The sequence below is a fragment of the Collinsella aerofaciens genome (assembly GCF_015556945.1).
GTDB lineage: Bacteria > Actinomycetota > Coriobacteriia > Coriobacteriales > Coriobacteriaceae > Collinsella > Collinsella aerofaciens_AO.
This window is the reverse complement of sequence record NZ_JADNNH010000001.1, coordinates 1-115343: the sequence shown is the minus strand read 5'-3', so window position 1 is coordinate 115343 and position 115343 is coordinate 1. Positions and strand designations below refer to the sequence as shown.

Sequence of the window (115343 nt, the reverse complement as noted above, 5' to 3'; positions counted from 1 at the left end):
CCTCACGCCGGTTCGTTTGCGCCGCCTGCTCGAGGAACTCGGCCCCATGTTCGTCAAGATGGGGCAGATTCTGGCCAACCGGTCCGAGATTCTGCCGCAACGCTTTTGCGACGAGCTGCGTCGTCTGCGCTCCGACGTGGAGCCCGTACCGTACGAGGTCGTACTCAGTTGTCTGGAAGAAGAATACGGCCTGCGCCTGGGGGAGATGTTCGATGCTATCGACCCCAATCCGCTTGGTAGCGCATCGCTCGCGCAGGTGCACCGCGCTCGTCTGGTGACGGGCGAGGACGTGGCCGTCAAGGTGCAGCGCCCCGGTGCGCAGCAGGTTATGGCACAGGACATCGATATCATCCGCTCGGTGGTGCGTATCGTTTCCAAGTTCGTCAACACCGATCAATTCGTTGATCTGCACGGCGTAGTCGAGGAGTTGTGGACCTCGTTTCGCGAGGAGACCAACTTTTTGGCCGAGGCCAAAAACCTCAACGACTTCTACGAGTTCCATAAGAGCGTTCATGGCGTGACGTGCCCTAAATCCTATCTGGACCTGTGCACCGAGCACGTGGTGGTTATGGACTACGTCGACGGCATTTCGATCGCCGATCCCGAACGCTTGGTGGCCGAGGGCTATGACTTGGAAAAGATCGGTGCCGCGATTGTCGAGGACTACTCGACGCAGGTGCTCGATGACGGTTTTTTCCATGCCGACCCGCATGCGGGAAACATCATTCTCAAGGACGGCATCGTCTACTTTATCGACTTGGGCATGGTCGGACGCATGTCGAGTCACGATCGCGGTATCGTCAAGGATATGATTTTCGCCGTGGCCGAGGGTGACGTGCCCAAGCTCAAGGATTCGCTCATGCGCTTCGCCGTAACGCGTGGCGACTCGGCCGAGCTTGACCATTCGGCCTTTTTGTCCGATTTGGACTTTATCGTCGCCGACTTTGCGGGCCTTGACCTGAAGGATCTTGATATCGGCGAGTTTTTGACCTCGTTGTTAAACCTCGCGCGTAAGAATGATGTTGAGCTGCCGAGCGTGGTAACGATGTTCGCGCGCGGCATGGTGACGCTCGAGGGTTTGCTGACCGAGTATATGCCCAACGTCAACATGATCCAGATTATCCAGACGCACATCAAAAACGAGAAGAGCGCCTATGCGCGCGCGCGTGATATGGGACGCGATCTTGCCGCGAGCAGCTATCGCGCGGCAAAAGGCTCGCTTGAGGCAGCCGAGTATCTGGGCTTGGCTTCGCGCATGCTCACGCGCGGCCAGCTTAAGGTGAACACGCAGATCATGAGCAGCGATAAGGCGCTGCGACAGCTAGGTGGGATTATCGACCGCATGTCGATGGCTATCGTTATCGCCGGTCTGTTTATCGGTTCGTCGGTGGTGTACTACGCGCGCATCGAGCCGGTTGTGTTTGGTATCCCAGTCATTGGCTTTATGGGCTACGTGAGCGCGCTGGTGCTGGCGCTTATGCTGGGTCGCAATATCTGGCTCAACAGCCACGGCGGCAAGCACTAGAGGCTGCGACCGTCACCGCATTCTCCTATCGCAAACAATAGCTTTTACCTTGGGCTTCGCCTGCGTGCGAGGCCCTTTTGCGTGATAGCATATTGACGGTTTTAATCGATGGCCTAGATGGTGGTGCGGAGACGCACGAATGCGCGGTTTTCCTGCGCGTTTGGGAGAATCGGGGTGCAAGTCCCCGGCTGTACCAGTAACCGTAATTCCTCTTGGCTCGGGATGTTCGCGTCGCAGATCGGACGGCGCGCCCGAGTCGTTAAGGTTAAGTCGGATCGCCTCCCATCTTGCATGCGGCTGCGGCGTATGCCGCCGGTGTGCATAGGGCTCTGGAGGAAAGGGGGACCCCGATGGGGGAACTCGAGCGCAATATGCGCGATGACGTGGGGCAGCTTCAAGGCAACGCTCCAAGTACAGACAGTAGGAGACAAATGGATATGTTTGAGGACGAGTGCCAGCGTGCCTCGCTTCGTCGCCGTGGCGTAATCGCGCGCGGCGTGGCAAAGCGCTGCCTGGTGGCATTCCTGGCCTTCGCGATGGCCTTCAGCACCACGCCGGCTCAGCTGTGGGCCGAGGGCGCCGAGGGCATTGCCGATGCTGTGGCTCAGGCTACGACGCCGGGCGAGGACGCAGCGCTTGCGGGCGGTGCCGCTGAGCAGAGCGGCACCGAGGTCTCGGATTCCGAGGGCGCGCCTGCAGCTAGTGCCGCCACAACAGAGGCAGCAACTGGCGACGAAGGCTCGGCGACGGGGGAGAGCCCTGCCACGAGCGAGCAGTCTTCGACGGCATCCACTGGCCAAGCAGGATCTGCCGCCGCGACTGCCGTCCAGACAGAGAACCCGACAGAAACTGGCGATGTCGCCAAGAAGCAAGTCGAGGTCTCGTTCTCGATTATCGGCACCGATGCCGACGGCAAGGCTCAGACCTGGGTGGCACCCACGCAGCTCAAGCTCGACGAGGGCGCGACGGCTGCGGATGCCTTCGTTAAGCTGCAGCAGAAGACGGGCTTCAAGGCAGACTACGATCCGAACACGGCATACGGTTTCTACCTCAAAAGCATCACATCCCCGAGCGATGGCCGTACGCTTGCCTTCGATCCGACGACTTATGCCTTCTGGCAGCTGTTCGTCGACGGTGCGTCTTCCTCGGTTGGCGTGAGCAGCGTTAAGCTCACCCAGGGGCAGAAGGTTGAGTTTGCCTATACGGCTGGTAGCGCGTCCCCTGTCGTTAAGGACCAGGTTGCCGCAAATGTGACCGTCATTGGTCGCGATGCCCAGGGCAAGACTCAGGCTTGGGTCGATAACGCGCAGTATGTGGTGACGTCCGGCTCGAGCGCGCTTGATCTTACGAAGGTCGCACTCGAGGCGAACGACATTGACGCCGTTGCTGCGGGCTCCTTCATTCTGAGCCTTAAGTACAACGGTGTTGAGCTGGGTACGCCCCAAGATTATTCGACCTATTGGCAGCTGTTCATCAACGGCAAGTCGAGTGACTATACGGCGGACAATGTCACCATCCATGCCGGCGATACCGTTACGTGGTTCTACGGTGGCTGGGGCGACCAGCTGCCCTCCGATTCTGTCCATGCTTCTGTTCAGGTTCTCGGTAAGGACAAGGACGGCAAGCAGCAGGTTTGGGCTTCGACGGGCCAGACGAGTCTCAAGGCAGGCTCCACTGCCAAGGATCTCCTTGAGCAGACCGGCCTTAAGCTCGATGCTAGCGAATCGTCTTGGGGCTGGTTCCTCAACGGCATTTATTCGCCGTTCGATGGTAAGTCCTATGGCTGGGATGCTGCGACCAATAGCTATTGGCGCTTCTACGTAAATGGCAAGTTCGCCGACGTTGGCGCCGGTGCCTACGAGCTCCATGAGGGCGATGCCGTCACCTTTATGTATGGTGCTGACGCCGATGCCCTTCCTGGCCAGGTTCTTGGGTCTGTCGATGTTATCGGTCCCGATGTCAACGGCAACAATGCTCGCTGGGGCTCGGCAAGCAACGTTTCTCTGCCCGAAGGCTCTACTGCCCAGAACCTTATTGAGACGGTTCTGAAGGCCAAGGGCGTTACGTACAACGGCTCCCAGAGTGGTGAGTACTGGTTCCTCAATTCCATCAACTCGCCATTCGAAGACGAGACGTACGGCTATGATGGTGCGACCAACAAATATTGGCACCTGTATATCAATGGAGAGCCCTCCTTACTCTGCGCTAATCAGATTACGCTCAAGAGCGGCGATAAGGTCACACTTGCCTATACCACCGACGATTCGGCCATGCCCGATCCCGACAAGATTGTCGTGGACCCGGGTGCGACGACTCCTGATTGGGATGCCGAGTGGGCCGGCTACGGCAACAGTGGCAACGGTTCGACCGTAACGGATGCCAAGACGCCTGCGCAGGCCGCCGGTCTTAAGTGGGCCTTCGATTGGAAGGCCGAGTCTGGTCAGCAGTATGCCAACTGCAGCGAGCCTGTCATTGCTAACGGCTTTGTGTACATCGCGACCGAGAACGAGCTCATTAAGATCGATTCGTCCACGGGCAAAAAGGTTGCCTCTGCGCCGCTTGCCTCCAAGGTGAGCTATACCTCTCGTCCGATCTATACCAATGGCCTTATCATCGTTCCGCTCAACGGCGGTGCGGTCCAGGCGATTACTGCAGACAAGCTGATCTGCAAGTGGCTGACGCCTGGTTTGACGGACTTGACGCAGAGCTCCTGCACCGTCGTTTCGGACGGCGAGTACGTCTATGTAGGCTCGGTCGATATTTCGTATGACGAGAATTACAATGCGACCTACGGCAACGGCTCCTTTGCGCGCATTAAGATTGCCACGGGCGAAGTTTCTTGGCAGAACATCGACCCTGCCGAGGGCTATTACTGGACTGGTGCGGCTTTGACGGATAAGTATGCCATCGTTCCTACGAGCGCGGGTACGCTTAAGTGCATTGATAAGACGACGGGCGATGTCGTTTCGACCATGAAGCTCGGCGCTGTCGCAAATGCCGATTGCATTGCCGATCCGTCCAATGGCTCGACCTTCTATCAGATGACGCACGACGGAAAGCTCCATGTGATTTCGCTTTCGGCGAAGGGCGTGCTGAGTGAACAGAAGACGGTTGATCTGGGCCTTACGAATAATCTGAGCGCCCCTGCGGTGTCTGGTGACAATCTGATTGTCGGCGGACAGACGGCTACTGGCTCTGCTCTGGTTCTCTATAACCTGAAGACGGGTAAGACCACGATGGTCGCTGCTGCCGACGGCAAGGCGCTGCCGGCTGGCCTCAACGGTATTGCTGCTACTCCGCTGGTGAGTGTTCAGGGCGGCAAGACCTATGTGTACTTCACCGTTAACAGCGCGGATAGCAAGGATTACGTCAACTACTCTGCTGGTGGTGGCGTGTATCGCTATACGCTCGGCGATGCAGAGGCGACGCAGATTTATGATGCGGCTGGCCATTACCAGTACTGTGACTCTCCGGTCATTGCCGATGCTTCTGGCAATCTCTACTACATTAATGATTCGGGCACGCTGTTTAAACTTGGAGCTGTCGAGTCTTGGACGGTTGCCTTTAACTCCAACGGCGGGTCTGCTTGCGACACTAAGTTTGTTGCTACGGCCGATGGCAAGCTGGTCAAGCCGGCCGATCCGACGCGCGATGGCTACACTTTCGGCGGTTGGTATACCGATGAGGCTTGCACGCAGGCGTATGACTTTAGCACGCCGGTGACGGCCGATCTGACGCTGTATGCCAAGTGGACCAAGAATGCCGTTAACCCTGGCGGTAATGGCGGCGCTGGTTCGAATGGCGGCGGCGGTTCTGGTACCGGTACTGGTTCTGGCACTGGCACTGGCACGGATTCCGGCTCCGGCTCGAAGGGCGGCGCTGTCGCCCCGGGTCATAAGCCGACGACCAAGACGACGGTGTCGACCAAGACCGAGACCAAGGACAACAAGTCCGACAAGAAGGACTCCGATAAGTCCGATAAGAAGGACGAGAAGAAGTCTGACAAGAAGGACAGCAAGTCCGACAAGAAGTCCGATTCCAAGTCCGATACGGGTGCTGCTTCTACGACCACTGCTAAGAAGTCCTCTAGTGCTTCCGAGCAGGAGACTGGCACCAACCCGCTCGCCATTGTTGGCGTTGCCGCCGGCGTCATCGGTCTCGCCATCGTCGGCGTGTTCGTGTTCACCAAACGTCGGTAGGTGAGGGTTGTGTCCAATAAATCCAAGGACGCTGACCCCAAGCAACCAGATTCCTCGTTCATTCAGTTCGACGATGCAAAGCAACAGGGCGCCGCTTCGGCGGCGTCCGCCTCTCGTCGCAAGGCGCTCCTTGGCGTTCTTGCTGCCGCGTGCACCATTCTGATCGTCGTCTCGCTGGGCTTCGTCCATCCTTCCGAGAGCGGCGCCTGGTCCATTGACTGGATCGTTCAGACCGTGACGGGGGAGAGCGTCGTCGCCAAGGACACCAAGGGGTTTGGCTCGACTACGACTACGACTTCGGGCGAGGCCAGTTCCAAGGATTCCGAGTCTTCAAACAAGGAATCGGACAAAAACTCGGATAGCAAGAAGTCCGAGGACCGGGGCGGCAAGAAGTCTGGCGATAAATCCGCTGCCCAAAATACGGGAGCCGGTGATACTTCCAATGCGTCTGGCGGTGCTTCTTCGGGCGGTGGCCAGTCGTCTGATGGAGCCTCATCCTCTAATGGTGGAAACGCCTCCTCGGGCAGCCAAAGCGGCTCACAGGAGTCCAACTACGTTACGGTGACGGTTTCGGTCACATCGAGCGCTGTGGGCAATCCCGTGTCCTCTGGCGGCACCTTTACCTTTAACGAAGGCGCCACCGTTTACGATGCCCTGTGCGCGCTGGGCCTTTCTGTCAACGCACACGGCTCATCGTACGGCACGTATGTTTCTGCGATTGGTGGTTTGGCCGAGAAACAGTACGGCGGCACGAGCGGCTGGATGTACTCCGTCAACGGCACAACGCCCATGACGGCCTGCAGTAACTACGTTCTCTCCAATGACGACAACGTCGTTTGGTATTACGTAACGGGCTAGAGGCCTCGACATAGCGCGCCAGACGGGCGGTTCGGGCCAACATCCGGACCGCCCGTTTTTCATGCGAATGGGACTGGGTCGCCGGGTCTCTCTGCAAACAAAAAACCGGTTGGAACGGGAATTCCAACCGGTTATACATTCAAGCAAATAGTGAATCGACTACGACCGTGCGCCCTCGAGGAAGAAGCGACGGCTGAAGTAGTTGTACCAGGTGACAAGGAACGTGGCGATGGCCTTCATGGCTTGGTAGCCGATGCTCAAAAACGTGACGCCCACAAACATATACAGGTCGTTGAGGCCCAGGCCGATCGCCGACAGGATGGTGAAGATCGTGAACTCGCGCTTGCGGCTCATGCCTTCGCGGTGGTCGAACACGTACTTCATGCTGAGCCAGTAGTTGACCACGACGGACGTGATAAACGAAACCGTGGTGCTCATCAAAAAGTCGAGGTGGAACAGCTCGACGAGCGCAATGAGCATGCCCCAGTCGATGCCAAAGGAGATAAGACCCACGACAGCAAACTTGAGGAACTGCTTGGTATGAGGTTGTGCCAGCGCCTTGCGCACGTAATCACATCCAATGCGTTGATGAATCGAGCAGAGGATACTTTAGAGCTTTTACAAGGGAAACGTAAGGTCTTTGCCAAGAACTATATGAACTCGCCAAATTTTCAAGAGCTAATCCGCAAACGTTGAAAATTTGCCCGTAAACGAGCGGCACCCACGGACGATACTGCGCTGAGTGCACGTCGTCCGTGGGCGCCGTAATGCTGCAGGGGTTTCGAGCTACTTGGTCTCGTCGCCCTCCAGGAAGATTTTTCGGGTCACAAAGTTGTAGACCATGACAAGCGCGGTGGCGCAGATCTTGGCGATATTGGCCTCGAGTCCCAGGCCGGCGTTGAGCGCCAGCACGATGCCGTCGTTGAGCACCAAACCGATCACGGACAGCACGACAAAGATGATGAACTCGCGGCGGCGGCTCATGCCTTCCTTGTGCGCAAACACGTACTTCATGCTTGCGAGGTAGTTAAAGATGAGTGAGATGATAAAGCCGCTGGTGTTGGCGATTAGGATGTTGAGGCCCAGACCGTAGTGGAGCAGATTCATAATGCCAAAGTCGATAACCGTGGCAATGACACCGACGACGCCAAATTTCATGATCTGCGCAAGGAGCTTTTGCATGGTACCTGCCTTAGGGTGGCGCGGGGACGCCGTGGGGATGACAAACTCAGCAAGTTTAGCCAATCCCCGCGGGTGGGGCTAGACGCGCTCTTCGATAGCACCGTTTCTATATGCATCGAGCAGCTGGCGCAGATCCTGGATCTGGCTGCGAATCTTGGCGCCAGTATCGGTGTCGCTCACCATGCGGCGACGGTCTGCTTGGTCAAAACGGTTGGTCTCGCTTTCGATGTCCACGTTGCGCGTGAGTGCCTCGGCAACCGTCGTAAAGGCCCGGTGCGACTTGAGGCGGCAGCCGCGCGAGCTCGAGATGAGCGTATAGCCGGCGATGCCCGTCTTGGGATGGTAAGCGCGGCAGAAGCCGCCATCGATGACCAGCAGCTTGCCCTCGGCGCGGATGGGCTGCTCGCCCTTGGTGGTTTTAACGGGCGTGTGGCCGTTGATGATGTGGCCGGTCGGCGAGCATGCCATGGGCGCGACGCCAAACTCGCGCATGATATCATCGCAGACCGAGGGCGACTTGGTAAGCGTAAAGTACGGGTCCATCGGCTCGACCCAGGTGCTCTTATCGGCGATATAGGCGCGCTCAAAGGTACGCACCAGGCGTCCGCTGGCGGGTGAATTGAAGCCAATCCACAGGTACCACATCCAGTCGAGGGCATCGCGGTCGCCCACGCGCCACGCGCGGCGGGCGATGTGGTCGCAAAAATCGAGATAATCGCGGCCAGCGTGCCAGGTGCCCAGGCAGTTCATGCTGCTAAAGGTGCCGTCTTCGTTGAGCGGAACGCAGCCGTGGAAGAGCAGGTTGCCGTTGGCGACCTTGTACATCGAGCCGTGGGTGTAGAGGAAATCGATATGGCGATGCAGGTGATCGGCGGTTACAAACTCGGACACGAGCTTGTCGATGATGTGCTGCTCCTGAGACGTGAGCGTGTAGGGGTCCGCCGGGTCGACGGTGGGGAAGTCGTTGGTCGTGAGCGGCCACACGCTGCCGTCGGCGAGCGTGACCGTGCCGGTGTCGTGGTCGATCTTGTCGAGTAACAGGCGGTCGGTCATATCGAACTCGGGGTGGCGCTGGATAATCTGGCCCTCGAGCTTAAAGAGCAGCACGTTGATGGCCTTGATCAGCGGGGTGATGGACTCACCGGCGGTGTAGGTGGCATCGGCAAAGGCGACAAGCTCACGCAGCGAGATGCCGTAGTCGTTCTCCAGGATCTCGTAGTTGTCGTAGCGTAGGTTGTTGCGCAACACCGTGGCGATGCAGGCGGGCTCACCGGCCGCAGCGCCCATCCACAGCAGGTCGTGGTTGCCCCACTGGATGTCGAGTGAATGGTAGGTGAGCAGACGGTCCATAATTTTGGCCGCGCCGCCGCCGCGGTCGAAGATGTCGCCCACCAGGTGCAAGTGGTCGACGGCCAGGCGCTTGATGAGCGAGGCGAGCGACTCGATAAAGTCGTCGGCGCTGGCGGTCTCTAGGATGGACTCCACGATGCGCTCGTGATAGCGCACGCGATAGTTGTTCTCGTCCGGGTGCGTGTGCAACAACTCGTCGATGATGTAGGCGTAGTCGCGCGGGATGGCCTTACGCACCTTGGAGCGCGTGTAGCGGCTTGAAAGTGAGCGAGCGACCATGATGAGCTGGTCAAGCATCGTCTTGTACCAGGTTGGCGAGTCCTCGCGCCGGCTGCGGACCAGGTCGATCTTCTCGCGCGGGTAGTAGATGAGCGTACACAGCTCGCCCTTTTCGTCAAAGGAGAGCGTGTCGCCAAAGATCTCGTCGACATGTTCGCGCACGACGCCCGAGCAGTTGTTGAGGATGTGCATAAAGGCTTCGTACTCACCATGCACGTCGCTCATAAAATGCTCGGTGCCCTTGGGTAGGTTGAGGATGGCCGAGAGGTTGATAATTTCGGTAAATGCGGATTGTTCGGTGGGGAACTGTCTCGACAGCAGGCGCAGATACTTGAAGTCTTGCGGGTTGCGATCGAATGCGACCATGAAACACCTTCCGATGGGGCTGGTAAAACTGATAAACAGCGTCAAACGTTTACCAGTATGCGCCGCTTTTGTTTCGATTTTGCGCCAGCGGCTGAATTGTCGGCTGAACGGTTTGGTAAATCGATTTAGTGAAGGTAGATGTGTTGGTCGGGTGGAGACGACAGAGGGTGTTTTCTCAGATATTTATGCGTCGGGTCGGTGGAGACGATGGTGGTAAAGATGTTCACTATTTTTGGTTCGATTTGGTAAATAGTGGACATATGTACCGCATGTAGGCTCACTGTGCGATAATTTGCGCAGCAATGAGTAAGGAGCCTCATTTGAGTGATTTTGTCCTGACCTGTGAATCCGCCGCCGATCGAACCCGTGAGTTCTTTGCGTCGCGCAATATCCCTGTCGTGTGTTTTCATTACGAGATCGACGATGTTGTCTATACGGACGATCTGTATCAGTCGATTACGCCGGACGAGTTTTTTGCCCAGATTGCCGCGGGCGCCATGCCCAAGACGTCTCAGGTGAGCGTGGGTGAGTACGAGGAGTTTTGGGAGCCGTTTGTTGCCGAGGGTAAAGACGTGCTGCACCTGACGTTGTCGTCGGGTATTTCGGGCACGTATGGATCGGCCTGCGTCGCGGCGCAGATGCTTGCGGATCGCTATCCCGAGGGCGGCAAGGTGCGCGTCATCGATTCGCTGGCGGCGTCTTCGGGCTTTGGCCTGTTGTTGGAATATGCCGCCGATGTGCGCGATAGTGGGGCTTCACTCGACGAGACGGCTGCCTGGATCGAGGAGCACAAGCTCAACCTGCACCACTGGTTCTTCTCGACCGATCTGTCGAGCTACCTGCGCGGCGGTCGCATTTCGGCCGCGAGCGCGATCATCGGCACGGCGCTTAAGATTTGCCCGCTTATGACGGTCGATTGCGAAGGTAAGCTGTCGCCACGTGAGAAGATTCGCACTAAGAAGCGCGCGATTTCCGAGATGGCTAAGACCATGATGGCACACGTACAGGACGGTGCAGATTATTCGGGTAAGTGCATCATGTCGCAGTCGGCGTGCCGCGAGGATGCCGAGGCGGTCGCGGCGCTGATTGAGGAACAGGTTCCGCAGCTTAAAGGCAAGATTGAGATCAATGACATCGGTACTCTGATTGGCTCGCATACCGGACCTGGTACGGTGGCGCTCTTCTTTATGGGCGACAAGCGCGTGGATTAATTTGCCCCATCACGTCGCTGCATGATTGCTCAAACGAAAACGGCCCGCCTCGCGTTTGTGGGGCGGGCCAAGATGTTTTGCTAGCGTTTCTTTCCGCGGAAGAAAAAGCCGTGCAGTGACGGCTTGAGGCCGCGGTTGGCGCGATGCTCCTCGACGCGCTCGTGGATCGAAGCGACGCGCTCGATGACTTCGTCGGGAATCGGCACATCGGGATTCATGTTCTCGACTTGGCTGACCTCGGCGGCGGCGACCTGGTCGATAATGGGCACGTCGTCGCGCGAGATGACAGGTGTGGCGTCTTCCTTCATCTTGCGATAACGCTGCATCATGTCGGTCTGTAGCTGCTGGGCCGAAGGCGGTGTCCAGATGATGGCGTTGGCGCCGGCGGCGATGGTCTCGCGAATGCTCTCGGGCGTCTTGCCGCCCGGCGCGATAAGCGGCAGGTTGGGATAGTGCTCGCGCAGCTCGCGTAGGACCTGGGGCGTGTTCTTGCCGGCGGCGATGTTGAGAATCTTGGCTCCAGCGCGCACCTTGGCGTGGGCATCGTCGTCGCAGCGAACGACCGTGGCGATGACGGGGATGTCGGCGATGTTGGTGATGTGCTCGACCATCTCGGCAGTAGCGGGGGAGTTGACCACGCAGCCCGCCGCGCCCTGCATCTCGGAGACGGCTGCCATCTGCACGGAGCGCTTACCGGTCGTAGTTCCGCCACCCACGCCTACAAAGACCGGGCACTCGGCGACGGTCAGCAGCGCTTGCGTAATGGCGGGCTGCGGCGTGAAAGGGTAGACCGCAAAGACGGCGTCGGCGTTGGAGTTGCGGATAACCGCGACATCGGTGGTGTAAATGAGCGACTTGATGCGTCGGCCAAAGAGCGTGAAGCCGCTGGCCTCCTCGATCTCGTCGGGCATGCGAAGGGCAGCCTTGCGTAGGCGTCCGTCGATGGGCAGGGGCTCCATAGGGAGCAGGCCGTTGGGCGTGACGGCTATTTGGGGCTCGGTGAACTCGTCTGCAAGCTCGACCTCGGAAAAATCGACCGAGGCGACGATGTCCTCGTGCACCTCGGCGGGCACATCGATGGGAGCTTGGTCGTTTGCCGCCGCAGGCGTGTCGAAGGAGCTGGTGCCGACGAAGGCGTCGACGCGCTCATTTAGATCGTTGAGGGTATCCATGGAGGCTCGATTCTATGTGATGATGGCCGGCGCGATGCAGCCGGAATTGCGAATGCTAAATCGTTTGACGAGTTGATTTTTCCCCGCCGCGCCATCCGTTAGACCGAAGGGCCGGCGAACGTGAAGGAGCTGTGGTGGCGGGTATCGAGGTGCTATCTTGAAAGCCCCGTTTAAAAGAGAGGTGACGCGGTATGGAATTGACAGCAATGTTTGGCTCGATTGGCCTGTGTGTGGCCGCAATCGTTGCCGCCGCGGTCATCTACTTTGTGGTCACGGCCATTAAGGGCAAAAGGGCCGAACGCAAGGAGCGCGCGATGCTTAAACAGCATCGCGACCAGCAGGGCAAACGCGCACAGAGATAGCTTGTTGAGTTTTGGATCCGTGCGCTAGCTGCGTTTTCGGATCAGGGCAATGTAGAAGCCCTCAAAGTCGCGGCTAGGCGGAATGGTCAGCGTGCCGGGCAGGCCGTTGGCGACGGCCGATACCTGACCCGCGGCGATGGCCTCGGTGAGAGCGTTGCTCTCGATATGCGGCTCCTCGCCGGCGTCCTGGGCGCGACGCGCTTCGCTTTCGCTCGGCGTGCCGTCGAGGGGGATAAGCTCGCAGTCCATATGCTTGTCGAGCGCCTCTTGCAGGGCGTCCTCGTTTTCCTGCGGCAAGATCGAACAAGTCGAATAGACGAGCGTGCCGCCCAGTTTAAGGGCTCCCATGGCGCGGTCCAGAAGTGCTCGCTGCGAGCGGGCACACTTGCTCAGCAGCTGCTCGGTCAGGCCGCGCAGGCTTTTCTCGTTGCCGCTGATGACGGTGCCCGTGCCGGTGCAGGGAGCGTCGAGCAGGATGCGGTCAAAGCGGAAGAACTCGTCGAGCTCGCGTGCGTCGATGCGCATGACGGGCACGTTTTTGGCACCTTGGCGGTGGAGGTTGGCTTCGAGCTTCTCGGCGCGGGGAATGCTCATCTCGCAGGCGGTGAGGTGCGCCTGTCCCTGGGTGAGGGCGGCGATCTGCGTCGTCTTGCCGCCAGGGGCTGCGCACATGTCCAGGATGTCCTCGCCGGCCTGAGCACCCAACACCAAAGGCGGCATCATGGACGACAGGCTCTGCAGATAGATCTTGCCGTCGCGGTAGATGTCGAGATCCCACAGATCGGAAACCTGGGCCTCGGGCAGGATAAAGGCGTCCGGATACCAGGTAACGGTTTGGTGCGCGATGCCGGCGGCATCGAGCGCCGCAGCGATGTCCTCGGCGGTTGCCTTGAGCGTGTTGGCGCGCAGCGTGACCGGGCGTGTGGCCGCGGCGCCGAAGCCCTCGATCATGAGCTCGGCATCGGTGGGGGCATAGGCGCCGGCGACCGTGTCGACCATAAAGCGCGGCAGGTCGGCGGCGGAGTGTTGGGCGGCAAGCTGGTCGGAAAGCTCGGTGGAGGCAAACTGCCTAAGCTTGAGCTCGGGCTTAACCTGCTTTTTCTGCTTACGACGACGCGGCTTGGACATCCGTCTTTCCTTCCCATTCCATTACATGTCGAGTGTTGTTTTAGTACTGGCTCTCGTGCTTGCTGAAGAAGTCGAAGCGCGGGGGCAGCGGCTTCACGCGGTGCTCACCGGGCTTCTCGCCCAGGCTCTCCACGAACTCGTCCGTGGAGGCAAAGATGTTGTCCCAGCTAAAGAAGGCGACGGGGTCGACGTCGAAGTACTCGCAGATGAGCTCGCAGCCGGCCGGCACAATACCGTGCATCAGGACGGTCGCCACGCGCAGCTCGGTAAAGGCGTCGACGAGGGCCTGCGTCATCGCGGCGTTTGCCTCATTACCCTCGAGCTTGTTGGCGGCCTTGGAGGCGTCGCTCCAGCGCTTGTTGGCGGCGCGCAGGTAGTCGTCGCACACGGCAAGCGCGCGGTGCGTCTCGAACTTGTACATGGCCCGCTCAAAGGCGAGGGCTGCCTGCTGGGCGGCTTCGACCACGGTGTCAGAAGCGGCACCGGCGGGGATGCAACCGTTGCGATAGGGGCTCTCGTCGCCTTCCTTGACGGCGACGCCGTAGAAGCAGCTGCGGGCCAGGCGGTTGAACACGCCGGTCAGCAGCGCGCTCTCCTTAAGGGCGGGGTCGATAACGCGCTTGTCGTCGCAGGCGCGCACCTCGTTGCCGTCCTTATCCTTGCCGGTCACGCGCGTGTCGTATGCCTTGGGGCTAAAGCTCACCGGCTTTTCGGACAGGCCGAGCGACAGCCAGTGCGCGCGCATCTGCTCGCAGGTGTAGTGGTTGAGCAGGTCGTCTGCCGGCGGGGGAGGAGTCTGCGAGGACGAGCTGGCCTTTTTGCCCATGTAGAGCAGGTGGTAGCAGGCGCTGACGGTGCTCTGCGTGAGGTCCCAACCCAGGGCCTCCCACATGGCGGTCTGAGCGATGCAGTAGAAATAGATGTTGTCCTGACCGATGAACTGGTAGATCTGAGCGTCGTCAGAGCACCACCAGTCGCGCCAGTCGAGCGAGCTGTGCTGGTAGGTGGGAGCGGGTACCTGCGTGGAATCGGCAGCGGGCTCGCCCATGAGGGCGGCATCCTGGGCGGCGACGCCCTCGGTCACGCCGGCGGCCTTGGCATCGCGTGCGAGCACGGTACGCGTATAGCTGATGGGCGCCCACAGGCTCTCGGGCCAGCACCAGCAGGTGACGTCGGAGACGCCATCGACCTCGGGCACCGGAACGCCCCAGTCGATGTTGCCGGTGATGCGGAAGGGCACGAGTGCCTTGCCGCTGCGGAAACGCACGCCACCGTTGGCGAGCACCGCGTGGGCATCGTCGCGCTCCTTCCAGCTGGGGAAGGTGACGGTAAAGCTGCTCTTGTTGCCCTCGGGCTCCAGGACGGTGTGCTCGGGAAGCTGATCCTCGACGGCATCGAAGGCCTCGCGGAACTTGTTCTGGATGTAGAGCTGAGCCGGCAGCAGCCACTCCTCCATGGTCTTGGAGACCACGGAACGAACCTGCGGGTTCTGGGCGAGCTTGGCGGTATAGGTCTTCATAAAGTCGAGGTAGGCCGGCAGGTCGAAGTAGAGGTTGTCGACCGGGCGCAGCTCGGGCACCTCGCCGGTGAGCTGGCTCTTAGGCGCGATGAGCTCCTCGGGCTCAAACTGGTGGCCCAGGTCGCACTCGTCGGCATAGGCCTTCTCGGACTTGCAGCCCTGGATGGGGCAGCGGCCGATCACCTGGCGGCCGTTGAGGAACGTGCCGGCCTTGGCATCGTAGAACTGCAGCGTGGAGCGCTTGGAGATGGTGCCCTGCTCGTGCAGGCGCTCGATAATCTCGGCGGTAACCTCGTTATGGATCTGGGCCGCCGGCTCAAGGCCCGAGCCGCCGTAGATATCGCAGCTGATGTTGTAGTTGTTGAGGGTCGCGGCTTGGCGGGAGTGATTGGACTCGACGTACTCGCTAATGGACTTATCGTAGCCCTCGTTCTCCTTGAGCTTGCGGTAGCTCTCCATGATGGGCGAGCCGTAGCAGTCGGTGCCCGAGGTGAAGATGACGTTCTCGCGGCCCAGACGGTCGCGCAGGAAACGGGCGAAGAAGTCGGCCGGGACAAAGACGCCGCCAACGTGGCCAAAGTGAAGGCCCTTGTTGCCGTAGGGCTCGCCGGCGGTAACGATGGCGCGGCGAGGCCAGCTGGGACGGTCGTTCATGGAGTATTTGGATGCCATGGGACTCCTTCGCATATGGTGAGAGCGCAGCCGGGCGTGGGGCTCGGCGGCGCGGTGGTCAATTCGTGCATATCGTTCGACATTATCGCACATGCGGACGGGTACGTGGCAGGGGCGCTATCCTAAGATGCTATGAATGAGATTTCCAACATACATGCGTTTGAAGACGAGGATTTTCTGCACGCTTGCTTTGTGTGGGGGATGGCCGTGCTTGTGGTGTTTGCCGTGTGCCTGGTGCCGGTGTTTATGCTGCTGGGCGGGCCTGCAGACTTGGATGTGGCTGACGCGGGCGGCTGGATGGCCGTCTTGGGCTGGATGGTCGGCTTGACTGCGGTTTCGGCGGCTTCATTTGCCGTGCACGAGCTGGTGCACGGTGTGTTTTTTAAGCTGCTGGCGCCTGCGGGCGCGAAGGTGACCTTTGGGGCGAATCGCGAGACGGCGATGATCTATGCCTGCGCCGAAGGCGTTGTGTATTCGCGCCGGCGGTACATGGCGGTTTGCCTGGCGCCGACGGTTGTTGCGACGGCGGCGTTTGCCCTGGGATTTGCGTTCTCGGGCTATCCGCTGCTGTGCTACCTGGCGGCCGGCTTGCATTTGTCGGGTTGTGTGGGCGATTGGTATTACGTGCGGACCATTTTGCGCGACCGCCGCATTGTCGCCTGCGAGGATACGTCCTTTGGCGTGCGCTTTTTTGGGTGAGGAGATGTCGATGAAGTCGTTGTTGCTGCATGCGTGCTGTGCACCATGCTCGCTTGAGCCGGTTCGCCTGCTGCGCGAGGAGGGGTTTGAGCCCACGATTTGCTGGACCAACCCCAATATTCAACCGCGCGATGAATGGCAGCGCCGCTTGGACGAGCTGCGCCGGTGGTGTGCCGATGGCGACATCGAGCTCATCGAGGCAGGGGAGGACCGCGATCGCTGGGAGACCGGCGTGGCGCCGCTGGGTGCCGATCGGCCTCGTCGCTGTCGCGCGTGCTATGCCCTGCGCTTGGCCGAGGCGTGCCGCGTGGCCCAGGAGCGCGGGTTTGAGTTTGTGGGCACGACGCTCGCCGTCTCGCCGTACCAGTTGTTCGAAACCTGCAATGATGTGTTGGAGCGTCTGGCTGCCGCCCGCGGTCTCACCCCGGTGATTCGCGATTTTCGCCCGTATTACCCCGAGGCGACACGCCGTTCGCGCGAGCTTGGCATGTATCGGCAGAACTACTGTGGTTGCCGCTTCTCGGCTGTCGAGGCGGCCATGGACCGCGCCCGTATCCGCGACGAGCGCAAAGCCGCCAAAAAGTAGTTCACTTGGGACGTCAGCCTGCTAGGATGTAGAGCGGACTTTAGCTATATAAGGAGTATCCGACGTGTCTATGCGTACCGATGATTTTGACTATAACCTTCCTGAGGAACTGATCGCCCAGGCTCCAGCCGAGCCGCGCGACTCCTGTCGCCTGCTGGTGGTGGATCGCAAGGGCTCCCAGGCGGGAACGCCGCTGGAGCACGGCGGTACCGTTGAGCACCGCATCTTCCGTGACATCATCGACTATATCGAGCCGGGCGACGTGCTCGTCATCAACCAGACGCGCGTGATGCCGGCCCGCCTGATCGGTCGCAAAGCCGGCTCGGGCGGCGTGGTCGAGACCCTGCTGCTCAAGCGCCGCGAGGACGTGGATCCGCTGGGCCATGTTTGGGAGTGCTTGGTCAAGCCGGGCAAGCGCCTGAAGCCCGGTGCTCATATTGAGTATCGCGCCGGTGGCGCCCATGCGCCCGAGGGGGCTCCCGTGGTGCTGACGGCCGAGGTCGTCGACTTTGTCACCGATAGCCGCGGCGGCCGTCTAGTGCGTTTTGAGCCGGCTGGTTGCAACGCCGCCGGCGAGCCGCGCACGCTCGACGAGGCCATTCACGCCGCCGGTCATGTGCCGTTGCCGCCCTACATTACCGATTACGAGGGCGATCCCGAGAAATATCAGACCGTGTACGCCATGAAGGAGGAGCACTCGGCTGCCGCTCCTACGGCGGGTCTGCATTTTACTCCTGAGCTCATGGCCGCTATCGAGGCCAAGGGTGCCAAGTTTGCCGCCGTCGAGCTTGAGGTGGGCATCGATACCTTCCGTTTGGTGGAGGAGGACGACCCTACGCAGCACGTCATGCACACCGAGCGCTACCACGTGTCGCAGGAGGTTGTCGACGCCGTGCATAAGGCCAAGGCCGAGGGTCATCGTGTGATCGCCGTCGGCACTACCGCGGTGCGCTCGCTCGAGAGCGCGTTTGACACGGACGCGCCGGTGTCCGATCCGGCCGTGACGGCGCGCTATTTTGAAGGCCGCGAGGACGGGGCCGATACGCTTGGCCGCGGTGACATCGTGGTGCGCGAGAACGCCACGACGCAGCTTTACCTCATGCCCGGCTCGACCTATCACGTGGTCGACGCGCTGATCACGAACTTCCACGTGCCGCGCTCCACGCTCATGATGCTCGTAAGCGCGCTTGCCACCCGCGACCAGATCATGGATGCCTACGCCGCTGCCATCGAAGAACGTTATCGCTTCTTCAGCTTTGGCGACGCGATGCTCATTCAGTAGGTTACGGCGTTTTACAAACGCCGTAACCGGCCGACGCTGCGCGGGCCGCATTTGGACAATCTGACGTTCAACTTCAAGGGCGCGACCAGAAGGTCAGCGCCCTTTCGTTTCACGTCACCTTGTCTCAAATGTGACCCGCTCGCTGACTCTGCCATTACATCGGTGTTGCCGTGGTTGTTGAGTAGTCATTGGGCACTTGGCACTTGGGGACGTTCCTTTTGTGCCGGCACCTGGGGACAGTCCTTATGTCATGAGATCGGTGCAAGAGGGATAGGTTGCCTTGCGTCGATCTAAATAAGTTGCGGTGAGATAGTTCTTGAATTGGCTTTTTGAGGGCTAAACAGGAACTATCTCACCGCAACTGCGTTGAGCGTTTTTTGGCAGCTGGTTTACTTGCTCGCGAACAGCCAGACTAGGATGATCACCAGGATTGCGGCGACGATGCAGACGATGGCGCCGGTGAATTTGATGCGTGAGTCGCGGGTACGCTCGCGCACCGCGTCCTCGGTGGCCTCGAGCTGGGCGACTTCTCGCTCGGTCTCGGCGTGTTCGGCTTTGTCTCGGGCCAAGGATCCTGCAAGCGACTCAGTGATCTCTGGGTGGTCGTGCACCTCGGTCGCCTGTTCGATAATCGACTGCGCATGCGCGGCATCTGCTTGGGCGTTGGCTATGCTCTGCTCTTGGTCGCGGCGTGCCTTGTCCTCGGCGGCGATCTTCTCGCGCAGTTCGCGCTGGCGCGTCGCGGCGGCGGTTTTTGCGGTCTGCAGCTCGTCGCGCGCGGCATCGGCCTCTGCCGTCACGGCCTGATGGGCTCGCTTGGCGTCGGTGATGGGGGCTTGTGCCTGCTCGACGGCCTGCTCGGCTGCGGCAAGCGAGTGCTCAAGGTCGGCGGTGATGCGCGGGACATCTTCTTCGGCTTTACGCAGGGCATCCGCCGTGTCGGAGATCTGCATCGAGAGCTCGCTGGTGCGCACCGTATAGTTGGCGGGATTTGCTGAGGGATTGCGTTGCAGCTCGGCATACTCATGACGCAGCGTCTTGAGCTGGGCGCGCGTGGCGTCGACGGTTTGTTGTGCAGCCGCAATGCCGGCGTCTCGCTCGGCCTTCACCTTGTCGCGGATGCGCTTGGAATCCTCAAGGCGTCGAACGAGGCGGTTGCCGGTCTCGCGAGAGCTCGCCTCGCGGGCCTCCACGGCGTCGAGCGCGGCCTTCAGGCGGAGCTCAGTCGCGTCATCCTCTGTCTTCATTTGTTCGAGCTGACCATTGAGCTCTGTCGCTTTGGCGCCGTGGGCATCACGGTCAATCTCGGCTGCCGCAGCGGTCTTTTGCGCTGTGGCGATCGCCTGACGCTGGTCGGCGACGATCTGCTCGTAGCGGCCTGCGATATCCTGGCGCGTCTCGAGTTCCTCGGCCTGATTGGCAATGCGCTGCTCAAGTTCGGCCAGGTGGGTGCGGGCATCGGCAAGTGCCTTTTTCGCGGCATTCATCTCACGCATGGCCGAGGCGCCCTGGGCGATAAAGGTGCCCACGGCGTTCGCAGTGTTCGAGACAGCGGTCCCCAGATCGCGGCTCGCGGCGGGGGAGTGCGGGGCGGTCGGGCGAGTGGTGTCGGCAGCGTCCGCATCGGCAGTCTGCGGCACGGCGATATTGCCGGTACCGCCCTCGACCACAGAAAAGCCTGCTGCGTGCGGATCGACCGCATCGGCGCCAATCGTGGGGTGCTCGAGCTGCAGAAACGAGGGCATGGTGCTGCCCTGGTCGGCAACCGGAGTCTCGCCGGGCACAAAGGTCGAGGCCGCCTCGGCGGCCTCCTCTTCCTCGGCATCAATATCGGCATCGGCGACGGCGTCTTTCATCGCTTTGACAGCATCCATCATGGAGTCCATGACGGCGTCGAGCTCTTCTTCCGAAGATACCTCGATGGGGCCTGCTGCTTGCGGGGCGGCGTCCTTTTCGGCGGCGTCGTCCTGAGCGGCCGAATTGTCGTTTTGCTCGTCGACATCTGCGGCCGTAGGGGTTTCCGTCGCAGCGTCGTTATCCAGAGTGGCGTCGTCGATGTCGGTATCATTGCAGGTCGCAGCGTCAGTCTCTGCGACGACGTCTGCTGAATCATCAATATGCTGTTGAGTCTGGGGTTCCAGCTCGTCTGTCATAGGCATGTGCTCCTCATCGTTGTTCGTCACCCTATGATAAAGTCTCGCGCCGACATCCCGCGCCCCGCAGCAAAGTTTCAAAACGTGTTCGATGACTCGCTTGGGTGACAAAAAATTCGGCCTCTTTGTCCGGTTCGTGCTTGACATTCCCTTCGCCGAAAGACGTTGCACCGTTCGCCTGCCATGGGCTTTATTTTTCACTTGAACCCGCTAAAGTTGCATTTCAGCTTTTGGCGCGTGAAGTTGGATGCGCGCAGTCGGCGGGCGTGCCCGTCGCGATTCGAAAGGACTTTGTATGGGACTTTTCACTGGTAAGACCGTGATCGTCACCGGCGGCGGCAAGGCCACGCTCAAGGACGGTTCCGCCGGCTCCATCGGCTACGGCATCGATATCGCTTTTGCCAAGGAGGGCGCAAACCTCGTCATTACCGGCCGCAACGTCGCCAAGCTCGAGGCCGCCAAGGAGTCTCTCGAGGCTGAGTACGGCGTTAAGGTTCTGCCTGTTCAGGCCGATGTCTCCGCCGGCCAGGACAACGAGGCCGTCGTGCAGAACGTTATCGACAAGGCGATTGAGGAGTTCGGTCGCATCGACGCCGTCGTCAACAACGCTCAGGCCAGCGCTTCGGGCGTGACCATTGCCGACCACACCATGGACCAGTTTAACCTGGCCATTTACTCTGGCCTGTATGCCACCTACCTGTATATGCAGAAGGCCTATCCGCACCTGAAGGAGACCAAGGGCTCCGTGGTCAACTTTGCTTCGGGCGCCGGCCTGTTTGGCAACTACGGCCAGTGCAGCTATGCTGCCGCCAAGGAGGGCATCCGCGGTCTGACCCGCGTCGCCGCCAACGAATGGGGCAAGGACGGCATCAACGTCAACATCGTGTGCCCGCTTGCTTGGACCGCTGCGCTCGAGAACTTCCAGGATGCCTATCCCGAGGCGTTCAAGGCTAACGTCCACATGCCGCCGGCGGGCCATTACGGCGATGTCGAGAAGGAGATCGGCCGCGTGGTCGTTCAGCTCTGTGGCCCCGACTTTAAGTACATGAACGGCGAGACCGTCACCCTCGAGGGTGGTATGGGCCAGCGGCCCTAAGAGTTACGGCGTTTTACCAAACGCCGTAACGGGCCGACGCTGCGCGGTCACCAGAGCGACAACTTGTCATTCAAAGAGGGCGGCATGACCAGAAGGTCTATACCGCCCTCTTTTCATGCCAATTTGTTCGCTCTGGTGACCGCTCGCTGACATTGCCAGAGCATCGGCGTTGCCTTGATGTGGTCGTTGGGGACGTTCTTAAATGACTAGTCGAAAGGGACGCTCTTGCCGGCACTTGGGGACAGTCCCTAAGTGCCGGCAGATTGGGACACTCCTTTGCAAGATGGCGCTGAAGACTGTCCCCAACGACTAGTTGTTTAAGAACGTCCCCAATGACTATGACCTCTTTGCACCAGTTTCTGTCGAGTCGGTGCGGTTTGCTGGTTGCTCGTATAATGGTCTGCGTATGAACCGCAACCAAGGAGTTCCAGTTTATGGACCAGAGCCTCTTTAAATTCGACCTGATCGCCGAGGATCCGACGACGCACGCGCGTGCCGGCGTGCTGCACACCCCGCACGGCGACATCGAGACGCCGATCTTTATGCCCGTGGGCACCAAGGCAAACGTCAAGGGCATCCCTACCGAGACCGTCAAGCAGCTCGGCGCCCAGATCGTGCTTGCCAATACCTATCACCTGTCCATGCGCCCCGGCGAGGACACCATCGCCGAGCTGGGCGGCCTACACAAGTTTATGAACTGGCACGGCCCCATCCTTACCGACTCGGGCGGCTTCCAGGTCTTTAGCCATAACGACGCCGTCAAGCTCACCGACGAGGGTGTGCGTTTTATCGTCAATGACTACGACGGTCGTCACGTGTTCTGGACGCCCGAGGACAACATGGAAATCGCCATGAAGCTCGGTTCCGACATCTGCATGCAGCTCGACCAGTGCCCCGGCTATCCTGCCACGCGCGCCTACGTCGAGCGCGCGGTGGAGCTGTCGAGCATGTGGGCCGAGCGCTGCTACAAGGCTCACACCCGCGATGACCAGGCACTCTTTGGCATTGTCCAGGGTGGCATGCATCTGGACCTGCGCCTGCGCTCGCTGCGCCATCTGGAGGAGTGCGGCGACTTCCCGGGCTACGGCATCGGCGGTTACTCTGTGGGCGAGGACCATGAGACTATGTTTGAGACGCTGGCACCGCTGGTTTCCGAGTACATGCCTAAGCACAAGCCGCGCTACCTCATGGGCGTCGGCAACCCTACCACGCTCGTGCGCGGTGTGGGCGTGGGCATCGACATGTTCGACTGCGTGCTGCCGACGCGTACCGGCCGCATGGGCACAGCGTTTTCGAGCGAGGGCCGCCTCAACTTCCGTAACGCGCGCTTTGCGCACGACGACGGTCCCATCGATCCCACCTGCACCTGCCCGGTGTGCACGGGCGGCTACAGCCGTGCGCTCATCCGTCACATGGTCACGCAGAAGGAGATGCTCGGCGGCATTCTGCTTTCGATGCACAACATCTACTACCTGCTCAACCTTATGCAGCGTGCCCGCCAAGCCATTATCGAGGGCCGCTACGGTGCGTTCGTGAGCGACTGGATGAACAGTCCTGCGGCGGTGGACTACTAAGAGCGGCGCGGGCGCTTGCGGGGCGTGAGTAACGGCAAAGGCCAGGCGGCGATCGGTCGTCGCGTTCGCTAACACCGTCTGCGCGACCGCTGACCGATGCCTTGCAAGCACTTGATGCATCGTGGGTACCATACCGAATAGTTGATGTTCGGGCGGGTGTTTGGCGCATGGCGTCGACCCCGCCCGTTTCTATTTTCGATAGGAGTACCCATGATTAAGAATGAGAACGTCGAGGGCGAGCCCGCCTACGACGAGACGTACCGGCGCGGCCCCGTGGTCATGCGCGGCCCCATGATTCCCAAGGACAACACCTACGCCAACCTGTTGGCGCCCGAGGATTCGACCGACTGGCTGCATGCCGACCCCTGGCGTGTGCTGCGCATTCAGGCCGAGTTTGTCGATGGCTTTGGCGCGCTTGCCGAGCTCGGGCCCGCGGTGACCATCTTCGGCAGTGCTCGCACGCCCAAGACCGATCAGCTCTACAAGGCTGCGCGCACGGTCGGCCGCAAGATCGCCCAGCGCGGCGTGGCGGTTATCACCGGCGGCGGCCCTGGCATTATGGAGGCGGCCAACAGGGGAGCGGCGAGCGCCAACGGCAAGTCGGTCGGCTTGGGTATCGAGCTTCCGCACGAGCAGGGGCTCAACAAATACGTGAACCTGGGTATGGACTTCCGCTACTTCTTTGTGCGCAAGACCATGTTCGTTAAGTACAGCTCGGGTGCCATTGTGTTCCCCGGCGGCTTTGGCACGCTCGACGAGATGTTCGAGGTGCTCACACTGGTGCAGACGCACAAGGTCAAGCGCATGCCGCTCGTTTTGGTGGGCACCGAGTACTGGCAGGGCCTGTTCGACTGGCTCAACGGCCCGGTGATGGATGCCGGCATGATCAGCCCACTCGATCCAGACCTCGTCCACATCACCGACGACCTCAACGTTGCCGTTGACATCGCTCTGAGCGGGCTGATGTAGGGCGCTGTGACTGTTGTTATAGTAATGTGAACGGCATACTGATGCTATTTAACATCAGTATGCCATCAAAACGGGGTATACTGATGCAAAAGACGAGGCGAGGAGGTCGCGTATGTCTACTGCAACGGTTAAGCCTACGACGGTTCGCATCGAAGAGGGGCTCAAGGAACAGGCGACTGAGTTCTTGGATTCGGTCGGCCTCAGCCTCAATTCCTATCTCAATCTTGCCGTTCGGCAGCTTGTAAATCAGCGAAAGATTCCTTTTGAGATTGTAGGAAGGGCGGAGGTGCCCAACGAGGCGACGAGGCGTGCCATGGTGATCGCCGAGGCTCATGAGTTGGGGATTTTGCCGGACGATAGCCCGTCATTCAACAACGCTGATGAGCTTATGTCATTCCTCGATGAGGAATAGCGATGTTCGAGATTAAAGTCGAGGCTCAATTTAGGGCGGACTACAAACGAACGATGCGCATGCATCCGCAGCTAAAGAGTGAGTTTAAGGCGGCAGTCGCAGAGCTTGCAGCTCACGGCTCGCTTCCCGCGGAATATGGCGCCCATGAGCTTTCAAACCCGGGCGGAAACTACAACGGCCACATCGATTTCCACCTATCCGATGGCTTGGTCGACGTGGTCGTTCTCTACTTACCGCATAAGACTAATCCTGTGATCCGGCTGGTCAGAATGGGCTCGCATGAGGAGCTGTTCCAGGGCCCGCAGGGCTGATTGCCGATTTCTAAGTTGCGGTGGAATAGGGATTGATTGACGGCTAATAAGTCAAAAACAGTCCCTATTTCACCGCAACTGCTGTGGGCGTCCCTAGTGAGTTGGCTGGTAGCGGGGGCAGTAGCTGATGGCGATGGCGTCGATGCCTACATGGGTGGCGATGGTGCAGCCGATGGGGCCGGTGCCGGCGTCTACATAGTCTTGGCCTGCGAGCGCTTGGCTGACGAGCTCTTGCTCCTCGGCGGCGCCGGTCGTGAGCACGCGCACGCTTGAACCCGGATGCTCAGCCAAAAACGCGAGGCAGTCGGCCATGGTGTTGACGACGATGCGCTTGGCGCCGCGGCCCTTCTTGATGGCCTTGATCTCGCCCGATTTCCACTCCGGCGAAACGGCCAGGCGAATGTTGAGCATCTGCGTGAGCTGGCCGGCGAGCTTGGGCGCGCGGCCGTTCTTAACGAGGTTCTCGAGCGTGCGGGGAATCAGCAGCAGGTGGGCGTCGGGCAGCGTCGCGCGGATCTGCGCCTCGGTCTCGTCCAGGCTGCGGCCGTCCTCGCGCATGGCCAGCGCGTACTCCACCAGCAGGCCCTCGGCACCCGAGCCGGTGCGCGAGTCGATGCAGCGCACGTCGAGTTCGTGCGTTTCGGCCGTCAGGCTGGCGTTGGCATAGCAGGCGGACCACTCGCTGCACAGTGAGATAAAGATGGCGCTATCATGGCCGTCGGCGAGCACGCGGTCAAAGAGTGCCTTGAACTCGCCGGCGCTCGGCTGCGAGGTGTGCGGCAGTTGCTCGGAGCCGGCCATGCGCGCGACGTATTCCTCGGCGGTAATCTGCACCTGGTCGAGCAGGTCCTCGCCCTCGATAATCACATGCAGCGGAATCACGTAAATGCCGAGCTCTTGAGCGTGGGCGGGGGAGATGTCCGACGTGGAGTCGGTTATGATGGCAAAAGACATAATTGCACCTTTCGTTGGGGCGCTTGCGCGCCGCCTTCTGAGAGCAAAGTGCGACAAGTATAGTAGAGTCGTTCCACATTACTAGGTTCAATTGTTGAATAGTCAACAGTTTGAAGTGTCGGTGTGGAAATCGTCAACTGGGGAAGAGGAATGCCGATGGAGGCGTTGGAGATAGGCAAACGGCCGGTCGTGTTGTTCGATTTTGACGGCACGGTGGCAGATACGGGCCGGGCAGTGATGACCTCGACGCGCAAGACGCTGGCTGCGCGCGGGTTTTCGGAGGCGCAGATGGGTGATCTGCGCCGTATGATCGGGCCGCCCCTGTGGAAGAGCTTTCACGACTTTTACGGCTTTTCCCGCGAGGAGTCGCTTGTGGTGGCCGACGAGTACCGCGCCTTTTTTGATGAGCTGGGGCCGGAGGAGTACCCCGTGTTCGATGGGGTCCCCGAGCTGCTGGATGGGTTGGCCGCCCAGGGCAAGCGTATGGCCGTGGCGACGTCTCGCATGGAGGCGAAGTGCATCGATATGGTTCATGAGCTGGGGCTTTGCCAGTTCGAAGCTGTGGTTGGCATGAATCCGCCGCAGGGACGCGAGACCAAGGCCGATTCGGTTCGCGATGCCCTGGCGGCGCTCGGCGCGACGGCCGACGATGCCGTGATGATCGGCGATCGCTTTAACGATGTGGAGGGCGCGCACGCGATGGGCGTGCCGTGCATCGGCATCTATTCGGGCGCGGCAGCGCCGGGGGAGCACGAGGCCGCGGGCGCCGATGCGGTGGTGCACTCGGTGGCCGAGCTTGCTAAACTTTTCGCTATCTAATAGACATAATGTGAGGGGCGGGCGTACCCGTCGCTCATTGGTAAGGAGGTCGTTCATGAATCAGGTGGAGCAGAGCGTTGCCGAGTATGTCGACGAGGTCTGGGAGGATGTCGTTGCCGATATCGAACAACTGGTGAGCTATCCGTCCGTGGCCGTTGCTGCCGATGCGGAGCCCGGTGCGCCGTTTGGCCGCCCGGTCCGTGACGCGCTCGATTGCGCGCTCGGCATTGCGCAAAAGCTCGGCTATCAGACGAGCGACGACGGGGGCTATGTGGGAATCGCCGATATCCCGGGTCGCGGCGACAAGCAGCTCGCGACTATCTGCCACGTGGACGTGGTTCCCGCTGGCCCCGGTTGGAACACCGACCCGTTTGCGATGGAGCGCCGCGAGGGCTGGCTGCTCGGTCGCGGCGTGATTGACGACAAGGGTCCGGCGGTGCTGTCGCTCTACGCCGGCGCTTATCTGCTCAAGCACGGCATTACCCCGCGCTATGCTTTCCGCGCGCTGCTGGGCTGCGATGAGGAAGTGGGCATGTCCGACGTTCACCATTATCTGGAGAACCACGCAGACCCCGACTTTTTGTTTACGCCCGATGCCGAGTTCCCGGTCTGCAATGCCGAGAAGGGCCAGTTTGGGGCGACGTTCGTGAGCTCCAAGATCGACGGCGGGCGCATCGTGTCGTGGAGCGGCGCCGAGGCGAGCAATGCCATTCCGTCGCAGTCCATCTGCGAGCTCGCGATTGCCGCCGATGAGCTGCCGGCGCCGGTCGAGAACGCCGATCGCCTTGAGATCACGACACTCGATAACGGGCATGCGCAGATTTTTGCCCACGGCATTGGCGGTCATGCCTCGATGCCTGAGGGCACTATCAACGCTGTCGGCCTGATCGTGGCGTATCTGCGCGAGGCCGAGGACGCGTTTGGCGCCCGTGACAAGCGCCTGTTGACGCCCGCCGAGCACGAGTTTGTCAAGTTTTTGGCCTTTGTGCATGCGGACGCCTATGGCCGCGGCCTGGGTATCGATGCGACGAGTCCGGCGTTTGGCCCGCTTACCTGCAACGCTGGCGTCATCCGCGTGGCGGATGGCCATATCGAGCAGGTCATCGACGTGCGCTTCCCCGACAGCACGAGTGCCGATACCATCCGCGAGCAGCTCGATCCGCTCGTGGGCCGTTTCGGCGTGACGTGCCAGCTGGGTCGCGCGAAGGTGCCGTTCTCGGTCTCTGCCGATGATCCGGCCGTGAAGGCGCTTATCGATACCTATAACGAGTTCACCGGCAAGCATGCTGAACCCTTTGCCATGGGCGGCGGCACGTACGCGCGCAACTTTGCCCGCGCCGTCTCGTTTGGCCCCGAGGAGACCGGCCTGGAGCTGCCCTCGTGGGGCGGCCAGATGCACGGCCCCAACGAGTGCGCCAACGAGGAACAGCTCAAGCAGGCGCTCAAGATCTATATTGTTGCGATCCTCCGTTTGAATGAATTAGAGCTTTAAGGTCTCGCGGTTTCCCAATCTAAGTTGCGGTGGAATAGTTCCTAGAATGGGCCATTTGATGGCCAAGCAGGAACTATTTCACCGCAACTTTGTTTTTATTGGTGTAAAAGGCGGGTCATGCTTGGTGGCGGGTTTGTTATTCGTTTGTAAAGGCCGTGCTGCGCTTGCGGTAAGGGTCTATCAGATGCCCGTAAAAAACCGCAGTTGGCGCGGGCACTGCCCGATCGAGGCCGTATCTTTCCAAACAGCAAAGCGGGCAGGGTGCCCGCGAATCGCATGTATGAAAGGAAGATCATGCTCGATCAGGCTTATTCTCGTCGTCAGTTCCTCGGCCTCGCTGGTGGTCTCGCCAGCATCGTCGGCCTCGGTCTCGTTGGGTGCGGCGGCTCCGGCGCTTCCGACGCCGCCGACAAGGGTAGCGCCGCTGCTGCCGAGTCCGTCTCCGGCGAGGTGACCTACGACGGTGCCTCCTCGTTCCAAGCTCTCGTCGAGGCTGCTGCCGAGAAGTTCATGGATGCCAACCCGGACGTCTCCGTTTCCGGCTCGGGTAACGGTTCGGGCAAGGGCCTGACCGCTGTCGCCGCCGGCACCGTCACCATCGGCAACTCCGACGTCTTCGCCGAGACCAAGCTTGAGGCCGATCAAGTCAAGAACCTCGTCGACCACGAGGTCGCCGTCGTGGGCATGGGCCCCGTCGTCTCCAAGAACGTCAAGGTCGACGACCTGTCCCTCGAGCAGCTCAAGGGTATCTTCTCCGGTCAGATTACCAACTGGAAGGAGGTCGGCGGCGGCGACGCCACCATCGTCGTCCTCAACCGCAAGGCCGGCTCCGGCACCCGTGCCACCTTCGAGGCCGCCGTTTTTGGCGACGAGGCCGTCGACTTTAAGGGTGACGCCGAGCTCGACAAGTCCGGCGATGTCCAGACTCAGATGGGCAGTACCGACAACGCCATCTCCTACCTCGACTTCTCGCACTTCGATGACTCCAAGTTCAACGCCATCAAGGTCGAGGGCGTCGAGCCCAAGAGCAAGAACGTCACCGACGACTCCTTCAAGATCTGGGCGACCGAGCACATGTACTGCTCCAAGGACGCCGACGAGGCCACCAAGGCCTTCCTGGAGTTTATGCTTTCCGACGACGTCCAGGGCAAGCTCGTCGAGGAGCAGGGCTTTATCCCCGTCTCTGCCATGAAGGTCGTCAAGGACGCCAGCGGCAAGGTCTCCGCTAAATAAGTAATCGCCCCCGGAAAGGTTTGCAATGGCAAAACAGCTGCCAAAGCGCGACCTTGAGAACGTGGGCCTGGGCGTCACAGGCGCGTGCGCTGCGCTCGTGACGCTTGTCGTTGCCGCGCTCATCTTTATGGTCGCCCAAAAGGGCCTCTCGGCTTTTTTCAAGGACGGCGTCTCGGTCGTCGAGTTCTTCACCGGTACCAAGTGGGACCTGGCCAACACGGCCGAAAACGGCCTGCCTTATACCGGCGCCCTGCCCCTGATCGTCACCTCGTTTGCGGTCATGGTACTCTCCACGCTCATCGCACTGCCCATCGCCATCGGCTCTGCCATCTTCGCGGTCGAGATCCAGCCTAAGTTTGGCTCCAAGGTCCTTCAGCCGCTCATTGAGCTTTTGACCGGCATTCCCTCGGTCGTCTTTGGCCTGATCGGCTTTCACGTGGTCGTCGGCCTTATGAAGAGCGTTTTCCACGTGAGTACGGGCCTGGGCATCTTGCCCGGCGCCATCGTGCTGGCCGTCATGATCCTGCCGACCATGACCACGCTTTCGGTCGATGGCCTGCGCGCCGTGCCCGATAGCTACCGTCAGGGCTCGCTCGCGCTGGGCTACACCCGCTGGCAGACCATCTGGCACGTGGTGCTCAAGTCCGCCACGCCGTCGCTCATGACCGCGGTCATCCTTGGCATGACCCGCGCCTTTGGCGAGACGCTCGCCGTGCGCATGGTCATTGGCGGCATCGAGGCCATGCCGACGTCGCTGCTGTCGCCGGCCTCGACCATCACCACCACGCTCACCACGTCTATGGCGGTCTATGCCGAGGGCTCGGCCCAGGACGATGTTCTGTGGGCACTCGGTCTGCTGCTGATGGGCATGAGCCTCATCTTCATCCTGATCATCCATCTCATTGGCCGCAAGGGGGCGAAGGCTCGTGGCTAGCACGCGCATCCATATCGAAGAGGCGAGACTCGGGCGCGTCCAAAAGCAGGACCGCATCGCCACGGGCGTGTTGACGGCAATCGTCGCCATCGTCATGCTCATCGTCGTCTCCATGGTGGCCTATATCCTGTTCGAGGGCATTTCGACGCTGTTCCAGCCGGGCTTTCTCACGCAGCCGTCGCGCGCCAACGGGACCCAGGGCGGCGTACTCTACCAGCTATTCGACTCGTTCTATCTGCTACTGATCACCCTAGTCATCTCGGTGCCCATCAGCTTGGGTGGCGCGGTCTTTCTGGTCGAGTACGCGCCGGACGGACCCATCCGCGACATCGCCTCCACCGCCATCGAGACGTTGTCCTCGCTGCCTTCCATCGTCGTCGGCATGTTCGGTTTTCTGGTGTTCTCGGTGCAGCTGGGCTGGAAGTACTCCATCATCTCCGGCGCCGTCGCGCTCACCATGTTCAACATCCCCATCCTGGTGCGCGTGATCCAGCAGGCGCTCGAGGACGTGCCGCAGGCCCAGCGCGATGCGTGCCTGGCCATGGGCCTCACTCGCTGGGAGGCCACGCTGCACATCCTGATCCCCGAGGCCATGCCTGCCATCGTGACGGGCATCGTGCTTTCGGCCGGTCGCGTGTTTGGCGAGGCCGCAGCACTGCTTTTTACCTCGGGTATGAGCTCGCCGGTTCGCCTGAACTTCTTGAGCTTTAACCTGTCGAGCCCCACCTGCGCTTGGAACGTGTTCCGTCCCGGCGAGTCGCTCGCCGTGCACATCTACAAGATCTATGGCGAGGGCAGCCCCGAGGCCCAGCAGATCGTCTGGGGCACCGCTGCACTGCTGATGATTTGCGTGCTGCTGTTTAACGTAATCGCCCGCATTGTGGGCAAGCAACTGGCAAGGAAGATGACGGCCGAATGAGCGAGATGAATGTAACGCCCGCAACCGAAGCGGCATCGTCCGACACCCGGGACTTCCTGTCGAGCGTGGGGGAGAGCGAGAAGCGCGTGCGCGTGAGCGGCAAGGCCGTGAGCGACGAGGTTGTGCTCTCCACCAAGGACGTCAACGTGTACTATGGCGACCACCATGCACTGCACAATACGTCGCTCGACTTCCACAAGGGCGAGATCACGGCGCTCATCGGGCCTTCGGGCTGCGGTAAGTCGACCTTCTTGCGTAGCCTCAACCTCATGAATCGCGAGATTCGCGGCTGCCGCGTGGAGGGCGAGATCAACTATCGCGGGCGCAACGTGAACACCAAGACCGAAAACACCTACGAGCTGCGCCGTTCCATTGGCATGGTGTTCCAGCAGCCCAACCCGTTCCGCAAGTCCATTCGCGACAACATCACGTTTGCGCCCAAGCGCCACGGCATCACCGACCGTGACGAGCTCGACCGCATGGTCGAGGAAAGCTTACGCGGCGCGGCGCTGTGGGACGAGGTCAAAGACAAGCTCGATAAGAGCGCCTATGCGCTTTCGGGCGGTCAGCAGCAGCGTCTGTGCATCGCGCGCACGCTGGCGCTCAACCCCGACGTGATTCTGTTCGACGAGCCCTGCTCGGCGCTCGACCCCATCTCGACGCTGGCGATCGAGGACCTCATGTCGTCGATTGTGGCCGACCGCGCCATCGTTATCGTGACGCACAACATGGAGCAGGCGTCGCGCGTGTCCAACCGCACGGCGTTCTTCTACATGGGCGATATGGTCGAGTACGACGAGACTGACGAGATTTTCCAACGGCCCAAGGATAAGCGGCTGAATGATTACCTCACCGGCATGTTCTCCTAGTCCGGGACATGCTTGAGGCCTGCAGCGGCCACGGTTGCCGCAGGACTGATTGGAGAGGCGGGTCATCTCTTGCGGGAGATGGCCCGCCTTTTTGTGTCGTGTGCGGCCCGCCTTTTCGCTGCTATCATGGACAACGTTGAATTTCTACGAAGGAGCAGGGCATATGGCGATTCTTTTGGGATGCGATTCCGTCAGCCTAGAGTTTCCCACCAAGCATATTTTCGATAGCGTGACGCTCGGCGTGGGCGAGGGCGACCGCATTGGTATTGTCGGTAAAAACGGCGACGGCAAGTCGACGCTGCTGAGCGTGCTCGCCGGCACGCTGGAGCCCGATGACGGACGCGTGACGCACCGCCGCGGCACGACGATCGGTCTGCTCGGCCAAAAGGACAACCTGGTCGATACTGATACCGTGCATCATGCCGTTGTGGGCGACGCCCCCGAGTACGAGTGGGCGTCGAGCCCCCGCACGCGCCAGATCCTCGCCGGCCTCATCAGCGATGTGCCCTGGGAGGGCACGGTGGGCGAGCTTTCGGGCGGTCAGCGCCGTCGCGTGGACCTCGCGCGCTTGCTGATCGGCGATTACGACGTGCTCATGCTCGACGAGCCCACCAACCACCTGGATATGCGCACCATCAACTGGCTCGCGCGTCACTTAAAGGCCCGCTGGCAGCGCGGCCAGGGTGCCATGCTCGTGGTCACGCACGACCGCTGGTTCTTGGACGAGGTCTGCACCAGCATGTGGGAGGTCCATGACGGCCAGGTCGATCCCTTCGAGGGCGGCTATTCGGCATACATCCTGCAGCGCGTGGAGCGCGACCGCATGGCCGCCGTTACCGAGGAGCGCCGTCGCAACATGGCGCGCAAGGAGCTCGCGTGGCTGAGCCGCGGTGCCCAGGCTCGTTCCACCAAGCCCAAGTTTCGCGTGGATGCCGCTCGTGAGCTGATCGCCGACGTGCCGCCCGTGCGTGACGAGCTGGAGCTCAAGCGCCTGGCCGTGAGCCGCTTGGGCAAGCAGGTTATCGATGTGGTCGACGTGGATGCCGGCTATGCCGATACCGACGGCGCGCCCAAGCAGGTGCTCACCGATGTGACCTGGCTCATTGGTGCGGGCGACCGCTATGGCCTTTTGGGCGAGAACGGCGCCGGTAAGTCGACGCTGCTCGACGTGATCCAGGGCAAGATTGAACCCACGCGCGGCCGCGTGAAGATTGGCCAGACAGTGCGCTTTGGCGTGCTGTCGCAGCAGCTCGAGGAGCTCAAGCCCTACATGGGCGACACGATCCGCGAGGTGCTCGGCAACTATAAGAAGTACTACGTCATCGACGGCAAGGAGACTTCGCCCGAGAAGCTCTGTGAGCGTCTGGGCTTTACGACGCAGCAGCTCTGGAGCCGCATCGGCGATCTTTCGGGCGGCCAGCGCCGTCGCCTGTCGCTGTTGCTGACGATTCTGGACGAGCCCAACGTGCTCATCCTGGACGAGCCGGGCAACGACCTGGATACCGACATGCTCGCGATTGTCGAGGACCTGCTGGACGGCTGGCCCGGCACGCTGATCCTGGTGACGCACGACCGCTTTTTGATGGAGCGCGTGACCGACCAGCAGTGGGCGCTGCTCGACGGCCACCTGACGCATATGCCCGGTGGCGTGGACCAGTACCTGCGCCTGTGCAACGCTACCGCCGAGGGCGAGCCCGTGGGCGCGCCGAGCGCCAAGACCGGCACGTTCGACACCGGTGCCGCGGCAGCTGCGGCCGAAAAGCCCAAGTCGAGCGGTCAGCCCAACGGCCTGTCCAACGCCGAGCGCCAGAAGCTCCGCCGCGAGGTGAGTTCGCTCGAGCGCAAGATGGAGACGCAGCGCACCCGCGTTGAGGAGGCCGAGGCAGCAATGGCCCAAGTCGATCCCACCAACTACACGGCGCTCGGCGAGCAGCAGGCAAAGATCGACGAGGCTCACGCTGCCATGGACGAGCTGGAGATGGCGTGGCTCGAGGCGAGCGAAAAGCTCGAGGGCGAGGAGTAGGCGAGAATGATCAAAGCCGCATTTTTCGATATCGACGGCACGCTGCTGAGCTTTAAGACCCACCGGATTCCGGCGTCGGCGCAGCAGGTGCTCGACAGCTTTCACGAGCAGGGGATTGCGTGCGTGATCGCCACGGGCCGTCCGACCTACCAGATGCCGGACTGGCTGTTCGACCTGGGCTGGGATGCGTACATTACGCTTTCGGGCCAGCACTGCTTTGATGCCGAGGGGGTTTACCGCAGCTGCCCGATCGATTCGGACGACGTCGCGGTGATTGTGGACCAGGTGGCGCAGGGGCGCTACGACTCGCTGTGCATGCAGGGCGAGAACTCGTTTGTGAACCGCCTGTCCGAGCGCGTGGTGACGGCTGGCAGCAACGCGGGAATCGTCTACCACGAGGAGCCGTTTGAGCACGCCTTTGACGCACCGGTCTACCAGTTTTGCGCCTTTGTGGACCCGGTCGACGAGCATATCGTGACCGACGCCGTGTCGCATTCGCTCACCACGCGCTGGTGCGACCTATTCTGCGACATTATTCCCGCTAACGGCGGCAAGGACCTGGGCGTGGCGGCGACGCTCGAGCGGCTTGGTATCGACGCGAGCGAGGCGATTGCCTTTGGCGACGGCGAGAACGACCTGTCGATGTTTGCCGCCGTGGGCACGAGCGTGGCCATGGGCAACGCACAGGACACGGTGAAAGCTGCGGCGACCTATGTGACGACTGCCGTGGACGACGACGGCATCTGCAACGCCGCGAAGCACTTTGGATTGATGTAACTGCGGGGCGGCACCCGGCGCCTGGGGACACTCCTTGCGGGGCGTCCCCATTTTGTTTTCGTCCCGCACGTTTTGTGAAACACGGCTAACTTTTAGACAAAGTAGTAAGACATGGGCAACTTTTGCGGTAAAGTTAGCCGTGGAAAGTATCCAAAGGCTAACTAGCAATCATCGCGAAAGGCGGCCCATGGCCCTACGTGAATCCGGAGAAGACTATCTCGAATCAATCTACGTTCTGTCGGAACGTCAGGTCATCGTGCGCTCGATCGACGTTGCGGAGTACCTCGGCGTAACCAAGGCGAGCGTTTCCAAGGCCATGGCGACGCTGGAAAGCAACGGCTATGTCGAAATGGGCAAACGAGATGTTCATCTGACAGAGCGAGGGCTGGAGGTCGCTCGCCAAATGTGGGAGCGTCACTGCTTTTTCGTGGGGCTGCTGGAGGATGCGGGTGTTTCGGCTGAGGTCGCGTCGCAAGAGGGCTGCCACATGGAGCACTGCCTGAGCGAGGAAAGCTTCGAGAAACTGAGGGCGATGCTGAACCGGGGCGAGGCGACGGGCCAAGCGGCGGAATCCTAACGAACCCCCAGTAGCGCGGAGTTCGCGCAAAGCGCGAACCAGCGACCGGGACCAGCGGCCCTTTCGGCCAAGTCCATTTCAGCAAAGGAACCCCGCCAGCAAGCGATGCCCAAGAACTGCCAGCTACGTCACCGCAGGCCGGGACCGGGCTTGGTTTTGAAAACATTCCACAGCGCGAGGCCCGCCTTTCCGTTGCTCCGCAGGAGCAGGAAAGACGGGCCTCATGCGCGAGGACGTTTTCAAAACCAAGCCCGGTCCCGGCCGGACAGCCCACGAACGCTACAGGTTCTTGACACCCATCGCGCGCATGGCATTCAGGATGGCGATAATCGCCACGCCTACGTCGCCGAACACGGCAAGCCACATATTGGCGATGCCCAGCGCCGCGAGCACCAGAATCAGCAGCTTAATGCCCAGCGCAAAGATGATGTTCTGCCAAACAATCGTCATGGTCTTGCGCGCCACGCGGATCGCGCGGGAGATGTTGGAAGGCTTGTCGTCCATCAGCACCACGTCGGCGGCCTCAATTGCGGCGTCGGAACCCATGGCGCCCATGGCAATGCCAACGTCTGCACGGGTGAGCACGGGCGCATCGTTGATGCCGTCGCCTACAAAGGCGAGCTTGCCCTTGCCCGATTCTGCTGCGAGCAACGCCTCAACACGCTCGACCTTATCGCCCGGCAGCAGCTGCGCGTGGAACTCGTCGAGACTGAGTTGCTTGGTCACAGACGCCGCAACCTCCTCGCGGTCGCCCGTGAGCATGACGGTGCGCTTGACGCCGGCGGCGTGTAGGTCGCGAATCGTTTGCTCAGCATCGGCCTTGACGGTGTCTGCAATCACGATGTGGCCGGCGTACACGCCGTCAACGAGCACATGCAGAATTGTTCCGACGACCTCGCAATCGGGCGCTTCGACTCCGGCCGCGGCGAGCATCTTTGCGTTGCCAACGACGACGTGCTTGCCGTCGATGGTTGCCGTCACGCCATGGCCCGCGTCGTTGGTGGAGTCGCTTACGCGCTTGGGGTCGACCTCGCCCTGGTAGGCGACACGCACGGACTGCGCGATGGGGTGATCGGAGAACGACTCCGCAAGGGCTGCGACCTCGAGCAACGACTGCTCGGTATAGCCAGCCTCGGGGTGCACCGCGACCACCGAGAACGTGCCGTTGGTGAGCGTGCCGGTCTTGTCAAAGACGACGGTGTCCACATCGGCGAGCGTCTCGAGGTAGTTAGAACCCTTGATGAGGACGCCCAGCTTGGATGCGCCGCCAATGCCGCCAAAGAAGCTGAGCGGGACGCTAATCACGAGCGCGCACGGGCAGCTGACGACCAGGAAGGTCAGGCCGCGCAGGATCCAGTCGGACCAGGCGCCGGTGACCAAGCCGCCGCCGAGCGCGAGTACCGCGGCAGCGCCGGTGACGGCGGGCGTGTAGACGCGGGCGAAGCGCGTGATAAAGTTCTCGGTGCGCGCCTTCTTTTCGCTGGCATTTTCCACGAGCTCCAGGACGCGTGCGACGGTGGACTCGCCAAAGGGCTTGGTGGTGCGCACGTGGATGAGGCCCGTCATGTTGATGCAGCCGCTGATGATGTCGTCGCCGGACTTGGCGGGGCGGGGGATTGACTCGCCCGTGAGAGCGGCGGTGTCGAGCTGGGTTTCGCCCTCGACGATGACGCCGTCGATAGGCACGCGCTCACCGGGCTTGACCACGATCACGGTGCCGACGGCGATGTCATCGGGGAAGACCTGCTCGAGTGTGCCGTCGGGGTGCTCGACGTTAGCGTAGTCGGGCGCGATGTCCATCATGGCACTGATCGACTTGCGGCTCTTGCCCACGGCGTACGCCTGAAACAGCTCGCCGACCTGGTAGAACAGCATGACGGCGGCGCCTTCGGCCATGTGCGGGTCGGTATCGGGGAAGAGCACCATGGCAAACGCGCCGATGGTCGCGACGGCCATGAGGAAGCTCTCGTCGAAGGCCTTGCCGCGGCGGATGTTACTGAATGCCTTTTGCAGTACGTCGTAGCCGGCAATCAAAAACGGCACGAGGAACAGTGCGAAGCTGGCGTAGATGTCGCCCGGGGTGCCGAATGCGGCAGTGAGGGTGCCGAGCTCATCGAGGGCGTACACCACGGCAAAAATGCCCAGCGCTACCAGGATGCGGTTGCGCTTATGCTCGAGTGACTCTTTTTTCTTGCGCTTCTTCTTTTTCTTCTTGGGGTCGGCGGTGGCCATGACTCGAATCCTCCCATTTGAATGTATGAACACTCACTCATATAATTTCGCGAGCAAAGGCCGCGGCAAGCGCGGCCTTGCGGGTTGGCGTAAACCTGGGCTAGAGAATGATCTCGCAGTCCGGCTCGGCGTCGGCGGTGAACTCCACAACGCGGTCGAGGACCTCGTCGAACTCGGCGTCATCGGCCTCGAGCGTCAACTTCTGGGTCATAAAGTTGACCGAAACGGATTTGACGCCCTCGAGCTTGGCCAACTCGTCCTGAAGCTCGCGCGCACAGTTGGCGCAATCGATCTCATCGAGCTTGTACTGCTTTTTCATGGTGGGTTCCTTTCCCGTTTTTGCGGCTTGGGTGCAGGCCGCGCTGGTACCGTGGTTGGTTGCTATTCGCAGATATGGCTCATGCCCTGGTTGAGCATGGTGTAGACGTGGTCGTCGGCGAGCGAGTATAGGATATTGCGCCCGTCGCGCCGGAATTTAACCAGGTGCGACTGCTTGAGTGTGCGCAGCTGGTGCGACACCGCGGACTGCGAGGTTTCGGTCGCTTCGGCGATGTCTGCCACGCAGAGCTCGCGGCCCATGAGGGCGTAAAGGATCTTGATGCGCGTGGTGTCGCTGAAGACCTTGAACAGGTCGGCGAGGTCGTAGAGAAGCTCCTCGTCGGGAAGGTCCTCGGGCGAGCAGGTGGTCGGGATCGCGGGTTCGGTGGCCTCGATGTCGAGTTTCGTTTCATCAACGCGGATGCTCATTGCAATATCCTTTCATATGAACATGCGCTCATATAATTTACTTTCGATTATATGAGTGCATGTTCATATGTCAATGACGTTCAGGTAATTCGTTGTACAAAATGATGGGGAATAGTGGACGAGATCCCGGACTGAGCGTTTTTTGATAGTCGATGCCAAGGTGGGTACCCTCGTGCCGTGCAAAAAATGGAGTATTCTGCAACTATAGGGGTCCGCTAATTTATTGCAGGTCATATAATGCAGTTCAAGAGTTATCTTAGGGTGTTAATCCGATGAGTTCTTCCTCAAATGTTGCCTAACGCTCTCACGCAAGAGTGATTTCGCTCCACATTTGGATCCACTCGAGGGTGATAGACACCCGACCCTGCTGAATACTCGCAATTTTGCACGTCGCTAGGGTACCCACCTTGTTAGCCGGCCTAGTCTCCGGCCCCGAAGACCCTGCCCTCGGGCGCGAGGCTGCTTGTTTGGGCAAATGATGGGCTGTCGGATTCGACTGTCTGCATGTCATCGATTGCTGTAACTTCATTAATTGTCGGGTCATCCAGCGTGATGCCTTCGAGTGTTGCTTTTTCGAGGTCGATTCGTTGGCGCTCTTCGGAATCCTGGCGAAGCTGCTTCTGAATTCGCCTTTTCTCTTCTATAAACCTTCTGAGCACAAACTGTCTCAGGTCCTCTTGCATGATTTGAAAGTCTTTTGGTAGACGCGAGGGGCGTACGCCCTCTTTCCGCTGGATTGCTTCCATGACCCTAACGAAAGAGCTGGCATGCATAAAGGAATAACGGCTGACGGTGATGATTCCGTATCCCATGGACGCAAGCGCATTCTTGCGTTCCTCATCGATGGCGCGGTCTTCTTCCGCGTCATGATAAAAACCGTTGTATTCAATGTCTGTGCGAGATTTCTTTAGATACGCATCCATAAAGAACTTTTTGCGTCTCGTGAGATTCTTTGCGGCGGCGGTGACCTGCACCTCGTAATCGGTCTCAATTCCCTTAATACCAAGCCCTCCTTCGCTTTTGGGCAGCGTTAGCATCATGACAAATGCCGTTTCCATGGGAGACCGGCATCCGTCGCGTACACATTGGATCGCCTTTCGGGCAAGGGCCAAACCGTCGCATCTGGTAATGGAATTAAAGAACTGCTTTAACCTCTCGGTCGAGGTGAGCGCGAAACGCTCGTTATAAGAGGTGGAAGAGCCGGTTCCAAGGGAGTAAGCGCTGCACAATTCAAAGTAGTACTCCACCAGTTCGCGAAAAGGGAGATAGGTGGCGGCTTGAAGTGCGCAAAGCTCAACGCCAACAATGAAGATGCCATCTTCAAGCTCTATAAAGCGTGAGTTCGAGAACCGTTTTGACGAAACGTGGCATTGACAGTTCATTGCATAGCGCGCATTCCTGCGATCAAACACCATCACCTCGAGGGAATCATTTGCGCCGAGGGAAACATCATGTTTGGTGAGCCATTCTGCGGCTGCGTCAAGGAGCGTTCCGGTGGGACATGATCCGTAAATCGCGGCAGGGTTACAGGACTCGATGCCTTTCGCAGACACCGAATGCACGGCCTGGTAGACCGCTTTTGCAGTGGTATGTGACAATACGATACTCATGGTATATATCGTGTCAGCTAATGCCGTGTTGATGGCGCTGAGTGAAAAAGTCGTTTTAGAGGTCTAACCAAATGCTGTCCAAAAGCTTGACGCAATTATGAGTTGGTATGCCCTAAATAAAAGTTTTCGCAGCTTAGCTATAGCATATAACTACTCAATTGCTGCACATTTGATTGTGATGCATCACCATTCGACAACGAATTACGTGTCGGGAATTGGCCAAAATCGTTCAAAATGAGGGTTCAGAATTTGTGATGGCAGATCTATCTGTGGAATGTAGGGCGGCCCCGCTGCGGGGTTTTCCGCTGCGAGGCCGCTCGTGATCTACGCCGGAGTTTGTCGTAGACGTTTCTACTTGGCAAACAGGTTCTTGAGGTTGAACTCGGCTTGGACGGTGCGGAGCATGAGGTCGGTGTCGTCCAGACCCAGATGCTGCTCGTTGGCATCGGCGGCGAGGGTGCCACGGCGGCGCGCCCAGTTCTCGAGCGCGGCGGGCGCGGACTCGCGGGGGAGCGAGCGCACGTCGGCGTCCAAGCTGCGGCAGATCTGGCGCGAGTCGATGACGATGATCTTGCCGGCGCGGCGTGCCTCGGCGTAACCGTCCAGGTGGATCTTGAACCAACTGTCCTCAAAGGCGGCGTTGTGCGCCATGTACGGGTACTTCTTCATAAGCTTGAGCAGCTGCTTCTGCAGTTCCTTGTTCTCGCGGAACGGCTTTTTGCCGTCGATGTCGTCCCAGGTGATGTGGTGGATATTCGACAACGGCACATCCTCGCCGCGGTAGATATCGGGCAGGCCGCAGTAGTGTGCCTCGGCGTCGTGCGGGACGGCGTCGCTGGTGAGCTCCATGATTTCCCAACCCACATTGATGATATAACCGCGCTCGGGTGCACGGCCGGTGGTCTCGATGTCGATACCGAGCACGGTGCCCTGGATGGGCTTGCGGGCGTAGGCCACGCCGAGCGCGTCGCGGTCGCCGCGGATCTCGCGCATGACCGACGCGGCGGTGCGCTTTTGCATCTTACCGATGGCGGCGCAGGTGTCGGCATCGGACAGGCCGCGCGAAAGCGTCGCGGGCGTCACGTTGCGCAGGCGCGCCTCGCCAATCTGGTCGCACAGGTCGCGGTTGCGGTCAGCCAGGTCGCGCACGGTGGCAAAGTCGAAGCTGGGGTCGCCCTCGGCGGTAAAGTACTCGGTTTCGAGCACCTTAAGGGCCTCCTCGCCCTTCTGGCGCTCGGACTCCATGGCGCCGTGATCGCCATAGATAAACATGGGGATAAACGGCTGACGCTCGTATTCGAGTGCTTGTGAAACGTTCATATAACTGCTCCTTGGACGGGCCGCACCGCGCGGCTCGGGTTCATTGAGATGTGGCGAGATGATAGTTTACCATGGGCAACTATTGGCATCGCGCCTAGGACAACTACAATACCCTAGTTGACCGCTAGGACTTTTACAATGCTGCCGAAAGACATGAAAGGTTCCATCCGTCATGGATTTGCTGATTGATATTCTGCTCGACGCCGGCAAGGACACGCTCTCGCTGGCGCCGTTTTTGTTGGTGACGTATCTTGCTCTCGAGACACTTGAGCACGTTGCGGGCGACCGCGTCAACGGCGCTATCAAGCGCGCCGGCGCTGCGGGTCCTGTGGCTGGCTCGCTGCTGGGCATTGTGCCGCAGTGCGGATTTTCGGCCATGGCAGCAACGCTGTACGCCGGCCGTGTCGTGACGCTGGGCACGCTGGTCGCCGTGTTCCTCTCGACCTCCGATGAGATGCTGCCGCTGTTGCTCGCCGAGCAGGTGCCCGTGCAGACCATGGCGATGCTTTTGGCTTCGAAGGCACTGATCGCGCTGGTCACGGGCTTTATCGTGGACGCGGCTATCCGCGGCCTTCGTCGTAATGCCCGCGCGCATGCGGCGATTCGCCGTACCGTGCTGGGGACCGCTGCCAATCCGGCTCATGTGAACTGCGCGCACGACGACCATACCGGGGGCGACATCATTGATGAAGTGGCCGAGGCGGGCGTGAGCGCCGACCACATCCACGAGTTGTGCGAGCGCGACCATTGCGGTTGCGATGATGATGAAGATGAACACGAGCGCGACCACGGACACAGCCATGACCACGGTCACGCAGGCGAGCATGAGCACCACCACGGCCATGGGCACGACCACGGTCACTCCCACGAAGGTGCGCCCGTCCTGTCGATTATCCGCAGCGCGATCTCGCACACCGTGCAGGTTTCGGTTTTTATTTTCCTGGTGACGCTGATTCTAGTTGCCGTGCTCGAGACCTTCGGAGAGTCCGCGATCGAGCAGTTCCTGCGTGGCAACGAGACGCTCGCCGTCTTGGGCTCGGCACTCGTCGGCCTGATCCCCAACTGCTCGGCCAGCGTGGTCATTACGCAGCTGTACCTGGAGGGCGCGCTACAGCTGGCGCCGATGCTCGCCGGCACGCTCATTTCCGCCGGCGTGGGCTATCTTGTCCTGTTCCGCACCAACCGCAGCGCTCGTGAAAACGCCGTGTTCCTGGTCATGATGTACGTCATCGGCGCCGGCTGGGGCCTTATCCTATCCGCCTTCGGCCTCTAAGTAGGCCTAAAAAATGGGCTTCAAATAGCCATGCTCGGCGCCTGCGCAATGCGGCGACGCATGGCATTTTGAAGCCCGTTTTTTGTTGAGCCATGGATTCCGAGCGCTCACACCGCTCAAAACAAAAAGGTAGATTTCCGGGCATGTCCCGAAAATCTACCTTGGTTAGCGCAGCAGCTCGGTGAGGTTGCGCTTAAAGCGGGCCCGGTCTTCGCTGGTAAATGCCGCCGGACCGCGAGTGCGACCGCCGGCGCGGCGCACCTTCTTTTCCTCGTGGCGAATAAACAGTTGCATGTCGATGGTCGCCTTATCGTAGACGCGCCCGCGCACGCCGATGGCGGCGGCATCGCGCCCGAGCACCATGCTCGCCAAGCCAATGTCCTGCGTCACGACTACGTCGCCCGCCTGCAGGCGTTCGACAATGGCAAAGTCGGCGCTGTCGGCGCCCACGCTCACATCGAGCGTCGTGACCCAAAATCCGCGTCGCGCATGCTCGACGTCGCGCGGATCGTTGCGGCGAATGTGGCGTTCCAGGTTCTGTGTGCTGTTGCCGGCGATAACGACGGCAACGCCCGCCCGCCGCGCGCAGTCAATCGACTCGCGCGTGACCGGGCAGGCGTCTGCATCAATAAAGAGCGTTCGCGGCATCTAGTGCACCAGTTTGCCAAATTGAATAGCGCGAACAATCAGCGTTACGCCAAACACCAGCAGTGCGGCGCCGCTAAAGATGACGAGCATCTTGGCCGACCACAGCGGATAGATAAACACGAACATGCCGGCGATGATGGAGAGCGCGCCGCTCAGGATGGCGAGGGCACGGTTGGACGAAAGCTCGGACTCCAGAATGGACATGACACCTTCGACGATCCAGCCAAAGCCGGCCACGATAACCACCATCGTGGTGAGCGTCGCGGTCGAGAAGGCCTGGTTGCGCAGGATTATGACGCCGCCCAAGATAATGAGTAGGTTGGAGATGATGCTCGTCACGCGCCAGCCGGTGGGCAGCAGTGGCTCGAAAACAGCGGTAAACAGCCTGATCGCGGCCGTGATCACAAAGTAGAAGCCCAAGACGGTCGTTAGGAAGACGAGGGACTTGGCAGGCGCAAACAGCAGTGCGATGCCGGCGACGAGCGCCAAGACGCCCGTGATGGCGTAAATCCAGCGCACGGCCTTGACGGCCTTGCCTGCCATGCTTTTCTCGTCAAATCCAAACTGGCTCGATTTTTGGTCATCATTCTTAAAGATGCCCATAATGTCTCCTTTCCGTGCGGCGTAAGCCTTGATCGTTACGACCAGTATCGCCTAAAGGCGCTGACGTATGGGTCGGGGAGGGTGAAACGTAACCCAAAGGCCCCGAATTGTTTCCGTTGTTCCCCACGTCGCGATTTTCTATTCAACAGGTGTAGAACATTGCGGCCCTGTTCGTTATTGCCTACGTTTTAGGTTAGATTTTCCTAAGAACAATTGCCCGAAATTGGGGGTCCCTATGAACGAAACAGTTCCCGCGGCGCCGTCTAGCGCGGAGTCGATGGCAAAGCAAGGTTGCGAAAAGCTCGGCCTGGACACGTTTGACGCGCTGGTCCGCCGCGCCCGTACGTGCCGTCGCTTTGACGAGTCCATGCGCGTGCCGCGCGAGTTTTTGCTCGAGCTGGCGGAACTGGCGCACCTGGCTCCCTGCGGCGCCAATGCTCAGCGTCTGCGTTTTCATGTGGTAAGCGGTTCCGAGGACTGCGCTCGCGTGTTTGACGAGCTTGCATGGGCCGGCGCGCTTAAGGACTGGTCGGGTCCTGCCGAGGGCGAGCGCCCGACCGGCTACATCGCGATTCTTGCTGAGCGCGCCGTTCCGGGCAAGCCAGCCGCTCCCATTACCGAGGTCGACATGGGCATTGCCGCGCAGACGATGATGCTCGCCGCCCGCAGCGCCACGCCCGAGGTGGCAGCCTGCATGTTCAAGGCCTTTACGCCCCACGCGATCGATGCCATGGGGCTCGATAACGACAAGTATGAGCTCAAGCTGATCATGGCGTTTGGCGTTCCGGCCGAGACACAGGTGATCGATGCGATCGATTCCAACCCCGACGGCTCCATCAATTATTGGCGCGACGAGGCGCGGGTGCACCACGTACCCAAGCGTCCGCTTGCCGACGTGCTGCTGTAGTTGAGCGTCGCCGCGGTGTGATCCGGCGGTAAACCACCACAAAGGTGCCTGTCCCCTTTGTGGTGGTACGAGGGGAGGGTGTGTGGCAGATTTGTATTTGGTGCGGCATGGGCAGACTGAGCTCAATGTGCAGAACATTTTGCAGGGCGGGCACGATTCGCCGCTTACGGCGCGCGGGCGCGAGCAGGCGCTGATGGCGCGTGCGGCGTTTGCGGCGCGCGGCGTGGCCTTTGACCGTGTGTATTCCTCCCCGTTGGGCCGGGCGCGGCGTACGGCTGAGCTAATTGCTGGTGAGGGCCGCTCGATAGAGCTGGTCGATGACCTGCGCGAGTGGCATTTGGGCTCGCTGGAGGGTACATCAAATCGCGAGATGCCGCCGCAGCCCTGGGGTGATTATCCGGTGGCCTTTGGTGGCGAGTCGGAAAGTGAGCTTCGCACACGTATGGTCGCGGCGCTGTCCCGTATCATGGCCCGGCCCCGGCACGACTGTGTGCTGGCCGTTTCCCACGGCTCAGCCTGCCAGGAGTTTCTTAGATGCGTGACTGGCGGGGGAGAGCAACCCGACAACGGTGCCGTGCTCCATTTTGGCTATTTCGACGGGGCGTTTTCGCTCTTGGGTTGGTAACAAACGAAAGGACCCCCTATGAATAAAGACCTGTATCTGGTCCGTCATGGACAGACGATATTTAACCTCAAGCGCATTATTCAGGGCTGGAGTGACTCGCCGCTTACGCAGCTGGGATGCGACCAGGCGGCGCGTGCCGGCACTTTCTTGCGTGCGCGCGGCATTGAACCCGATCATGCCTACACCTCCACACTTCATCGCACCGAGCAGACTATCGCCAACTTGTGGCCGGGCTTGGCGTACGAGCGCCTGGACGGCCTGCGCGAGTGGTTCTTTGGCGACTTTGAGGCCGAGCGCGTGATGCTGATGCCCGAGCGCCCGTGGCGCGACTTTTATTGCCAGTTTGGCGGCGAGGGCCAAATACAGGTGCGTGAGCGCATGGTCACAACGCTGGCCGAGCTTATGCAGCGTCCGGACCATACGTGCGTGCTCGCGGTAAGCCACGGCTCGGCTATCAAGGAGTTCATGGACCACGTGAAGGGTGCGGCGGCAGACGAGCGCGACCGCGTTCCGGGCAATTGCTCGGTGTTGCACTTTGCGTTTGATGATGCGACGGATACGTTTGAACTGGTTGAGATCTTTACGCAGGAAGACTACGCGCGCGAGCTGGGGCTAGAGCCGCTCGTGGCGGCAGCGGGTCCGCAGCGGGGGTAGCGTTAGAACCGTGCGATCTGGTGGGTGAGCAAGCCCGTCGGAACCTGCGGTGCGCCGCCGGCGACCTGCGCGGCGGGGAATAACGCGGCAACGGTAAAGTTGAACGGCTCTTTGCCGGTGTACGTTCCGGCGGCACGGGCCTCATCGGCCAGCAGCTGCGATGCCCCTACTAGCGCGGCAGCGTAGGCGGGGTCGTCGGCCAGTGTCGGCTCGGGTGCTTGGTCGAGCATGGCGCGGATGGCCCCGACGGCGTCCTCGCGCTTGACCTCCCACACACGGTGCGTAATGCCGGCGGGGTCGGTGACAGCATAGAGCGAAGCGCCCTCTTTGGCGGCGCCGAGGATGATATCCATGACGGGCGAGGCTTCGTAGGCGAGCGACACGGGGCGCGGCTGCACCTTGAGCTCGGCAATCGCGTGCGCAGCGGCGAGTGCATCGACGTTCTCGGCGACAGCCGCGTCGCTGCCCGTCAGCACGTTAACCGGGCAAATCGCCACGACACCCGTCACACGACCCGGCTCGCCCGAGCATTCGTACACGTAATACGCCGCGCCTGGATCCTTGAGCATCGGGCCGTCGGCGATGGCGGCGCGCAGGGCGTCGTTGCCGCTCAAGATACCGCCCATCGCAGGCAGCGCTTCGAGCACGCGGTCCTGAGCCGGGCGGATGCAGGGAAACGGAAGAGCTTTCATGGACGGTCCTAACGCGCGAGTCGGTTTGTTCGCGGCTTATTATGCCCCAACTTGGCCGCTTGCGTCCCAGAGCGTGTTGTCGGCGAGCGCGATCAGCACTTGCTGGCAGCGAACGATATCGGCGCGGGGCACATATTCGTTGGGCTTGTGAGCGAGCGCGAGCGAGCCTGGACCATAGCTCATGCAGTTGCGGTTACCCGTCTTGCCGGCAATGACGGCAGTGTCGGTGTAGCCGGTAAAGAAGCCGACGGTCGTGTCCGCGTCTGTCACGTCATCGGCGGCACGCTTGAGCGCAGCTAGAAGAAGAGAGCTTGGATCGCGCTCGATGGCGGGACGGTCGCCTGTCACGGTGCAGCTGCCATGGCAACCGGGAACCGCAGCCTCAGCAGCGACAATGGCCCACTCGACCATGTTGATCGCGGCGGCCGTGTTGGTCGGCGGCGTTAGGCGCATATCGACCCAAACCTTGGCGTGGTCGGGCACGACATAGGGGCGATAGCCGCCCTCGATCTGCCCAAACGTGATGGTCGAAGGCCCCAGCTCATCGTGTACGGGCAACGCCGCGAACGCATGGCGAAGCGAGCAGACGGCCTCGGCCATGGCAGCGACGGCGTCGGCGCCCTTCAAAGGCTGGCTCGCATGTGCCGTCACGCCGGTCATCTCAATCTCGAACCATGTGCGTCCCTTGTGCGCCACCTGAATCTGTCCATCGGTGGGCTCGGTGTCCAGTACCCATTCGCGCGAGCCGATCCAGCCGGCGTCGATGGCCGCCTCGGAGCCGCGCATAAAGTCTTCCTCGTCGACCGAGCAGATGAGCGAAAAGCCGCGGCGGGGCAGCGCGCCATCCGCCGCCACGCGCTCGAGCGTATGGACCAGTGCAGCAATGGCGCAGGCCAGGCCACCCTTCATATCGCAGGCACCGCGGCCATAGAGTATATCGTCACGCACGATTGCTCCGAGCGGCGGAATGCCTGCGTCCCAGCCGTCTCCCAAGGTGACGGTATCCATGTGGCAGATATAGACCAGCCGTGGCTCGTCGCTCAAACCGGGCACGGTGACCATAAGGTTGCGGCGTCCGGGGAGCACTTCGAGCTCCTCAATCTGCACGGCATCGAGCGCAGGACTATCAAGCTGCGCCAGCTGCTGCTCAACGAGCCTCTTAATGAAGTGCTCAATCTCGTTTTCATACGCGCCCGGGTCCGAGCTGTCGATCCGCACAAGCTCCTGCACAAGCCGCCAGGCAAAGTCCTCATCAACCATATGCAACCTTACAATCAGTCTGCTTTCCAAACCGATTGTAAGCCACCTGGAAGATTCGCGACGTGCACGTAGCAGTATTTACCGTTCGCAGGCCGAGCCATCGCGTTTGCCGTCCGGGCGGGCTCGCAAACGGCATAGTGGGTACGTATCTTTCATGGACGACATGCTGTGCGACATATCTGCCTTTCGGTATCACCGGATACCTCCACAGGTCTTGGCAATAATGCCGGACCTGCCCGATTCTGCGGACGATCCGCGCAGGGAGCGCCTTTGTGAGCATCCGCTCGTCAAGCATTTCTTGGACACCCCGTTACACGTGTTGGCGCAGGGCGGCTGCGGACGTAAAGGCGGTCGCATTGTCAGGCATGTTTGGAACGGGGAGAGGCCGTTTGACTCCGTACGGCAGACGGAGTTTGGCCTCGATGTCGCGTCCCCGCTCTTTACCCTGCTGACCCTGGCTTCCTCGGTTTCAAACGAGCGTCTGATCATGTGCATGTATGAGATGTGTGGCACCTTTGCCGTGTGCAAGATTGCGCCCCAGGTAAAGTTGGCACTTGAGCAGGCATATGGGGACCGGTGGGGTGACGCACGGTCGGGCTGGGAAAACGTAAAGGATACCTCGGGGAATCCAACAGACTTGTGGAAACGACCTCCCTTAATCGAGCTCTCCGAACTTACGGAGTTCGCCAATAAGATCCAGGGGCTCCGCGGTGCTAAATCGTTCACACGTGCCGCGAAATGCATTACGGGGGTTGTGGCATCGCCGCTTGAGGTTCAAGCTTCGATGCTGTTTGGCCTTACGAGGCTGCGCGGCGGCGAAGGGCTGCACCTCACCAATAATGTCGAGATTCGCATGACGCGCAGCGCCCGCCTGATTTCGGGGCTTGATAGGCGCTACGCCGATATCCTGCTGTCAAATAAGGACGGCAGCCGAGAGTGCTTGGTTGAATGTCAAGGTAAAGCCATTCACGGATCCATAGAATCCAAGATCTCGGACTCCGATCGAACGACGGCCCTGCAGACGATGGGATATCCTATCGTTCTGATGACCTATGGTCAGCTGGTCGACTCCGATGCCTTCCGCGTGGTGATGGAACTCATCATGTCCTATCTCGATGTGCCGTTGAAAGACAAGACGCCGCGGCAGCAGGAGCTCGAACGGCGGCTTCGTGAGGAAATTTTTATCGATTGGGCGGAAATATAGTCGCGCGGGTGGAAAACGGTCGCGCGAACTAGAGTTTTGGTCGCAAAAAAGGTTTCAATTTTGCCTTGTAGGGGCCCTAAAACTGCTATCTAGAATAAGTTGTTTCGGAAAATGGACAGTCAACTTACATTCGGCACAGAGAAATCGATTTTTACCTACTAAAGTCCCTGATAAAGCTGTTTATCATAGCGGGTGTGCTAAGCGATTTGGGTCTTACCGTCGATTATCCGAAAAAACTTGTTCTGGGTATCATTTTAAAGTCTTCCGGAGCAACGAAATCGGCCCCTCGTTTTGTGGAAACGGGGGGGCCGAATGGGCTTCGTGGCCTGTCTGACAGGCTTGGCGCTGGCGCTATTTAATCACGCGCACGCGATACATCGACGGAATCTGCTTAAGCGCCTCGATCGTGCTGCTGTTCAGGTGCTCGTCGGTGTCGAACATGGTGTAGGCGTTCTCGCCGGCGGACTCGTTGGTCATGCGCTGCACGTTGGCGTTGTCCTTGGCCAGGATGGCCGTGATCTGGCCGATCATGTTGGGCACGTTGGCATGCAGGCAGGCGATGCGGCTCGCGGCGCGCGCCTTGCCCATGCTGCAGGCGGGGTAGTTGACGCTGTGCGCGATATTGCCGTTTTCCAGGTAATCCTTGAGCTCGCTGATCGCCATGTCGGCGCAGTTGGCCTCGGCCTCGCCGGTGCCGGCGCCCGAGTGCGTGGTGATAAACGTATTGGGCATCTTGACGGTCTTGGGCGTGGCAAAGTCGCAGCTAAACCAGCTAAGCTTGCCCTCGCGCAGGGCGGCGTCGACGGCGTCCTCGTCAATGATGGTCTCGCGCGCGTAGTTGATGAGCACGGCGTCGGGTGCCAGCAGGTTGATTTGCTCGGTACTGATCATGCCGATGGTGTCGGCCTTGCTGGGCACGTGCACGGTGAGGTAGTCGCAGCCGCGGCAGAGGTCCTCGAGCGTGCCCACGCGCTGCACCTCGCGGCTCAGCACCCACGCGTGCTCGACGGAAATGAACGGATCGTAGCCGTAGACATCCATGCCCAGATCGACGCAGGCGTTGGCGACCTTGGAGCCCACGTTGCCCAGACCGATAACGCCGATGCGCTTGCCCTTGAGCTCGCGGCCCACAAAGGCCTTCTTGGCCTTTTCGGCGTCGACCTGAATCTCGGGGTCGTCGGCGTTGTCGCGCACCCAATTCATCGACTGCACCACGCCGCGGCTCGAGAGCACCAACATGCCCAGGACGAGCTCCTTGACGGCGTTGCTGTTGGCGCCGGGGGAGTTAAAGACGACGACACCCTTCTTGGCGTACTCTTCGACGGGGATGTTGTTGACGCCGGCACCGCAGCGGGCGATGGCGCGGATGCCCTCGGGCAGCTCGTAGCCGTGCAGGTCGGTCGAGCGCATCAGGATCGCGTCGGCCTCCTCGGCGGTGCCCACAAACTCGTAGCCCTCGCCAAACTCGACTTTGCCGTCTTTAGTGATGTCGTCGATGGTCTTAATCTTGCGCATGGAAAAACTCCTTAGCAGGTTTAAATCTAAACAGGGTGGTCTGAGGTGGCTGGTCGGCCCGCGTGTTGCGGGCTAGTTAGATCGCGGGCTCAAACTATGCTGCGTTTCGAAGTCCTTCATGTACGTGGCCAGCGCCTGCACGTCTTCCATGGTGACGGCGTTGTACACGCTGGCGCGCATGCCGCCGACGAGGCGATGGCCCTTGACGTTTTGGATCTGGTGCTCTGCCGCGCCCGCAACAAAGGCAGCGTCGAGGTCGGCATCGCCGGTACGGAACGTGACGTTGGCGATGGAGCGACTGTCTGTCTGCGCAGTGCCGTGGAATAGTTTGCTGTGCTCGAGCAGGTCGTAGAGCAGGTTGGCCTTGGCCCAGTTGCGCTCGGCCATGGCTGCGAGCCCGCCGGTCTGCTCGACCCAACGGAACACCTTGCCGCACACGTAGATGCCAAAGGTGTTGGGCGTGTTGAGCATGGAGCCCTTGGCGGCCTGGGTCTTAAGGTCCATGTACTGCGGCGTCTGCGCAAAGGCCGGACCGTCGGCGATCAGGTCGTCGCGCACGATGACCACGGTCACGCCTGCGGCGCCGGCGTTTTTCTGCGCGCCGGCGTAAATGAGCCCGTAGCGCTCAACGTCGAGCGGCTGTGACAAAAAGCAGCTCGAGACATCGGCGACCAGCGGCACATCGCCGCAGTTGGGCAGCTCGTGGTACATGGTGCCAAAGATAGTGTTGTTCTGGCAGATGTAGACGTAGTCGAGCCCGTCGCCCGCGGCCTCGGCGGCAATGCGCGCGTTGACGTCGGCCATGTCTGGGATGCGGTCGAAATTGGTGTCCTCGGAGCTCGCGAGCAGCACGGCCTCGCCGTACTTGGCGGCCTCCTTGTACGCCTTGTTGGCAAAGTTGCCGGTCACGACGTAGCCGGCGCGGCCGCGGCGCATGAGGTTCATGGGGATGCCCGCAAACTGCAGCGTGGCGCCGCCCTGCAAAAACAGGACACGGTAGTTGTCGGGGATGCTCAGCAGGCGGCGCAGGGTTGCCTCGGCGTCGTCGATGATCTGCTGGTACATGCTAGATCGATGGCTCATCTCGAGCACGGACATGCCGCAACCGCGGTAGTCCATCATCTCGTCGGCGATCTCGGCGAGCACGCTTGTGGGCAGTGCGGCCGGGCCAGCTGAGAAGTTGTGCACACGTGCCATCTTCTAGTTCCCCTCGTAGTCGTTTGAGCGTTCGGGATACTTTAGCACAGTGGAGCGCCGGGCGCGACCGCATCACGATAAAACTCGAGTGCGCCGCTATGATTTACAGGATGGTTACATGGGGGAGGGCGGTCGTTAGGTCTATATCACCGGGATATACCGTGACAAATACTCCTTGAGCGCTGGGTCGCATACATAAAGAAACGTTCCCAGCATGCCGCGCGTCATGAGAACGTAGTAGGCGTTGACGATAATCTTTCGTAGGTCGTCGTCGCTTGCCTTTTTCTTTGCGACGGTATCTTTGAAGTTTGCCTTGTTAACGCAGACGCCCCCTTTGTCGTTGTCGTAGTAAATGTCGGGACCCAGAATTACGAACCCGTAATTGAGGTCGTAGCCCTGCACTGTGTGAATGCAACCAACCTCATTGACGGCGTTGGCCGAGTTGACCCAATCCTTTTGAGTTGAATTCCAACGTTTGCGAATGCCCTCAATGACGATATCGAACGTATCTTTATTGGTCTTGGTTTCCCACTTCCAAGCGAAGCCGGCAGTCATGCGAGATAGGCTGGTTTCTTCTTCCTTAGCTTGTTGTAGGGAGCAGAAGTCTTCGAATCGGTTGACGATGCCAAATTGATAGCGTGGCACATCGCTTCCGGGGTCCTTGTCTCGCGAGTCGTAGGGCTGCGAGGCAAAGAGCTCATCAAACTTCATGCCGGCATGCATGTACGCTTTGTTATCAAGCAGGTCGTAGACAAAATCGAGGTACTCATCGCCGCCACGCACACGCATTTGGGTGCTCAAGTTGAATTCTTCGGTCTCGATTCCTGCTTCTTCGAGTCGGTTGAGTCGTTGCTCAAGACCGTCTCGATTGAGGCCGGATGCCCTGACTTGCTGCTTGGGGTCATAAAACAGATATGCCTTGTCGCAGCATTTGAATATCCAGTCAACTTGGTTGCTCGTATGCGGAAGGCCGAGACGATCGCAGGTGCTATAGAAGGCCTTGATGCCGGAGCCCATGCTTAGATAATTACCCAGTCGATGTGCTTCATCGACAAGTAGGATGTCATAACGATCATTTTTGGTTACGTCACTGGGGCTCAAGATATCGCCAGGCTTTAGCACTGGAAGGAAGTGCGTGAGTTTCCTGAGGGTCTTCTTCAGGGAATCCATGGGGGTGACAAAACCGACCCGTAGACCGGAAAGGTTCGGTTCATTTTTGATTTTGAACATGAGACTGATGGCGAGGATTGTTTTGCCTGTTCCCGGAGCGCCGTTTACGACGGTTACGCGCTCTTTCTTGGGGCCGCCGTGTTTAATGTCTTCATGCTCCTGTTCGAGACGTTTATAAATCGTCTCGATCGTTTCGTATTGGTCGGGCGTAAGCGTCTTGAAAGGCGAGAACTTGAACAGATCGGAGTTCTCGAGCTCTTCAATCGGATGAATCGCGTAGTTTTCTTCGCGAAGCTTTGTCCAGAGGTCTCGGAACCTCTGGCGATACTGAGGCCGCTCAAAATAATCGAATTGGGCATAGCCGTTGTTGGCATTGGTGACCTGGTATTTTTCGTCGGCACAGAACAGCTCAATAAGTCGATTCTCGAACTCGAACGTTGCGGATTGGTTGAAGGTGGGATTGTCGATCAGAAGGGTCCGGTCGAAGTCCTTGTCCACGTTTGCAGCGTGTTGTTTCATACGGCGCTGGTAGTTGGTTGTTTGGCCGATGTATGCCGTCTTGTTTCTGCTGTTGGTGAGAATGTAAAGGACGGGCCAACTCTCGTCATGATGGGCTCCAGGCTTTGGCGTGCCAAAGTCCTGAAGAGATTCGCTTGTCTCAAAGGGCTGGGGCAGGGGAAGCGTGTATTGCCGAAGGGCGAACTCATTACTCATGATGGTCCGCCTTTCTGTATTCATTAGATGATGCGTCGACGGGGTAGCGCTCGCCATTGCGTTTGAGCTTGGACGAAAGCGCCGCTGGCAGGTCGATTTCATTTAAATCTGCGAAACGCAGAAGGAAAAGGAGCGTGTCGGCGACTTCGTCTTCGATGGCTTGGCGTTGCTCGGTGTCTTCGAACATTTCTGCAATGCGCTCGTCGCTCATAAAACGAAAGAGCTGAAGGAGCTCGGAGGACTCAGTTGCCATGCCGATGGCGAGCTCTTTTGGCGTGTGATACTTGCGCCAGTCGCGTGCATCACAAAAGTCCCTGACTTGTTCCGTCATGGCATCGAGCCTATCCATCGTCCGCAACCTCCCTGATGTTCATTGTTTTATTATGGCGGTATCTGGGATTTATTGCACCTCACTTGGGGCATGCGGTTTGTTCGGTCGCGATTGCCGGTAGGGGGTTTCACCATGAAAATCGAAGTTGATGTAGACCAACTGCGCGAGAGTCTGCTCGACCGCGCGGGGAGTGCGGCGGGCGTGGGTTTTCCGGCCGCCATGCTCGACTTGATGGATATCGAGGACGAGTCGCCCCAAGAGCTCCTAGCCCGAGCCGAACGCGAAGGCCTCGACCTCTGCGACTTTGCCGTCGATGGTGACGCGGACGATGACTACGGCGCAGACGAGGAATGGTAGCCGCGATTGAACTTCAACCCCATCCCTTCAATAAGATGCGGTGAAATGGGGACTGTTTGGGCTGCTAGAAGGCCTATTCAGTCCCTATTTCACCGCAACTTATGGGTGGGGATGGCTACGACGCCAGCGTGGCGATGACGGCTTCGTCGCCGGCGTATATGAGGGTGTTGCCGTCGGGGATGATGGTTTGGCCGTCGCGCTTGAGCATCACGACGATAAAGGGGTGCTTGCCTTGTGGCACATCGCGCAGGCGCAGTCCTGCCAGGCGACCGTGGGGTGTCACGGTGACCTCGCGCAGCGTAACCTCGGCACGCTCTTCAAACGTCGGCGCGGCCATAACCAGAAGGTCGCCTTCTTCGATCACGGTATCGCCGTTGGGCAGCACCGGGTGCGCGCCGTCGCGCAGCACCAGGACTACGAGCATGTCCGTCGCACTGCCAATGTCCGCGAGCGAGCGCCCCGCAAACGGATGCCTTACACCCACCTTGAGCTTAACGAAAGACATGCCGTCCTCGTCGCGGTAGTCGTTAAACGTGCGGCGCACGTCGCCTTCCGCGTCGATCATATCGAGTTTCTTCGCCACCGCCGGCAGCAGCGAGCCCTGCACCACAATGCTCGACACGGCGATCACAAACACCAGGTCAAACAGGTCGTGACCACCGGGAACACCGACCACCACGGCAAAGAGGCTAAACACGACCGAAGCGGCACCGCGCAGACCCGCCCAGCTTACGAGCGCAACCTGGCGAGGGTTAGTCTTAAAGGGCGCCAACAGCAGGCCCACGGCGATGGGGCGGCTCACAAAGAGCATAAACGCCATGAGTGCCAGGCCCGGTAGCAGCATTTGCGGCAGGCGTGCGGGCGTCACGAGCAGACCGAGCAAGAAGAAGATAGTCATCTCGGCCATCTCGGTGAGGGTATCGAAGAAGTGTGCCATTTCGACCTTGCCGGTGATGTCGCTCGCGCCCAGAACGATACCTGCCAGGTATACGGCCAAAAAGCCGTTGCCGCCCAGGTAGCTCGGCAGCGCGTAGGCCACGATCGCCACGGCGAACAAGAAGATGGTCTGCGCGCCCTCGGCCGTTGCATGTGCGCGTTCAATCAGGCGGCTGGATGTCCAGCCGATGGCAAGGCCCAGCCCCACGCCCAGGATGATCTGCTTGGCCAGCAACACGGGAATGTCGATGTTGCCGCCCGCCGCGAGGGTCGCGAGCACCGCGGTGAGCATGTAGGCGACGGGGTCGTTGGAGCCTGATTCGACCTCGAGCAGCGAGTCGGTGCCGCCCTTTAGTGACAGGCTGTGCTCGCGCAGCACGCTAAAGACGCTCGCCGCATCGGTCGACGCCACGACCGAGCCTAGCAGCAGGCCGCCTATCCAGTCGAAGCCCAGCGCGAAGTGCGCAAAGGCGCCCGTGATGCCGGCGGTGATGACGACGCCGAGCGTGCTCAGCAGTACCGCGGGCGCGGCGACGGGCTTGGCACGGTCGATGTTGGTGTTAAAGCCGCCGTAGAACATGATGAACAGCAGCGCCGTGCTGCAGACGGTTTCGGTAAGCGCGTAGTCGCTAAAGTCGATGTGCGCGGGGCCGTTGACGCCCAGCAGCATGCCCAGCGCGATAAAGATGAGCAGGGTGGGGAAGGGGAGCTTTTTGCCGACGGGTTTGATGGTCAGGCACAAAATGATGACGAGGCCGATAAAGAGAAGTATCTGGTTCATGGATAGTGTCCGCTTCTGGGTGGTTTGCGTGGCACGGTCAATTATCTGTGGTTATTTGTACCCAAAGGTGGTGGGTTTATGGGGCCGAGCCGCGGGCGTTCGCATTATCGACACGAGGCCGGGGCGGGGGGTGGTGCTGGGTGGAGCGTTGATGATGGTGGCGCGGTATTTCCGGAGCGTGCGGGCGGCCGCTTGTGGCCGTTGGCTGTGGTGGCACTTTCCACCGTTATTGCAACGGAGTACAATGGGTAACGTTTAAGTTCAACTTGAAGTTTTAGTCGTGGCATCGGGCTTCGGCCGTAATGCAGGGAAAGGCGTTCCATGGCGATCTATGTGACATCTGATGCTCACGGGCACGTGCACGCACTGGACGAGGCCCTTTCCAAGATCTCGCTGACGTCCGACGACACGCTATATGTGCTGGGCGACATGATCGACCGCGGTCCCGATCCGGTCGGTGTCATCAACTTGGTGCGGTCGCTGCCCAACGCTCGCGTGCTTAAGGGCAACCACGAGCAGATTATGCTCGACGCGATCATTGGCCAGGACCCGCTCGATGCCGAGACCTGGGATATCAACGGCGGTTGGACCACGCGCCAGCAGCTCAACGAAATGGAGTTTGAGGCATACGAGGAGCTAGTGCGTTGGGCTGCTGCCCTGCCGCTCTATGCGGTGACAGAGACTGTCGAGCGGCCGTACCTGCTGGTGCACGCCGGTATTCAGACCGAGGCGGCGCGCGCGTTTTTGCTTGAGCATGGCGTCGATTGCGGCGACGGCAGGGGAGCGGTCGATGCCGATCGCGAGCTGCTGCAGCAAATGCTCGCCGTGCAGTCGTCCGATGACTTGCTCTGGATTCGCCATGGCTATTGGGATGCCCCGACGGGGCTGCTTTCTGCCGAGGGCAAGGGTCCGGTCGTGGTGAGCGGCCACACGCCCACGGTGTCGCTGGGGCGCTATTGCGAGGTTGGCGGCCTGGCAGGGCTCGATGAGGAGTCGGGCCGCGGGCAAATGGTGCGCTTGGGTGGCGAGGATACCGCCGGTGTGCCCGATCGCATCGATATCGACTGCGCGGCGGCCACCGGTTCCGAGTTCGGCCGCGTCGGGATCCTGCGTCTGGACGACGGGGCGGAGTTCTACGCAAACATTCTTCCTGGCGAATAACTTTGTTCCGCCGTTCTACCGAACGGCGGCCACGTTGACGCTGCGCAGCCCCGAAGCACCCCATCTTGTCGCTCAAACCGTCGCTCGCGTACGGAAGTACGCGTCGCTCCTCTTTCGCGCCAACCTGGGGCACTTCGAGACTGCTCGCTGTCGGTGCCAAAACATCGACGTTTCTTTTCTTCAAATTGATTCGAATTAGGCGCCGTACGGGTTGCGGGCTCGTTCTATGCGCTGGCGGATGTGGGCGTATTCGACAATCAACAGCACCAGCAGTAGGGCCATGATAGCCAGGTAGCTCACGACGGCACCCATCAGACCCAGCAGGTTGATCAGGATCACCGGGAGCACTACGCTCACGGCAAAGCAGATCAGGTAGATCTTGGTGACGTCTCCAGCGTGGCGCAGCACCGTGATGATGGCATAGATAAAGTCGATGGCCGCGGTTACACCGCCGGCGACGACCATCAGCAGTGCCAGCGTGCGGTAGCGCTCAAAGTTGAGGCCGTACATAAAGCTCATGAGGGGAATGCCGGGACCGGCCATAAATGCGGCGCACACGCCGGTGATGGCCACGATTAGTGCCATAACGGCAATAATAATCAAGTCAAAACGGCGGCGTTTGCGCGGGTTCGCCCAAATGCTCGACAGACGCAGGAGCTGCGGTTTATAGACAAATCCGATGCTCAGCAAAATAGCCTGCGCTGGAAAGAACAGGGCATTAAAGTACAGCTGGTATTTGTAGGCCAGCGTGCCTTCCATCACAAACTTGGGCATGCTCTCGATAAGGTTGAATAAAAAGAGCGCGCCAAAGAGCGGGGCGCACTGGACAAACAGGTGGCCGACCTCGCGCAGACTCACGTGGCGCGATTTTTCGGTCTCGAGCAGAGCGAGCGGCGCGGTGACCAGCATGAGCGAGGCGATGGCGGTGACACCCATGGCCATCGCCGCGATGGGCATGCTGCGCGTAAGGAACAGCGCCACGCTAAAGACCGCGATGACGCCGACGGAGCGTAGCGTTAGGCTCATGCCGGCCAGGTAGAGTTTATCGGCCTGCTGCAGGCGGCCCTCGTACACGTCCGCCACGCCGTCGATCACCTTATACAGGTAGACGCCCAGGCCGATCGTTGCCATCTGCGCGTCGTAGCCGCGGGCACTGCTGTATGCAAGGCCGCAGGCCAGCGCGAATGCTCCGCAAAGCCAGCGGTTGAGCTGATAGGAGGCAAAGGACGCCTTCTCGTCGATGTCCGAGACCTGAAAATTGCGCACGCCGTAGTTGCACGCGATCATGATGAGCGTGCCGGTGACAAACGCAATGGAGAACTTGCCGGCTTCCTCGGCGCCCACGAGCTGCGTGGACACGATGGTGAGCAGAGGAAACGCCATGCCCCATACGGCGGTGCCCAGGGTATTCCAAAGGTAGTCGCGACGGGTGGCATGATCTTCGTACTCGGCTTCTTGCGTGGAGAAGCCGCCGCCGTAGACGGCTCCGAGCAGGCGGTTCCACCAGGCATTGACCATGCGGTGGATGGGGCCGGGCTGGCGATTGCGCTCGCGGCGACGGCGTGTGGCCTGGTTGCTGTCGGGACCGCCGGCGTTACGCTGGCTTAGCTCTTGGATTCGTGCGAGCTCCTCGGCGGTGTGCGATGCGGGGAACAGGCCGTTCTCGATGCGTCCGCCCTGCCCGTGCGCCCCGCTCGATACGGTTGGGTCGGTGACGCCGTTGCGGCGGGCGATGGCGCGGCGGATGCTATCGAGGGGCGTGATGCTCAAGGCGATTCCTTTCTCTTACTGCGCTCTAGTATAGTCGCGGTGGTGTCCATTCGTGTTTTTGAACAGGTTGTTCAATATTTTCAGGAGGCGGCTGTAATTTGTCGGTAAACGTGCGGTATCCTGTTGAAGTTTTGTGACCCCCCCGATGCCGCTTGCGCGGTACCAAGGAGTTTTCACCCATGGATGTCGCTGCGTTTTTGCTGGCTCTTGTGCCGATCATCTGGCTCGTCGTGATGCTGCTGTGCTTTAAATGGCCGGCTTGGAAGGCCGCTATTGGCTCGTTCGCCCTTTCGTGCGTGCTCGCCTTTGCGTGGTGGCATTTGCCGGCGGCGCAGATAGCCACGGCCTCGCTCGAGGGCTTTTTGATGGCCCTGTGGCCCATCGTGCTCGTAATTATCGCCGCGGTGTTCACGTATAACCTGTGCGTGCGCACGGGTGCCATGGACGTGATCGGCAGTATGATCACCTCCATCAGCAGCGATCGTCGTCTGCTGGCACTGCTCGTGGCCTGGTGCTTCGGCGGTTTTATGGAGGGCATGGCTGGCTTTGGCACTGCCGTCGCCATTCCCGCCGGCATGCTCGCGGGCCTTGGTTTTGAGGCCGTGCCTGCCGTGCTGATCTGCCTGCTGGCCAACGGCGTGCCCACGCCCTACGGCTCCATTGGCATCCCCACGGTGTCCGTTGCCGACCTGGTGGGTCTGGATTCCCTGCATTTGGCGACCGTTCAGTTGGTGCAGCTCGCGCCCTTCTTTGTGGCGATACCGATGCTTATCGTGCTGGTTGCGGGTCGTGTTGCCGATGACCAGGGCAATGTTGCGAGCGTGAGCGAGCGTCTGCACGGCGTTGCCGGCGTGGCACTGCTTTCCGGTGTGTCCTTTGTTGGTGCGGCCCTGGTCGTTGCCATGTTTGTGGGTCCCGAGCTGGCCGTAGTCGTGGGCTCCATCGTGTCGCTTGCGCTGACCGCAGCACTTGCCATGCATGCCGAGAAGTCGGGGCATTTGGATGCGCGCTTCCATATGAATATCGATTCTGGCGAGCAGCTCACCCTTAAGTCGGCGCTTTCGGCCTGGTCGTGCTTCATCCTGATTTTTGTACTGCTGCTGGGTACGTCCAACCTGGTGCCCGCCGTGCATGCCGCGCTTGCGCCCTTTGCAAGCCACGTGCGGGTGTATTGCGGTGAGAACCCCGGTACGCTTACGTTTTCGTGGATCAACACGCCGGGTGTTTGGATCTTCCTGGCTGCGTTTATCGGCGGTGCCATCCAGGGAGCTTCGCCGCGTCTGATGGTCGAGGTGCTGGCCGCGACGGTGAAGCAGATGATGCCGACGGTCATTACCATGCTTTCCGTGCTGGGCTGCGCCAAGGTGATGGGCTATGCGGGCATGATCTCTTCGATCAGCGCGTTCTGCATCGCCGTCGCCGGTGGTCTGTACCCGATTCTGGCTCCGTGGATCGGTGCCGTCGGTGCGTTCGTGACCGGTTCGGGCACGTCCTCGGGCATGCTGTTTGGTCCCATTCAGAGCCAGGCGGCTACGGCGCTGGGCGTGAGTGACTACTGGATGGTTGCGTTGAATGCCCTTGGCGTCGCCGCCGGTAAGATGATCTCGCCGCAGACGCTCGCGATTGGCCTGGCTGCCGTGCACGTGCGCGGTAAGGACGCCGAGCTCCTGGGCGCGGTGCTGCCCTACGCCGCCGGCATGCTGGTCCTCATGAGCGCCATCGCCATGCTCGGCCAAGGCCTGCCGCTGTAACCGGCACTTTAGGAACGTCCCTAAGTGCCGGCATCTGGGGACACTCCTTGGCTGTTGCCTGTTCAAGAGTGTCCCCAACGACTAGTCGTTTAAGAACGTCCCCAATGACTAGGCCGCTTGCGTGCGATTTTTGACCGTTGGGCGGGCGCTTCGCCGTTGCCGCAAAAACGTTTTTGCATATCGGGTACAACGGGCTTTACGTGAGTAAAGTGCGCGCCGCGTCCACGTGTCGCGCTTTTAAAGGAGGCCCCATGCCTGGTGTTACCCCTGCAGAAGTTCTGTCCAACTTTGGCATTACGCTGGTCGAAGACCCCGCCGAGAACCAGCCTCGCCTGCTGGTCGATCTACCCGCTGCCGAGCTCGTCGAGCATGCCATCCGCCGCAACGAAGGCCGCATGGCCTCCAACGGCGCACTGGTGATCGAGACGGGGGAGCGTACCGGACGTTCGCCCAACGACCGCTTTATCGTCGATACGCCCGACGTGCACGACAAGATTGCCTGGGGTGCCGTCAACCGCCCGCTGTCTGTCGAGAGCTACGAGGCCATCAAATCCGGCATCGTCGACTATCTCAACGAGCGTGATGTTTTCGTCACCCGCGGCATGGCCGGTGCCGACCGCAATCACACGCGTCGCCTGCTTGTCGCCTGCGAGCGTGCCAGCCAGGCGCTCTTTATTAAGCAGATGCTCGCCCGCCCGCTTGCCCGCGAAATCGCACGCACCGGCGAGCCGGACTTCTGCGTCCTTGCTGCACCCGGCTATCAGTGTGACCCTGCCATCAAGGGCCTCAACTCCAGCGCCGCGGTGGTCATCAACTTCCAGGAGCGCGTGATTCTGGTCGCTGGCACCGGCTACTCCGGCGAGATCAAAAAATCCATCTTCAGCGTCATGAATTACCTGCTTCCCGTCGAGGACGATGTGCTGCCCATGCATTGCTCGGCTAGCATGGATCCCGTCACGCACGAGACCGCGGTGTTCTTTGGCCTGTCCGGCACCGGTAAGACCACGCTTTCGGCCAACCCCACGCGCCTGCTGATCGGCGATGACGAGCACGGCTGGTCCGATATGGGCATCTTTAACGTCGAGGGCGGCTGCTACGCCAAGTGCGAGGGCCTGGACGCGTTCCACGAGCCCGAGATCTTCAACGCCGTTCGCTTTGGCGCCATCTGTGAAAACGTGGTACTCGATGAGAATCGCAAGCCCAACTACGACGACGTCTCGATCACGCACAACACGCGCGTGGCCTACCCCGTCGAGCATATCCCCAACGCGTGGACCAAGGGCATGGGCACCACTCCGAGCGTCGTGCTGTTTTTGACCTGCGATGCCTTTGGCGCGTTGCCGCCCATCTCGCGCCTGACGGCTGATGCCGCCATGTATCACTTTGTGACGGGCTTCACCGCCAAGATCCCCGGCACCGAGGTCGGCGTCACCGAGCCCACGCCCACGTTCTCCTCGCTGTTTGGTGAGCCGTTTATGCCGCTCGATCCTATGGTCTACGCCAAGATGCTCGGTGAGCGTATCGCCGACGGCCGCACGCGCGTCTATCTGGTCAACACCGGCTGGATTGGCGGCGGCTACGGCGTGGGTCATCGCATCGAGCTGGCCTACACGCGCTCACTGGTCGCTCGCGCCCTCGACGGCACCATCGAGGACAGCGAGTTTGTGCACGACGATATCTTTAACGTCGACATTCCCACTACGTGCCACGGTGTGCCCGACGGCATCCTGGTGCCGCGCCAGTACTGGCAGAGCACCGCGCGCTACGACGAGGCCGCGCACAACCTGGCGGTGATGTTCGAGGAGAACTTCGAGAAGAAGTACTCGCACCTGCCCGACTCCGTCAAGGCCGCCGGTCCGCACGCCCAGGTGTCCGCCGACGCCCGCCATCGCGGCCGCGGCTTGCTGGGACTCCGCCACTAGCGTCGCCGCGAGTCCATATCCACCACAAAGGGGACAGGTACCTTTGTGGTGGTTTGCTCGCGCGAAAGACTCAGGTTACAATACGCCTGACATATCGCCCCCTTCTCCGGATGGGGGCAGCGTAAGCGCTCTTGTGGCGGCACCGTAGGACTTTGAAGGTGGCCGTCGTAAGGGCGCTTTTTAGGTGCCCTCGCTCGGGCGCGCACAATGAAGGGAGAGCGTATGAAGAGCTTTATTGCCGAGGATTCATTCTGGGAGCTGTTTCCGCGGGCAGCGGTCGGCGTTGTGGTTGTGATGGGCATGAAGCCCGCGGCTCAGATTCCTCAAGAGGACGTGGATGCGATTGCGGCGTTGCTCGACCGCGCCAATATCGACGCGGAGCGTCATCTGACCAGCGATACTATCAGCGAGAATGCGCCGGTTAAGGCTTGGCGTGACGCGTACCGGCTGTTCAAGACTAAAAAGGGCGCGCGTTGCTCAGTTGAGAACCTGCTCAAGCGCGTGCTCAAAGGCAAGCCGGTCGGCCACATCACGCCGGCGGTGGATATCTACAACACGATTTCGTTGACTTATGCGTTGCCCGTTGGCGGTGAGGATTTGCATGCTATTGAGGGCAATCTGCGCCTGGCGGTGACCGACGGCGGCGACGCGTTCTTGCCGCTTGGCGAGGAGACGGATGATCCGACGCTGCCCGGTGAGCTTGCCTATATCGATGATGCGGGCGCCGTCTGCCGTTGCTGGAACTGGCGCGATGGCGTTCGCACGGCGCTGTCCGATGATTCGGCGGACGCATTTCTGGCGATTGAGTGCGTGGAGCCCGAGCGGATGGGGGATTGCCAGGCTGCCATCGATCGCTTGGCCGAGCTGCTCGAGCGCTATCTGGGAGCGACGGTCGTCGTTAAGACCCTAGTGACCCACGACAATCCCTGCGTGGAGCTGTAGCGGCGCCTAGAACCTATTGATGCCCCAAACCACCACAAAGGTGCCTGTCCCCTTTGTGGTGGTTTTTATGTTGATGGGTTAACAATTGGGATATTTGGGTACGGGGGTTCGGACATGCGGCTAAGATGTTAACCCGTTAGCATCATGCAAGCGAAAGGCGGTCGTCTCCCATGCAGCAGAACGACGAGACACGTTTTGAGGATTTTGTCGGACTGATCAGCGGGCTCTACAAGGAGATTCAGCGCATCAAGACGTCCGAAGGTGCAAGGCTTGGCCTCAAGGGCTCCGATGTCATGTGCCTGTACTACCTAGAGCGCAGCAAGGAAGGCCTGACTGGCGCCGACCTCGCCCGCATGGCCGGCGTTACCCGTGCCGCCGTTTCGCGCACACTGGCGCATCTGGAGGAGGGCGGCTACGTCGAGGTTGATGACTCGGGCGATGCGGCCGTCAAGTACCGTGCCCCGGTGCGCCTGACTGCCCTGGGCGGCGAGAGCATGAGCGAGGCCGATCGCATCATTCGCGAAGTGCTCGACACCACCGGTAAGGCCATGGGCGTGGAGCAACGCGAGCAGATGTACGCGTCGCTGCGTACGATTCTCAACACCCTGCGCGAGATCTAAGGCCGCGCTGGCGCTAGCTTTCAGCCAACAACTGCATCGTCCCGTTTGAGCGCGTATGCCGTGCTGGGACATTGTTGTCAAAATTCCCTGCGCGAGACCTGCGCAAGAAAGGATTCGCTATGTCCGTTCGCATTATTACCGATTCCGCCAGCGATATGACGCCGGCTGAGCACCCCGCTCTGCGTGTTCTGCCGCTGTCTGTCACCTTTGGCTCCGACGTGTATATGGATGGCGTCGATATCGATCACCAGCGCTTTTACGAGATGCTCGTGGAGCGCGACGAGTTGCCCAAGACCGGTCAGGTCAACCCGTACGCCTTTTCGCAGGCGATTGCCGAGGTTCGTGAGGCCGGCGACGAGGCGGTGATAATTACCGTGGGCGCCAAGCTTTCGGGCACCAACCAGAGTGCTCGTACGGCACTTGCCGAGGCGCCGGGCGGCGACGTGTTCGTCGTGGACAGCAATAACGTGACCTTGGGCGAGCGCGTGCTGGTCGAGTATGCGCTGCGCCTGGTGGACGAGGACCGTAGTGCGGCCCAGATCGCGGCGGCGGTCGAGGCCGTCCGTGACCGTGTGGTGGTTATCGGCCTGCTCGAGACGCTGGAATACCTGGTGCGCGGCGGCCGCCTGTCTGCTGCGGCGGGCGCTGTGGGTACGCTACTCAACGTGAAGCCGGTCGTGGCCGCCGAGGACGGCCTCATCGTGCAGTTGGGCAAGGCGCGCGGTTCCAAAAACGGTCGAAACCTGTTGAACCAGAAGGTCGAACAGGCGGGCGGCGTCGACTTCTCCATGCCGCTGGCGCTTGGTTATACGGGTCTTTCGGACGCGGTGCTCAAGAAGTATATCGAGGACAGCGCCGCGCTGTGGGCCGGTCATGCCGAGAACGAGCTGCCCATCCACACCATTGGCGCCACCATCGGCACCCACGTGGGTCCCGGCGCCGTAGCCGTAGCCTTCTTCCGCCCCGCCAACTAACTATCCGGTCAAAACCACCACAAAGGGGACAGGCACCTTTGTGGTGGTTTATGCTGGTTCCGGTTGAAAGGAGCATGCGATGGCATCTGAAGGCTTTTTTGAGCGTGTGTACGAGGTGGTCGAGCAGATTCCCGAGGGGATGGTCGCCACGTATGGTCAGGTGGCGCTGCTTGCCGGTCGTCCACGAAGTGCGCGGTACGTGGGGTATGCGCTGCACAGCAATCCGCGCCCTGGTCAGATTCCCTGTCATCGTGTGGTGTTTGCCGATGGCCGTATTTGCGAGGGCTTTGCGTTTGGCGGCCCCGATGCCCAGCGTGAGCTCTTAATGGGGGAGGGCGTGACGTTTACCGATCCCATGCACGTCGACTTGGTCGCCTGTCGCTGGCCAGCAGGGCTCTAGCGGCTCCGCTGTGGCCAAAACCACCACAAAGGTGCCTGTCCCCTTTGCGGTGGTTTTACGTTGTAGGTTTTCCTGGGTTAACTTATGGAGACGATGTGTTGGCGTATATTCTCGCCAGAAAGTAAACCATGGTGAACTATATTGGTTTCAGCAACGGAGCAGGCAATAGGCGATGAAAAAGCCTGCCCTGTTGAGTTTGATTCGCATTCCTCCCCTCTGTGCGATTCAACGGTGTACTTCGGGAACAGGCCCGCTGGCAACTAACTGCCAGCGGGCCTGTTCCTGTTTCGGGGAGAAATCTAATCTCACCGTCTATGTTGCGCGAAAGCGCTTTGCCTAGTACACCATGCCCATGGCGTCCTGAACCTCGGCCAGGGTCTGCTCGGCGATCTCGTTGGCGCGACGGTTGCCCTCGTGCAGGACGTCCTTGACGTAATCCAGGTCGTTCTCGTAGCGCTGACGGCGCTCGCGGATTGGGGCGAAGTACTCGTTGACGGCCTCGGTCACGTACTTCTTGAGCTGGCCGGAGCCGCCCATGCCAATCTCCTCGGCAATTTCGACCTCGGAGCGACCGGTGCAGATGGCGGCCGTCGAAAGCAGGCCGGACACGCCGGGGCGGTTCTCGGGGTCGAACGTGATCATGCGCTCGGAGTCGGTCTGGCTCTTCTTGATGCGCTTGGCCGTCTCCTCGGCGGTCATCGAGATGTTGATGGCGTTGCCGTAACTCTTGCTCATCTTGCGGCCGTCCAGGCCGGGCAGCAGCGGGGTCTCGGACAGCAGCGCGTCGACCTCGGGGAACACTTTGCCGTAGCGGTTGTTAAAACGGCGGGCGATGGTGCGGGTGAGCTCGATGTGCGGCAGCTGGTCGCGACCAACCGGCACCACGTTACCCTTGCAGAACAGGATGTCGCAGGCCTGGTGCACCGGGTAGGTGAGCAGAAGGCCGGTGAGTTCGTGGCCCGATGCCTCCATCTCGGCCTTGACGGTGGGGTTGCGCGCCAGCTCGGCCTCGGATACCAGCGACAGGAACGGCAGCATGAGCTGGTTCGCGGCGGGCACGGCGGAGTGTGCGTAGATCATGGTCTTGTCGGGGTCGATGCCGCAGGCAAGGTAGTCCATGACCATGTTGTACACGTTGTCCTGGATATGCTCGGTGGTGTCACGGTCGGTGATGACCTGGTAGTCGGCGATGAGCACGTTGGTCTTGGCGCCCATGTTCTGCAGTTCAACGCGGCCCTTGAGGGTGCCGAAGTAATGACCCAGGTGCAAGCGTCCGGTGGGGCGGTCGCCGGTGAGCATGGTGAACTTCTCGGGCGTCTTTGCCAGGCCCTCGCGAATGGCGTTGCTCTTTTGCAGCGCGACTTCGTAGCTGTTCTCGTTTGGCATGATTGCTCCTAACGTATGTTCATGGGTCAAAATGATAACGCGTTTATTGGAGGGGCGGGGCGTAAGTAGGCGAGGGGCGGGAGAGGGACGGCTTGTGCGTTGGGAGCGGCGCGGCTGCGCTTGGCCAGCGTTGCCTGGGCGCATCCTCGGCAGCTTATCCTAGAGCTTGTGGTGACGCTCTTCTTTACGTCCCTCGGCTGCCTGCTCCTCCTGCTTAAAGGCGGGGTCGTCGGGGGTTACCAGCTCGTCTTCGTGCGTGCGTTTGTTGTAATGGTGGCGTAGCACAGGTTCAAACAGGTGCAGGTGCTTGGCGAAGGCCGTCGAGCCAATGGCGAGCACGACAAAGATGAGCACGCGCGTGGGCACCTCGACCTGATTGATTGCGGCGGCGCCGGCCGAAAGCATGATGCACCAGGCGTAAATGAGCAGCACGGCCTGCTTTTGGTTGTAGCCCTCTTGGATCAGGCGGTGGTGGATGTGGCCCTTGTCGGCCTGCCCGATGCTAATGTGGGCGCGCTTGCGACGCACGATGGCGCTGAACGTGTCGATGATGGGCACGCCTGCCACGATGAGCGGGATGATGAGGGAGGTGAGCGCGGCGGTGCGGCTCACGTTGAGCAGCGAGATGGAGCCCAAAGCGAAGCCCAGCAGCAGCGACCCCGAGTCGCCCAAGAAGATGCTCGCGGGGTTGAAGTTGTAATGCAGAAAAGCCACGCACGAGCCAAAGAGCGCGATGGAGAGCGCGGCGGCGTCGATACGGCCCGAAAGCATGGCCATCGTGAACATGGTGAACGATGCGATGCCGCAAATGCCCGTGGCCAGGCCGTCGAGGCCGTCGATGAGGTTGATGATGTTGGTGAACGCCACTAGGTAGATCACGGTGATGGGGTAGGCGAGCCAGCCAAGCATGATCTCGCCGGGGGCAAACGGGTTGATGATGACGCCGATTTTTAAGCCGCCGATGCAGGCGATGAGCGCGGCGAGCACCTGGCCGGCCAGCTTTTGCTTGGGCTTGAGCTGGAAGACATCATCGATCGCGCCGGTCGCAAAGATCACGGTAAAGGAGAGTGCCAGCACGGGGTAGCTGATGTGAAGGCGCGGGTGCGGTACCAAAACGGGCGGCCAGCCCAGGTACCAGGTGCCTAGGATCTGCACAATGCAGGCGACGACGAGGCCCAAAAAGACCGCCGTGCCGCCCATGCGCGGGATGGGTTTAGTGTTAATGCGGCGCTTTGAGGGATAGTCGACGGCGTCGAGCTTAATCGCCAGACGCTTGACCAGGGGTACCGTGAGAAAGGTCGTGATAAAGGCAGCGGCCGCCACGCATAAGTACGGTATGAAGCTCGTGGAGGAAGCCATGAATCAAAAAACCGCCAAGCGTCGAAGGAAAAGGTCAAAGGGCGCTACGCGCAAAAGGGCATAGCTGACCCATGATACTCGACCGAGGGGGTGCGGGGGTTTGTGCCGTGCGATTATCACGTGCTTATCAGATATTGGGATGTTGGCGGGGGTTCTGCCGAGTGCCGTTGGGTGTCATACGGAATCTGCGATGGCAATTTTTGGCAAAATCGGCAAAAGAAAACCACCCCCCACGTTACGAAAATGAACCCACCTAAAACAGGTGGGTGCCCTCATCGACTGTTCCAGCGTCCTTAACAACGAAGGATACCTGTACTAAGTACGACTGTGTGGGCTCCCTAAATAAACGCGACGGTTCACCCAGTTGCTCCGCGGGGGGCGGAATACCTACATCATAAAGCGGCACTTTGTTGATTCCAGTCTTGACATTACAAAAATCGTGTCGGACGATTACGGCGCCTTGGGCTTGGAACCGTCTGTGCTGTCCGGGGCTTTACGTTTGAGCTGCTGAATCGTTGTTTTGGAGCATGTTTTTATGCCGACGTCGTTGACCGAACTTTTTTCGTCCGCTTGCCATTTGTGTCCACGTCGTTGCGGCGCGGCACGCGACGAGGGCGCGCGCGGCGTGTGCGGCGCCGACGACACGCTTAAGGTCGCCCGCGCGGCGCTCCATATGTGGGAGGAGCCACCCATTTCGGGTGAGGCCGGCTCGGGCACGATCTTCTTTAGCGGCTGTTCGCTCAAATGCGTCTACTGCCAAAACCACGAGATTTCGACGGGCAATTTTGGGCTTGAGATTACGCCTCAGCGTTTAGTCGAGATTATGCTGGAGCTGCAGGACCAGGGCGCCAACAACATCAACCTGGTGACTGCGACGCATTATGCTCACCTGCTGCCGGTCGCGATTGCCGCAGCGAGGGAGCGCGGGCTGGACATCCCGATCGTTTACAACACGAGCGGCTATGAGCGGGCGAGTGCCGTAGCTGCGCTCGGCGATTTGGTCGACGTGTGGCTTACCGACTTTAAGTATGCAGATGCGGCGCTTGCGCAGTCGCTCTCTCATATTCAGGACTACCCGCGTGTGGCCGTGTCGGGCCTGGCACAGATGGCGCGCGAGATTAAGCGCCGCGGGGGAGAGCTGGTGGACGAGGACGGGCTCATGAAGCGCGGCATGATCGTGCGTCATCTGGTGCTGCCGGGTCATGCGGACGATTCGTGCCGCGTGCTGGACCTGGTGTGGCAGACGGTGGGTGACGTGCCGATTTCGGTCATGAACCAGTACACGCCCAATGCGCTCATGCGCGAGCAAGGCGGCGAGTTGGCGCGCGCCGTGACGCGCGAGGAGTACGAGCAGGTGCTCGATCATGCCGACGACTTGGGCTTTACGACGATGTTCTGGCAAGAAGGCGGAGCGGTAGACGAGAGCTTTACCCCGGCGTTCGACACCACTGGCGTCCTCACCAGCGCAAAGTAGTGCGTTTGCCGATGATTTTTCTGGGACGGGGATAAAAAAATCATTAGGTACGCAATGATTTTTTAATCCCCGTCCCAGAAAAATCATCGGTAGTAGTGCCTGCTCGAAAAGTAGTCAAAAAAGCCCCGTCCCAAAAAGACTGGGTATTGGGCGTTGACAGTTGGCGAGCCGTAGGTAAAATATCAACTTGTCCTGGGGACGTAGCTCAGTTGGGAGAGCGCTGCCGTCGCATGGCAGAGGCCGAGGGTTCGACTCCCTTCGTCTCCACCCTTGGATTTGATAAGCCGCTGACATTGTGTCGGCGGCTTTTTTTAAAAGAAAGGGCTGTACCATGGCCGAGCTTGAATCCCAACCACTGTCTGCCGAGGAGCGCGCCGAGTTGGAAGAGCTCCGCGCCGAGAAGGCTCGTCGCGAGGCCCAGGAAGAGGCACGCCGCGAGCGTGAGGAGCTGGCCGCCCTGCGCGCCGAGCGCGAGAAGGCCGAGGAGGCCGCTGCGAAGGCTGCATCCGAGCCCGCGCCCGCGCCCAAGCCCTCCACCGCGAAGCCCGCGCCCACTGCACCCAAACCTCAGCCTAAAAAGGCCGCTCGTCCCAAGCCCGTCGAGCCCAAACCGAGCCGTGACGAGATGACCTTTGCCCAGCGCATGGTCACCTCCAAGGAGCCTACGGGCGAGAATGAGATCCCCGGCATGGCTCCGGCTCAAAAAATCATCATCGTGCTCGCCCTCATCGCGTTTATCGTCTTTATGGTTTACACGATCACGGGCAGCATGGGCCTGCACTAACCTGTTCGCGCCGGGCTCCATGCCCGTACGTCCGCCTCGTCCAACCATCAACCTCTGCACCACACATCCGAAAGGTCGCCCCATGGCTTTGACCGACATCTCGCATCCCACCGACATTGCAATGCTCACCGATCTGTACGAGCTCACTATGGCCCAGGGCCTGTGGGAGAGCGGCAAGGCCAATGAGCAGGGTTGTTTTACCGCGTTTTACCGCGACCATCCCTTTGGCAGCGCCTATGCCGTCATGTGCGGCACCGCCGAGCTGCCCGAGCTCGTCGAGAACCTGCGCTTTACGCCCGAGGATATCGACTACCTCGCCTCGCTTGAGGCCCCTGCCGGCGGCGCGATGTTCAAGTCCGCATTCCTCGACTACCTGCGCGATTTTCGTGCGCATGTAAATATCGACGCCGTCCCCGAGGGCGAGCTCGTCTTTCCGCGCGAGCCCATGGTGCGCGTCACCGGTCCTGCGCTCGAGTGCCAGCTGCTTGAGACGGCGCTGCTCAACATCGTCGGGTTCCAGACGCTTGTCGCCACCAAGACGGCGCGCGTGGTGCTCGCCGCCGACGGTCGCCCCGTGGCGGAGTTTGGCCTGCGCCGCGCCCAGGGTCCCGATGGCGGCCTGGCCGTTGCGCGCGCGAGCTACGTTGCCGGCTGCTCCTCTACGTCCAATGTGCTCGCCGGCCGCCGCTATGGTATTCCCGTCTTTGGCACGCATGCGCACAGCTGGGTGATGAGCTTCGATTCCGAGCTCGAGGCCTTCCGCGCCTTTGCCAAGTCGAGCCCCAAGAACTGTACGCTGCTCATCGACACCTATGACGTGCGCGAGGGCTGCGAGCATGCCATTACGGTTGCCAAGGAGATGGAGGCGGTGGGCGAGCGTCTGTCGGCTATTCGCATCGACTCCGGCGACCTCGCCAAGCTCTCCAAGTATGTTCGCGGCCGTTTTGATGCCGAGGGCCTGCCCTATGTGGGGATCTCGGTTTCCAACGATCTTGACGAGTACACGATTCAGTCGCTGCTGGACCAGGGCGCGCCCATCGATAGCTTTGGCGTGGGTACCAAGCTCGCGACCTGCTATGACCAGCCGGCGCTGGGTGGCGTGTACAAGCTTTCCGCCCGCCGTGCGAGCGAGGCAGATCCATGGACGCCGGTGGTCAAGCTCTCCGAGCAGCCCTACAAGCGCACGATCCCGGGCGTGCAGCGCGTGCGCCGTTATTACGACGGCTTTGGCGGCCCGGTCTGCGACATGATCTACGACGAGGACCATCTGGCGGGGGAGGGCGCCGCGCGCGGCAATACCCTCGTGGCCGTGAATGATGCCGCCCTGGTGACCGATGTGTCGGAGCTTGAGTATCGCGAGCTGCTGGTGCCGATCGTGCGCGATGGCAGTGCAGTGGCTCCGCGTGAGAGCATCCAGGACGCGCGCGAGCGCTGTGTTTGGGCGCTCGATCATCTGGACGCAGCTTTCAAGCGCTTCCTGTACCCGCAGACCTATGTGGTGGGCATGGAGCAGGGCCTGGCTCAGGTACGCGACGAGCTCGTGCGCAAGAACATGGCCGCGGCCTCTGCCTTTCCCTGGGCAAAATGATCCGCATGCGACGGAGGAAAACGGATCATTTTTCTCGCTTGCCCGTTCGTCCGTTCGCTGAACAGTCGATTGGTTTGACGTATGACGACTTCTTATAAAACGATGGTGGTAAAGATCGGTTCGTCCACGGTGGTGGGCGCCGACGGCAAGGTCAACCGCACCTTTATCGGCGGGCTTGCCGATCAGGCCGCAGCCCTGCGCAAGCTCGGCTGGCGCCTGGTCGTGGTGAGCTCGGGCGCTATCGCCTGCGGCTATCCCGTGTTGGGCTTCGACCGCAAGCCGGTCGGCGACCTGCCGAGCCTGCAGGCCTGCGCCTCGGCTGGTCAGTGCATCATCTCGTCGGCCTACGACGAGGAATTCCATGCACGGGATCTGCTCACCTCGCTCGTGCTGCTCACGCGTCACGACACGGCGCGTCGCACGTCCTACCTGCACGCGCGCGACGCCCTGCTGCGCCTGGTGGAGCTGGGCGTGGTGCCGGTCGTCAACGAGAACGACACCGTTACCGTCGACGAGATCAAGTTTGGCGACAACGACACACTGGCGGCGCTTGTGAGCTGCCTGGTTTCTGCCGATCTGTGCGTGACGCTCTCGGACATCGATGGCCTCTATACTGCCAATCCGCATGAGGACCCCACGGCCGAGTTTGTTCCTGTCGTGCATAAGATCGATGCCAAGATTATTGCCTCGGCGGGCGATTCTTCCACATCGGTGGGCACGGGCGGCATGATTACCAAGATTCGCGCGAGCCGCATCCTGATGACGGCGGGCATTCAGAGCGTGATTTGCTCGGGCGAGGAGCCCGATGCGCTCGTGCGCCTCGCCCGCGGCGAGAGCGTGGGCACGCTGTTCGATCCGCCGGCGGAGCGTCTGGACATCGCACCCCGCAAGCTGTGGATCGCACTGGGCGACAAGGCGCATGGCTCGGTGACGGTCGATGATGGTGCTGCGAAGGCGCTGGTCAGCCGTGGTTCTTCCCTGCTTGCGGTGGGTATTCGCGAGGTCGATGGCCAGTTTGCCGAGGGCGATGTGCTCGACGTGTGCGACCCGAGCGGTATGGTTGTCGCCCGCGGTATCGCCGAGGCCGATTCGGACGTGCTGGAACTTGCTGCCGGTCGCCGCCAGGACCAGATCGCCAGCAACCGCCTGCTCGCTAACCTGGCCGAGAAGCCGGCGATACACAGGGATAATTTAATCGTCTTCGCATAACCAATTGACGCTGCAAACGCCCCTAAGCGGCAATCTGACGTTCAATCGTCGGGCATGACCAAAAGGTCAATGCCCTCCTCTTTCACGTCACCTTGCTCGCTTAGGGGCGTTTTCGCTTTCCGTTCTCTACCTGCGGCATTGTCGTTGCCGGCACTTGTTCGGCACTTGGGGACGTTCTTTTTGTGCCGGCAGGTGGGGACACTCCTTTGCTAGAAGATCCGGCGCAGGTCTCCGCGGTTGAGGGCTTCGTCGAAGAGGTGCTTGAACACCACGCTGCCGTGCAGACCGTCGTGCTCGAACTCGTTGGTCACCCAGGCATGCGAGTCGCCCACGCGGCTGAGCGTATCGAGCTGCAAGCCCGAATCGACGTACATGTCGTCGAAATACACCGCGGCCTGGAGCGGCACCTCGTTGCACGCCAGTCGCTGCGGGTCGTAGATCTTGTCCCAGCTGGTGTCTTCCATCAGCAGGTCCATGGCGGGTTTGAAGGGCTTGAGCTCGGGCATCTGCTCGAACATCCACGGGAACATTGCCTCGCCGGTAAACATGAGCGGGCGCGCGAGGGTGTCGAACTCGGCGCGGTGTGCCTTCTCTTCGGCCGCGGCCCAACCAATGGGCATAGTGTCGCCGTCGGCGTAGATGAACTCCTGCAGTGTCCAGTACAGCGGGTTTGTACGCGTGTTGGTGCGCTCGAAGGCGCGCATCAAAAAGCTGTCAGATACCGAGGCGCCGCAGGCCAGCGTGCCGTCGCCGTCGGCAAAAGCGTGATCGACAATCCAATGCATGCGCTCAAAGCTCGGCTTCATACCAAAGTCGCTGCCCATGAGCTGTAGGCGCTCGACCGTCATCGGTGAGCCGTCGGGCAGCACGGGCTTCTGGGCCTCGAGCGCATCGGCCAGTGCCGCCACGCGCTCGACGTCGGCGGGGTAGCGGTCGTAATACTGCTGAGTCTTGGCCGCCATGCGCGGGAAGGTGTGCGCGTAGACCTCGCTTGCGCTCGCTGGCACGTGTGGAATGCCGCCGCAGGTAAAGCTCGCCGCCACGCCTTCGGGGAAGAGCGACAGATAGCTCAACGTCAAAAAGCCGCCGTAGCTCTGCCCGAGTGTGACCCAGGGCTTGCCGCCAAAGCCCACCAGGCGCAGGTACTCAAAATCGCGCACGATGGAGCTGGCGAGGTGGCGCTTGAGGAAGTCAGCCTGCGAGCGTGCGGCATCGGAGCCGGCCGCCGTCGCGCGCTCGCCCAGTGCGGCAATCGTGCGCCCGTCCACGCAGCAACTGCGTCCGGTGCCGCGCTGGTCGGGAAGGACCACGCGGAAGTGCTTGACGGCCTCCTCGATCCAGCCGTCGCTTGTGGGCGACAGCGGACGCGGGCTCTCGCCGCCGGGGCCGCCCTGCAAAAACAGGAGCAGCGGCAGATCGTCGTTGATGCGGTCGGGCGCGCAAACCACGCGGTAGAAGAGCTTGATGCTCTCGGGCGCGCCGGCGATGGGTGCCGGCATAGCGCCGCGGCGCATGGTGCTGCCGACGGCCAGGAGCATCGGCTCCAGGCCGCGCCAGTCAAGGGGGACGTCGATGCTGTGGTCCTCGACGTAAAGGCCGGGGACGTGGTACGAAGTGATGAGGGCCATGTGAGTCTTCCGTTCGTTGCGGTGTTTCGGGTTGACCAATTCTACCGCCGCGGGCGAGGCCATGCGCAAATCGGCTACCATGGTTGCAAACTTCTAGGAGAAAGGGCCGCCCATGTCGGTCGATATAGCCACGTATGTCCACGATCTTGCCGTTGCCGCCAAGGCAGCGTCGGCCTCGCTTGCCACGGCGAGCGATGAGCAGCGCCAGGAGGCCGTGCGCGCCATGGCCGCAGCACTGCGCAACGGTGTCGACTCCATCGTCGCCGCCAACGAGCTCGATATGTCCGCCGCGCGCGATGCGGGCACCTCGGCCGGACTGCTCGATCGCCTGCTGCTGACGCCCGAGCGCGTCGAGGGCATGACCGCCGGCCTGGAAAAGCTCGCCGAGCTGCCCGATCCCGTGGGCCGCGTGCTCGACCACCGCGTGCTTGCAAGTGGCGTGGACCTGACCCGTGTGAGTGTGCCGCTGGGCCTGGTCGCTATGGTCTACGAGGCGCGCCCCAACGTGACGGCCGACGCCGCAGGCATCTGCATCCGTACCGGCAACGCCTGCATTCTGCGCGGCGGCTCGCTGGCCTATCACTCGTGTGCCATGATTTCTGAGCTGCTGGCCGATGCGCTCGAGGCCAAGGGCTTCCCGCGCGAGGCTGTGTCGATGATCGAGTCCACCGACCGCGAGGCCACCGGCGAGCTCATGAAGCTCCGCGGTATTGTCGACGTACTCATTCCGCGCGGCGGTGCAGGCCTGATCCAGCACTGCGTGCGCGAGTCGCTTGTGCCGGTGATCGAGACGGGCACGGGCAACTGCCACATCTACGTGCATGAATCCGCCGACTTTGATAAGGCGCTCAACATTATCGTTAATGCCAAGACCCAGCGCGTAGGCGTGTGCAATGCCGCCGAGTCGCTGCTGGTCGACCGTGCTGTGGCCGATGCGTTTTTGCCCGCGGTCGTGACCGTGCTGCATGACCACGGCGTGCTGATTCACGGCGACGAGGCAACCTGCGCCGCATGCGCCGATGCCGGGCTTGTGGAGGGCGATGACTACGTCGCCGCGACTGAGGAGGACTGGGGTCGCGAGTACCTGGCGCTCGAGATGAGCGTGAAGGTCGTGGCAAACGAGGACGAGGCCATCGCACACATCAACCGCTACGGCACGATGCACTCCGAGGCCATCGTTGCCGAGGACACGGATGCTTGCGAGCGCTTCCTGGATGCGGTCGATGCCTCGGCCGTGTACGCCAACGCCAGCACGCGCTTCACCGACGGCGGCGAGTTTGGCCTGGGCGCCGAGATCGGCATCTCGACCCAAAAGCTCCACGCCCGTGGCCCCTTTGCCGCCGAGGCCCTCACCACCTACAAATACAAGCTCCGCGGCACCGGCCAGGTCCGTCCCTAACGCCCGCGCAAACAAAAACCACCACAAAGGTGCCTGTCCCCTTTGTGGTGGTTTTAGGTGGCGTTGACGGTTAGGCCTGGAAGGTATCTCGGTCGGGGGCGAAGGACTGCATGGCCGCGATGGTGCGGTCAAAGAGCTCGGGGAGCTCCCAGCCCAACATCTCGGCGCCCTGCGAAATCACGTCGCGCGAGCAGCCGGCGGCAAAGCGTTTGTCCTTGAACTTCTTCTTGAGCGACTTAGTCGTAAAGTCCATAACGCTCTTGCTCGGGCGCATGATGACGGCAGCGCCGATCAGGCCGGTGAGCTCATCGCAGGCAAACAGGATCTTTTCCATCTGCAGCTCGGGCTTGGGTAGTGAGGTGTTGAAGTCCGACGTGTGCGTCTGGATGGCGCGAATGAGCTCGGGAGACGCACCTTCGCCCTCAAGAATCTCGGCAGCATAGATGGTGTGGTTAATGGGGTCGTCCTCATGCTCCTCCCAATCCAGGTCGTGCAGCAGACCGACGATGCCCCAAAACTCCTCGTTCTCGGGGTCGAACTCGCGCGCAAAGTAGCGCATAGTGCCCTCGACCGTCTCGCCATGGGTGATATGGAACGGGTCCTTGTTGTGCTCATTGAGCAGTTCGAACGCGCGGTCGCGGGTGATTCCGGCGGTAAGCGGCTCTGCCATAAGAGACTCCTTGTGCTCGTGGGTATCGATAAGAATGAATACTACTAGAACAAGAAAACCACCACAAAGGTGCCTGTTCCCTTTGTGGTGGTTTTTGGCGCGGATGGGTTAGTTGAGGGCGGCTTGGGCTAGGCGGGCTTCGGCGGCCTCCTCGGTGACGCCAAGGGCCACGGCGAACTCCTCGATGGAGCGGCGTTTGGCCTCCTTGAGTACGCGCATGTAGTAGGAGCTGGGTTTTTTATCAGCTTCCTCGGCCTGGCGAATGCGGTGCATCATGGTCTTTGCCACGCGGACCGTCTCGGGCGCGCCCAGCTTGAGCTGCTGCTTAAAGTGTGTCTCCTCAAGCGAGCTGTTGCGCTCGGTAAAGGTGTCGCACTCCAGCTCGTCATAGTGGCTCAGCAGGTGCTCGGCATCTTGCTGAGAGATGGCGGCGTGCAGACGGTCGGCCTGCGCCACGGGGTACATGAGGATCGTCTGCGCATGTCCCTGCTTGGTCTCGAGCAGCAGCATGGGCTGCGGTGTGTCGTCCCTAAAACCGACGACGGTGCAGACTCCCTGGCCCGGATGAATGACGTGTTGACCGATTGAGAACATGCTACCTCCAACTTATACGAATTTACGTATGTCTAGAATAACACGCTGACGTGCGCAAACCCGTACTTTATGCAGGAAAAGCACACAACTCTGATAGGTAAGAGTATTCGATAACAGACGCAGCTCATTCACACCTTTATGCATTTTCAACGCCTGCATAATCTGCAGGCAGACCGGCATCTTTGAGTGACTCCATACAAGCTGTAGTCATTTTTGTGCATATGCAATATCTATTAGCTTTACCCTGCGACAGTGCCCGTCGCTTGTGATAGAGTGCTACAAACTCTGGCTTTTGCCCTACGAGTGACCAAGAGCTCGGGGGCTTTAACACAAGGAGGATCTATGCCCGAGAAGATTGAAGAGCTGGTACGTGCTGCGCTTGCTGCGGCCCAGGAGGCCGGCGACCTTTCCGCATTTGAACTTGACGATTGCGCTATCGAGCGACCGGCTGACACTTCTCATGGCGAGTGGACCTCTACCATGGCCCTGAAGTCCGCCAAGCTGGCCCACTGCGCCCCGCGCAAGATCGCCGAGGCCATCGTTGCCCATATGCCCGAGGACCCCGCGATCGAGAAGGTCGAGATCGCAGGCCCCGGCTTCATCAACTTCTACCTCTCCGTTGCCGTCAAGAATGCCATCTTTGGCGAGGCTCGCGAGAAGGGTATGGACTTCGCTAAGTCCAACGTCGGTGGTGGCCTGAAGACCCAGGTCGAGTTCGTTTCCGCCAACCCCGTCGGCCCCATGCACATCGGCCACGGCCGCTGGGCCGCGCTGGGCGACTCGCTCTGCCGCGTTATGGATCACGCCGGTTACGACATCCAGCGTGAGTTCTACATCAACGACCACGGCTCTCAGATGAACACCTTCGGCAACTCCATCAGCACGCGCTATATGCAGCTTGCCGACATCATCGCCAAGCAGGGCGTGGATATCGACGAGGCTCACAAGCTGCTGATCGCCGACCGCGACGCCTTTGTTGCCGACGAGAACGACGAGCATCCCGAGACCCATCCGTATCAGGACAACTTTGCCGAGACCCTGGGCAAGGACTCCTATGGCGGCGACTACATCATCGACGAGGCTGCCGAGTTCTGGCGCACCGACGGCGACAAGTGGGTCGAGGCCGATCCGCAGGAGCGCATGGAGAGCTTCCGCGAGCGCGGCTACGTTAAGATGGTCGACAACATGCGCGACCTCTGCCACGCCGTCAATTGCGACTTCGATCGTTGGTACTCCGAGCGTTCGCTGTACGTGAAGGACACCGAGGGTGAGACCGCCGGCACCTCCGCCGTCGACCGCGCTTTTGAGAAGCTCGACAAGATGGGCTACCTCTATACCAAGGACGGCGCCCTGTGGTTCCGCTCCACCGACCTGGGCGACGACAAGGACCGCGTCCTGATCAAGTCCGATGGCGAGTACACCTACTTCGCCTCCGACGTTGCCTATCACTGGGATAAGTTCCAGCGCGTCGACCATGTCATCGACATCTGGGGCGCCGACCACCACGGCTACATCGAGCGCGTCCGTTGCGTCTGCGACGCTCTGGGTTACCCCGGCAAGTTCGAGGTTCTGCTGGGCCAGCTCGTCAACCTGCTGCGCAACGGCAAGCCCGTCCGTATGTCCAAGCGCAAGGGCACCATGGTGACCCTGCAGGAGCTCGTCGACGAGGTTGGCTCCGACGCCGCTCGTTACACGCTCATCTCCAAGAGCTCCAACCAGATGGTCGACTTCGATATCGAGGCCGTTAAGAAGCGCGACAACTCCAACCCGGTGTACTACGTGCAGTACGCTCACGCCCGCGTGTGCTCCATCCTGCGTCGTGCCGCCGACGTTACCGCCGAGCAGGCTGACGAGATGGGCATGAAGGCCGTCGCCGCCAAGGCCATCGGTGAGAACGTCGATTACTCGCTGCTGACCGACCCGACCGAGCTCGCCCTTTCGCGTAAGCTCAACGAGCTCACCGACCTCATCGCCAGCTGCGCTCGCGACCGCGCCCCGTTCCGTCTGACGCACTTTGCCGAGGAGCTCGCCGGCGACTTCCACAGCTTCTACGCTGCCTGCCAGGTGCTGCCGAGCGAGGGCCGTCCCGTCGACCCCGAGCTTTCGCGCGCCCGTCTGGCCGCTTGCGACGCCGTCCGCGTAACGCTCGCCCTGGTGCTCACCCTTGTTGGTGTCTCCGCTCCCGAGCAGATGTAAGCTGCGGGTCATTTGACCGTGTAGGTTCGGCTTTGCTGAGCCCTATAAGCCCGATCTCCATGCGGAGGTCGGGCTTTTTGCATAAACGCCGGCGTATTGACGAATTTGGGGCTGCTGGAAATACGAAACTATGCCGGTTTACTACGATGAATTGAGAAATGCCAACCACGCCGGCTTTTCGCTAAAAAGTGCAAGGCATCTACCTGCACTGATAATTGTTCTCGGGGGAAGCGGGCACTGCGGGGCGCGGCGACAGCGCGCGATTTCCGCGTCGCAGCGCTACCCTGATGCTGAAAGCCGGGGCGATGACCCACTGACCTGCTGACGCCTCTTCGGCCGTCCTCAAATCCGACCTGTCTCGCCCCGGCTTCCGCGACCCGGAGTCCTGCCATGACCTAATAGGAGCATGAGCGCGGACAATCGGACAAGCCAACTGGATTGTAGCGCTCCCGTCAGTGCAATGTCTGGGAGACTCGGGCGCGGGGCAGGCGGCAGACCGAGGGGAGCGAAAATGGAAGGCGAAACTGTCATCGCAGGCGTCGACACGCACAAGGACGTGCACGTCCTGTGCCTGCTCGACGGCCTCGGGAGGAAGATCCGGAGCGGGAGCTTCAGGGCCGACCCCGAAGGCTACGACAGGCTGGCGGAGGCGATAGGCGACCCGGGCAGCTGCTTGGTCGTCGGCGTCGAGGGCACGGCATCGTACGGGGCCGGGCTGACGAGGAGGCTCGCGGAGCTCGGGTACAACGTGGTCGAGGTGCTCAGGCCCAAGAGGGACAAGGCGAGGCCCGGCGAGGGGAAGAGCGACCCGCTGGACGCCGAGCGCGCGGCGCGCAAGGCGGCGTCCGGGAGGGGCTGCTCCGTGCCGAAGTCGCAGGACGGCTGGGTCGAGGCGGTGCGCCAGCTCTACGTCGCGCGCAGGCTGGCCGTCGCGACGTCCACGTCCTGCGTGGCCTGCGCGAAGTCGATGCTCACGACGGCCCCGGGCGCCCTGAGGGAGCGGTTCAGGGGCTGCGAGCGGCCGAAGGACCTCATGCCGCTGCTCGCGCGCAGGAGGAAGGCGGCCAGCGCGCTCGAGGAGAGCGTGCTGGCCTCGCTGCGGTCCGTCGCGACGGTCTGGAAGGAGGCCCGCAGCCAGGTCGAGTCCCTCGACGCGCGCATCCGCGCGCTGCTGGAGGCGAACGCGCCCGCGCTGCTCGGCGTCGAGGGCTGCGGCACGACGACCGCCGCCGCCCTGGTCGTGGCCGCCGGCGACAACCCCGGCAGGCTGAAGGGCGAGGCGGCGTTCTCGATGCTGTGCGGCGTCTCCCCGATCCCCGCGTCGAGCGGGAAGACGGACCGGCACAGGCTCAACCGCGGCGGCAACCGGCAGGCGAACTGGGCGCTCTACGAGATCGCGATCAAGCGCATGGCGTACGACGAGAGGACGAGGAGGTACGTGGCGAGGCGGACCTCCGAGGGGAAGTCCCGGCGGGAGGCGGTCCGCTGCCTGAAGCGCTACATAGCGCGGGAGGTGTACCGCGTGCTCATGGACCCGAACCCCGACGGCGCCGCGCCGGAAGGCCCCGAGCTCGCGAAGATGCGCAAGGCGATGCGGGTGACTCAGAAGAAAGCCGCCGCGGAGCTCGGCCTGTCCGCAGCCACACTCGGGCACTTGGAACGGGGGAAACGGCGGTCGACGAAACTGGAGAGGAGGTATTACGAGCTCCTGTGCGAATTGGAGAGAGCGCTCCCGCAAACTGCCTCTTGACAACTTATGGGAGCGTCGGTTTTAGTTCAACAAGTTTCGGAGTGGTCGCGGTTGAGCGATTCATCGTAGTAAACCGCCATAGTTTTGGCGGAGGCAGTCAGATTTGTGGGCGGTAAACCAAAGAGTGTCCCTTTTGAATAGTCGTTTAAGAACGTCCCCAATGACTAAGTTGCAGGTGACGGCGGTTGTGTTACACTAACGCTGCGTATATGACGCAAATATCTCGATACAGATCAATGATGTCCGTCGGTATTTGACGGAGCTAGACTGTTTAGCCGCCCTGAAGGTTTATGCAGGGAGCATGTGATCACAGGGCTTGAAAAGAAAGTTGAGCAAACACTGTGTCTGATCAACAGCAAGAAAACGAAATAACGACGACGCAGGCCGCTCCCGCTGCACCGGTTGCGTCGGACCAGGTCGCGGCGCCCGCGCAAGCCTCGGCTCCTGAGACGCCTACGCCTGCAACGGCTGAGAAGGCCGTGCCTGCAACTGGTGAGGAGGCTGTTCCGGCAAAGCCCAAGCGCACGCGCCGCGCGGCCAAGCCTGTCGCTGACGGCGAGGAGGTCACCAAACCCAAGCGCCGTACCACGCGCACGACGCGCGCCAAGCGCACCGTTGCAGCTGACTCCTCGGCGCCGATTTCCGATGAGGTCGCGCAGGCACGTGCGTTGGCGCAGATTAGCGAGGCTCAGGTGGTGCGCGCCCGCCGTCGTGCTGCCGAGCGTGAGGCCGCGGCTCTGACTGAGCTCGCAGCTCCGTCTTTACCCGAGACGTCTGCCGCCGACCAGCCGACCGAGAAGCCGGCACCGCGCACGCGCCGTCGCACGGCTGCTAAGGCCGAGCAGGTTGCTGAACAGGTAACCCCCGAGCTCACTGAGGCTTCGGTCCGTTCCGCAGCGGGGGAGGACGCATCGCCTGCTGAGCCCGCTGCGCCTGTCGAGGCCAGCGAAGTTCCCGTTGTCGATCCGGCTTTGCGCCCGCACCGTCGCGGTCGCAAGCCCAAGGCCTTCGTCGAGGCCGAGAAGGCCGCAGCCGCGGCCGCCGCCGCTCGGGATGCTGCGGCGACCGCCGAGTCTGCAACCGCTGCCGACGCGCCCGTCCAGGATGCTACGACTTCCGAGGCCGCTCCCGCCGATGCCGAGCCCGCCGACGTCCGTCCCGGTCGCAGCCGTCGTACTGCTGCTAAGCGCACGTCCAAGGCCAAGGCTGCCAAGAAGGGCGCGTCCGAGGATTCCGCCGAGACGACCGCCGATGCATCGATTGATGCCGCTGAGTCCCAGGACGTCGAACAGCCTGCGCCCGAGAAGCCCAAGCGCGGTCGTAAGAAGTCCGCTAAGTCCAAGGCGTCCGAGCGGCAGGCTGATGTCGAAGCGCAGATCGATTCCGGCGCCGAGGCCAATGACGCCGCTGCGGCCAATGCCGACGCCGCCGCAACCGATGGCGCCGCGCCCGCCGAGGCCGAAGACGGCGTTCGCCCCAACCGTCGCCAGCACAAGCGCAATGACGACCGCAGCGACCGCAAGGACGAGCGCAACAACGACCGTCGTAACCGCCAGCGCGATCGCAAACAGCGCAACAAGGAGCGCAACGCCGCCCCCACCGAGCCCACGCTTTCGCGCGAGGAGCTCGCGGCCATGAAGGTCGCCGAGCTGCGCGAGAAGGCCAAGGAGTTCGAGATTGAGACGACCGGCAAGAAGAAGGCCGAACTCGTCGAAGAGATCTACACCACCGCCGCGAAGGCCGAGGGCTTCCGCGACATCAAGGGCATCCTGCAGATTCGCCCGGATAGCTCCGGCATCATCCATGCTCACGGCTACATGAAGTCCAACGACGACGCCTTCGTGCCCGCCTACCTCATCCGCTCCGCGCGCCTGCGCACGGGCGACGTCATCGAGGGCTCGCTTCGTCCTTCGCGCGGCGGCGACAAGCGCGCCGGCCTCGCCAAGATCACGACCGTCAACGGTCTGGACCCCGAGCAGATTCGCAATCGCCCCAAGTTTGGTGACCTCACCCCGGTCTATCCCAACGAGCCGCTGCGCATGGAGCACGGCAAGGACTCCATTACCGGTCGCGCCATCGACATCGTGTCGCCGATCGGCAAGGGTCAGCGTGGCCTGATCGTGTCCCCGCCTAAGGCCGGCAAGACCACGATCCTCAAGAAGATCTGCCAGTCTATCTCGATTAACAACCCCGAGGTGCACCTCATCTGCCTGCTCGTCGACGAGCGCCCCGAAGAGGTCACCGATATGCAGCGTTCCATCAAGGGCGAGGTTGTGGCGTCGACCTTCGATATGCCCGCCGACAACCACACTCGTGTGGCAGAGCTCGTCATCGAGCGCGCCAAGCGCATCGTGGAGCTGCGTGGCGACGTCGTGGTGGTGCTCGACTCCATCACGCGTCTTGCCCGCGCCTACAACTTGGCGGCGCCCGCCTCGGGCCGCATCCTTTCGGGCGGCGTCGATTCGGCGGCCCTGTATCCGCCCAAGCGCTTCCTGGGCGCAGCCCGTAATATCGAGAACGGTGGCTCGCTCACCATCCTGGCCTCTGCCCTCATCGACACCGGTTCCAAGATGGACGAGGTCATCTTCGAGGAGTTCAAGGGTACCGGCAACATGGAGCTTAAGCTCGACCGCGACCTGGCCGACCGCCGCATCTTCCCGGCTATCGACCCCGTTGCCTCCGGTACGCGCAACGAAGACCTGTTGGTCGACGAGCAGATGCGTCCGTTTGTCTTTGGTCTGCGTCGCATTCTTGCCGGCATGAACAACACCGAGCGCGCAGCCGCGTCGTTTATCAAGGGTCTTAAGGGCACCAACACCAACCAGGAGTTCCTGGTGCGTTCGGCCAAAAAGCACAGCGACTACGAGCAGACGTTCTAGGTTGTCATCCACGCGCAGCGATAGTCATCAATGCGATAAAGGGTCGGGGCTTTGAGCCTCGGCCCTTTTCCATATCGCCGCTCCGCGCTTATTTTTGACCATAAGACTGGCAAGCAGCAGGTTTCCCGTTTCAATCCGACATCGTCGCTTGCAATCGACAGGGCGGTTTCGCATAATAGCTTTTAAGCTTCGCGACGGAAAACGCAGATGAAACGAACCATATACCGTTGCTTTGGGGCATAGCCCCGCTTCATCTTCTCTCGCGCAGCCAACTGAATGATGCGATTTGGGTGCTGGAAGATGGGGAGAGCTCATGGCTTCTTCTGATGCAACACAACGAGCAGTCCTTGCCGGACTTTCGTGCGGGATCGGCCTTGCCGCTCCCGTGGTTATGTATGCCGCGACGCTGCCGTTTTCGTCGGTGAACGAGACGGTCGTGGCGGGTGCGGTTCCCTTCGCCGTGGGCGCGGTGGCGGGCGTGGGTATCTATGCCGCCTCGCTGGGTATCTCCGAGTACCGTGCGCAGCGTGAAGAGCGTCTGTTCCAGCCTGATGCCATGGGCGGTGCCGCCAATCTCAATCAGCATCAAAGCGAGTTCAAGACCGCCTCGATTCCAGCTCAGCAGCAGGATGCGACTCCTTACGCTGCGGCTTCTGCTTCTCAGGCTCAGGCGGAGCAGTCTACCTCGGCATTCCTTTCCGGCCTGACTGGTGCGTTCCAGCGCCGTCATGCCGATGATGGTGTCCCTACCATCGCTCGAGCCGCAGATGCCATGGACGAGGCCGAGGCTTGGTCCATGATCGACAGTATGCTCGACGACGATTCGCCGGTGAGCTGCGACCCTGCGCACTCGCGCGACGTCTATCAAGTCGCCATCGACGAGCTCACCAACGGCGGGCAGACCGGCTCCTTCAATCGCGACGACATCGCCGCCGCGGCACGCGCCGTGTCTGGCTCCCAGGCCGCCCCTGCGGGCAGCACGGCGGCTTTCGTGGCACTCGTCGCCAACGCGGCAGCCAATAACGCCTACAGCGCTACCTCGGCGGACGCGAACGCTTCTGCCGACAATTCGTACGTTGATGAAGCCATGGCCGCGGACGAGGAGGCCGTTGCCGCCCGCCGTGCCGCCGAAAGCTCGTTGTGGGGCGCTCCTGCCCAGCAGCAGGCGGCTGAGGCTGCGCCGTACAATGCAAACCTCGCCAGCATGCCTATCATCTCCGGTGCCGCGGACATCGATCTCGATGACCTCGATGAGCCTGCAGCCATCACCGCATCGATTGATGCCCAAGATCGCATCAACACCGGCGACCTTCCAGATGCCTCGCTCGAGGTTGATGTCCCCATGGCCGATTACTCGGGCCACGAGGACATGTGGGCCGCCGCCACCGCGATCCTGGATGAGATTGACGAGCCTGCTCCTGTTACGGCCCCCGCTCCCGTCGCTGCCCCTCAGCCTGCTGTCCCCGCCTATGTCGGCCGTCACAGTGCTGTGTTCCCCGAGGATACTGCCCGTATCTCGCGCGAGAGCATCGAGCGAGCCGAGGCTATTGCCGCCGGCATTATGGAAAATCGTCGTCACGAGCGCGTCAATCAGATCCTCGAGGAAGAGATCGAGCGCCTGCAGTCCTCTACCGCCAAGCGTACGGGCCGTGCCTATCTGAGCGTTATCGAGGGCGGTACCGCCAGCTTTGCGCCGCTCCGCGCGGAGGCATAACTTCTGCATGGTTAAGATCAATCGAAAATGGGCGGTCGTGACCTGCCTGATGGCGCTCTTGATCTGGGGCAATTCGCTGGTTCCCGGCTCGGGGTCGGGCTCACTGAGTCTAACGGTCATGGAAGCTATCCGCGGTTTCCTGCACGGCGTGGGACTTCCATATGAATGGGTGACCAACTTTGTTGTTCGCAAGTGCGCGCATTTTACCGAGTATATGGTGCTCGGCATCCTGGCAACGCACGCCTTTGATTTTGAGGGCCGGCGCACCTTTGACGTGCTGCTGCCCACGGCGGTGTTCCTGCTGCTGATTCCTTCGATCGACGAGACGATTCAGCTCTTTGTGCCGGGACGCGCTGGAATGATCACCGATGTGATGATCGACTGCTGTGGAGCGGCAACGGGCGTTGTGCTCCGATATCTCTTACGGTCGCTGATGTGCGCCAAAAAGGCCGCCTAGGACGTATTGTTTGGTCCTAGGCGGCCTTTTTTATTTGAGGGCTTATATGAGGCGTGGTGGCGTCGTTCCGTAGGTCGGATTTGCCGGGCGTGCCACGCCCCGTGGGTGCGTCTGCTACTGAAGCGCCTGTGCGCCCAGGGCCAGGCAGCCCATGATGCCCTGCTTGCCCTCGAGGCTGTTGTTGACGATGTAGCTATCGATGTCGTTGACCTCGGGCGTGACGATATAGCCGTTGAGCATCTCGGCGCACTTTTTGCGTGCGAGCGGCACGATGGGAGTGTGGTCGGCCACGCCGCCGCCGATGATGATCTTTTGCGGCGCGTAGCACAGCGTGTAGGTCATGAGTGCCTGTGCCAGATAGCCGGCGAGCAGGTCCATGGCCTCCGAGTCATCGGCCATGTCTCCGGCGCTCTTGCCATCCCAGCGCTTTTTAACGCCGGGGCCGGCGATGAGGCCCTCGAGACAGTTGTCGTGGAAGGGGCAGGCGCTGTGCTCGCCAATGGTGTCGCGCGGGTCGCGCGTGACCAGGATGTGGCCGGCCTCGGGATGCATCATGCCGTGCACGAGCTGGCCGCCCGAGAGCACGCCGGCGCCCACGCCGGTACCGATGGTCAGATACACAACGTCAGTGAGGCCCTGGGCGCAACCAAAGGTGACCTCGCCCAGGCAGGCGACGTTGACGTCGGTGTCGTAGCCGCAGGGAATATTGAGCTCGTTTTGGATGGTGCCCAGCAGGTCAAAGTAGCGCCATGCCGTTTTGGGCGTCTCCAGGATCTTGCCGTATTGGGGCGAGGCAGGGTTGACTGCGGTGGGGCCAAAGGCGCCGATGCCCAGCGCGGCGATGCCCTTGTCGGCAAACCATGCGTTGACGGCCTCGACGGTCTCCTGCGGAGTCGTGGTCACGATCTGCTCACGCTCCAGGACCGTGCCGTCTGCATAGCCCGTGGCGCAGACCATCTTGGTGCCGCCGGCCTCGAGCGCTCCGATAAGTTGCTGCTCTTCCATAATATTCCTCTCACTGGGACGAGTTGCTCCATGACTAAAGTATAGAGCTCTAAACCATTTAAGAAAGCGCCATAAAAAGAAGCCTCGCAACGCGGCAGGCGGTGCGGGGCTTCTTTAGTTACTTTAGTTGCCGGGCCGTCCTTACCCGCGCGGTTTGATTTTATCACGCAGGGACTTGAGGTTCTCCAGTGCCGCGTTAAGCGTCTCGTCTCGCTTGGCAAAGTGGAAACGAATCAGGTGGTTGACGGGCTCGCGGAAGAAGCTCGAGCCGGGCACGGCGCCCACGCCCACCTTAGACGCGAGGTCCTCGCAGAATTCGAGGTCGCTGTCATAGCCAAACTCAGAGATGTCCATCATGACGTAGTAGGCGCCCTGCGGCACGTTATGCTCAAGACCGATGCTGTCGAGTCCCTGGCAGAACAGGTCGCGTTTGGCGGTATAGAGGTCGAGGACCTCATCGTAATAGCTGTCGTCGAAATTGAGGGCGGTGACGACGGCTTCCTGCAGGGGAGCGGCGGCGCCCACGGTGAGGAAGTCGTGGACCTTTTTGATACGCTCGGTGATTTCGGCAGGGGCGATAGTGTAGCCCAGGCGCCAGCCGGTTATGGAGTAGGTCTTGGACAGCGAGCTGCAGCTGATGGTGCGCTCAAACATGCCAGGCAGCGTGGCCATGTAGACGTGCTCATGGGGTGCGTAGACGATGTGCTCGTATACCTCGTCGGTGATGCAATAGGCGTCGTACTTTTTGCAGAGGTTGGCGATAAAGGTGAGCTCCTCGCGCGTGAAGACCTTGCCGCAGGGGTTGGAAGGGTTGCACAGGACGATGGCCTTGGGGTCGTTGTCGCGGAAGGCAGCCTCGAGCGCCTCGCGGTCAAAGTCGAATGTGGGCGGGTTGAGCGGTACGTAGATGGGCTCGGCACCCGAAAGGATCGTGTCGGCGCCGTAGTTCTCGTAGAATGGCGAGAAGATGACGACCTTGTCGCCGGGGTTCGTGACCGTCATCATGGCGGCCATCATGGCCTCGGTGGAGCCGCAGGTGACTACGATATTCTCGTTGGGATTCACCGGCATGCCCATAAAGTGCTCCTGTTTGGCGGCGAGCGCCTCGCGCATGGCCTGGGAGCCCCAGGTGATGGAGTACTGGTGATAGAGCGGCTTGGGGTCGCTGGCGATGGCGCTGAGGCTGTTGAGCAGCTGCGCCGGGGGATCGAAGTCGGGGAAGCCCTGCGAGAGATTGACAGCGCCATACTTATTGGAGATGCGTGTCATGCGGCGGATGACCGAATCGGTAAACGTTGCCGTGCGGTTGGATAGTTCTTTCATGCCGGTCCTTTCGAGCATTTGCAGTGGGGCAAGTTTACTCCTATGAAACCGGTGGGATTTGCTCGAAATGGTCTCGAAAAACTCTTTTCAAAATTCTTGAAAATTGGGGCTTGCATCGCGTGGCGTTCCTTGCAATAATAGTCGAGCGCGAAGCGCACAGGACACGGTGGGTGTAGCTCAGTTGGCTAGAGCGACGGGTTGTGGTCCCGTAGGTCGAGGGTTCGAGTCCCTTTACCCACCCCAGTTCTTGCTTCGTGTTGATATCGGGTCGTTAGCTCAGTTGGTAGAGCAGGGGACTCTTAATCCCAAGGTCCAGGGTTCGACCCCCTGACGGCCCACCACACGATATCTCCTCTAAAGTCCGCCATAACGGACTTTAGCTTTGGGTCGTTAGCTCAGTTGGTAGAGCAGGGGACTCTTAATCCCAAGGTCCAGGGTTCGACCCCCTGACGGCCCACCCAAAGATTGTTAAAGCGACTGGCTCAGGCTGGTCGCTTTTTTGTTGACCTCGTATGGGGTCGAACCCGTAAGGGCGCGGAGCTGAGGAAATACGTAAGCATTTACCAGCGTAGCGCGCAAGGCGCCTTGGCGCCGCAGCGGCCGCCTGCGCAGCAGGCTGACCCCCTGACGGCCCACCAAAGCATGTTAAAGAGACTGGCTTCGGCTGGTCGCTTTTTTGTTGACCTCGCATGGGGTCGAACCCGAAAGGGCACAGCCGCTTTCACAGATCGAGCCTACCCTGGGGATCGGTAAAACCGTCAGTACCCTCCTTGAGTTTCTTCTCGTCTGCCTTCACGCGACGCTCGAGCTTTTTTGTATCCTCGGCAGGCGGTAGGTTCTCGGGGACAATTCCGCGGTCGATGAGGCTGCCACGCACGCTTGTGTTGTTCTCGACGTGCTCTTGCTTGATCTGGTCCAGGCCGTACAGGTCGTGTTCCTCGGCGTTGAAGGCCGTCATCGAGTTCGTAAGGTCCTTTGCTTTGATGAGGACATCGGCTAACCTGTCCGCCAATGCCGCGCTCTTGGGTACGCCGAGCTGCTGCTTCATTTCCGCCGTGCTTCTGCCGCCGAATAACGCCTCATCGCCCTTCGACTTGATGATCGCGAATCCTTTGGAGTCCACGCCGCGTTTGAACGCAATACCCGAGAGCTGTTTCTCTGAATCGGATAGCGAGTGGCGCGCCTGCAAGCGCTGAATCTCTGCGAAGCGCTGCTCTATGAGCTCTTGGCGGCGCGTCTGCACGGCAAAGTATGCCTGGGCGAGCGCGATCTCTGGCTTGTTTGAATCTCCGTTCTGTGCGATTAAATAGCATGCATAGCGCGTAAGTTTGTAGTCTTTAACCGCGCGAGCGGCGACACCGGCAGTTACCATTTTCGTGGTGTCACGAAAATGGGAATCAACTGGAGTTTTGTTTGTTTCGCATGAGACTGTTGCCCTCTTAACAACTTCGGCGAAGTTCTCCCATCGAGTGTACCCCATGGGTTCCATTAAATCGCGTGCGAGCCAATACTCAACGCCGTCTTCCACATTGGCGTAGCTATCAAGTTTGACACGCCACTTCTCGATATCACTACTGTCCATATCTCCTCCTCGCTGGTCTATTGTCTGTGCGGGCTTTGCCCGCTCTGTATTCAGAATTAGGATACGCTGCCGTGCGGACACGAATAGGCCCCGTGCCACCTCGAGCTCACGGGGCCCATAGATATCGATTAGGTGTGTTCTGCTTTAGATGGGTGTCCAGTTTAGTCCGTTCGATAGTGCGATCCGAGGCTTTCGGTTCGCTTGCGCATGGCTTTGACCATTTCCTGTGCTAGTTGAATCTGCGACTGAAGGCGGGCGAGGGCAGCGATTTCGCTGTCCTGGGCTTTCTGTGTGCTCAAGGTCGTTGCCTCCGTCTTCAAGCCCTCAAGCTCGTGTAGTGCTTCGGATAGGCCCGTCTCGGTGCGGTTGATCATGCAATAGGTGCTCATCGTGTGCTTAAGGCTGTGTGTCAGGCGTTCGGCATCTGTTGTGGCAATGCCATGCTGGGGGAGGTCGATATCCGTCTTCGGGGCCATCTCAGGTGCATTCTGCGCTGCAAGGGCTGCCGATGCTCCTGCGATGCGTCCGAACACGATGCCGTTGGCGCTTGACAAGCCACCAATGCGGTCGGCGCCGTGCATGCCGCCTGTCGCCTCGCCGCAAGCGTAGAGGCCCTCAACGCCCGTGTACGCGGTCTTATCGATCTTGATGCCGCCGTTAGCGGCGTGGGCATACATCGCAACGCGCATCTCGTCAGTCGGGGCGATGCCGTGCTCGTCTTGCAGCCAGGTGGCAAAAGTCTGCACAAATTCTGGGACATCCTCACTGGGGAAGTCGTAGTGGAGTGCCAGGCCTTCGGCACCTGCCTTATCGATGACGAGATCGATAGCGCGGGAGGCCAAACGTGACGTGAAGGGACCATATCCAGAGCGCTGCTCGAGCAGTTCGTCCAGCTTGTCGTCGGCAATATCTGCCGGCTGGTCTACATGTACGTAGCGCCAGGTTTTCTCGTTGAAGACCAAGTTACGCCTGGGCTCGATGAAGCCGGGCATCATCTGCATGAACTCTATATTAGTAAGTGTTGCGCTGTGCGCCAGCGCGATGGCCTGCGAGGAGCTGAGCACATCAGCCGACGTAAGGCTGCGCTCGAACAGGCCGCCTGTGCCACCGGCTGCGATGATCGTGGCCTTGGCAGCAAAGGGCACGATTCGATTTTCGGTGAGGTCGTAGAGCACGGTTCCGGTTATTCTGCCGTTCGTGTCCTCAACAAGGTCGATAAGCTCATGGCGGGGGAGCAGGCGAATGCCGAGCGACTCGATCCGGGCTGTCAGAGCGTCCTCAAGGGGCTTGCGGGTGAGGCCGCGCCACATGCGCGTCTTGTGGTCAAAGCAGGGGATAAACTGCTTTTGCTGAGCGCTCTCAGCGTTTTGCGGACGCTTGAGCTCAACGCCCAGGTCTTGCTCGAGCCATTCAATTGCCTGGGGAATGCCGTGGACAAACGTCTGGACAAGCTCGGGGTCGGCGACACCGCCGCCGACGGTCTGGATGGTGTCGATGAGGTCTTGTTCGTCGTCTTCGTTAACGGGTCCGATAAGCCCTAGGCCCCAGGTTCCAGGGAAGAAGCTCGATCCACTCATGGTCTTGCCGGCGCTTGCCACAGCGACGGTTGCGCCCGTGCGTGCCGCTTCGATGGCGGCACAAAGGCCCGCAATGCCAGATCCAATTACCAGTACATCAGTCGATTCCATCGGATTCCTTTCTCGTCCGGCGCATTGTCGCACGGGTGATCGGCAATGGGGCCGCAAAGACCCGGCAAATCGGTAAAGGGCAAATATGGCAGGTGGGCGTCATGGACGCTCTGACGCTCCATCTCTTCACATCTCGTATTTCGCCCCAGCTGATATATCGGCATTAGATACCCTGCGCCAGCGCAAACAAAAAGAGCCGCTACCTCGAAAGGTAGCGGCTCCAAAGCTCAACTATCTGAGCATCGCGCGGGCGCGATTAGGCCTTGAGGGCCTCTTCGACGGCGACAGCGCAGGCGACGGTGGCACCGACCATGGGGTTGTTGCCCATGCCGATGAGACCCATCATGTCGACGTGCGCAGGCACGGAGGAAGAACCGGCGAACTGGGCGTCGGAGTGCATGCGGCCCATGGTGTCGGTCATGCCGTAAGAGGCAGGGCCGGCGCCCATGTTGTCCGGGTGCAGGGTACGGCCAGTGCCGCCACCAGAAGCGACGGAGAAGTACTTCTTGCCAGCCTCGAGGCGCTCCTTCTTGTAGGTGCCAGCGACGGGGTGCTGGAAGCGCGTGGGGTTGGTGGAGTTACCGGTGATCGAGATGTCGACGTTCTCGTGCCACATGATGGCAACGCCCTCGCGGACGTCGTCGGCGCCGTAGCAGTTGACGGCGGCGCGGGGACCATCGGAGTAGGGGATGGTCTCGACGACCTTGAGCTCGCCCGTGAAGTAGTCGAACTGGGTCTTCACGTAGGTGAAGCCGTTGATGCGGGCGATGATCTGAGCGGCGTCCTTGCCCAGACCGTTGAGAATAACGCGCAGCGGCTTCTTGCGAGCCTTGTTGGCGTTCAGAGCCAGGCCGATAGCGCCCTCAGCGGCAGCGAAGGACTCGTGGCCGGCCAGGAAGGCGAAGCACTCGGTGTCGTCGGAGAGCAGCATAGCGCCCAGGTTGCCGTGGCCCAGACCGACCTTGCGGTCCTCGGCGACGGAGCCGGGAACGGTGAAGGCCTGGATGCCCTCGCCGATGATGGCAGCAGCCTCAGAAGCGGTCTTGGCGCCACGCTTGACAGCAAGAGCGCAGCCGAGGGTGTAGGCCCACTCGGCGTTCTGGAAGGCGATGGACTGGGTGTTGTTGACGATCTCACGCGGGTTGAAGCCCTTGTCGGTGCAGATCTGCAGAGCTTCCTCGAGGGAGGCGATGCCGTTGTCGGCGAGGCACTTGTTGATCTTGTCAGCGCGGCGCTCGTAACCTTCGAACGTAACAGTCATAGTTATTTCCCTCCCTTTCTACTCGTGAACCGGGAACACGCTGGCGACGGAGTGAGTCTCCTCGTCGGTGCGCGGGTCGATGTACTTGGCAGCGTTCTCCCACTGACCATAGTGGCCCATAGCGCCAGCGATGGCCTCCTCGGGGGTCTTGCCGGCCTTGACGGCGTCGGTGAACTTGCCGAGGTTCAGGAACTCGAATGCGATGATCTCGTTCTTGTCGTTGAGAGCCATGCGGGTGACGTAGCCCTGAGCGAGCTCGAGGTAACGAGCGCCCTTGGCCTTGGTGCCGAACATGGTGCCGACCTGAGAGCGAAGGCCCTTGCCGAGGTCGTCGAGGGAGGCGCCCACGGGCAGGCCGCCCTCGGAGAACGCGGTCTGGCTGCGGCCGTAAACGATCTGCAGGAAGATCTCGCGCATAGCAACGTTGATGGCGTCGCAGACGAGGTCGGTGTTGAGGGCCTCGAGGATGGTCTTACCGGGAAGGATCTCGGAAGCCATGGCGGCAGAGTGGGTCATGCCCGAGCAGCCGATGGTCTCAACGAGGGCCTCCTCGATGATGCCGTCCTTGACGTTCAGCGTGAGCTTGCAGGCGCCCTGCTGAGGTGCGCACCAACCCACACCGTGCGTAAGACCGGAGATGTCGGAAATCTCCTTAGCCTGGACCCACTTGCCCTCCTCGGGGATGGGTGCGGGGCCGTGGTATGCACCCTTGGCAACGGGGCACATGTTCTCCACTTCCTGTGAGTACTGCATGCCTCTCCTCTCTATCGTGTTGGCGTCCCGTCTGGGGGTCGTGGCTGGCGATTGCCGGGCGACCCTTCGAAAGGGACATGACATGCAGCCCCTATAATACCGCGAAATGCACGGAATATTCGGCGAACGGCTCAGTTTTCGTAGCGAGAAGTCCGGAAGTTTTAATTGAAACGGTTTAACTCTATGTTCTGTGGTCGCGAACTTCCGTAGAAGGGGTCCGTCTTTGGCAAGCTTTTGGGCAGCTCTTGTAAGCGTTGCGGGGGTTGACCTGTTGCAACGGTGCCGTTCGCCGCCTGTTTACTGTCTTTGGCCGCGCGAGCGAATTGTTTTGCGTGAATGTTTTGATGGCACGCTTCAATCGTGCTGTATTGGATGGCAAGCAGATCCCGGCGAAGGGAGCGCCATGCAGCGCGTTTGGAGAACGGTTACCGGCTTTTACCATGTCTGTGCCCGCGGTACGGGCAAGCAGCTCATCTTTGAGGGCGATGAAGACCGGTGGGAGTTCTTGGAGCTGATGCGTGAGTGCTGCCGCAAGGCGGGCGTGACGGTTATCGCCTGGTGCCTTATGGGCAATCACGTGCGTCTGGTGCTTGCAGATTACGAGGACGCGATGAGCGCGGCGATGCACCGGCTGCTTTTGACGTACGCGCGGCGGTTCAATAAACGCACGGGGCGCACAGGGCATCTGTTCCAGAACCGTTTTGACCGGCGCTCGCTCGATACCGACTGGCAGGTGATGGAGGCTATTCGCTCCGTTCACGCCGATCCGCAGGAGGCGGGCATCAGTCTCATTGAGCGTTATCCCTGGAGCAGCTTTCCGGAGCATTTGTGCGCTTACGACGGTGACGCGGCCGATGTCGCGAGGGGATTTTCTGATCCTTCTTGCGTGCTTGAGCTTTTTGGTTCTGCCGAGGGCTTTATTGCCTATTCGCTTTCGACGCCCGACGGCGGCGAACCGGCGCTGCGCGATATGAAAGAGACAGAGTGGGAATGCCACGCCTTTGCCGACAAGATGGCGAAGAGCCTCGGGGCTCCGCTCCATGGGGTTAAAGACGCACCGCCTGCGCAGCGCGATACCGTTATTTTTGGATTGCACGATGCCGGTTTTACGGTGCGCCAGATTGAGCGGTATACCGGGATTGGCAAAAGTACCGTCTCTCGTATCGTGCGCGCCCGCGCGCGAACGGCGATGCGGGCTGGCGGAAACGTGATGTAAGGTCGCCTGTTCACCGCAGTTGGGGTCGTCCATACGCCGCAACCAGCGTTCAAAAGCTTGGTACGGTAACTGCACTTCTTAATATGCATAGAACAATCGTCATCTTGCATAAAAATAACAGCTCAGTCCGGGTTTGCCCGTGCCTACCCCCGTTTGCGCCGTGCAAAAAACGGAGTTTTCAGCATCGTGGTGCTGTCGGCACTGCCGCAATCTTGCAACATACGGGTCCCGAAGCTATTTATGCCTTCCGATGCGCCTCCGAAGCGCATGTATGTGATCCCTGAGACCGCGATGCTTGTTCTAAAACACAATATATATGCGCCTGGAGACGTTGATTAACGCTTTCGATGCGTATACATACAGCTTGGCGTGCTGAATACTCGCAAAAATGCACGTCGCACCCTATGGGACCCGTCTGCGGCAGGCGCGAAGCGAGTCGGAGCTCAGCAGAACGGGGCTTGGCGCATTGCTTGGCGGGCCCGGGGCCCTGCCGCAGGCCTTTGGTGCTGTGGAAAACGCCCGTGTTCGCGTCTGGCCGTGTGGTAAATGACAGACGGGGCGCCGGGCGCGCTGATTTTGTGTGTTCGTGCTCATTAGGAAAAACAGAGCCGCCCGTATCGGGCGGCTCGGCAATCAAAAACCTTGGATTCGGAGCATACGCTACTGGTTAGCTTGCCCCTCGAGCATGCCGTCGAGGGTGCGCCAGGCGAGCTCGGCGCATTTGACGCGGGCGGGCATGTGCGAGATGTCCTGGAGCTGGGCGGCTTCGTCCAGGTCTTCCAGGTCCTCCTCGGAGAGCTTCTCGCCGCGGATCATGGCGAGGAAGAGCTCTGCCAGGCGGCGAGCTTCCTCGACGGTCTCGCCGGTGATGAGATCGGCCATGATGTCGGCACTGGCCTGGCTGATGGCGCAGCCGTGGCCGGTAAAGGAGACTTCCTCGATCACGTTGTTCTCGACTCGTAGCTGCAAGGTGAGCTCGTCACCGCAGCTGGGGTTGATACCGTCGTGCTCGTGCGTGGGAGCATCCATCTCGTACTTATAGTCGGGGTGCGAGTTGTGCTCCATAAGTGTGGTGGAGGTGTACAGATTACCCATTGAACGTGCTCCAAACGTGATGCAGGCCGGCGATGAACTTGTCGATGTCGGCCTTGTCGTTGTAGAAGGCCACGCTGGCGCGGCAGCAGGCAAGGTTCTCGACGCCCAGCCAGGTAAGCAGCGGCTGCGCGCAGTGGTGGCCGGCGCGGATGCAGACGCCGTCCATGTCCATGATGCTCGCGACGTCGTGCGGGTGGATGCCCTTGACGTTAAAGCTCACGACGCCGTGGTGGTTGTCCCAATAGATGGAGCCGATGATCTGGACAAAGTCGAGCTGCATGAGTTCGCCCATCAGGTAGTGGACGAGTGCCTGCTCGCGGGCCTGAATGTTCTCGTAACCCACCGTGTTGACCAGGTAGTCGAGTGCCGCGCCCGTGGCGAAGATGCCGGCGGCGTCCTGCGTGCCGGCCTCGAACTTCTCGGGGACGGGCGCCCAGACGGCGTCCTGCTCGGTGACAGAGTCGATCATTTCGCCGCCGGTGAGCATGGGCGGCATGGCGTTGAGCAGGTCCATCTTGCCCCACAGCACGCCGATGCCCATGGGGCCCATGGCCTTGTGTGCGCTAAAGGCAAAGAAGTCGGCTCCCAGGTCGGCCACATCGACCGGCATGTGCGGCAGCGACTGCGCGCCGTCGACGACCAGATAGCCGCCGTACTTATGGACGAGCTTGCCGAGGTTCTTGACCGGGTTCTCGACGCCCAGCACGTTAGAAACCTGACCCACGGCCAGAATTTTGGTCTTGGGACCAACCTTGGTAAGAACCTCCTCGGTGGTGAGCTGGCCGGTCTTGGTGGGGTAGAGGTAGACGAGCTTGGCGCCGGTTTCGCGGCAGACCTGCTGCCACGGGATTAGGTTGGAGTGGTGCTCCATGATGGTGATGACGACCTCGTCACCGGGCTCGAGCACCGTGGGTGCAAAGCTCTTGGCGACCAGGTTGAGCGACTCGCTCGTGTTGCGGGTGAAGACGATCTCGTTGGCCTGTGAGGCGCCGATGAGGTCGGCGATCTGCTGGCGGACCTTCGCGATGGCGTCGGTTGCCTCGACGGAAAGCGAGTACAGGCCGCGCAGGGGGTTGGCGTTCATGCGCTGATAGAAGTCGCGCTCGGCGTCGAGCACACAGGCAGGGCGCTGCGCGGTGGCGGCGCTATCGAGGAAGGCGATCTCGGGGTGCTGCTGGAACAGCGGGAACTGCGCCTTGTAGGGATTAGTCTCGATGTCGACGGTAGGCCAGCCGCGCGAGGCCTCGTCGCTGGCGTCGAGCTCCATAGGCTCCGGTGCGGTACAGGTGTCGCATTTAACGTGCTCGGTGTCGATCATGCGAGCTCCTCTTCAAAGTTGTCGATCAGGTTGTTGCCCAGGCGGACGACGGCGGCGCGGGTGCGCTCGTCGGTGGCGGAAAGTGCGGCGTCCTCCAGCTTGGCGCGGACGAACAGGTCCTCGGCGGCGTTTTGGTCAAGGCCGCGGCAGGCGAGGTAGAACAGTTGCTCGTCGCGGACGTGGCCGATGGTGGCTCCGTGGTTGCCGGCGACGTCGTCCTCGTCGCAGAGAATGACGGGAACGGTCTTGTTGTCGACGCCCTTGTTGGCCAAAAGCACCGTCTCGCGCTCGGTGCCGGTTGCACCCTTGCAACCGTGCACGAGGTCGATGGTGCCGCGGTAGACCTTCTTGGACGTGCCGGTCAGCACGCCGTTGGCGTCGATCTCGCACTCGGTCTTGCGACCGCGGTGGCGCAGCTCGTAGTTAAAGTCGCGCACCTGCTCTCGGGCGCCCAGGTAGTCAGTATCGATGGTGACCTTGGCGGTATCGCCCAGCAGGTCGCCGGCAAGGCCGGTGGCGCTGGCGCCGGCACCCAGGACGGTGTGCTGCACGTTGACGCGCGCGCCCTCGTCCAGGAACAGGCCGGTGTCGTCGAGCGCGATCCAGCTATCGTCGAGCGTCTGCGTGCAGGTCACGTTGACGGTGGCGTACTCGTGGGCGCACACGCGCAGCACGGATCCCACGACGCCCTCGCCGGCAACGGGGGAGTCCAGGGCGATCTGCAGGTCGAGCGTCGACTGGGGACGGACGACGACGTCGATGGCGGCGATGGCCGCGGCGGCATCGACACCGCTCACACGCACGGTAACCGTGGCGTGCTTGTATGCGGGCACATCGATGACGACGCGCTTGGTGGCGTGGTCGGCCAGGTAGGTGTAGGCAGCCTCGCCCATGCCAGTCTCGAAGGCCTCAGCGGGGGAGAGCTCCTCCTCCAGCTTAATGGCACCGGCCTGGTAGACGGAGGTGGCGGGCACGTCGAGCTCGGTCTCGGGCGTGATGCGGGCGCGGTCGGCGGCATCGCCGGGCGCGGAGGCGCGGCGCTCGGGGAAGCGCTCGGCGATGGCGTCCATGGCGGCGTCGAACGCGTCTGCCACGCCAGCAAATTGCTCGTCCAAGCCCTCAACCTTAACGGTCTCGGCGGGAGCGGCGGCAAGCTCGTCAGAGAGCTCGAGCTTGGTCTGGTTCATCTTCAGCCAGCCCCATGTGGCAGCCGGCATCGCATTGACCTGCTCAAGGGTGGTAGCAGCGGTGTTCGTGGTCTGTTTCATTATCCGATCGCTCCTTCCATCTCGAGCTTGATCAGGTTGTTCATCTCGACGGCGTACTCCAGCGGTAGCTCCTTGGAGACCGGGTTGGCAAAGCCGTTGACGATCATGGTACGGGCTTCTTCCTCCGAGATACCGCGGCTCATCAGGTAGAACACCTTATCGTCGCCGATACGGCCGATGGTGGCCTCGTGGCCGATGTCGACATTCTTGGCGCGGATGTCCATGGCGGGGATGGTGTCGGAGCGGCTCTGGTCGTCGAGCATGAGCGACTGGCAGCTCACGGTTGCCTTGGAACCCTCGGCCTTGGGCGTGGCCACGATGGAGCTGCGGAAGGTCTGGATGCCGCCGCTCTTGGAGATGCCCTTGGTCTCGACGGTTGCCGAAGTATCGGGCGCGTTGAGCACGACCTTGCAGCCGGTATCCAGGTTCTGGCCGGCGCCGGCAAAGGTAATGCCGGTAAAGCTCGAGCGGGCGCGGCGTCCGCTGAGCACGCTCATGGGGTAGAGGTAGCCCACGTGGCTACCGAAGGAGCCGCTGATCCACTCGATGTCGCCGTCCTCGTCCACGCGCGCACGCTTGGTGTTGAGGTTGTACATGTTCTTGGACCAATTCTCGATGGTAGAGTAGCGCAGGTGCGCACGCTTGCCCACAAAGAGCTCGACGGCGCCGGCGTGGAGGTTGGCCACGTTGTACTTGGGCGCGGAGCAACCCTCAATGAAGTGCAGGTCGGCATCGTCCTCGACGATGATGAGCGTGTGCTCAAACTGGCCGGCGCCCTTGGCGTTAAGACGGAAGTAACTCTGCAGCGGGAAGTCGAGCTTGGTGCCCTTGGGCACGTAGACAAACGAGCCGCCCGACCATACGGCGCCGTGCAGGGCCGCAAACTTGTGGTCGGTGGGCGGGATGAGCGTCATAAACTTCTCGTGGATGAGCGGTTCCCACTGCGGGTCGTGCAGGGCCTCCTCGATGCCGGAGTAGACGATGCCCATCTTAGACGCCGTGTCCTGCATGTTGTGGTAGACGAGCTCGGAGTCGTACTGCGCGCCGACGCCTGCCAGATAGCTGCGCTCGGCCTCGGGGATGCCCAGGCGCTCAAAGGTGCTCTTGATGTCGTCGGGCACCGACTCCCAGTCGTGCTTTTGGTCGGTGTTGGGCTTGACATAGGTGACGATGTTATCCATGTCCAGGCCCTCGATGGAGGGGCCCCACGTCGGGTCGGGAAAACGATTAAAGATCTCGAGGGACTTTAAGCGCAGGTCGAGCATCCACTGCGGCTCGTCCTTCTTGGTGCTGATCTCGCGCACGATGTCGGGCGTGATGCCGGCGTCGAGGCGCTCAAATCCCTCCTCGCCATAGGTGAAGTCGTAGAGGCTGCGGTCGATGTCTGCGACCTCGGTGCGGTTCTTGGTCATTGCGTTGCCCCTTTACGCCTGCTGCTCGGCAGCGGCGGCCTCGGCCTGGGCGCGCTGCTCGGCGGCCTCGCGCTCGAAGGTCTCAAAGCCGTTCTTGTCGATCCAGGGGATAAGCGAGGCGTCGTCCTCGCGCACGATGTGGCCCTTGACCATAACGTGGACGCGGTCGACATCCAGGTGCTCCAGGATGCGCGTGTTGTGCGTGATGATGAGCATGGAGCCGTCGCAGCTCTTGCGGTAGGCGTCCATGCCATGGCTGACGGTGGACAGGGCGTCGACGTCCAGGCCGGAGTCGGTTTCGTCCAGGATGGCGAGTTTGGGCTGCAGCAGCAGAAGCTGGAGCATTTCGACCTTCTTCTTCTCGCCGCCCGAGAAGCCTACGCCCAGCTCGCGGTTGAGGTAGGCGGTATCCATGTTGAGCTCGGCCGCGAGCTCCTTCACGCGGCGGCGGAACTCCTTACCCTTCATCTCCAGGCCGGGGCGGCCGGCGATGCTGGCGCGCAAAAAGCTCGACAGCGGCACGCCAGGGATCTCGACCGGTGCCTGGAAGCTCAGGAACAGGCCGGCGCGCGAGCGCTTGTCGGTGGTGAGCTCGGTGATGTCCTGGCCGTCAAAGACGATACGGCCGTCGTTGACCGTGTAGACGGGGTCGCCCATGACCAGGTGGCCGAGGGTGGACTTGCCGGCGCCGTTGGGGCCCATCAGCACATGGGTTTCGCCGGCGGCGACTTTGAGGTTGACGTTGTGGAGGATGGTCTTCTCGTCCACGGAGGCGGTCAGACCTTCGATGGAAAGCAGCGGATTTGCGCTCATGCTGTCCCTCTCTGTATATGGTGTACTCATGGGTGTACTAAACCCTAGGAATCTTCTCGGAATAAAGTTACTATGGGTTCGGCGTTAGTCAAGGGAAAACCCGACTAATCCACTCGACTTTTCAAATTCTGGGACAAAATAACCTGTTGTGTTTGTCCCACTTACTTAAGATTTGGGACAAACAAACCTGGTTATGTTGTCCCAGATGCGATGGGAGGGTAGGTATGCTCATTTCTTCCAAGGGCCGCTATGCCCTCCGGCTGATGATCTATATCGCGGCGCTCGGTGACGCCGAGGGCAAGATTGCTCTGCGCGAGGTTGCCGACCGCGAGCATATCTCGCAAAAGTATTTGGAGCAGCTGGTGCGTCCGCTTATGAAGGCTGGCTTGCTTAAGAGTGTGCGCGGCAAGGGCGGAGGCTACATGATGGCCAAGGACCCGGCCGAGGTGCGTGCTGGCGACATCCTGCGCGCTGTCGAGGGCAGCACGGCGCCCGTGGCGTGCGACGGCATCGACAACAGCTGCACCCGCAGCGATTTGTGCTCGACCGTCAAGTTCTGGCGCGGCCTGGACGACGTGATCGAAAAGTACGTCGACGGCGTGACGTTGGCCGACCTGGCCGCCGTCCCCGAGATCAACTTCGACATTAAGCTGTAGGGCTGCAAATGGCATCTCTCGACAAGGTGTACAAGCAAATCGAAGATTTTGCTCGGGAATGTGACGCCGAGAAAGTTGTGCTGTTTGGGTCTCGCGCTCGAGGCAACAACTTGCCTAAGAGCGATATTGACATCGCCGTAGCAGGTTGCCGGTATTTCGGCCGTTTCTCATATTTGATCGAGGAGCGTCTTGATACTCTTTTAGATGTAGATGTCGTCAATCTCGACGAGTCCTTATCGCAGCAATTGCTCGATGAAATTGCCAGGGATGGTGTGATTCTGTATGAAAAAATATGAGAACTTTGCCAGCGCCTTGGCGAATCTTGAGGATGCGCCCAATCAGGATCTCAACAATGATTTTGTTCAGAGTGGATTGATTAATAAGTTCAATCTTCAATTTGAACTGAGCTGGAAGCTCCTTAAGCGTCTGCTCGAGTATGAGGGTGCCACGCTTGCCGCGTCGGGGTCTCCTCGTGCCATCTTGAAGGAGTCCTACCGATTCTACGACTTTATTGATGAGGCAGCCTGGCTAGATATGCTCAGAGACCGCAATACGAACGTCCATATCTACGACAACAAGCTTGCTCAAGATTTGATTCAGCGTATCTTGAACGCCTATATCCCCGCTTTCTGCCAGTTGAGGGACGGACTGATGGAGCGTTACGGCGAGCTTCTGTTGGTGCCCGACGACCAGTTTGTTTAATTCCTTAAGATTTCGCGGAGGGTAGTTGCCGTTTACCGAGGGGTTGTTGTGCAACAGGCGGCGAGCTGTAATACTTAATCTCATCTTTGCAAACTGCACTTTAACTACACCAATGCAGGGAGGATCTTATGCAGCCCAAGCATTCTGCTATTGTCGCGGGTCTGACGCTGGCGCTTTCGTTTGGCGCCGTTTCCGCGCCGGCACCCGCCGCTGCCGAGGAGCCCACGCCAGGCGTTGCCTCGGATGCCACCGATATCGATAAGGGTCTCTACACCCAGCAGTCCTTCTCGGGCGTGCTGAGGTCGGTCCAGGGCGTTTCGTTTGTCAACGTGACTACCGAGATGAAGTACTTTACCAAGTACGAGAGCCATGGTAACTACAACCAGGGCTTTTCGTATGGTGACGGCTACAACGCGCTGGGCTATTACCAGTTCGACCGCCGTTGGTCGCTCATTCCGTTTATGAAGCAGGTCTACAACTACAGCCCCGAAAAATACAGCATGCTCAAGGATGCGATTGATCGCGGCAGCGAGATTTCCAACACGAGTAATGTCATGTACGAGAACGGCCAGCTCACCGAGCTGGGCCATATCGCGCAGGATGCCTTCCAAGGTGCGTACAACACCGATCCTGTTGAGTTCTCAGCACTTCAAGATGCGTATGCGTACAACTCGTACTATGCGGTGACCGAGGCGTGGCTCAAGAGCGGCCTGGGTATTGATATTTCGGGCCGCGCCGATTGCGTCAAGGGCATGGTGTGGAGCATTACCAACATGTGCGGCACCGGTGGCTGCAGGGACTTTTTCCGCTGGGCGAATCTTTCCAATGATATGTCCGACCGCGAGTTTGTGACGGCGCTCTCCAACAGCGTGGTCAATAACGTGGCGACCAAGTATTCGAGCCAGCCCCAGTATCATGAGGGCTGGAAGAATCGTTATAAGAATGAGCTGAAGGACTGCTTGGCTTATATCGCCGAGGACGAGGCAGCCGCTGCGACGCCCGTGCAGCCCGAGCCCACACCGGCGCCCTCGCCGACACCTGATTCGAATGACGACTCGAGTGACGATCCCAACGATGACAGGATGGATACGCCCTCGACCGATGCTGACGGTAATGGCTCGGCTGGTGGCACTACCAACGACGGCTCTACCTCGAACGGCTCCAATTCGAACGGCTCTGCTGCGGGCGATTCGTCTTCAAGCTCTGCCGGCAATACGGACAGCGACGCTTCTGGTTCGACCGGCGCTGACACCTCTAACTCATCTACCGGCTCGAGCGATTCGTCCGTTGACACCGGCTCTAACAACGGCTCCGGCTCTGACGCAACCCCTGATTCCGATGCTTCCAAGGACGACTCGAATAAGGCGCCGGACGCTCCCGTTGCTTCGCCGGACAAGAAGCCTTCTTTCTCCGAGCAGCTTGGTTCTACGCTGGGCTCTTCGCTGATGGCTGGCGTCAATAATGGTTCGACTCAGAACAAGGACAACTCTGATCAGGCTTCCACGGAAAAGACCGAAGCCGTAAAGGGCGACTCCAAGGATAAGGCTTCCGAGAAGGTTGAATCCGATAAGGGTTCTAGCTCTGATGAGAAGGACGACAAGTCCGCTCAGAAGAAGGACGAGGACAAGAAGTCTGAATCTGAGGAGAAGGACAAGAACAAGGACAAGACCGAGGACGGAAAGCAGCAGGGCGAGGACAGCAGTAAGGGCAACACCGACAACCAGAACCAAGAGCAAAATGACTCCAAGACGGTGACCACTACAACCACCACTACAACGACTAAGACTTCGGGCGGTAACATGCCCAAGACGGGCGACCTTATCGTTATGGCGAGCCTTGCCAGCGCGAGCTTGGCCACGCTGGGCGCTACGTCTATCGTAAGTGGTAAGTATAAGCTCGATCAGCAGAAGAAGGCTTCTGGGGAGGACGACTCGGGGGAGTAGGCTCTTAGTTGCCAGATAACTAAATAGTCGGGACGGGGTCCGGTGCGAATGTATCGGGCCCCGTTTTGTTGTGCAACGATTAATTGTGCCCCCTCACACCTCTTGTTACTACCGTTGCCCGATATGTTTGCGCGGCGACATCGGTACATGCGATGCGGTCATTACAATTGGCATCGTGCTGCGATTTAGGGGGAACGTTTTGGTGTCTGAACAGGCAAATGTTGATTGTGCTGCTGGCTTTGGCGTGCGTTTGATCGGCTGTGCCGACGATGCGGCTTTGCCCATTGGCATGCACGACTATGCGGAGGCTCTTGGTTGCTGCACGCTGGTCGACAAGACCATGTTTATTGCCGATGCGTTGGACTGCGACGCGTCCGTTGTGGTGTGCTGTCGACCCGAGGGTTTTGGCAAAAGCATGAACTTGTCGATGCTCAGGGCTTTTCTGGAGCGTCCAGCGGTTGGTCGCGCTGATCAGCGTTTGTTTGCCAATGCTCAGATTTGGGATGCAGACGGTGGGCGCTATCGGGATGAGTATGCTTGCTATCCGGTGATATCGCTGGACTTTTCTGGCGCTGCGAGGCGTGGTGCCGCTATTGCCGACGTCGTGCGCGATGCTCTTTCGGGCGAGTGCGCTCGCTTGTTGGCGCTCTTGGAGGCTCCTGATTTAGCTCGAGATAAGGTGCGTCACATCGAACGCGTCGTGCGTGGCGTGGCGAGCGCGGACGAGGTTGACTCGGTGCTCGGTGTGCTCATTGAGCTGCTGGAGATGGCCTGCGATGAGCAGGTTGTATTGCTCGTTGATGGGTACGATGCGGCGTGGTCTCGCCGTGCGAGCGCGAGGGACGCTTCCGACGCCGATCCGGCAGGGCTATTCGATCGCGTGCTGTTCGACGCCATTGCCACTGCGCGCGATTCGTTGCGGCTGACGTGTCTGATGGGGGAGCGTCCCGGCCCTGCCGAAGCGGCGCTTCCTTTGCATGGCTGCTCGTATTGTCTGACGACGCCGCTTTCGACGTGGTGTGACCGTTGGTTCGGCTTTTCGGATGCCGAGGTCCGGGCTCTGTTGAATCATGCTGGGCGCGAGGAATACCTTGATGATGCGCGTGAATGGCTCGAGGGATATCGGTTTGGTAGGGCCTGTTGCTCGAGTCCAGCGCGTGTGATCGGTTTTCTGGACCGAGGCTGCACGGCGCCTGTGCGCGCCGATCTGTATGGGTATGCGGATTGCCTGAGTAGGGTAGTTGCCGGGTGGAATCTCGACCGCCTTTCGGTCTTGTTTGATTTGCTCGAGGCCTATGGGTGTGCTGAGGTCCCGCTTTGTTTGGGCACTGCAGAGCCAGATGTCTCGCCTGACGATGGCATGTGGACAGCGCTGTATCTGTCCGGTTTTCTCACGACGGATATGACTGAGGAGCCAGAGCATGGCGATCGGCTCCGTGCTTTGCGATTGCCCAATAACGAGCTTCGCCAGGCCTTGCGTCTAGTGATTGTTGAGTGGTTTGAGTGCGCTGCCGAAGACATTCGAGACGTCGATGCGTTTCGCGACGGGCTGTGCCGTGGGAACGAGGATACGGTGAGGCGGGCGCTAAGCCGCATCCTGGGGGATGCGGGAATCGGTGAGACCGACCCAGATAAGCCGCTACCATATCATCTGCTCTTGCAGGGACTCTGCTTTGGCTTGCCGGGCTATGCCAATCCTGCCTCGAGGCGAAAGTGTGGCGCGGGTCGCTGGGACATCCAGGTTTTCCCTACGGGTGCTGTGTTCGACGTAGCAGACACGATTGGCATGCTGGACGAGCGCCCACTGATAACGATTAACTTGATGTATGACCCCGATGTGGATGCGCTAGGGTTGGAATTGCTGGCCGTGCAGTCGCTACTCGACATAGAGCGCGACGGCATCGACGAAATCCGTGTGCCGCGCCCCGGCGTGGGTCGCATGCGCTGGGGGTTCGGTTTTGATGGGCAGCATGTGGCTACGGTGTGCCAGCTGCTTTAAGCGCCGAGGTGTTTCCGGCTTCCGTTACTCGGTGTCCTTCATGGGCGGCATGGGCTTCCAGTTGGGATCCTTAACGATCTTGCGGGCGTCCTTCATGCCACGGCGCAGCGCCGGAATGCCGGTCTTAAAGCACTTGTCAACGGCGGCCAGGCGAATGAACTCCTTGCAGAAGGTCGCGGCGTTGCCCAGACGGAACAGCACGGGGTGATAGTCGCCGTAAATCTGCATGTAGCGGGCCAGATAACCGCGGTTGCGCATGATGTAGTAGCGGTTGGTGTCGCTCGTAGAGTTGAGCTGGCGCTTGCCGGCGATATCCCAGTTGGAGACGGCGCGGGCACGCTTGAGCACCACGTCGGCGACCACGGCGGCGGGGAAGTGCTGGCTGGCTACGTAGCCGTAGCAGGCATCGTCGCCGTAGATAAAGAAGCGCGCGTCGGGCAGGCCAATCTTGTCGACCACGCGGCGCGAGAACATGCCGCCCTCAAAGCACAGCTGGTTCATGGCGCGGTAGCCCTCGGGACCCAGATCCCACTTGGCGATAGGGTTAGGGATGCCGAGCGAGAGGATGAGCTGGTACTGCCAAAAGAAAGCGCCGCCGTCAAAGTCCAGGCGCGAACCCTGGATGACATCGTAGCGGTCGGTCCACTTGGCAAGACGCTCGATGCCTTCGGGGATGACGAGCACGTCGTCGTCCATCACCCAGAACCACTGGGCGCCCAGGTCGTAGGCGCATTTGGTGCCGGCGGAGAAGCCGCCCGCACCGCCGCCGTTTTCGAGCTGCGGGGCGTAGATGACACGGTCGGTGCCGCCCTGCGCGTCGAGCTGCTCGGTGTCGATGCCCCACAGGTTGGCCAGGCGCTCGTTGAATGCGGCGCACATGGCCTCGGTCTCGCGCGAATTCTCGTTATCGACAATCACGATGCGCCAGGGCGCGGCCGTGAGCTCGGTCATGGAGTCGAACAAGTTGGCCAGGAGTTCCTGGCGCTTGTACGTAACGACGACGATGGCGAGCTTATCGATGGGAGCGGGAAGGGTTGAAGGCATGGGGCAATATATCCTTTCACGCGCGGCGCGCATGCGCTGCACGGAAGCTATCGAATACGTCCTTGGGACTGTCCTATTGTAAAGGCTCGGCGCACCTTAGCGGCAAGCTTTGAATAAAACGCAGGAACCTGCCATGGGCCCGCCGCATGACGTGGGGCTGCTTTGCCCGCAAGAGGCTCCATAGATTATATAAACGCCCGCTGGCGCGCTGACCCTTTGATACCATGAAACGACAGGTATTTCCTAAGGAGCACATTTGTCTACTAACGCCTCTGGCAGCCCTGTTCTGTCGCTGCTTATTCCCATTTACAATGTTCAGCGCTATCTGCGCGAGTGCCTCGATTCCGCTCTGGCGCAGACGCTCAAGGATATTGAGATCATCTGCATTAACGACGGGTCGACCGACAACTCGCCCGCGATTATCCGCGAGTACATGGAGCGCGACCCCCGTGTAAAGATGATCGACAAAGCCAACAGCGGCTACGGCGACTCGATGAACCACGGTCTGGAGATGGCGCGTGGCAAGTACGTTGGCATCTTGGAGTCCGATGACTTTATGGCGCCCGACGCACTCGAAAAGCTTGTCTCGGCCGCCGATAGCAATAATGCCGACTTTGCGAAGGCGAACTTTGTTTTCTACTGGTCTAAGCCCGAGGAGCGCCGTTCACTGCACGAGATGTTTAAGGCCAAGGACTGCGGTAAGCCGGTGCACCCGAGCGACACGACGCAGTTCTTTAAGCAAAAGCCGTCGATTTGGTCGGCAGTGTACCGTCGCGATTTTCTTGAGCGCAACGGCATTAAGTTCCTGCCGACTCCGGGGGCATCCTTTCAGGACACGTCATTCGCCTTTAAGGTGATCGCGTGCGCCGATAAGGCTGTTTACCTGCATGATGCTGTTTTGTCGTATCGACAGGACAACGAGAATTCCTCGGTCAATTCTTCGGCTAAGGTCTTTTGCGTCAATACCGAGTATGCCGAGATTGAGCGTTGGATTCGAGAGGATTATGCCCGCGACCACGCAAGCGTCGATGTCGCGCGCATGCTCAAGTTCAATCAGCTCATTAAGTACGATTCGTACATGTGGAACTACGTGCGCCTGGCGCCTAAGTTCTATAAGGAGTTCCTGGTGCAGATGGCCAAGGAATTTCAGGCGGCCTTGGACGCCGGGGACTTTTCGCTTGACGACCTCAAGCCGTGGAAGCGCGCAAATCTCGCTGCCATCCTCAAAGATCCTGAGGGCTGGGTTGACGAGCACCCGAGTTTTGCGACGGATGGTGCCTTGGGGCGTGCTAAGTATTACGCCTCGGTTGGAGGCCCAGGCGTGGTTGCTGCCTTCCTCATCGAATCGCTGAGGGGGTAGGTCGGCATGGGAGAGGCCTCGTGTCCTAAAGCTACCATTGTCGTCCCCGTTTACAACTCTGCGCGCTCCATTCAGCGATGTCTCGATTCGCTGTTGGCCCAGTCCGAGCGCTCGATTCAGGTTGTCTGCGTCAACGACGGTTCGACTGATGATTCGTTGAACGTGTTGCGCCAGATCGCGCAGGCCGACGATCACGTACTGGTGATTGACCAGGAAAACGCGGGCGTCTCGTTCGCCCGAAATGCCGGAATCGATGCCGCCAAGGGCGAGGTGGTTTTCTTTGTAGACGCCGACGATTACATCGACGCCCAGACGGTCGAGCGCGTGCTGCATGCCATGGAGTCTTCAGATGCCGAGGTCGCCGTTTTTGGCGGCGTTTGCGAGCCGTCCGACGCCGCACCTAAACGCGTCCAGCAACTCATGAGTCCCAAGGCGGGCATTTTTGGCGCACGAGATCCCCAGTTACTGTTCCACGCAAACGCACAGCCCTATGCATGCCGCGCGGCTTTTTCACGCGAGCTGCTCAATCGCGAAGGCATTCGCTTCGCCCCCGGTTTGGCTTTGGGCGAGGACGTCGTCTTCCAATTTGCGGCTTATGCGCTTGCCCGCAGGACCGTCGTCATGCCGGACAAGTTCTACCACTACGTGATGGAGAGCGAATCGGCGACGCACGAGTTCAACAGTGCCGAGGCTCGTGCCAAAAAGCTTGACGCCCACATGAGGATGCTCGAGGAGGTCTTGGAGGACTGGGCGGCCTACGGTCTTTTAGACCTGTGTCCCGGCGAGCTGATAACTTGGATTTTGGACCTAATTGTGTTCGACCTGGCGCGTTTGGATGCCGATGACTTCCATCGCGTGGCGGCTCGCGTCAACATGGACCTCGCGACGTTTTTGGGAACGGCGTGGGCGGATGTGCCTGCTAAGGGCGCCGTTCGCCGTGTTGCCCACAAGCTCGTTGCGGCGACCTCGGGCGTTTCGATGGCAGACGCCACGCTGTTCTATCTTTCGACTCGCGGTCTCAAAGCCTGCCTGGAGCGCTTTATCTAATTCCAAGCGCTGCCGCCCGCCGCAACTCGGCTGCTAAAATAACCCTGTTACACGCTATTCAACAGGAGGTTCTCTTGCAGAACTCTGATAACCCTAAAGTTTCGCTGCTTGTCCCTATCTGCAATGTCGAACGCTACCTGCGCGAGTGCCTCGATTCCGCCGTGGCTCAGACGCTCAAGGACATCGAGATCATCTGCATTAACGACGGGTCGACCGACAGCTCGCCGGCGATTATCCGCGAGTACATGGAGCGCGACTCCCGTGTCAAGATGATCGACAAAGCCAACAGCGGCTACGGCGACTCGATGAACCGCGGCCTGGAGATGGCGCGCGGTGAGTACGTGGGCATCCTTGAGTCCGACGACTTTATGTTTGAGGATTCGCTCCAAAAGCTGGTCGCCAAGGCCGATGCTGAACATGCCGATGTCGTTAAGGGCGACTTTTACCTGTACTGGTCTGCGCCCAGCGAGCGCCGTGAGCTGTTTGGAATTATCGACGAGCATATGACAGGCGCCGCGTATCGCCCCGTCGATCGCCCGGGGATCTTCTACCGCAAGCCTTCCATTTGGTCTGCCATCTATCGGCGCGAGTTTCTCAACGCCAATCAGATTCGCTTTCTCCCCACGCCGGGTGCCTCGTATCAGGACGCAGGCTTTAACTTTAAGGTTTGGGCTTGCGCCGAGCGTGCCGCGTTTATTGCGGACCCCATTTTGTGCTATCGCCAGGATAACGAGAAGAGCTCCGTTAATTCGCCCAACAAGGTGTTTTGCGTGTGCGACGAATATGCCGAGATGCAACGTTTTTTGGACGAGCGTCCCGAGCTCAAGGCTCAGCTCCAGGGCATTTTAATGCGCATGAAGGTCGATACGTACCGTTGGAATGATGAGCGCCTGGTCGATGAGCTGCGTGAGCAGTTTTGGAAGAAAGCCTCGTCCGAGCTCAAGGCCGATTGGGATGCCGGTCGCTTTGACCTGTCGCTCTTCGACCCGCGCTGCGAGACCGACCTGCGTTTGATGGTCAAATCTCCCCGTGCCTATATCGATTCGCGCTTTGACTTTAAGAAGCCGGGCAAGCTCAATACGTTTAAGCATTACTTTAAGATTGGCGGCCTGCCGCTGGTTTGGCGCGTGTTGACGTATCAGCGCACCTACGGCGACAACCCGCACCCTGACGACGTTCCGGCCGCACAGTAGGAGCGCGTGACTATGGCTACCCCTAAGATTTCCGTCGTTGTTCCCATTTACAAGGTGGAGGAGTGCCTGGCCTGGTGCCTGGACTCCCTGCTTGCTCAGGACATGCCCGATTGGGAAGGCGTGCTGGTTAACGATGGCTCGCCGGATGGTTCGCGCGATATCGCGGCTGCCTATTGCGAAAAGGACACGCGCTTTACGCTGGTCGATAAGCCCAATGGCGGCCTGTCGAGTGCGCGTAATGCAGGCATCGCCGCGTCTACGGCACCTATTGTCGCGTTTTTGGATTCCGACGACCGATTTACGCCCGATGCATGCCGTGTGATCGTCGATGCCTTTGAGCGCGAGGACTGCGACGTTTTGACCTTTGGTGCGAATCCGTATCCGCTGGAGGCGGGGTATCCGTGGCTTAACTATGTGCTGAGCCCGCGCGATGTGTCGTTTGAAGGCTATAGCTCCGACCTGCTGTTTAAGGAAGCATCTCGCCCCTTTGCATGGCGCACCGCCTGCGGGCGTGAGTTTTTGCTGGGCAACGGGATCGTGTTCGACGAAACCGTTAAGTATGGCGAGGACCAGGTCTTCGATTTTGCCGTGTACGGTCGTTCGCACAAGACCGCGCTTATCTCGAACAAGCTGTATGATTACCGCGTGGCGCGCAAGGGTTCGCTCATGGACACCATGCGCTACGACGACGAGACGCGTCTGCTGGAGCACGTGAAGATTTACTCCGCGGTGCTGGCTGACTGGCAGCGCGACGGTCTCGATGCTCAGCATGCCGATGACCTGGCATATTTCCTGTGCGATCTGGTGCTGTACGATGCGCTCAGGCTGCTGGGTTCGGACTGCGGCAAGGTGTTTGCTGCCGTCGCCGCGGCTCTTGCCGGTTCTGCCGTGGGCAGCGATGCTGCGGTCGCACAATGTGCTCCTTCTGTTGCTGCTATGGTGCGTGCGGCGCTTACCAGCAAGGCCCCCAATGCCCGTGAGTGCAAAAAGCTCATGTTCGATTACGACGTCTTGAGGTTTGGGCGCCTGGGTGCCTGCAAACGCATGGCAGCGAACGCCCTGGGAAAGCGAGAAGTGTAGATGAGTATCAAGCGTTTGGCACTTTGCCGCAGTCAGGGCCGTCTTTTTGTGCTGCTTCGTTTTGCCGGCCAGGATGTCGCCGCGCTTATTGAGCGGGAGGGTTCTCAAGCGTTTGCCCATGCGACGACGAGCGGTTCTTGTGTGCCGTCGCTGGTGCTCCCGGTCGATCATGGCCGTGTGCTGGCGCTTTGCCCTTCCGTTTCCGATTACGAGCGCGAGCTCGCCGTCTTGGTGCTTCCGTTTTTGGATGGCTCGTCGATGGATGTCGTTTTTGCATCCGGTGGCCAAAGGTTGGGCTCCATTTGCCTTGATAGCCGCGTGGCCAAGCTGGAATCCAAGATTAACTACAAAGCAAAGCCTGCGCTGTGTGCGCTTATCCGTGATGCGCAGCGTGGCGTATGCTGCGGTCGCTACGAGATCGATGCCATTCGCTATTTGCCGGCAGACGCCGGCGCGGTGTGGCGCTATGAGGTTACCTGGGCGGGAGACCCCCAGTGCGCGCCTGAGCTCCAGATCTTCGATACGTATATGAATGCCATCGATGTTACCGTGCATGTGTTTGAATCGCAGGTCGATGTGCCGCAGCAGAACGGATGCCGCGTCAATAAATCGTATCTGAGTGTTGAGATGCCTCAGGATATACGAGATTTTGTCGCGATTGCGAGCGATCCCACAGAGCAGATCCAGAGCGGGTTTTGCGCCATGGATGGTCGCCTGTACAACGGCATGGTCGATGACAGTTGGAACCGCATGAAGGACGCGCGTGCAGACGACGCAGCTTATCGACGCTGGTTTGAGCAACATCGCGCAAAGCCGGGCGATTTGGCGTGCCAGCGTGTCGCTTCGGCAGTCTTTGCCTATAGGCCGCTCGTGAGCATTGTGGTGCCGTGCTACAAGACTGATCGGGTCTACCTGCGCGAGCTGCTGGACTCGGTGCTAGCCCAGAGCTATGACAACTGGGAATTGCTGCTTATGGACGCCTCGCCCGAATGGGACGCGGTGGCCACTCTTGCGGCAGACGCCAACGACGAGCGCGTTCGTCGCATTGAACTACCCGGCAACGGCGGCATTGTGGTCAACACCAACGCAGGTATTCAGCAAGCGACTGGAGACTACATCGCGTTCTTGGACCACGATGACATCCTGGAACCGGACGCGTTATTCCACTATGTTTCCGCGCTGAATAAGGCGGCCGAGGGCGAGCGCCCCCAGGTCTTGTTCTGCGACGAGGACATGTTCCAGAAAACGGGGGAGTGGGGCCAACCGGTCTTTAAGACCAAGCTCAACGCCGACCTGCTCTATAGCCATAACTGTGTGACGCATTTCCTGATGGTGGAGAAGGCACTCATCGATTACATTGGCACGTCCCCAGAAGACGTTGCGGGTGCCCAGGACTACGACCTGACGCTTCGCTGCCTTGCGGCGGGCGCGCGGTTTGAGCATGTTGCGCACGTGCTGTATCACTGGCGCGTTCATCCGGGATCGACCGCCGATGGTTCTGCCGATAGCAAGCCGTATGCTATTGAAGCCGGGCGCCTTGCGCTTCAGCGCCACTTTAACGCGCTGGGCATTTGCGGAACGGTCGAGGAGACCGAGACGCCGTTTGTCTACCGCATGCGCTATGCGCTGCCGGAGCCTGCGCCGCTGGTGAGCATCGTGATTCCCACCAAGGATCACGTTGAGACGCTCGATGCCTGTGTGACGTCGATCGCTCAGAAAGCCACGTATGCCAACTACGAGATCGTCTTGGTGGAGAACAACAGTGAAGCCCCGGAGACGTTTGCGTATTACGAAACCCTGCCAGAGCGCGTGGCTGCAGCATCCGAAGGCAAGGGCATCGCGCGCGTTGTGTGCTGGCTGGGTGAGTTCAATTACTCCAAGATCATTAACTTTGGCGTGGAGCACGCCAAGGGCGACTACCTGCTGCTGCTCAACAACGATACCGAGGTCATAAGCCCCGATTTTATCGAAGAGATGATGGGCTATCTGCAGCGTCCCGATGCGGGCGTGGTGGGCGCCAAACTCTACTTTGCCGATCATCTGGTGCAGCACGCTGGCATTGTGGTTGGCGTGCGTGGCGCACTTGCCCATGCCAACCAGGACTTCTCAGCACAGCGCGAGGGCTATCTTGCCCGCGCTGTGCGCCCGGGCAACTTTAGCGCCGTAACGGGTGCCTGCCAGATGGTCCGACGCGACGTATTTGAGCAGGTTGGCGGTTATAACGAGGAATTCGCCGTCGGTTTTAACGACGCTGACTTTTGCCTTCGCGTGTGGGAGGTCGGCTACCGCACCATCTTTACGCCCTATGCCGAGCTGTATCACTACGAGTTCACCTCGCGCGGTAGGGAAGAGGCCAACGAGGAAAAACTGCGTCGCTGGAAGCGCGAGCAAGCGCTGTTCATTCAGCGCTGGCCTGAGTTCTTCCTCAACGGTGATCCATGGCTCGGACCAAACCTATCCTTCGAGAGCGAGTTTGGCGCCTTGTAGGTTTTCCAAACGATGCGTTGAATCGTTTGGTGCATCATTGCTTGGTTCCCGTCCCCCCAATCTAGTAGACTCTAAACCGTTGCTAGATTAGGGGGATTTTCCATGAAACGCTCCATGAAACGAATTTCCGGTGCCGCCGCCGCGCTGGCGGTCGCGGCCGCCCTGGCCCTGTGCGGGCCCGCGGCCTACGCCG

General features: G+C 60.6%; 96 protein-coding genes and 4 tRNA genes (1 of these 100 running past the window's edge). 60 read left to right on the top strand and 40 right to left on the bottom strand.

All coding sequences use genetic code 11. The features are described from left to right. The 3 genes from I2F59_RS00500 to I2F59_RS00490 form a co-directional block, all read left to right on the top strand. Positions 1-1525, top strand: partial view of an ABC1 kinase family protein gene (locus tag I2F59_RS00500; RefSeq protein WP_195502749.1) — the 3' portion only. It extends 239 nt beyond the left edge of the window; 1525 of the gene's 1764 nt are visible here — the last part of the coding sequence; its start codon lies off the left edge, out of view; it ends in the stop codon at positions 1523-1525. Positions 1526-1956: 431 nt separating this feature from the next. After that, a complete protein-coding gene (locus I2F59_RS00495) occupies positions 1957-5724 on the top strand; it encodes a DUF4430 domain-containing protein (RefSeq protein ID WP_195502747.1) in 3768 nt (1255 codons plus the stop codon). 9 nt (positions 5725-5733) lie between these two features. Continuing rightward, complete coding sequence (locus tag I2F59_RS00490; RefSeq protein ID WP_271755707.1) at positions 5734-6582, top strand: DUF4430 domain-containing protein; 849 nt, start codon at positions 5734-5736, stop codon at positions 6580-6582. 159 nt (positions 6583-6741) lie between these two features. Here I2F59_RS00490 and I2F59_RS00485 read toward each other — a convergent pair whose 3' ends face one another. The 3 genes from I2F59_RS00485 to I2F59_RS00475 form a co-directional block, all read right to left on the bottom strand. After that, entirely contained in the window at positions 6742-7149 is a 408-nt protein-coding gene (locus tag I2F59_RS00485; protein WP_195502745.1) for a GtrA family protein, read from the bottom strand. Positions 7150-7368: 219 nt separating this feature from the next. Next, positions 7369-7764, bottom strand: coding sequence for a GtrA family protein (locus I2F59_RS00480; protein ID WP_022095122.1), 396 nt, complete (start codon positions 7762-7764; stop codon positions 7369-7371). A gap of 78 nt (positions 7765-7842) precedes the next feature. After that, the gene (locus tag I2F59_RS00475) at positions 7843-9759 is read right to left on the bottom strand and encodes a fructose-1,6-bisphosphatase (RefSeq protein ID WP_055285767.1); all 1917 of its coding nucleotides are present in this window, start codon (positions 9757-9759) and stop codon (positions 7843-7845) included. Positions 9760-10079: 320 nt separating this feature from the next. On the opposite strand from I2F59_RS00475, the gene I2F59_RS00470 reads away from it, so the two are divergent. Further along, complete coding sequence (locus I2F59_RS00470; RefSeq protein WP_055285769.1) at positions 10080-10970, top strand: DegV family protein; 891 nt, start codon at positions 10080-10082, stop codon at positions 10968-10970. Between the two features lie 80 nt (positions 10971-11050). Here the strand turns inward: I2F59_RS00470 and I2F59_RS00465 are convergent, their stop codons facing one another. Beyond that, the gene (locus tag I2F59_RS00465) at positions 11051-12142 is read right to left on the bottom strand and encodes a beta/alpha barrel domain-containing protein (protein ID WP_117770607.1); all 1092 of its coding nucleotides are present in this window, start codon (positions 12140-12142) and stop codon (positions 11051-11053) included. Between the two features lie 191 nt (positions 12143-12333). On the opposite strand from I2F59_RS00465, the gene I2F59_RS00460 reads away from it, so the two are divergent. Then, positions 12334-12504 (top strand): hypothetical protein, encoded by a 171-nt coding sequence (locus tag I2F59_RS00460; RefSeq protein ID WP_156327664.1) that lies wholly within the window; start codon positions 12334-12336, stop codon positions 12502-12504. A 24-nt stretch (positions 12505-12528) separates the two neighbouring features. On the opposite strand, the gene I2F59_RS00455 is transcribed toward I2F59_RS00460, so the two are convergent. Together I2F59_RS00455 and I2F59_RS00450 are read right to left on the bottom strand one after the other, a co-directional pair. Further along, on the bottom strand, positions 12529-13632 hold the full coding sequence (locus I2F59_RS00455) for an RsmB/NOP family class I SAM-dependent RNA methyltransferase (protein ID WP_195502741.1): 1104 nt from the start codon (positions 13630-13632) through the stop codon (positions 12529-12531). A 40-nt stretch (positions 13633-13672) separates the two neighbouring features. Continuing rightward, positions 13673-15823 carry a methionine--tRNA ligase gene (locus I2F59_RS00450; RefSeq protein WP_195502739.1) on the bottom strand — a complete coding sequence of 717 codons (2151 nt, stop codon included), beginning with the start codon at positions 15821-15823 and terminating at the stop codon, positions 13673-13675. A gap of 132 nt (positions 15824-15955) precedes the next feature. On the opposite strand from I2F59_RS00450, the gene I2F59_RS00445 reads away from it, so the two are divergent. The 3 genes from I2F59_RS00445 (at position 15956) to queA (ending at position 18390) form a co-directional block, all read left to right on the top strand. Further along, positions 15956-16522 carry a DUF3267 domain-containing protein gene (locus I2F59_RS00445; RefSeq protein WP_195502737.1) on the top strand — a complete coding sequence of 189 codons (567 nt, stop codon included), beginning with the start codon at positions 15956-15958 and terminating at the stop codon, positions 16520-16522. Positions 16523-16532: 10 nt separating this feature from the next. After that, the gene (locus I2F59_RS00440) at positions 16533-17108 is read left to right on the top strand and encodes an epoxyqueuosine reductase QueH (protein WP_195502735.1); all 576 of its coding nucleotides are present in this window, start codon (positions 16533-16535) and stop codon (positions 17106-17108) included. Positions 17109-17178: 70 nt separating this feature from the next. Then, positions 17179-18390: a tRNA preQ1(34) S-adenosylmethionine ribosyltransferase-isomerase QueA gene (queA, locus tag I2F59_RS00435; protein WP_195502796.1), complete on the top strand. Its 1212-nt coding sequence runs from the start codon at positions 17179-17181 to the stop codon at positions 18388-18390. Between the two features lie 389 nt (positions 18391-18779). On the opposite strand, the gene I2F59_RS00430 is transcribed toward queA, so the two are convergent. After that, entirely contained in the window at positions 18780-20543 is a 1764-nt protein-coding gene (locus I2F59_RS00430; protein WP_195502733.1) for a coiled-coil domain-containing protein, read from the bottom strand. A 295-nt stretch (positions 20544-20838) separates the two neighbouring features. Here I2F59_RS00430 and I2F59_RS00425 point away from each other — a divergent pair, with 295 nt between their 5' ends. The 5 genes from I2F59_RS00425 (at position 20839) to I2F59_RS00405 (ending at position 24905) form a co-directional block, all read left to right on the top strand. Then, complete coding sequence (locus I2F59_RS00425) at positions 20839-21639, top strand: SDR family NAD(P)-dependent oxidoreductase (protein WP_006235414.1); 801 nt, start codon at positions 20839-20841, stop codon at positions 21637-21639. Positions 21640-22073: 434 nt separating this feature from the next. Next, entirely contained in the window at positions 22074-23213 is a 1140-nt protein-coding gene (gene tgt / locus I2F59_RS00420; protein ID WP_055285790.1) for a tRNA guanosine(34) transglycosylase Tgt, read from the top strand. 210 nt (positions 23214-23423) lie between these two features. Then, on the top strand, positions 23424-24182 hold the full coding sequence (locus I2F59_RS00415) for an LOG family protein (protein WP_195502731.1): 759 nt from the start codon (positions 23424-23426) through the stop codon (positions 24180-24182). Positions 24183-24294: 112 nt separating this feature from the next. Next, entirely contained in the window at positions 24295-24594 is a 300-nt protein-coding gene (locus I2F59_RS00410; RefSeq protein WP_022093815.1) for a type II toxin-antitoxin system RelB/DinJ family antitoxin, read from the top strand. 2 nt (positions 24595-24596) lie between these two features. Further along, complete coding sequence (locus tag I2F59_RS00405; RefSeq protein ID WP_195502729.1) at positions 24597-24905, top strand: type II toxin-antitoxin system RelE/ParE family toxin; 309 nt, start codon at positions 24597-24599, stop codon at positions 24903-24905. Positions 24906-24998: 93 nt separating this feature from the next. Here the strand turns inward: I2F59_RS00405 and I2F59_RS00400 are convergent, their stop codons facing one another. After that, a complete protein-coding gene (locus I2F59_RS00400; RefSeq protein WP_195502727.1) occupies positions 24999-25859 on the bottom strand; it encodes a DegV family protein in 861 nt (286 codons plus the stop codon). A 156-nt stretch (positions 25860-26015) separates the two neighbouring features. Here I2F59_RS00400 and I2F59_RS00395 point away from each other — a divergent pair, with 156 nt between their 5' ends. The 9 genes from I2F59_RS00395 to I2F59_RS00355 all read left to right on the top strand — a co-directional run bounded on the left by I2F59_RS00395 (position 26016) and on the right by I2F59_RS00355 (position 35502). Further along, complete coding sequence (locus tag I2F59_RS00395; RefSeq protein WP_229065246.1) at positions 26016-26678, top strand: HAD hydrolase-like protein; 663 nt, start codon at positions 26016-26018, stop codon at positions 26676-26678. A 55-nt stretch (positions 26679-26733) separates the two neighbouring features. Further along, positions 26734-28170, top strand: coding sequence for a M20 family metallopeptidase (locus I2F59_RS00390; RefSeq protein WP_195502723.1), 1437 nt, complete (start codon positions 26734-26736; stop codon positions 28168-28170). Between the two features lie 294 nt (positions 28171-28464). After that, entirely contained in the window at positions 28465-29403 is a 939-nt protein-coding gene (locus I2F59_RS00385) for a phosphate ABC transporter substrate-binding protein (protein ID WP_055285808.1), read from the top strand. Positions 29404-29428: 25 nt separating this feature from the next. Then, positions 29429-30337, top strand: a complete 909-nt coding sequence (gene pstC / locus I2F59_RS00380) for a phosphate ABC transporter permease subunit PstC (RefSeq protein WP_195502721.1) — start codon at positions 29429-29431, stop codon at positions 30335-30337. Beyond that, positions 30330-31256 (top strand): phosphate ABC transporter permease PstA, encoded by a 927-nt coding sequence (gene pstA, locus I2F59_RS00375; RefSeq protein WP_195502719.1) that lies wholly within the window; start codon positions 30330-30332, stop codon positions 31254-31256. Before pstC ends, pstA begins: the two co-directional genes overlap by 8 nt. After that, positions 31253-32125, top strand: coding sequence for a phosphate ABC transporter ATP-binding protein PstB (pstB, locus tag I2F59_RS00370; RefSeq protein WP_195361769.1), 873 nt, complete (start codon positions 31253-31255; stop codon positions 32123-32125). The genes pstA and pstB overlap by 4 nt, the downstream gene beginning before the upstream one ends. 163 nt (positions 32126-32288) lie before the next feature. Beyond that, entirely contained in the window at positions 32289-34148 is a 1860-nt protein-coding gene (locus I2F59_RS00365; RefSeq protein WP_195502717.1) for an ABC-F family ATP-binding cassette domain-containing protein, read from the top strand. 6 nt (positions 34149-34154) lie between these two features. Next, positions 34155-34925 carry a Cof-type HAD-IIB family hydrolase gene (locus I2F59_RS00360; protein WP_195502715.1) on the top strand — a complete coding sequence of 257 codons (771 nt, stop codon included), beginning with the start codon at positions 34155-34157 and terminating at the stop codon, positions 34923-34925. Between the two features lie 187 nt (positions 34926-35112). Then, positions 35113-35502 (top strand): metal-dependent transcriptional regulator, encoded by a 390-nt coding sequence (locus I2F59_RS00355; RefSeq protein WP_195502713.1) that lies wholly within the window; start codon positions 35113-35115, stop codon positions 35500-35502. Between the two features lie 279 nt (positions 35503-35781). Here the strand turns inward: I2F59_RS00355 and I2F59_RS00350 are convergent, their stop codons facing one another. From I2F59_RS00350 to I2F59_RS00330, 5 genes are all read right to left on the bottom strand, one after another. After that, positions 35782-37734 carry a heavy metal translocating P-type ATPase gene (locus I2F59_RS00350; protein WP_195502711.1) on the bottom strand — a complete coding sequence of 651 codons (1953 nt, stop codon included), beginning with the start codon at positions 37732-37734 and terminating at the stop codon, positions 35782-35784. A gap of 100 nt (positions 37735-37834) precedes the next feature. Then, the gene (locus I2F59_RS00345) at positions 37835-38053 is read right to left on the bottom strand and encodes a cation transporter (RefSeq protein ID WP_195445857.1); all 219 of its coding nucleotides are present in this window, start codon (positions 38051-38053) and stop codon (positions 37835-37837) included. A 62-nt stretch (positions 38054-38115) separates the two neighbouring features. Then, positions 38116-38481, bottom strand: a complete 366-nt coding sequence (locus I2F59_RS00340) for an ArsR/SmtB family transcription factor (RefSeq protein WP_035137284.1) — start codon at positions 38479-38481, stop codon at positions 38116-38118. 419 nt (positions 38482-38900) lie between these two features. Further along, complete coding sequence (locus I2F59_RS00335) at positions 38901-40091, bottom strand: hypothetical protein (protein ID WP_195502709.1); 1191 nt, start codon at positions 40089-40091, stop codon at positions 38901-38903. 351 nt (positions 40092-40442) lie between these two features. Continuing rightward, a complete protein-coding gene (locus I2F59_RS00330; RefSeq protein ID WP_006235437.1) occupies positions 40443-41411 on the bottom strand; it encodes a 3'-5' exonuclease in 969 nt (322 codons plus the stop codon). A 172-nt stretch (positions 41412-41583) separates the two neighbouring features. Between I2F59_RS00330 and I2F59_RS00325 the strand changes: the two genes are divergently transcribed. Next, on the top strand, positions 41584-42684 hold the full coding sequence (locus tag I2F59_RS00325) for a putative manganese transporter (RefSeq protein ID WP_195361775.1): 1101 nt from the start codon (positions 41584-41586) through the stop codon (positions 42682-42684). Between the two features lie 165 nt (positions 42685-42849). Here the strand turns inward: I2F59_RS00325 and I2F59_RS00320 are convergent, their stop codons facing one another. Both I2F59_RS00320 and I2F59_RS00315 read right to left on the bottom strand, forming a co-directional pair. Then, positions 42850-43332: a YaiI/YqxD family protein gene (locus tag I2F59_RS00320; protein WP_195239477.1), complete on the bottom strand. Its 483-nt coding sequence runs from the start codon at positions 43330-43332 to the stop codon at positions 42850-42852. Next, positions 43333-43935, bottom strand: coding sequence for an HdeD family acid-resistance protein (locus I2F59_RS00315; protein WP_035137275.1), 603 nt, complete (start codon positions 43933-43935; stop codon positions 43333-43335). Positions 43936-44170: 235 nt separating this feature from the next. Between I2F59_RS00315 and I2F59_RS00310 the strand changes: the two genes are divergently transcribed. The 3 genes from I2F59_RS00310 (at position 44171) to I2F59_RS00300 (ending at position 46121) form a co-directional block, all read left to right on the top strand. After that, the gene (locus I2F59_RS00310) at positions 44171-44842 is read left to right on the top strand and encodes a nitroreductase family protein (protein ID WP_195502707.1); all 672 of its coding nucleotides are present in this window, start codon (positions 44171-44173) and stop codon (positions 44840-44842) included. 82 nt (positions 44843-44924) lie between these two features. After that, entirely contained in the window at positions 44925-45467 is a 543-nt protein-coding gene (locus tag I2F59_RS00305) for a histidine phosphatase family protein (RefSeq protein WP_195502705.1), read from the top strand. An 18-nt stretch (positions 45468-45485) separates the two neighbouring features. Further along, positions 45486-46121 (top strand): histidine phosphatase family protein, encoded by a 636-nt coding sequence (locus tag I2F59_RS00300; protein ID WP_195502703.1) that lies wholly within the window; start codon positions 45486-45488, stop codon positions 46119-46121. A gap of 2 nt (positions 46122-46123) precedes the next feature. Here the strand turns inward: I2F59_RS00300 and I2F59_RS00295 are convergent, their stop codons facing one another. Both I2F59_RS00295 and I2F59_RS00290 read right to left on the bottom strand, forming a co-directional pair. Further along, positions 46124-46813, bottom strand: coding sequence for a DUF1015 family protein (locus I2F59_RS00295; RefSeq protein ID WP_195502701.1), 690 nt, complete (start codon positions 46811-46813; stop codon positions 46124-46126). A gap of 39 nt (positions 46814-46852) precedes the next feature. Continuing rightward, positions 46853-48073, bottom strand: coding sequence for a M20 family metallopeptidase (locus tag I2F59_RS00290; RefSeq protein ID WP_195502699.1), 1221 nt, complete (start codon positions 48071-48073; stop codon positions 46853-46855). A gap of 154 nt (positions 48074-48227) precedes the next feature. Between I2F59_RS00290 and I2F59_RS00285 the strand changes: the two genes are divergently transcribed. Then, entirely contained in the window at positions 48228-49277 is a 1050-nt protein-coding gene (locus tag I2F59_RS00285; protein ID WP_195502697.1) for a hypothetical protein, read from the top strand. 351 nt (positions 49278-49628) lie between these two features. Here I2F59_RS00285 and I2F59_RS00280 read toward each other — a convergent pair whose 3' ends face one another. The 4 genes from I2F59_RS00280 to I2F59_RS00265 all read right to left on the bottom strand — a co-directional run bounded on the left by I2F59_RS00280 (position 49629) and on the right by I2F59_RS00265 (position 54222). Continuing rightward, positions 49629-50792 carry a phosphoglycerate dehydrogenase gene (locus I2F59_RS00280; protein ID WP_195502695.1) on the bottom strand — a complete coding sequence of 388 codons (1164 nt, stop codon included), beginning with the start codon at positions 50790-50792 and terminating at the stop codon, positions 49629-49631. A gap of 72 nt (positions 50793-50864) precedes the next feature. Next, positions 50865-51989, bottom strand: coding sequence for a 3-phosphoserine/phosphohydroxythreonine transaminase (serC, locus tag I2F59_RS00275; protein WP_195502693.1), 1125 nt, complete (start codon positions 51987-51989; stop codon positions 50865-50867). A 141-nt stretch (positions 51990-52130) separates the two neighbouring features. Continuing rightward, positions 52131-53873: a DUF2075 domain-containing protein gene (locus tag I2F59_RS00270; protein ID WP_195502691.1), complete on the bottom strand. Its 1743-nt coding sequence runs from the start codon at positions 53871-53873 to the stop codon at positions 52131-52133. Then, on the bottom strand, positions 53866-54222 hold the full coding sequence (locus tag I2F59_RS00265; RefSeq protein WP_195502689.1) for a nucleotide pyrophosphohydrolase: 357 nt from the start codon (positions 54220-54222) through the stop codon (positions 53866-53868). The genes I2F59_RS00270 and I2F59_RS00265 overlap by 8 nt, the downstream gene beginning before the upstream one ends. Before the next feature lie 114 nt (positions 54223-54336). On the opposite strand from I2F59_RS00265, the gene I2F59_RS00260 reads away from it, so the two are divergent. Then, positions 54337-54561, top strand: coding sequence for a hypothetical protein (locus tag I2F59_RS00260; protein ID WP_195502688.1), 225 nt, complete (start codon positions 54337-54339; stop codon positions 54559-54561). A gap of 115 nt (positions 54562-54676) precedes the next feature. Here the strand turns inward: I2F59_RS00260 and I2F59_RS00255 are convergent, their stop codons facing one another. Then, positions 54677-56278 carry a potassium/proton antiporter gene (locus I2F59_RS00255; protein WP_195502686.1) on the bottom strand — a complete coding sequence of 534 codons (1602 nt, stop codon included), beginning with the start codon at positions 56276-56278 and terminating at the stop codon, positions 54677-54679. A gap of 321 nt (positions 56279-56599) precedes the next feature. On the opposite strand from I2F59_RS00255, the gene I2F59_RS00250 reads away from it, so the two are divergent. Continuing rightward, on the top strand, positions 56600-57439 hold the full coding sequence (locus tag I2F59_RS00250; protein WP_195502684.1) for a metallophosphoesterase: 840 nt from the start codon (positions 56600-56602) through the stop codon (positions 57437-57439). Positions 57440-57634: 195 nt separating this feature from the next. Here I2F59_RS00250 and I2F59_RS00245 read toward each other — a convergent pair whose 3' ends face one another. Further along, positions 57635-59209 carry a lipopolysaccharide biosynthesis protein gene (locus I2F59_RS00245; protein WP_229065245.1) on the bottom strand — a complete coding sequence of 525 codons (1575 nt, stop codon included), beginning with the start codon at positions 59207-59209 and terminating at the stop codon, positions 57635-57637. Between the two features lie 179 nt (positions 59210-59388). Here I2F59_RS00245 and I2F59_RS00240 point away from each other — a divergent pair, with 179 nt between their 5' ends. From I2F59_RS00240 to I2F59_RS00215, 6 genes are all read left to right on the top strand, one after another. Further along, entirely contained in the window at positions 59389-60960 is a 1572-nt protein-coding gene (locus tag I2F59_RS00240; RefSeq protein ID WP_195502682.1) for an L-lactate permease, read from the top strand. Between the two features lie 251 nt (positions 60961-61211). After that, on the top strand, positions 61212-62882 hold the full coding sequence (pckA, locus tag I2F59_RS00235) for a phosphoenolpyruvate carboxykinase (ATP) (protein WP_195502680.1): 1671 nt from the start codon (positions 61212-61214) through the stop codon (positions 62880-62882). A 222-nt stretch (positions 62883-63104) separates the two neighbouring features. Continuing rightward, the gene (locus I2F59_RS00230; protein WP_195502678.1) at positions 63105-63824 is read left to right on the top strand and encodes a B3/B4 domain-containing protein; all 720 of its coding nucleotides are present in this window, start codon (positions 63105-63107) and stop codon (positions 63822-63824) included. 170 nt (positions 63825-63994) lie between these two features. Continuing rightward, the gene (locus I2F59_RS00225; RefSeq protein WP_117854908.1) at positions 63995-64444 is read left to right on the top strand and encodes a MarR family winged helix-turn-helix transcriptional regulator; all 450 of its coding nucleotides are present in this window, start codon (positions 63995-63997) and stop codon (positions 64442-64444) included. 119 nt (positions 64445-64563) lie between these two features. Continuing rightward, on the top strand, positions 64564-65418 hold the full coding sequence (locus I2F59_RS00220) for a DegV family protein (RefSeq protein ID WP_195502676.1): 855 nt from the start codon (positions 64564-64566) through the stop codon (positions 65416-65418). A 79-nt stretch (positions 65419-65497) separates the two neighbouring features. Further along, a complete protein-coding gene (locus I2F59_RS00215) occupies positions 65498-65818 on the top strand; it encodes an MGMT family protein (protein WP_195502675.1) in 321 nt (106 codons plus the stop codon). A gap of 336 nt (positions 65819-66154) precedes the next feature. Here I2F59_RS00215 and trpS read toward each other — a convergent pair whose 3' ends face one another. Further along, entirely contained in the window at positions 66155-67204 is a 1050-nt protein-coding gene (gene trpS / locus I2F59_RS00210) for a tryptophan--tRNA ligase (RefSeq protein WP_089572045.1), read from the bottom strand. A 159-nt stretch (positions 67205-67363) separates the two neighbouring features. Further along, complete coding sequence (locus I2F59_RS00205; RefSeq protein ID WP_195502674.1) at positions 67364-68563, bottom strand: MraY family glycosyltransferase; 1200 nt, start codon at positions 68561-68563, stop codon at positions 67364-67366. A gap of 535 nt (positions 68564-69098) precedes the next feature. Here I2F59_RS00205 and I2F59_RS00200 point away from each other — a divergent pair. The 5 genes from I2F59_RS00200 to proB all read left to right on the top strand — a co-directional run bounded on the left by I2F59_RS00200 (position 69099) and on the right by proB (position 73618). Next, on the top strand, positions 69099-70037 hold the full coding sequence (locus tag I2F59_RS00200) for a radical SAM protein (RefSeq protein WP_195502673.1): 939 nt from the start codon (positions 69099-69101) through the stop codon (positions 70035-70037). Between the two features lie 194 nt (positions 70038-70231). After that, positions 70232-70304, top strand: a tRNA-Ala gene (locus tag I2F59_RS00195). Positions 70305-70368: 64 nt separating this feature from the next. After that, positions 70369-70821 (top strand): hypothetical protein, encoded by a 453-nt coding sequence (locus I2F59_RS00190; protein ID WP_195502672.1) that lies wholly within the window; start codon positions 70369-70371, stop codon positions 70819-70821. Between the two features lie 82 nt (positions 70822-70903). Next, a complete protein-coding gene (locus I2F59_RS00185) occupies positions 70904-72409 on the top strand; it encodes a nicotinate phosphoribosyltransferase (protein ID WP_035137238.1) in 1506 nt (501 codons plus the stop codon). Positions 72410-72490: 81 nt separating this feature from the next. Further along, positions 72491-73618, top strand: coding sequence for a glutamate 5-kinase (proB, locus tag I2F59_RS00180; protein WP_195235027.1), 1128 nt, complete (start codon positions 72491-72493; stop codon positions 73616-73618). 209 nt (positions 73619-73827) lie between these two features. Here the strand turns inward: proB and I2F59_RS00175 are convergent, their stop codons facing one another. Continuing rightward, positions 73828-75246 (bottom strand): alpha/beta fold hydrolase, encoded by a 1419-nt coding sequence (locus I2F59_RS00175; protein WP_195502671.1) that lies wholly within the window; start codon positions 75244-75246, stop codon positions 73828-73830. Between the two features lie 112 nt (positions 75247-75358). Here I2F59_RS00175 and I2F59_RS00170 point away from each other — a divergent pair, with 112 nt between their 5' ends. Further along, entirely contained in the window at positions 75359-76645 is a 1287-nt protein-coding gene (locus I2F59_RS00170) for a glutamate-5-semialdehyde dehydrogenase (protein WP_195502670.1), read from the top strand. Between the two features lie 70 nt (positions 76646-76715). Here I2F59_RS00170 and I2F59_RS00165 read toward each other — a convergent pair whose 3' ends face one another. Next, entirely contained in the window at positions 76716-77315 is a 600-nt protein-coding gene (locus I2F59_RS00165; protein WP_161145052.1) for an HD domain-containing protein, read from the bottom strand. Between the two features lie 108 nt (positions 77316-77423). Beyond that, positions 77424-77909 carry a CarD family transcriptional regulator gene (locus tag I2F59_RS00160; RefSeq protein ID WP_006235480.1) on the bottom strand — a complete coding sequence of 162 codons (486 nt, stop codon included), beginning with the start codon at positions 77907-77909 and terminating at the stop codon, positions 77424-77426. Positions 77910-78251: 342 nt separating this feature from the next. Here I2F59_RS00160 and argS point away from each other — a divergent pair, with 342 nt between their 5' ends. The 5 genes from argS to I2F59_RS00135 all read left to right on the top strand — a co-directional run bounded on the left by argS (position 78252) and on the right by I2F59_RS00135 (position 86905). Continuing rightward, a complete protein-coding gene (gene argS / locus I2F59_RS00155) occupies positions 78252-80105 on the top strand; it encodes an arginine--tRNA ligase (protein ID WP_195502669.1) in 1854 nt (617 codons plus the stop codon). A gap of 511 nt (positions 80106-80616) precedes the next feature. Further along, positions 80617-81855 (top strand): IS110 family RNA-guided transposase, encoded by a 1239-nt coding sequence (locus I2F59_RS00150; RefSeq protein ID WP_195502668.1) that lies wholly within the window; start codon positions 80617-80619, stop codon positions 81853-81855. Between the two features lie 341 nt (positions 81856-82196). Then, on the top strand, positions 82197-84734 hold the full coding sequence (rho, locus tag I2F59_RS00145) for a transcription termination factor Rho (RefSeq protein WP_271755701.1): 2538 nt from the start codon (positions 82197-82199) through the stop codon (positions 84732-84734). Positions 84735-85047: 313 nt separating this feature from the next. Next, positions 85048-86448: a hypothetical protein gene (locus I2F59_RS00140; protein ID WP_195502666.1), complete on the top strand. Its 1401-nt coding sequence runs from the start codon at positions 85048-85050 to the stop codon at positions 86446-86448. 7 nt (positions 86449-86455) lie between these two features. Continuing rightward, on the top strand, positions 86456-86905 hold the full coding sequence (locus tag I2F59_RS00135) for a VanZ family protein (protein ID WP_006235485.1): 450 nt from the start codon (positions 86456-86458) through the stop codon (positions 86903-86905). 114 nt (positions 86906-87019) lie between these two features. On the opposite strand, the gene I2F59_RS00130 is transcribed toward I2F59_RS00135, so the two are convergent. After that, positions 87020-87910, bottom strand: coding sequence for an ROK family protein (locus I2F59_RS00130; protein WP_195502664.1), 891 nt, complete (start codon positions 87908-87910; stop codon positions 87020-87022). Between the two features lie 141 nt (positions 87911-88051). Continuing rightward, complete coding sequence (locus I2F59_RS00125; RefSeq protein ID WP_195502662.1) at positions 88052-89233, bottom strand: pyridoxal phosphate-dependent aminotransferase; 1182 nt, start codon at positions 89231-89233, stop codon at positions 88052-88054. 166 nt (positions 89234-89399) lie between these two features. Between I2F59_RS00125 and I2F59_RS00120 the strand changes: the two genes are divergently transcribed. From I2F59_RS00120 to I2F59_RS00110, 3 genes are all read left to right on the top strand, one after another. Then, a tRNA-His gene (locus I2F59_RS00120) sits at positions 89400-89476 on the top strand. A gap of 22 nt (positions 89477-89498) precedes the next feature. Continuing rightward, positions 89499-89574: transfer RNA gene (locus I2F59_RS00115), tRNA-Lys, on the top strand. A 43-nt stretch (positions 89575-89617) separates the two neighbouring features. Next, positions 89618-89690 (top strand) — tRNA-Lys (locus I2F59_RS00110). Positions 89691-89954: 264 nt separating this feature from the next. On the opposite strand, the gene dinD is transcribed toward I2F59_RS00110, so the two are convergent. The 4 genes from dinD to I2F59_RS00090 form a co-directional block, all read right to left on the bottom strand. Further along, a complete protein-coding gene (dinD, locus tag I2F59_RS00105) occupies positions 89955-90815 on the bottom strand; it encodes a DNA damage-inducible protein D (protein WP_195502660.1) in 861 nt (286 codons plus the stop codon). A 161-nt stretch (positions 90816-90976) separates the two neighbouring features. Beyond that, entirely contained in the window at positions 90977-92503 is a 1527-nt protein-coding gene (locus tag I2F59_RS00100; protein ID WP_195502658.1) for an FAD-dependent oxidoreductase, read from the bottom strand. 256 nt (positions 92504-92759) lie between these two features. After that, positions 92760-93764 carry a GGGtGRT protein gene (locus I2F59_RS00095; protein ID WP_022094815.1) on the bottom strand — a complete coding sequence of 335 codons (1005 nt, stop codon included), beginning with the start codon at positions 93762-93764 and terminating at the stop codon, positions 92760-92762. Between the two features lie 18 nt (positions 93765-93782). Then, positions 93783-94517, bottom strand: coding sequence for an iron-sulfur cluster assembly scaffold protein (locus I2F59_RS00090; RefSeq protein ID WP_006235554.1), 735 nt, complete (start codon positions 94515-94517; stop codon positions 93783-93785). A gap of 223 nt (positions 94518-94740) precedes the next feature. Between I2F59_RS00090 and I2F59_RS00085 the strand changes: the two genes are divergently transcribed. Then, positions 94741-95733 carry a transposase gene (locus I2F59_RS00085; protein WP_195502656.1) on the top strand — a complete coding sequence of 331 codons (993 nt, stop codon included), beginning with the start codon at positions 94741-94743 and terminating at the stop codon, positions 95731-95733. A gap of 660 nt (positions 95734-96393) precedes the next feature. Here I2F59_RS00085 and sufU read toward each other — a convergent pair. From sufU to sufC, 5 genes are read right to left on the bottom strand one after another with little or no spacing between them, the layout of a single operon-like run. After that, entirely contained in the window at positions 96394-96828 is a 435-nt protein-coding gene (sufU, locus tag I2F59_RS00080; protein WP_195502654.1) for a Fe-S cluster assembly sulfur transfer protein SufU, read from the bottom strand. Next, the gene (locus tag I2F59_RS00075) at positions 96821-98146 is read right to left on the bottom strand and encodes an aminotransferase class V-fold PLP-dependent enzyme (RefSeq protein WP_229065244.1); all 1326 of its coding nucleotides are present in this window, start codon (positions 98144-98146) and stop codon (positions 96821-96823) included. Before I2F59_RS00075 ends, sufU begins: the two co-directional genes overlap by 8 nt. Next, a complete protein-coding gene (locus tag I2F59_RS00070) occupies positions 98143-99414 on the bottom strand; it encodes a SufB/SufD family protein (RefSeq protein WP_195502653.1) in 1272 nt (423 codons plus the stop codon). Before I2F59_RS00070 ends, I2F59_RS00075 begins: the two co-directional genes overlap by 4 nt. Further along, positions 99414-100826, bottom strand: a complete 1413-nt coding sequence (gene sufB, locus I2F59_RS00065) for a Fe-S cluster assembly protein SufB (protein WP_195502651.1) — start codon at positions 100824-100826, stop codon at positions 99414-99416. Before sufB ends, I2F59_RS00070 begins: the two co-directional genes overlap by 1 nt. A gap of 12 nt (positions 100827-100838) precedes the next feature. Then, a complete protein-coding gene (gene sufC / locus I2F59_RS00060; protein ID WP_195502649.1) occupies positions 100839-101639 on the bottom strand; it encodes a Fe-S cluster assembly ATPase SufC in 801 nt (266 codons plus the stop codon). Between the two features lie 224 nt (positions 101640-101863). On the opposite strand from sufC, the gene I2F59_RS00055 reads away from it, so the two are divergent. The 5 genes from I2F59_RS00055 (at position 101864) to I2F59_RS00035 (ending at position 106939) form a co-directional block, all read left to right on the top strand. Next, positions 101864-102295, top strand: a complete 432-nt coding sequence (locus I2F59_RS00055; protein ID WP_055310594.1) for an RrF2 family transcriptional regulator — start codon at positions 101864-101866, stop codon at positions 102293-102295. Between the two features lie 8 nt (positions 102296-102303). Then, the gene (locus I2F59_RS00050; RefSeq protein WP_195502647.1) at positions 102304-102591 is read left to right on the top strand and encodes a nucleotidyltransferase family protein; all 288 of its coding nucleotides are present in this window, start codon (positions 102304-102306) and stop codon (positions 102589-102591) included. Beyond that, positions 102578-102997, top strand: coding sequence for an HI0074 family nucleotidyltransferase substrate-binding subunit (locus I2F59_RS00045; protein ID WP_195502646.1), 420 nt, complete (start codon positions 102578-102580; stop codon positions 102995-102997). Before I2F59_RS00050 ends, I2F59_RS00045 begins: the two co-directional genes overlap by 14 nt. Positions 102998-103125: 128 nt before the next feature. Continuing rightward, the gene (locus I2F59_RS00040; protein ID WP_195502645.1) at positions 103126-104940 is read left to right on the top strand and encodes a VgrG-related protein; all 1815 of its coding nucleotides are present in this window, start codon (positions 103126-103128) and stop codon (positions 104938-104940) included. Positions 104941-105142: 202 nt separating this feature from the next. Then, positions 105143-106939, top strand: a complete 1797-nt coding sequence (locus tag I2F59_RS00035; RefSeq protein WP_195502644.1) for an AAA family ATPase — start codon at positions 105143-105145, stop codon at positions 106937-106939. A 24-nt stretch (positions 106940-106963) separates the two neighbouring features. Here the strand turns inward: I2F59_RS00035 and I2F59_RS00030 are convergent, their stop codons facing one another. Continuing rightward, on the bottom strand, positions 106964-107983 hold the full coding sequence (locus I2F59_RS00030) for a glycosyltransferase (RefSeq protein ID WP_195502643.1): 1020 nt from the start codon (positions 107981-107983) through the stop codon (positions 106964-106966). Between the two features lie 256 nt (positions 107984-108239). Here I2F59_RS00030 and I2F59_RS00025 point away from each other — a divergent pair, with 256 nt between their 5' ends. The 5 genes from I2F59_RS00025 to I2F59_RS00005 all read left to right on the top strand — a co-directional run bounded on the left by I2F59_RS00025 (position 108240) and on the right by I2F59_RS00005 (position 115150). Then, positions 108240-109343: a glycosyltransferase family 2 protein gene (locus tag I2F59_RS00025; protein WP_195502642.1), complete on the top strand. Its 1104-nt coding sequence runs from the start codon at positions 108240-108242 to the stop codon at positions 109341-109343. Positions 109344-109349: 6 nt separating this feature from the next. Beyond that, positions 109350-110390, top strand: coding sequence for a glycosyltransferase family 2 protein (locus I2F59_RS00020; protein ID WP_195502641.1), 1041 nt, complete (start codon positions 109350-109352; stop codon positions 110388-110390). Positions 110391-110464: 74 nt separating this feature from the next. Further along, a complete protein-coding gene (locus I2F59_RS00015; protein WP_195502640.1) occupies positions 110465-111583 on the top strand; it encodes a glycosyltransferase family 2 protein in 1119 nt (372 codons plus the stop codon). 12 nt (positions 111584-111595) lie between these two features. Next, positions 111596-112663, top strand: a complete 1068-nt coding sequence (locus I2F59_RS00010; protein ID WP_195502638.1) for a glycosyltransferase family 2 protein — start codon at positions 111596-111598, stop codon at positions 112661-112663. Continuing rightward, positions 112664-115150, top strand: coding sequence for a glycosyltransferase family 2 protein (locus tag I2F59_RS00005; RefSeq protein ID WP_195502636.1), 2487 nt, complete (start codon positions 112664-112666; stop codon positions 115148-115150). Positions 115151-115343 lie beyond the last annotated feature (193 nt).

What these genes read in the sequence shown, in the direction of transcription:
- I2F59_RS00280 (WP_195502695.1), bottom strand. Translation starts at nt 50,792, where the DNA reads ATGCGCAAGATTAAGACCATCGACGACATCACTAAAGACGGCAAAGTC.
- I2F59_RS00170 (WP_195502670.1), top strand. Translation starts at nt 75,359, where the DNA reads ATGTCGGTCGATATAGCCACGTATGTCCACGATCTTGCCGTTGCCGCC.
- I2F59_RS00165 (WP_161145052.1), bottom strand. Translation starts at nt 77,315, where the DNA reads ATGGCAGAGCCGCTTACCGCCGGAATCACCCGCGACCGCGCGTTCGAA.
- I2F59_RS00125 (WP_195502662.1), bottom strand. Translation starts at nt 89,233, where the DNA reads ATGAAAGAACTATCCAACCGCACGGCAACGTTTACCGATTCGGTCATC.
- dinD (WP_195502660.1), bottom strand. Translation starts at nt 90,815, where the DNA reads ATGGACAGTAGTGATATCGAGAAGTGGCGTGTCAAACTTGATAGCTAC.
- I2F59_RS00350 (WP_195502711.1), bottom strand. Translation starts at nt 37,734, where the DNA reads ATGGCCACCGCCGACCCCAAGAAGAAAAAGAAGAAGCGCAAGAAAAAA.
- I2F59_RS00310 (WP_195502707.1), top strand. Translation starts at nt 44,171, where the DNA reads ATGAACGAAACAGTTCCCGCGGCGCCGTCTAGCGCGGAGTCGATGGCA.
- I2F59_RS00070 (WP_195502653.1), bottom strand. Translation starts at nt 99,414, where the DNA reads ATGAAACAGACCACGAACACCGCTGCTACCACCCTTGAGCAGGTCAAT.
- sufU (WP_195502654.1), bottom strand. Translation starts at nt 96,828, where the DNA reads ATGGGTAATCTGTACACCTCCACCACACTTATGGAGCACAACTCGCAC.
- I2F59_RS00400 (WP_195502727.1), bottom strand. Translation starts at nt 25,859, where the DNA reads ATGTCTTTTGCCATCATAACCGACTCCACGTCGGACATCTCCCCCGCC.
- I2F59_RS00260 (WP_195502688.1), top strand. Translation starts at nt 54,337, where the DNA reads ATGAAAATCGAAGTTGATGTAGACCAACTGCGCGAGAGTCTGCTCGAC.
- queA (WP_195502796.1), top strand. Translation starts at nt 17,179, where the DNA reads ATGCGTACCGATGATTTTGACTATAACCTTCCTGAGGAACTGATCGCC.
- I2F59_RS00385 (WP_055285808.1), top strand. Translation starts at nt 28,465, where the DNA reads ATGCTCGATCAGGCTTATTCTCGTCGTCAGTTCCTCGGCCTCGCTGGT.
- I2F59_RS00455 (WP_195502741.1), bottom strand. Translation starts at nt 13,632, where the DNA reads ATGTCCAAGCCGCGTCGTCGTAAGCAGAAAAAGCAGGTTAAGCCCGAG.
- I2F59_RS00040 (WP_195502645.1), top strand. Translation starts at nt 103,126, where the DNA reads ATGCAGCCCAAGCATTCTGCTATTGTCGCGGGTCTGACGCTGGCGCTT.
- I2F59_RS00295 (WP_195502701.1), bottom strand. Translation starts at nt 46,813, where the DNA reads ATGAAAGCTCTTCCGTTTCCCTGCATCCGCCCGGCTCAGGACCGCGTG.
- I2F59_RS00160 (WP_006235480.1), bottom strand. Translation starts at nt 77,909, where the DNA reads ATGTTCTCAATCGGTCAACACGTCATTCATCCGGGCCAGGGAGTCTGC.
- I2F59_RS00390 (WP_195502723.1), top strand. Translation starts at nt 26,734, where the DNA reads ATGAATCAGGTGGAGCAGAGCGTTGCCGAGTATGTCGACGAGGTCTGG.
- I2F59_RS00480 (WP_022095122.1), bottom strand. Translation starts at nt 7,764, where the DNA reads ATGCAAAAGCTCCTTGCGCAGATCATGAAATTTGGCGTCGTCGGTGTC.
- I2F59_RS00355 (WP_195502713.1), top strand. Translation starts at nt 35,113, where the DNA reads ATGGCCCTACGTGAATCCGGAGAAGACTATCTCGAATCAATCTACGTT.
- I2F59_RS00395 (WP_229065246.1), top strand. Translation starts at nt 26,016, where the DNA reads ATGGAGGCGTTGGAGATAGGCAAACGGCCGGTCGTGTTGTTCGATTTT.
- I2F59_RS00130 (WP_195502664.1), bottom strand. Translation starts at nt 87,910, where the DNA reads ATGGAAGAGCAGCAACTTATCGGAGCGCTCGAGGCCGGCGGCACCAAG.
- I2F59_RS00250 (WP_195502684.1), top strand. Translation starts at nt 56,600, where the DNA reads ATGGCGATCTATGTGACATCTGATGCTCACGGGCACGTGCACGCACTG.
- I2F59_RS00190 (WP_195502672.1), top strand. Translation starts at nt 70,369, where the DNA reads ATGGCCGAGCTTGAATCCCAACCACTGTCTGCCGAGGAGCGCGCCGAG.
- I2F59_RS00270 (WP_195502691.1), bottom strand. Translation starts at nt 53,873, where the DNA reads ATGAGTAATGAGTTCGCCCTTCGGCAATACACGCTTCCCCTGCCCCAG.
- I2F59_RS00005 (WP_195502636.1), top strand. Translation starts at nt 112,664, where the DNA reads ATGAGTATCAAGCGTTTGGCACTTTGCCGCAGTCAGGGCCGTCTTTTT.
- argS (WP_195502669.1), top strand. Translation starts at nt 78,252, where the DNA reads ATGCCCGAGAAGATTGAAGAGCTGGTACGTGCTGCGCTTGCTGCGGCC.
- I2F59_RS00315 (WP_035137275.1), bottom strand. Translation starts at nt 43,935, where the DNA reads ATGGGCATCTTTAAGAATGATGACCAAAAATCGAGCCAGTTTGGATTT.
- I2F59_RS00240 (WP_195502682.1), top strand. Translation starts at nt 59,389, where the DNA reads ATGGATGTCGCTGCGTTTTTGCTGGCTCTTGTGCCGATCATCTGGCTC.
- I2F59_RS00360 (WP_195502715.1), top strand. Translation starts at nt 34,155, where the DNA reads ATGATCAAAGCCGCATTTTTCGATATCGACGGCACGCTGCTGAGCTTT.
- I2F59_RS00030 (WP_195502643.1), bottom strand. Translation starts at nt 107,983, where the DNA reads ATGCCTTCAACCCTTCCCGCTCCCATCGATAAGCTCGCCATCGTCGTC.
- I2F59_RS00215 (WP_195502675.1), top strand. Translation starts at nt 65,498, where the DNA reads ATGGCATCTGAAGGCTTTTTTGAGCGTGTGTACGAGGTGGTCGAGCAG.
- I2F59_RS00415 (WP_195502731.1), top strand. Translation starts at nt 23,424, where the DNA reads ATGATTAAGAATGAGAACGTCGAGGGCGAGCCCGCCTACGACGAGACG.
- I2F59_RS00150 (WP_195502668.1), top strand. Translation starts at nt 80,617, where the DNA reads ATGGAAGGCGAAACTGTCATCGCAGGCGTCGACACGCACAAGGACGTG.
- I2F59_RS00200 (WP_195502673.1), top strand. Translation starts at nt 69,099, where the DNA reads ATGCCGACGTCGTTGACCGAACTTTTTTCGTCCGCTTGCCATTTGTGT.
- I2F59_RS00010 (WP_195502638.1), top strand. Translation starts at nt 111,596, where the DNA reads ATGGCTACCCCTAAGATTTCCGTCGTTGTTCCCATTTACAAGGTGGAG.
- I2F59_RS00450 (WP_195502739.1), bottom strand. Translation starts at nt 15,823, where the DNA reads ATGGCATCCAAATACTCCATGAACGACCGTCCCAGCTGGCCTCGCCGC.
- I2F59_RS00460 (WP_156327664.1), top strand. Translation starts at nt 12,334, where the DNA reads ATGGAATTGACAGCAATGTTTGGCTCGATTGGCCTGTGTGTGGCCGCA.
- pckA (WP_195502680.1), top strand. Translation starts at nt 61,212, where the DNA reads ATGCCTGGTGTTACCCCTGCAGAAGTTCTGTCCAACTTTGGCATTACG.
- I2F59_RS00365 (WP_195502717.1), top strand. Translation starts at nt 32,289, where the DNA reads ATGGCGATTCTTTTGGGATGCGATTCCGTCAGCCTAGAGTTTCCCACC.
- I2F59_RS00345 (WP_195445857.1), bottom strand. Translation starts at nt 38,053, where the DNA reads ATGAAAAAGCAGTACAAGCTCGATGAGATCGATTGCGCCAACTGTGCG.
- I2F59_RS00185 (WP_035137238.1), top strand. Translation starts at nt 70,904, where the DNA reads ATGGCTTTGACCGACATCTCGCATCCCACCGACATTGCAATGCTCACC.
- I2F59_RS00205 (WP_195502674.1), bottom strand. Translation starts at nt 68,563, where the DNA reads ATGGCTTCCTCCACGAGCTTCATACCGTACTTATGCGTGGCGGCCGCT.
- I2F59_RS00425 (WP_006235414.1), top strand. Translation starts at nt 20,839, where the DNA reads ATGGGACTTTTCACTGGTAAGACCGTGATCGTCACCGGCGGCGGCAAG.
- trpS (WP_089572045.1), bottom strand. Translation starts at nt 67,204, where the DNA reads ATGCCAAACGAGAACAGCTACGAAGTCGCGCTGCAAAAGAGCAACGCC.
- I2F59_RS00330 (WP_006235437.1), bottom strand. Translation starts at nt 41,411, where the DNA reads ATGAACGTTTCACAAGCACTCGAATACGAGCGTCAGCCGTTTATCCCC.
- I2F59_RS00020 (WP_195502641.1), top strand. Translation starts at nt 109,350, where the DNA reads ATGGGAGAGGCCTCGTGTCCTAAAGCTACCATTGTCGTCCCCGTTTAC.
- I2F59_RS00290 (WP_195502699.1), bottom strand. Translation starts at nt 48,073, where the DNA reads ATGGTTGATGAGGACTTTGCCTGGCGGCTTGTGCAGGAGCTTGTGCGG.
- I2F59_RS00050 (WP_195502647.1), top strand. Translation starts at nt 102,304, where the DNA reads ATGGCATCTCTCGACAAGGTGTACAAGCAAATCGAAGATTTTGCTCGG.
- tgt (WP_055285790.1), top strand. Translation starts at nt 22,074, where the DNA reads ATGGACCAGAGCCTCTTTAAATTCGACCTGATCGCCGAGGATCCGACG.
- I2F59_RS00430 (WP_195502733.1), bottom strand. Translation starts at nt 20,543, where the DNA reads ATGACAGACGAGCTGGAACCCCAGACTCAACAGCATATTGATGATTCA.
- I2F59_RS00465 (WP_117770607.1), bottom strand. Translation starts at nt 12,142, where the DNA reads ATGGATACCCTCAACGATCTAAATGAGCGCGTCGACGCCTTCGTCGGC.
- I2F59_RS00445 (WP_195502737.1), top strand. Translation starts at nt 15,956, where the DNA reads ATGAATGAGATTTCCAACATACATGCGTTTGAAGACGAGGATTTTCTG.
- I2F59_RS00335 (WP_195502709.1), bottom strand. Translation starts at nt 40,091, where the DNA reads ATGAGTATCGTATTGTCACATACCACTGCAAAAGCGGTCTACCAGGCC.
- I2F59_RS00320 (WP_195239477.1), bottom strand. Translation starts at nt 43,332, where the DNA reads ATGCCGCGAACGCTCTTTATTGATGCAGACGCCTGCCCGGTCACGCGC.
- I2F59_RS00230 (WP_195502678.1), top strand. Translation starts at nt 63,105, where the DNA reads ATGAAGAGCTTTATTGCCGAGGATTCATTCTGGGAGCTGTTTCCGCGG.
- I2F59_RS00175 (WP_195502671.1), bottom strand. Translation starts at nt 75,246, where the DNA reads ATGGCCCTCATCACTTCGTACCACGTCCCCGGCCTTTACGTCGAGGAC.
- I2F59_RS00255 (WP_195502686.1), bottom strand. Translation starts at nt 56,278, where the DNA reads ATGAACCAGATACTTCTCTTTATCGGCCTCGTCATCATTTTGTGCCTG.
- I2F59_RS00220 (WP_195502676.1), top strand. Translation starts at nt 64,564, where the DNA reads ATGTCCGTTCGCATTATTACCGATTCCGCCAGCGATATGACGCCGGCT.
- I2F59_RS00285 (WP_195502697.1), top strand. Translation starts at nt 48,228, where the DNA reads ATGGACGACATGCTGTGCGACATATCTGCCTTTCGGTATCACCGGATA.
- I2F59_RS00135 (WP_006235485.1), top strand. Translation starts at nt 86,456, where the DNA reads ATGGTTAAGATCAATCGAAAATGGGCGGTCGTGACCTGCCTGATGGCG.
- I2F59_RS00055 (WP_055310594.1), top strand. Translation starts at nt 101,864, where the DNA reads ATGCTCATTTCTTCCAAGGGCCGCTATGCCCTCCGGCTGATGATCTAT.
- I2F59_RS00140 (WP_195502666.1), top strand. Translation starts at nt 85,048, where the DNA reads ATGGCTTCTTCTGATGCAACACAACGAGCAGTCCTTGCCGGACTTTCG.
- I2F59_RS00225 (WP_117854908.1), top strand. Translation starts at nt 63,995, where the DNA reads ATGCAGCAGAACGACGAGACACGTTTTGAGGATTTTGTCGGACTGATC.
- I2F59_RS00075 (WP_229065244.1), bottom strand. Translation starts at nt 98,146, where the DNA reads ATGATCGACACCGAGCACGTTAAATGCGACACCTGTACCGCACCGGAG.
- I2F59_RS00100 (WP_195502658.1), bottom strand. Translation starts at nt 92,503, where the DNA reads ATGGAATCGACTGATGTACTGGTAATTGGATCTGGCATTGCGGGCCTT.
- pstB (WP_195361769.1), top strand. Translation starts at nt 31,253, where the DNA reads ATGAGCGAGATGAATGTAACGCCCGCAACCGAAGCGGCATCGTCCGAC.
- I2F59_RS00095 (WP_022094815.1), bottom strand. Translation starts at nt 93,764, where the DNA reads ATGACTGTTACGTTCGAAGGTTACGAGCGCCGCGCTGACAAGATCAAC.
- I2F59_RS00090 (WP_006235554.1), bottom strand. Translation starts at nt 94,517, where the DNA reads ATGCAGTACTCACAGGAAGTGGAGAACATGTGCCCCGTTGCCAAGGGT.
- I2F59_RS00340 (WP_035137284.1), bottom strand. Translation starts at nt 38,481, where the DNA reads ATGAGCATCCGCGTTGATGAAACGAAACTCGACATCGAGGCCACCGAA.
- I2F59_RS00265 (WP_195502689.1), bottom strand. Translation starts at nt 54,222, where the DNA reads ATGGATAGGCTCGATGCCATGACGGAACAAGTCAGGGACTTTTGTGAT.
- I2F59_RS00405 (WP_195502729.1), top strand. Translation starts at nt 24,597, where the DNA reads ATGTTCGAGATTAAAGTCGAGGCTCAATTTAGGGCGGACTACAAACGA.
- proB (WP_195235027.1), top strand. Translation starts at nt 72,491, where the DNA reads ATGACGACTTCTTATAAAACGATGGTGGTAAAGATCGGTTCGTCCACG.
- pstC (WP_195502721.1), top strand. Translation starts at nt 29,429, where the DNA reads ATGGCAAAACAGCTGCCAAAGCGCGACCTTGAGAACGTGGGCCTGGGC.
- serC (WP_195502693.1), bottom strand. Translation starts at nt 51,989, where the DNA reads ATGGCACGTGTGCACAACTTCTCAGCTGGCCCGGCCGCACTGCCCACA.
- I2F59_RS00300 (WP_195502703.1), top strand. Translation starts at nt 45,486, where the DNA reads ATGAATAAAGACCTGTATCTGGTCCGTCATGGACAGACGATATTTAAC.
- I2F59_RS00495 (WP_195502747.1), top strand. Translation starts at nt 1,957, where the DNA reads ATGGATATGTTTGAGGACGAGTGCCAGCGTGCCTCGCTTCGTCGCCGT.
- I2F59_RS00440 (WP_195502735.1), top strand. Translation starts at nt 16,533, where the DNA reads ATGAAGTCGTTGTTGCTGCATGCGTGCTGTGCACCATGCTCGCTTGAG.
- I2F59_RS00045 (WP_195502646.1), top strand. Translation starts at nt 102,578, where the DNA reads ATGAAAAAATATGAGAACTTTGCCAGCGCCTTGGCGAATCTTGAGGAT.
- sufC (WP_195502649.1), bottom strand. Translation starts at nt 101,639, where the DNA reads ATGAGCGCAAATCCGCTGCTTTCCATCGAAGGTCTGACCGCCTCCGTG.
- I2F59_RS00410 (WP_022093815.1), top strand. Translation starts at nt 24,295, where the DNA reads ATGTCTACTGCAACGGTTAAGCCTACGACGGTTCGCATCGAAGAGGGG.
- sufB (WP_195502651.1), bottom strand. Translation starts at nt 100,826, where the DNA reads ATGACCAAGAACCGCACCGAGGTCGCAGACATCGACCGCAGCCTCTAC.
- I2F59_RS00325 (WP_195361775.1), top strand. Translation starts at nt 41,584, where the DNA reads ATGGATTTGCTGATTGATATTCTGCTCGACGCCGGCAAGGACACGCTC.
- I2F59_RS00475 (WP_055285767.1), bottom strand. Translation starts at nt 9,759, where the DNA reads ATGGTCGCATTCGATCGCAACCCGCAAGACTTCAAGTATCTGCGCCTG.